We start from the raw sequence: 114,485 nt of genomic DNA, 5'->3' as shown, positions 1-114,485 counted from the left end.
GCGGCGTTCCTTGTCGGAGCGACGGGGGCCACGGCTCCGTCCGCGGGCCCGGGCGGGCTTCCACCGAGCGAGGGAGCGCAGCCGACGGACGAGGGCCGAGCGGCGCCGCGCGGCAATGGCCCGTTTGAGGTGCGGGTCCAGACGGCGCAGCCGCTTCAGGAGCCAGCGGTCGCGGGGAACGGCCGGGACCAGGGCGAGAGCCGCGGTCTCGCGTTGCCCCGCCGTCTCCAGCAGACCCCAGACGTGCCGGAGCCCGGCCAGATAGTGGGCGGCGTCCTCCCGGGACGTCCGGGCCGCCCAGCGCGGCGCACGTCCGTAGAGCGGGGCCACGACGTCCATGCCGGCCCGGTACGCGGGGAGCCGGGGCGTGAGGAGGTGCAGGGCTCCTCCGATCCGCGCCCTGGCGGGTGAACCGTCCCGGGAGGCGCCCGAGATGAGTGCCCGCCAGCATCCGGACAGGGCCACGTCGGACGTCCCGGTCCGGGCCGCGGTCCGGAACAGGACCGTCAGGGCGTCGTCGCCGAAGCGGCCCACCAGTTCCTCGATCCAGCCCGGTGACACCGGGCTGGAACGGCCGGGCAACAGCGCGCCGAACGCCTGGATCCAGTCGGGGGCGGGATGGTCGCGCCACAGCGGCCCGGAGGAGGACAACCATGCGATCCATGCCTCAAGCGGAGCCCGGGAGTCGGCGGCCTGGTCGCGCAGGATGTCGTAGGCGACCCGAGGACGGGCCACGACGACCCCGCGCAGGGTGGGCGAAGCGCCGGGCCCGGGCGGGCCCAGGCTCAGGACGAAGTCCGCCTGGGCGGCCGTCTGTTGGCCAGGTGGGCATTGTGCCAGTACGTCTTCGACGAAGGAGTCCGCTTCCTTTCGGCTTTCGGCGACGGACAGGTACGTCTTGGCGCGCTGTGTCCTTCCGGCCGCCAACTCCAGGGCGACGGTCGTGACGATGTGCTCCCTGTGGTCGCTCCAGGGGAGTTCCCACGCGTCCGCGCCGGCCGCTCGGGCGGTCGGCGCGACCGCGGCCCGCCGGTCCCGGTCGCCCGCTCCCCCGGCGGACAGGCAGTCCAGCGCGACCACGACGGCGCGGTCGTCCAGTTCCAGCGGCGTGCGCTCCCCGGCCAACCGCTCGATCAGCGGCACCGGTCCTCCGTGCAGTCGGCGGGCCTTGCGCAGGGCCGCTAGGTAGACGTGGCCCAGGGTGCCCGTCGGCGGTTCCGGCAGCGCCTGCCAGCGGACCTCGTGCTGGTGCGGTTTGTCGACCCCGTCGCCGAAGAACAGGCGCATGCCGTGTTCGGCGAGGTTGTCGGCCCAGGTGCTGGCCCGCAGTGTCGCGCGCACGCCGTACGGCAGGAGCGCCACGACGGCGTCCAGGCAGTCGATCCGCTCCGTCAGCGTCAGGTCCCCCGCACCCGAGAGCACCACGGGAGCGTCGAGCAGCAGGGCGGCCACCGTGGCGTACCAGTCGAATCCACGGTCGGCGCCCTCCATGCCGGCGGCCAGCGCGCGGGCGTCGAAACCGGGAAGGTCCAGGGGGACGGCGGCCGTCGACGGCGGCGGCAGGGACACCGGTGCCACCCGCTCGTACAGTCCGCGGTAGGTGACGCCGGGCCGGGCCGCCTCGGCGAAGGGAAAGGTGAAGTAACGGGTCGTGGTGATGGGTCGGCTGGCCCTGTCGATGTCCTCGGACCACTCCTTGACGGCGATGCCCGACCAGTGGCGTTCGCCGGTGCCGCCCGCCACGTCGAACGTCACCCACGGCAACGCGCCGGGTTCCCCGGCGCCTGCCCGGCGCGGCGTGCCGGGGGTCGAGCTGCGGACGAGCTGCTCGAACCGGGCGTCCTCGGCGCGGTCCCGGCTGGAGTCGAGTATGTGGTAGTCGTGCCCCTCCCCGGCGCGCTTGCCGAGGAGGGCCCACTCGGCGTACACCGTTCGCGTCATGGCCCCGCTCCGGCGGCGCGGTCGGTTCGACGGACCCGGCGGAGCAGCGCGGCTGTTTCGGCGGCCGTGCGGATCCGGCGGTCCAGTGCGATGAACGGCTCCAGGACGTTCATGGGGCGGATGCCTCCGCGGATCCGCGTGCCGTTGAGGTTGGCGAAGTCGGAGGGGCTGAAGACGCCGTCGTCGTTGACGTGGAAGCCGATGGAGGACGTGGCGAAGTACGCGGTCCGGTCGGGATCGAAGTGGTTCTCGATCAGGTCGCACAGCCGGTCGCCGTCGGGGCCGCAGAAGTGCCGGGCCGCCCAGTGGACGAACTGTCGGGCGTGGCGGTCCTTCACCCGGGGGAAGCCGTGCCGGTCGTTCACCTGGGTGCCCCAGCGCGCGGCGCGGGCGGCCAGGAACAGCTGCGGATCGTCGAACTTGGTGACGCAGACCGCCAGGGCGTGCGGAAGGTACCGGCCGGGCGGTCCTCCGGTCTCTTCGAGGTACGTGGTGATGCGTTGGATGAGGCCGAAGAGGTAGTCGGCGCTGGAGTTGGAGACGCCGTCGGTCGGGTCGAAGAGGTAGACCAGTCCGTCGGATTCGGCGAGCCGTTGGGTGATCGAGGAGTCGGGTGTCGACGGAGTGTCGTGGAAGTAGTGGCCGGGCACGTCCTGCACCTCCACCACGAAGCCGTGGCTTCGGTGGATGACCGGCTCCTCGTCGTCGTCCTGGTCCTCGCCCTCGTCGAATTCGTCGTCGAAATCGTCGTCGTCCGGGTTCGGGGCCCCGCTGAACCGGAACCGCAGCGGCTCGCCGACGACCTCGGTGGCGGGTGGGAACTGGCCGTCGTTCACCAGCGCCGTCTTGTGCTGGACGATGAACTCCTCGGAGACCCGGTTCAGCCCGCTGACCCGCCAACTGCCGTAGTCCTGTTGGGTGTCGCCGATGACGTGGGACAAGGCCGCGAGCAGGGTCGTCTTTCCGCTCGCCGGCGCTCCCCACAGGCCGATCCGGACCGGGCGGCCGTCCGTTCCGCCCCCGGCCGCCCCCTCCTCGGAGGGTTCCCCGCCCGCTGACGGCGCGGCCGTGCCCTCGCGTGCGCTGGGCAGCGCCCCCGGTCGTCGCGGCGGTGGGACGAGAGCGCGGTTGCGCCCCAGGGACACCTGTCCGCCCAGATTGCGGCTGCGGATCTGCGGCAGGGGCCTGCCCTTGGCCGACAGTTGGCCGAGCACATGACCGTAGAGGGTATCCAGGTCCAGCAGCTCGGGCCCTTCGGGTATGCCGTCGCGCAGGACGGTGATGAGCTCCCCGGTGAAGGCGGTGAACTCATCACCGGGCGGGGCGAGGGCCTTCTTCGTCTCCGCCGCCGACGTCAGGAGGCATGCCCCGTGGATCCGGGCGCGGTTGGCCACCTCGTTCGCCACCCCGTCCCCGCTCATCCACCCCTGCATCGCCCGGCCGCTCCAACAGCAGTCGAGGATGACCACTTTGTGCCGTGCGCGCACTTCCGGCGCGAGGATCTGTCGGCGCACCCAGTCGAAGGGGAGGGAGGAGGGGGCGACACGGTTGCCGTCCGAGCCCGTCAGCGCGAGGTTCAGTTCCTCGGTCACCGGGTCGACGAGCCCGTGGCCGGCGTAGTAGACGACGAGCGTTTCGACGGTGCGACCGGCCACGTGCTCCAGCGCCTTCACCACCTCGTCGGCCGAGTCGGGTTCCGGCATGACCACGCAGTGGTCCGGCGGCAGCCCCCACAGTTCCGGCGTGCACAGCAGATCGCGCAACGTGGAGAGGTTCCGTTGGACTGCTGGCAGGTCGTCGAGGGTCTCGTACTGGCAGGCCCCCACCAGGAGCGCGTACGACGCCTGCGGATCCGAGAGCACCGCGTCGGTCACTGCCCCGCCGCCTCCGGCGGCTGCGGCGCGTTCTCCAGGGCCGCGAGCAGTTGGCGCACCTTCTCGGGGTCGTCGCTGTTCACCGTCACCGAGGTTCCCCGATGCTCGATCCGGACCTCCGGGGTCGGACGACGCGTACTCCGCCAGGTCCTGACGGCGACCCAGAGGTTGGCGAGGGCGATCGTGTTGCCGGTGACCAGGCTGATCACCTCCAGCGCGCTGCTCATCTCGCCGGGTCTTGAGACGGACCGCCCCTGACGGACGTCGATCTGACTGGTGACGTCGGAATCCTGGCTCAGCCAGCGGTAGAGCGACGCGACGTCGTCACCGGTCCCTTCTCCCTCAATGGTGAGTGACAGCTCCATGGGATGGCCCCCGATCCCCTCTGCGTTCGCCTGTGCGAGCCGCTGCGAGAGCTGATTTTGCAGCACGCGGCGCGCCCGGCGCAGGGCTTCGCCCAGGGTTCTGGCGAGCCGTGGAACGCGTGGGAGCCGAGGTGCGGTTGGGCCTCGTGGTGTGCGGTGTGAACGCGACGCCGGAGGACTCGGTGGCCCTAGGGAGCCGTGGGCGTGTCGATCCAGAAGCGCAGCTGACCGTCGGAGTTCGCGCCGTCGGGGGTGCCGCCGTTGCGCTGGACGACCCCCAGCGAGGGCGCGTTGTCCGCGGCGACGGTGAGCAGGACCCGGTCGAGCCCGAGGCCGCGGGCGAGGGGCAGTGCCTGGCCGAGCATCGCCGTCGCGTGGCCCTGCCGTTGCCACGGGTGGACGACGTGGTAGCCGATGTGGCCGCCGAGGTCGTCCTCCGGCAGCTCGTGTCGGATCACCAGCGAGCCGATGTAGTGCTCCTCCGCGGTGAACCAGAACACCTCGGACGGGACGCCCCACCGCTCCCGCACGCCGACGCGGTCCGCGACGAACTGCGCGAAGTCCCGGCTCGCGTCGGCGAGCCACGACGTGTCCGAGCCGCGGTGGACCATGTCGGCCTGCTCTCCGGTGAGGTAGGACTCCCGGACCTTCGCGGTCGGCGGTGCGAGCCGGGGGCTCGCGGCCAGAACGATCATGCGTCTTCCCTGGGCTGAGATCGATCGGTGACCGTGGCGGCACCGGGCCCCTCGTCGCGGAGGGCGCCCCCAGGGTCTCCCAGCACCGGGCGGGTGATCAATCGCGATATCGACGGGGACGCGATATCAACGGGGCATGACTCCGACCTCAACGGCCCTGCTCACCGCGGCCATCGTCTGCAACGGCCTGCTCGCCGGCACGTTCTTCGCCTTCGCCTGCTCCGTCGTCCCGGGCCTGCGGCAGGTGGACGACGCCACGTACGTCACCGCGTTCCGCGCCGTGAACCGGGCGATCCTCAACGGCTGGTTCCTGACCGTCTTCGTCGGCGCCCCCGTCCTCGCCGTCGTCGCGGCCGTGCTGCGCCCCGACGGCGCGGCGACCGGCTGGCTCGTCGTCGGCGCGGCGTGCGCGATCGCCACGTTCGTCATCACCGCGGCGGTCAACGTCCCCCTGAACCAGCGCCTCGACGCCGCCGCGGCCGACTCGCCGACGGCGCTCGTCGAAGCGCGCCGGGCCTTCGAGCCCCGCTGGAACACCGCCCACCTGGTCCGCACCCTGACCAGCGTCGCCGGGGCGGTGTCCCTGGCGGTCGCGGTCGTCGTCTGAGTCGTCTGAGCACGAATGACGTCGGGCACGCGCGAAGGCCCCCTCAGAAGAGGGGGCCTTCGTCATGGAGCGCCCGGCAGGCCTTGCACCTACATTTCCCATCGGCAGATGGGCGTCTTTCCTTGGACCACAGACGCGCGACTCCCGTGCGCTGCACCGGAGTTACGAGATGATCGTACACGCTCCGGAGGGGTCGGCGGCCCGGCCCGCAAGGCTGCCGCGAGCCTCCAGGGGCGCCGGCCCCAGGAGTGCCCCGCCCTGCGCGATCGGCGGCGTGTCCGTCAACACGGGCGTCACCCCCACGGCACGACCGCCCACCCAGCGTGTCCGGATGCGCCCCCTCTCAAACAACCACCCCCTACTCGCGCGTATGCTCGCGTGACCCGGTCCGGCCCCGCCCGCCGCACCGGCAAGCCGCAGGAGTGGAGCGACAGAGTGACAGTTGGCGGTCAGCCCGGCCGGAGAACAGAAGCGCCGGGCCCGGTGTTGGTGATCATCCCGACGTACAACGAGGCCGAGAACGTCGGCCCGATCACCTCCCGCGTACGGGAGTCCGTGCCCGAGGCCCACATCCTCGTCGCCGACGACAACAGCCCCGACGGCACCGGCAAGATCGCCGACGACCTCGCCGCCGCCGACTCCCACATCCACGTGCTGCACCGCATGGGCAAGCAGGGTCTCGGCGCCGCGTACCTCGCCGGCTTCCAGTGGGGCATCGAGAACGGCTACGACGTCCTCGTCGAGATGGACGCCGACGGCTCGCACCGCCCCGAAGAGCTCCCCCGCCTGCTGGACGCCCTCGTCGAGGAGAACGCCGATCTCGTCCTCGGCTCCCGCTGGGTCCCCGGCGGCAGCGTCGTGAACTGGCCCAAGTCCCGCGAGGTCCTCTCCCGCGGCGGCAGCCTGTACTCCCGCCTCATGCTCGGCGTCCCCATCCGCGACGTCACGGGCGGCTACCGCGCGTTCCGCAAGGAGACCCTGCTCGGACTGGGCATGGACCAGGTCGCCTCGCAGGGCTACTGCTTCCAGGTCGACCTCGCCTGGCGCGCGGTCTCCGCCGGCTTCACGGTGGTCGAGGTCCCCATCACCTTCGTCGAACGCGAGCGCGGCGACAGCAAGATGAACCGTTCGATCGTCGTCGAGGCCCTGTGGCGCGTGACGGCCTGGGGCGTACGGTCCCGGGCCAGCGCCCTCACCAAGCGCCGCCGCTGACCCACGGGCCCGAGCCCGCCCCGACGCTCGCCCCCCTCCGCTTGCCGGTTCGGCATGGCCGAATTCCCGACCGTCGTCATCTTGTGTTATTTCTGTGCCTGAAATGGCGCACCCGCGTGGAGACGCGGTGCCCTGCGGAGGGGACGAAAAGCGAAGATGTCGGGACTTGAGACGACACCCACCCCGGCGGCTTCCAGACCCGCCGCGCCACGCCGCCACACCGCCCGTCGAAGATCGGCCAATTCCACCACCGGAAACGGGCCCGGCCGCGGCGTAGGCAGCCGCAGCCGCAGCGGCGGATCGAGCGCCGTCGCCCGCCTCCGAACCGCCTTCCTCGCAGCTTGGCCCGCCCTCGCGCTCTATGCGTTCGTACGGTTCGTCGGCACCGCCGTCGTCGCCTGGCGCGCCGGCGGCGACGGCCCGGGCCTCGGCAAGCTGCTCGCCACCCGGTTCGACACCGTCTACTACGTCCACATCGCCGAGGCGGGCTACGCCGCCCCGCTCGCCGAGAACTGCACCGTCCAGGGCGAACTGTGCAAGTACGCCTTCTTCCCCGTCTACCCGGGGCTGGTCCGCGGCTTCTCCTCCGTCACGCCCTTCTCCACGGAGATCGTGGCCTGGGGCGTCTCCGTCCTCTCCTCGCTCGTCGCGGCATGGGGCATCTTCGCCGTCGCGCAACACCTCCACGACCGCCGCACGGCCCTCTTCGCCGTCGTGCTGTGGGGCATCGTCCCGCACGCCATGGTCCAGTCGATGGCGTACACCGAGCCGCTGTTCACCGCGCTGGCCGCGTGGGCGCTGTACGCCGTACTCAAACAGCACTGGATCACCGCCGGCCTCCTCGCCAGCCTCACCGGCCTCACCCGCCCGTCCGGTTCGGCGGTCGTCGCGGCCGTGGCCCTCTGCGCGGCCTGGGCGCTCTTCGCCACGTTCCGGAAGCGGCAGAAGGAAGCACCGCCCGGGGCCGGCAGGGGCCGGCTGCTCGCCGCGATCCTCATCGCCCCCGTGGGCTGGTTCGCCTGGTTCGGCTGGGTCGGCTACCGCGCCGGCCGCTGGGACGGCTACTTCCAGCTCCAGGAGCGCTGGGGCTCCACCTTCGACGGCGGCAGCTTCACGATGGGCCGGATCGTCGACACCTTCACCAAGATGCCGACCAACCTGAACGCGGTCGTCGCCACCTTCACCGTCCTCGGCGCGCTGCTGCTGTTCGTCATCTGCCTGCTGGAACGCCAGCACGCGGCGCCGCTGATCTACGCCGCGCTACTGCTGCTCATCGCGGTGGGCGGCGCGGGCTACTTCCACTCGAAGGCCCGTTTCCTGCTGCCCGCGTTCCCGCTGCTGTTCCCGCTGGCGAAGGCGTTCGCGACGGCCCGCCCGAGGGTCGCGTACGCGGTCGTGACGGCGGCGGTGCTGGTCTCCAGCGCGTACGGGAGCTATCTGATGCTGGTGTGGAAGTACTCCCCCTGAACGAGCCGAGCCCCGCCGCTCGGTGGAGTGGCGGGGCTGCGGTTGGCGCTGTTCAGGCGGGCTGGTCGTCCTTCAGGCTCTGGACGAAGGTCGACCAGGTGGCGGCGGGGAAGACGAGCGCGGGCCCGTGGGGAACTTTGGAGTCCCGTACGGGTACGACGGGGTATCCGTCGGCGACCTCCACGCAACTGCCGCCAGCCGAACCGCTGTAGCTGGACTTCCGCCACCCGTCCCACGCGGACGTGTACCCGTCCGCCACCTCGACGCAATCGCCCCCCTCCGGACCGCTGTAGCTGGACTTACGCCAGCCCGTCAGCACGGACGCGTCAAGGAGTATGCGCTCAGTTGTCATCGCTTTCGTAGTCCTCCGCTGTAGCTCTCAGGAGGGCAAGGGACTCCTGAAACGGCAGCGCTTCGGCGAGGGCGAGGTCGTAGCTGCCCTGGATGTGCTCCACCACCGCTGCGATGTCGTGCACCTTGCCCGTCTGGACACCTTCAACGTAGGCGATGGGCGGCTGGTCTTCGAACCACATGAGTCGGACCATGCTTCCCAGCAGCGGGTACGAGCCCGCGCTATACGGAATGACGTGCGCTCGGATCCGCCCACGTTCAGCCAGGTCAGCGATGTGGTGCAGTTGCTCAGCCATCACAGCCGGGCTCCCCATCGGGCGCCTCAGCACTGCCTCGTCCAGCAGCGCCCAAACAATCGGCTCCACCGGGTCTTTGAGGACGTGCGCACGCTCTATCCGGGTGTCGACGGCCCGGTCACGTTCCTCCGCGCTGACCGGCGGATACGCCGAGCCAATGACGGCTCGCGCGTACTCCGGCGTCTGGAGCAGCCCCGGCACGTACGAGACGGCGAACTCCCGGATGATCGAAGCCTGCTGCTCGAACTGCATCGCGGACTCGAAGTAGTCCGGGACGGGGTGGGCATCCGCGCCCGGCCGGAAGTTCGTCAGCACATCACCCGTGTCCAGCGCCCGGTCCAGCCTTTTCGCGTCCTCCTCGGACGGTACGCGCCGCCCCGCCTCGATGTGCGTGATGTGCGTGCGCGTCATGATCGCCGCGTCCGCGAGCTGCTGCTGCGTCATGCCCGCCTTGACCCTCTGCTCCCGCAGCCACTCTCCGTAAGGCTTGGCCATAGGTCGTCACTCCCACTTCCCCTGCGCTTGAGGTGATTTGAACGGGGTCACCATCAACCCTTTTTCGGAGGCTACATAGTTGCCCCAGACTTGTCTCCAGAAAGCCGGAAGAAGGAAACCACTGAAGGGGTACGGCAAGGAACCATGGCCGACCGGAACGAAATCACCGCCCAGACGTTCGAACGGACGGGGTCGGGCGCCCAGATAATGGCGGGAGGTTTCCGGAACGGCAAGAGCTTTCCGCGCAGGAGACATCCGTGAACCTGGACCTCGACGAGAATGCGCACTCCCCTTCGTACGTACCGGCACTCGGTGACGTCGTCCTCGACGCCGCGACCCACAAGGTCGGGCGCGTCATGGACCGCATGTGCCAGCTCGTACAGCTCCGGCCGCTGGACGGCGGGCTGGAGTGGGACGCGTCTCCCCACGACCTGACCCCCGCGTCGCCCCCGGCGCCCCGTACCACCGCACTCAGCGCAGCGATCGCGCAGGTCAACGCGGTGAGCCGACGGAACGGGGGCACATGACCGCCCCCGAAGTCCCGCCTGCCGCGGGCGAAGCCACCGCCGACCGCCGCGTCTGCGCCGCACTCGCGACGCTCCCCCTCCAACTGATCGTGCTCACCCAGGACCTGTGGCCGGACCCGCCGGCGCACCCCATCCAGATCGTGACGGGACTGCGGTGCGCGCTGGAGGAACACGACACCGGACCCCATTTCGACCTCGTACGCGAACTCGACGACCGCAGTGACGGCGACGACGACCGGGCGAGTGGAATCTGGGCGCGCTGGAAAAGCGGAATAGAGCCTTCCTGCGTCACGATCCTCCAGGATTGTTCGATACACAACGGCAAGCCGGGCGGGGCGAATGACGCGTGCACGCTATTCGCCGGCCATCTCGGCGGCCATAGCCACGAATTCACGGACCCGGAGTACGAGGCCGCGCTCGCCAGCCCCGAATTCGTATGTTTGAGCGCGGAGTTCGAGGGCTCGTGGGCCCGACGCCCTGACTCTGCGTGACCATCATGGACTTCCGCGGCCGGACCCGCCCTCCGGCCGCGGATCCCCGCCCGGCTGCCGCCCCGGATATCACGCGCAGCCGGGCGGTTGTCGGTGGTCGTTCCTATGCTGAAGACGATCGCAGCGGTACCAGCACGGACACGGGGACGGACGGGGGTGGCGACGAGCATGTGGATCGAGCGCCATGAGGTGGGGCAGGCGGCGCTGAGCCGCGCGTTGGACGGGTTCGCCGAGCGCATGGCCGGCGACGTGCACATGATGCAGCACGACGAACTGCCGGCGTACGGCTGGGAGATGATCGCGGAGTCGTTCCTGGACTACCTGGGTGCGCGGTCGACGGTCCACGCCGATCTGACGGACAAGGACGCGCGGGTGGCGTGCGAGTCCGCGGCGACCGCGGGCGTCGGCGCGCTGGCGCTGCGCGCCGGCCGGGCCGGGCATCCCCACGTCTTCATCGACTACACGGGCACCGGCATCGTGTACGACGGCAGTCGCCCGCCGGAGAATCCGGACGGGGTCGCGGCCCACGTCTGGCTCGACGCCTTCTTCCCCGCGTTCGTGGCCAACGCGAGCGACGCCTTCGGGGAGCTGTTCGTGGCGTCCGCCGTCCCCCTCGCCGACCGCGAGTCCGAGCCGGACGTCGCGCTGGTGCACGCGCTGATGGTGTTCGTGTACGGCATCGGGGACGACGGGACGGACTCGGATGCGGCGCGCTCGGCCCGTATCGACGAGATCGCGGCGGCCGTCGCGGACGGCAAGGACTGGCCGTCCTGCCGGGCCGCGCTGACGACGCTCCAGGCGCTCGCGGCAGGTGACAGGGCCGCTTTCACCCGCGCGCTCGCCGCCCAGCTGGAGCGCCACGCCGCCGCGGGCACCCCGGAGCGCAACCCCGCGCCGCGCACGCTGCTCCCGATGGACGCGATAGCCCTGGCGGCGATGGCGGTCCGCTGGCAGGAGTGGCCGCTGGAGGTCGAGTCGCGCTATCTCCCGATCGGCCCGGTCTCCGGCTTCAGGCCGCCGGAGCCGCGGGTGCTGGCGTACGGGAGGAAGAAGCACCCGGACGCGGTCGCGGCGCTGGCCGCCGGCCCACTGGTGATCGAGCGCCCGGAGCACCCGTACGCGCGGAACGTCGAGCCCCTGCTCTTCGGGAAGTACGCGGAACGCGCCCTCGCCGCCTTCCGCGACCCCGACGAGGACCCGGCCGACGTCGCCCGACGCCTGCACTCCCTGATGGACGACCACCTCTCCCTCTTCCTGGAGCGCGCGGCGAGCGACCCCGAATGCCGCGACCCGCAGCAGCGCGGGCTGCTGCACATCGCGACGGAGGCGGGGGCGGGCGTGCTCCGGATGCTGCGCGCGGAGAAGGGTGCGCAGCTCTCCGTCACCGTCGCCGGCACCACCCGCGACCTGCCCGCGACGCGCCACGCGTACCCCCACGTCCAGCACTGGCTGCGCACGCTGTCGCTGTCCCTGGTCACGGGAGACCGTGAAGCGCTCGCCGCGTGCGTGACGGTCGAGCCCGAATTCCTCGTCAGCGGACGCCACTTCGCGCCGACCAACGCGTACGGCGCCGCCCTCCATGACTACCTGCGCGGCGCGGACCCGGAGCCCGCGGTGAACACCGCGTTCGAAGTCTGCTTCCGCCACGAGCGCGGCACCTACCTCGCCCCACCCGTCCACCTCCTCTCCCAGGTCGTCGAGGGCGACCGCGAAGGCTTCGCCCTGGCCCTGGCGGACGCCCTGGAGAAGCACCGCGACCACTACGCCATGGGCGAGCTGTCGGAACAGTCGGAGGCCGTGCTGGATCTGAACGTGCTGGCGCTGGTCTGCCATGTGCGCAGGATGGGTTGGGAGGTCCCGGTGGTGTCGCCGTACGTCCCACAGGGGGTGGTGACGCCGGAGGCGTTGGTCGGCTGAGCCCGGCTGAGCTGCATCGAAGGATGTACTGCGGTTTCGTTCTCCGAGGCGAGGTTCCGGGCCTTCTCCCTTCCTAGATTGGTTCACGAACGGGAGGAGTAGTTGCACATGAAGAAGTCGTTCAAGAACCTGCTGGAAGGTGGCGTCGCCTTCGCCGTCGGCCTGGTGCTGAACCTGTTCACGGATGGCGTGGACACCCCGGTCGTCACCCTGACGAAGGTCGGCGTGGTCCTGATGTTCGTCGGTGGCGCGCTGATCCTGACGGGCCTGTTCCAGATGGTGCGCGGCGCGTCGCTCTCGACATAGGCGCGTCGCTCTCGACGTAGGCGCGGCGTCGCGGCTTCTCAGCGGCCGGTCGCGCCGTCGATCAGCTCGCGCAGGATGTCCGCGTGGCCGGCGTGCCGGCCGGTCTCCTCGATCATGTGCGTGAGCGCCCACCGCACGCTGGGTGCGCTCCGGCCGGGGGCCGCCCGCGGCAGGGGCGCGGCGAGGTCGTCGCAGCCGTCGAGGACGTCGTTCGCCTGCGCGACGGCGTCCTGGTAGCGGGTGACGACGTCGTCCACGCTGTCCTCGGGCGCCGGTCGGAACGTCGCCGGCCAGTCCTTGACGTCCTCCCCGAGGAAGATCCACCGCTCGACGGCGGTGACGTGTTGGAGCAGCCCCAGCAGGTTCGTTCCCGACGGCACGGCCGCCGTCCGGACGTCCGGCTCGGGCGCGCCGTCGACCTTCGTGGCGATGGAGTCCCGCAGGTAGTCGAGGAACCCGCGCAGGGTCTCGGCTTCGCTGCCGCCGGTGCGCGGGGGCGAGGTGTCGCGGCGGCGGGGTGCCTTACGGCTCATGGCTTCCCCTTCACCCGGCGCGGCGGATGACGATGACGTGATCGACGACCTCGGCGGTCTGCCCGTCAGGCCCGGTCGCGACCCGCCGCGGCGCATCGGCCCGCTCGACGGTCCACGTCGCCGGGTCCAGACCGATCCCCGCGATGACCTCCTGCGGGGTCGGGTAGTGCAGGTCCGGATCCTGGTTCCACGACCACGGCGCGGTCGACCCGTGATCCACGACCAGCAGCCGCCCGCCCGGGTTCAGGCTGCGCGCCGCGGCGCGCAGGGTACCGGCCCGGTCGAAGTCGTACGGCGTCTGAAGGTACTGCGCGGACACCAGGTCGTACCGCCCCTCGGGAAACGACTCCCCGAGGTCATGCGCCTCCGTACTGACCCGCCCCCCGAGCCCGGCGCCCCGCGCCAGCTCAGCGACCCGCTCGGTCGCCACGGCGGAGATGTCCACGGCGGTGACGTTCCACCCCTGCCGCGCGAGCCACAGCGTGTCCCCACCGGGCCCGCACCCCAGATCCAACGCGTCCCCGACGGCCAGCCCACCGGCGACCTCCACAAGCCGCACGTTCGGCCCGGGCTCCCCGGCGTCGGGCCGACTCGCGTAGACGTCGTTCCAGAAGGTGGATGCTTCGCTGGTGCGCATGGGGGCTCCTTGGATCGCCTGAACCGGGAGCCCCCAGTCTTGGCAGGCCCACCCGGCCGGGGCGAGCGGGCTTGCCGTTTCCGCAAGCGAGGCCGTGGGCTTATCTGCCGGAGCGAGCAAGTATGGCGACCGGGCCCGCATCAGTCGGGTCGGACACGGCAGACACATCGTGCACGGCTATGCAGGCCGGGCGGAATGGCGACACCGAGCAGCGTCATCCGAGTTTCAGGAGGACCGGAACTGGGTGACATCACTCCACTCCCAGAAGGCCGTCCCATTCCGGATCTCCTCCTGAACCGAGTCGTAAACCGGCTGTATGATCGATGCATCCAGGACGTCGATGGCGACCTGTCGCTCGCCATTCCACTCGCTCAGAAGGCCACAGGCATCCACCGCTTCACGAAGCGCAGAGCGACTGTCAGCTGATGGTCGATCCTCCGCAAAGAGCACGCGGAGCACACGACGTCCTGACTTACGGACGAGCCGCTCTACACCACCGCTAGCGTTCAGCCGCACCACGTCACCGAGAGCCAGACCATAGGCGTAGAAAGGAATGCAGCAGACCGCATAGCTACCACTTTCGCTGGCCTCGCGAAGCCATAGCTGCTCCAGCATCCTCTCCAGACCGAAAGCCCGCAGGTCCACCATGGCCAGCTGGTTTCCTTCCCCCCTCCACACTGGCTCCTCGTGGCTGATGTAGGTGACTCCATCGATCGCGACCTGCAAGGTGATCTCCACTACTACAAATAGACTTGCGGCGGGCCATTAAATGACCCGCCGCATTCTCCCTATGGAATTACTCTGGGGATCTGCACAGTAGCTGCCATGTTGGCCGGCCACCACTGCGGTGGCCATTGCCCCTGATAATTTGGCGGCGGGTTGAGCGGAGCTATCCGATCCTTCTTCGAGCTGTTACAGAATGTACACGCAGGTGTGGTGTTTGCATCTGAGAGATCGCCACCTTTACTCCGGGGCTGAACATGATCTATGGCTTTTGCCGTGTTAACTCGACAGTAAGAGCACAAAGGAACCATTTGCGGCGGATTCCACTGCTTTCCAACACCGTACTCCTGAAGCAACCCCGAAGGGATCTTCCCGTACGCACCCGGCCCGTTGCTCGAACCGCCAGGGATGACATAAACGGACTCGCCAGCAGTCGGGCACATTCCCGGAATGGGGTTGTTGATGTTGTGGACCAGGACCGGCGTCTCGCCCGCCAGCACATAGTACGCGTGCAGTTCCGCAACGGTCAGATCGTGCGTGCGCTGGCGCTTCTCGAAGTAGCGGGTGTCGTCCAGGGTCGCCGTCGCGCCCTCGGGGGTCGTCAGGCGCATGCCCGGCTTGAGGTCGCCGGCCTTGATCCAGTCGCGTTCCGACTCGACCCAGAAGGGGTGCGTCGTGGTCGAGATCAGGGACGACGTCGCGCCGTCCACGGTGATCGTGAGGTCGACGAAGTCCTTGTCGTCCTCGGTGACGATCGTGCCGACGACCTTGCGGACAACTTCCTCGCCCGTCTTCGGATCGGTCGTCAGGATCTCGTCGCCGGGCTTGACGTCCTCGATCGGCTTCGTCGACCCGTCAGCAAGGAGTACCAACGTGCCGGGAAGGAAGCTGTGGGGTGACGGGCAACTGCCCGCCTTCCGCTGCTTCGCCTCCGCCGCCGCGAGTTTGTCCCTGGCCTTGTTGAGCTTCTTGGACGTGTCCATCACGTCCATGACCCCGGTGACGATGTCAGCCAGCAGGCCCCCGACCCGCTTGATGTTGCTCGCCCATTTGAACGGGTTCTTGCCCAAGACCTTCGCAGCGACCTGGAGAGCTTTGGTCCCGCTCAGGTAGGAGACGACATTGAGGAGCGTCTCACCGCAGGAGCTCAGATTTCCGCTGGAGACACAGTCCATGGCGGCCGTGATCCCCAGCACGTCCATGATCTTCTTGCCCAGCTCCTTGCTGGCCTTCTTCACCTGCTGCTTGGCCCCGTTGTGCGCCACCTCGGCTTCGTTGGCCTGCCACCGGGCGTCGTTGGTCGCCGTCTGTACCTTGGTCGGCGGCTTGGGAGCGCTGGTGGGACAGCCGAGGCCCGTGCTGCCGCCGCAGGCGAGCCTCAGGCCCGTCGGGTCGGCGTACGTCGTCGGGTTGTCGTTCGCGTACGAGTAGCCGTTCATCTGCTGGGGGTCGCTGAGGTCGATGATCGGGTCGACCGAGATGAACTTGCCTAGGTTCGAGTCGTATTGGCGCGCGCCGATGTTGGTGAGGCCCGTGGACGCGTCGATCGTGCCGCCCACGAATCCCTTCTGGCCCGGCCACGTTCCTGCATTGCCGGTCCGCGGGTTGCCGTACGGGTCCATTCGGCGCTGCGTGACCGCACCCGTCGTGGCGTCGATCGCGATGTCGCCCGTGTCGTGCTGGTCCGTGGCGATAAAGGAGACCTTGCCGTCGCTGGTGCGGACGGCGACGACCTCGCCGGCGTGGCTGTAATAGCGGGTGCCCTGGACCGTGGCGTTCGGGCCCGTGGGGAGGTGGAGTTCGGTGCCGCCCGGCATGTAGAGCGTGGTGCCCGACGCGTCCGTGCGCTTGAGGCGGTTGCCCTCGGCGTCGTACAGGAACGTCGTCTTCTTCGACTCGTCCTTGTCCGGCGTCGTCGGGTCGTCGGGCTCGGTGATCTCGTCGACCTTGCCCTCGGAGTTCCACCGCAGCGTCTGCGTGTCGCCGCTCAGCTTCCGCTGGGTCGTGTTGCCGGCCGCGTCGTACGCGTAGAGCGATTGCTGCACGCCCGTCGGCGTCGTCTCCGAGACCTTGGTGACGGCGTGCGGACCGCCGTCGCCCGCCTCCTTCGGCGTGCCGTTCTGGTTCGCGTCGCCGTAGGCGTACGTCCGGATGATGTCCTTCGCCGCGACGCGACCGACGTCGTGGCGGACCTCCTTCGAACGGTTGCCGATCTTGTCGAAGGAGTAGGAGGTCCAGTACGGCGCCGGTCCGCCGAGCGGGTTCGCACCCGGCTGGGCCGAGGTGCAGGCCGTGGGGGTCTGACCGGCGTACTCGGGGGTCTTCATGCCGACCGTGCCGGAGCCGGCCGCGGTTGCCGCCGTCGCCTCCGGGGTCCAGATCTCGGTCAGCCGACGCTGACCGTCGTAGGCGTAGCACTGGACGTCGGTCTTCGCCGAACTGCTGGTGTCCGCGAGGTCGGCGACCGACATGACGTTGCCCGACAGGTCGTAGGAGGTGTGGACGTCCTTCGCCGCCCGCCCGAGGCCGTCGACCGTCACCAGCTTGCGCTCGACGCGGTCCGTGCCCTTCTCGTAGAAGAAGTGCTGCTGGGACTGCTTGCCGCCGGTGCTCAGGGTGAGCGTGGAGAGCTGGCTGGTCGGCGTCCAGGCCGTGTTGGTGACGTAGCTGCTCAGACCGCTGAGGGAGACCGGCCGCTGAAGGTCGTCGTACCCGTGGGACACCGTCTCCTGCGGCAGCCCGCCCATCGTCGGCATGCCGGTCGATGCGACGGTGCCGTCCGGGTTGTAGTTGGTGTTGTAGAGGTACAGGCCCTTAAGGGCACCTTCCGTGTCCGGCACCATGTACCCCTGCGCCACTGGCCGGTAGAGGCTGTCGAAGCGGGAAACCACGGAGGCGAAGTACTTGGTCGCGCTGACGTATCGGTAAGAGGCGTACTGATACCCCAGCGCACCCGCCTTGTCGTACTTGATCTCGGTCAGCTTGGGATCGGTGGCGGTCTTGCCGTCGTGCCTGACGAGCGGCCGGTCCAGCAGGTCGTACGTGGTGGTGACGGACTTGCCTCGGGCGTCCGTCACCGTCGTCGGCCGGTCCGCCGCGTCGTACGTCGTCGTGGACGTGCCCGAGTCCGGGTCGATCGACTTCGTCTTGCGGCCGAGTTGGTCGTATTCGTACGTCCAGACGTTGTTGTCGTCGTCCGTAACCGTCGCCATCTGACCGGCAGGCCGGTAGGTGTACTTGGTGCTGGTGTGCGCGCCGAGCGGACCGCTGACGACCGGCGCCGCGCCCTCGAAGCGCCGAAGCTCGGTGACCTGCCCCGCCTCGTTGCTGATCGAGGTGGTCGGAATGCCGCCCTGCGGCGGGTCGGAGTGGACCCGGTCGCCCTCTGCCGTGGAGTCGTAGCTCGTCGTGGTGCGCCACTGCTCGTGGCCTGCGATCGCGGAGATCTCCGCGGTGGGGCGCCCCAACCCGTCGTACTCGTTCAGCGTCTGGGCGCCGACCTCACCGTCGGGGGTCGCCAGGAGCTTGTCGGAAGGCGCGCCCAGGGCGTTGTACGTGACGTTCGACTTGGTGATCTTGCCCAGGCCGTTGTACCAGGTGTCGGCCACCATGCGGGTGCCGTTGGGGCCCTCGGTCTGGTGCTGGCGCGGGCGCAGCAGCGCGTCGAAGAGCTGGTAGTCCGGCAGGGTGTAGACGCCGTTGGTCCACTTCTCCGTCTTGACGGCGGAGACGTCGTTCTGTCGGATCAGGTAGCTGTACTTGATCTTCGGGCGGGTCTCGTTCCCGAGCTTGGCGTGGTCGGGTTGCCATACGCCGGTCAGTCGGCCGAAGGCGTCGTACTCGTAGTCCACGCGCTTGCCGTTGGCGTCGACTCGGGCCGTCGGGTGGCCCCACGCGGGCGCGTAGTCCGTCGTCACCACATGGCCGAGGGCGTTCTTCGTGGTGCCCTTGGAGGTCAGACCATTGGTCTCGGTGTAGGTGAAGGTGTTGGTCGCCTTGGTGCGGTCGTCCGTCTGGGACAGGGGCCGGCCGTGGAGGTCGTACGTGGTGACGTCGGTGACTTGATAGGTGGGCGTCGTCCCGTCGTGGGAGATCAGCCGCTCCGACTGGGTCACCAGGCCGCGGGTGGGTGCCTCGCCAAGCTTCTTTCCGTCGTAGAGGGTGCGTTCGTCGCTGATGACCTGCGTCTTGCGCTGGGGCGTGGCGGTGCAGGCGACGGAGACGGTCTCCACCCTGCTCGGGAGCGAGACGATGCCCAGGGCCTGGTTGTCGGCGTAGTCGGTGCGGGTGCACTTGTCGTCGGCGGTGGTGGACAGGTCGCCGAGGTCGTTGACCTGTCGGACGCGTCCGACGACGCCCTTCGCCGTGTCCAGGGTGTTCTCGGACATGGCCTTGCGCCACTTGTTGTCGCCCGGCAGGGCGGTAAAGCCGCGGGTGCGCTCGGTGGCGGTGACGCCCGCGTCGATGACGACCTGCTTGCCGTCCCAGGTACGGGTCTGGGTGCCGGTGGAGCGGTACCAAGGAGTCGCGATCGTCTTGGATTCGAGCTTGGTGCCGTTGTACGCGGCCTTCTCCAGCTCGAAGCCGGTGAACTCCTCGCGGTCGGTGTGGACCGTGCCGTCGGAGTCGGTGACGGACGACGTGCGGGTGCCGCCGCCGGGCTTCTCGTCGCCGTTCAGTCCCTTGAGGTACGTGTAGTCGACGCGCGTGGCCTGGCTTTGGCCGTTGCCCGCGGTAACCCGGACCCTTCCGTAGCCCTGCCACTGGCCCCAGGTGAGGAACTTGGGGTCGGTGATGCCGTCGGGCTTGGGCTTCCGCCAGCCGGCCTCGTCCAGGTAGTCGTACCGGGTGACCATCGGATCGCTGTTGCCGGTGCGATCGGACTGCTGCACCGAGGCGACGACGTATTTGTGGAACCAGTCGGTGATCGGCTCCAGATAGCCGGGCGGGGCCCAGACGACCGGGTAGCAGCGCTTGGTGGAGGAGCCGGGCGCCGGCAGCGAGCCGACGGCGCAGTCCACGGGCTTGTACGTCACGTCGAGTTGGGCGCCGGACTCGCTGATGACCGTCCGCAGCCGGAACCGCTTGATCGGGGCGAGGTTGTTGCCGATCGTGTCGACCCGGTTGTCCAGGACGTCGCCGATGAGCTGGACGGCGGGGAGCTTGATGCTGCCGCCGTTGGCTCGTCCTTCGTGCTGGATCTCGTTCAGCCACAGGGTCTTCGAGCTGTCACCGTTGTCGGTGAAGATGTGCTTGAGGTGCCAGGCGTCGACGTCCGCGTACGTGGTGGCGCCAGTGCGCACCTGGGTGGTGACGGTGGTGAGCTTCTTGCGGGTGAAGAAGGACGGCGTGGACTGGCTGAAGGTGCACTTGGTGCCCACCGCGCAGTAGCGGTCCCGAGGGGTGTCGGGCCAGCGGGCGGCGTTGGCGGCGGTCCATTTGGCGGCGGCGCAGTCGAAGTCCGCGGTCTTGTCGCAGCGTTCGTCGGTTTTGAAGAGCACGCGGGCCGCTGCCGCTTCGGTGAACAGGGCGCCGTGGCGCTGGCCGTACTCGATGCGGGCGAGGTGGCCGCCGCGGGTGTACTCGGTGCCGTTGACGTCCGTCTTGCCGCCGCGGGCGTAGGCGTTCTGCTCCTTCTCGTAGAAGTACGAGATGGTGTTGTCGTTGCGGTCCTTGACGAAGTCGAGGTTCCAGCGCCAGCCCTGGTTGCAGGAGGCGTTCGCGAACACGGCGTTGTAGCAGGGTTCGCCGCTGTCGTCGCCGGTGACGGGGACGGTCCAGGTCGATTGGGTCTCCGGCTTGCCGGCGGTCCAGCCGAGGCGTTTGTTGAGGCCGAAGTAGTACTCGGTGCCGTCGGCGACCACCTTCCAGTGCTCGCCGTCGTTGTCGCCGTTGTCGGCGCCGGTCAGCTTCTCGATCTTCCAGCCGGAGTCGCTGACCATGCGCCACTCGCCGGTGGCGTCGTCCTTGATCAGCTGGCCGGACGAGCCCTTGAGCATGATGGTGGCGTTGTCGTGGGCCCAGCACAGCTCGCCGGAGGACGTGTGGCCGTCGTCGGCGCACGCCTTGTACTGGCGCTCGATGTAGCCGGGCTCGTACCCGAAGCCCTCACCCGCCCAGGAGCCCTGGTTGTTGGTGATGGCCGTCTTGCCGTCGGTGGTCTGGGAGGAGTATGAGAGTCCGATCTCCGGCTGGAAGCCACCGGGGACGGGCGCCGTGTCCATCGGGTACGACCAGCTGAAGCCGCCGGAGGACGGGGTGACGTTCCAGGAGGCGGAGGGGGTCAGCGGGGTCGCTTCGTAGGAGCCCTTGGACGATTCCGCGCTGGAGGCCACCGCAAGCAGGGGTGCGCTCTTCCCGGCGCCGACCGGGACGTCCGCGGAGAGGGTCTTCTTCTCGGTGTCGTTCACCGTCGGCAGCGGGACGGGTGCCTGGGGGCACGCCTTGGAGCCGGGTGCGGCGGCGAGGGCACAGGCCGGGAGCTGAAAGAGGGTCAGGCGGGCGCCGTAGTCGCCGCCGTGGCCGTCGGCGAAGCTGGTGTAGTCGATGCCGATGCGGGCCTTCGTGGCCTTGGTCTTGGCCTCGGTGCCCTCCTGGGTGACTTTGAGGAGGGTGCTCGCACCGACGGCCTTCGCACGGGCCTGGTCGACCACCTCCACGCGCACCGGTGCGGTGGCGGCCGGCGCCTTCGCCGCCTTCCGTGCCGTGGGGGCGGAGAGCGTGACGGGAAGGCCACCAGGGCGAACGGTCTTGGTCCCGGTCGCCAGATCGGCCGTGACGCTGCCCGCGACGGGCCAGCGCGCCGGGGCCAGGGAGGTGACCGCCGCCTTCTTCGTCGTGTCGACCGGTTGCGGCTTGGCCTTGGCCGGCGAGCCCTTGGCGGGGTCGTCGAAGGTGGGCTTGTCCGCCCGGTAGGGGCGGACCTTCTCCTCGTAGACGGTCGCCGCCTGCACCGTCGACGCGGTGAGCGCGGTCGACAGCGTCAGCACGATGGCCGCCACGGCTCTGGAGCCGCGTGGGAAGCGCGCACGTCGGGTGCGGGCAGGCATGGAGTACTCCCGTGGCAGAGGTGGGAAGCGAAGGCTGGTGGCCCGGTCGCCGCCTGGGAGCGGCGACCGGGTGGCGCGACGTACGGGATTCCGGGTGAGGTGCGGATGCCTACAACTGCGGCTTGACCCAGTTGTCGTGGAGCCGGTCGATCGTCGGCCGGTCGAGGACGCCCTTGTAGACGCGGACGTCGTCCACCTCGCCGGCGAGATGGTCGCCCCAGTTGCTGGCGCTGATGCGGGCACGGCCCACCTGGAGACCTCCGGTGGCCGGCCAGGTCATCCCGACTCCGTCGACGTGGCCTGACACGGGGTTGGCGTCGCCGGGGGTCGGCAAGGCGGCCTCCCCGTCCACGTACAGGCTCAGCCGCTGCGTCAGGGCGTCGTAGGTGACCGTGATGAACTGGCCGATTCCTTGGTCGGGGTTGCCGTTCGGGTAGGCGCGGGCGATCGCGGCGGGCGACTCGGCACCAGCGTCCTTCGGCGCAACCAGTTCCCAGTGGCCGGGGGTGATCCCGTCGGGGGATGCGGTGAAGCGGACCACGAAGCGACTGGTGGTGTCGCCGGGCAGGGAGAGCACCGCTTGCTTCGTCGTCGCCGTCTTGCTGGAGAGCCGGACGCGCGCGGTGACCGAAAAGCTGCCCGTGCCGTCGAGCGGCGGGGTGCCCGTGGCCGCGTAACCGTTGTTCTTCAGGGTCAGACGGCCGCCAGGAACATCCGCTCCCGAAGCGTCGGTCGTGTACATCATGACGTTGCCATCAAGGACGTCGGTGGGAGTTTCGGCGTAGTGCACCGCACCCCCGCCCATCACCAGCGCCTGGCCGCCGCCCGCCTCCGCGAAAGACTTCCCGCCCGTCCCGCCGGCCGCGTCCAGGTTCCAGTACCCGAGCCGGGCCACCTTGCTTGCCACCATCTTCGAGACCTCGTCGGCCGTGGTGGCACGGTTGTAGGCGCGGACGTCGGCGAGTTGGCCGTCCCAGTGGGACCGGTAGCCCGTCTTGGCGCGCTCGCGGCCCATCTGGAAGGTGCCGTACGCCTTCCACGGCAGCGGGCGGTCCGCCTCGGCGCGCAGTTGGCCGTCGACGTACAGCTTCAGCGGCTTCGGGGCGCCCGGGTCGTACACGCCGGCGAGGTGGCGCCATTCGCCGGCGCAGACGGGCTGGGACGCGCCGTCCGGGCAGGTGCGGTTCAGGGTGGTGGTGAGGACGGTGTCGTTCATCGCCTCGACGTCGGACGTCGGGAGGGCGAAGGCGAAGGTCTTCTTCGCGGCCTGGTAGGCGAGTCGGAAGCCGGGCTCGCCGGAGCCGTTCTGGCTGGCGACGGTCATGTCGCGGGTCAGGGTGTCGGGCTTGACCCACGCGCTGATCGAGAAGCCCCGCTCGGTGTCCACGACGGAGGCGTCCGTCTCCAGGTAGGAGTCGGCGGAGCCGTCGAGGTCCATGACCCGGTCGGCGGCGGTGCCGTTGCCAGCGGTGTCTCGGGTGACCTTGGGGCCGATGTGCGCCGGGTGGTTCCCCGACGTGTCGCGCGCCATGTCCGCCTGCGCGTTGTCGGCCAGCGTCCACTGCGCGGCGGGCGGGGCGCCCGTGACCGCGTCGAACAGGTAGGTGGTCTGCTCGCTGGCGTTGTTCGCGCCGTCGTACGACGTCACGAAGAGCTTGTGGCCGCCGCGGTGTTGCGGGCTCCACTTCACCGTCACCGGCCCGCCGACCGCGGTCGGGGTCGCGGTGGCCGGCGGCTGGTTGTCGGAGTCGAAGTCGTACACGTACTTGGCGACGGCGTCGTCGTACTGGTCTTCCGTGTTGGGCGAGAGGGTGAAGCTGCCGGTCACGCCGACGCTCGCGCCGGGGTTCTCGCGGGGGAACTCGGGCGAGTCGACGAGCGGTGCGCCGGGGACGTTACGGTCGACGAGGAAGCGGCAGACGGGGCTCCACGCACTCCACACCACGCCGTCGCTGACCCGGGCGGAGTAGCTGACCACGGCGTTCTCGGGAATCGGCTTCCCCTTGGGCTCGTACACCTGGTGCTGGAAGGTGGCGCCCGGCGAGGCCATTCCGGTGGTCGCCGGGTACGACTGCGCCACGCCGGCCGCGTCCGTCCACGCCACCTTGAACTCGACCTTCACGGGCTCGGCGTCGCGGGTGCTGTGGTCGGGGTCGGTGGGCTGGGCGTACAGCTTGGGCAGTCGGCTGACGCGGACTCCGTTGGTGGTGGTGTTGCACGCGCCACCCGGGTTGCTAGAGAGCGTCTTGTTGGTGAGCGCGGTCGGCGGGCGGTTGTAGGTGACGGAGAGGTACCCGTTGCCGCACATCCGCTTCCACTCGGCGAACCGGGACTCGTTGGCGGCGCGCAGGCCGAAGGTCATCTTCGTCCAGCCGCCGCGGACCGCGGCCTGTACGTCCTTGGCGAGCGCACCGCTGGCGGCGGACTCGAAGTGGAGGTTGGCCGGGCTGCTGCACGCGGTCGGCTGGATCGCCTTGTCGACGGTGCCCAGGTGGGTGTCCCACAGCGCGTCGGTGTTGCTCCAACTGCTGCTGGAGGTGATGCCGAAGTTCTTGCCGCCGACCCGGTAGAGGCGGACGGGCTCGGCGGTGGGGGTGGCGGCGTAGATGTGGGCGACCCGGGTGGCGAAGGTGGCTTCCAGGATCGTCATGTCCGTGCGGTACGCCGTCAGCGGGACCGTGTCCATCAGCCGGCGGGTGTCGATGCCCTGGCACGACGCGGCGCTGTAGTCGGTGGGGCACTTGCCCATGCCCTCGTTGCCGCTGAACTTCCAGTTCTGTTCGTTGGGCATGCCTTTGATGACCGAGGTCCAGGCGGAAGCGGGGCTGGTCACCGTCGGGTCGATGACGACGGGGTACGCGGCCGGGTTCGTGAGCAGCTTCGCGTCGGGGACGAGGGTGAGTCCGTCCTTGCCGACGGTCATGTCGACGGGGGCGACGGTGGCGTTGGGCGCGGGGTCGAGGGGCGCGCCGGCGGCCCCGGTCGAACCGGCCCCCGCGGTGGGTCCGGCGGCGGGCTTGGCACCCTTCGCGGCCTGCGGCGGAGCAGCGGGCGTGTCCCACATGACCGGCTCGGGCGCCTCGAAGACGACGCCTTTGGACTGGTCGTCGGTGATCTGGAGGTCACCGGACGCGGTGGTGCCCACCGTCAGCGCTTCGGTGTGCAGCCCGAGTTGGATCTTCGCGACGGCGGGGTTGGCCGCCGCCTCCGGGGTCTTGACGACGACGAAGTGGCCGAAGCCCTCCGGCTCGGCGCGGACGACCAGGTCCACGCCGGGGTGGACCTCGGCGTACGTGGCAGTGTCACCGCTCACCGCGGGTGCGGGCAGCGCCCGGCCCGGCCAGCTGAGGGCGAACTCGCGGCCGGCCCGCTTGACCGTGGCGAAGGGGCCCGTACCGCCGTTGGACACGGACAGGTCGACGGTGGTGGCCGCCGGCCGCCACCGGCCGTCGGCGGCTTTGGCGAGCTTGGTGTCGATGGGTCGCCAACCGTCCTTGCCCAAGGCGCGTACGGGCTCCAGGAACTCCTGGGCGGTGAAGGAACCGTCGGGGTTGGCGACGACCGTACGGCGCTCTTCCCGCGCTCCCGTCACCTCGACGGGCGCCTTCGCTTGCTCGGCCGCCTCCCGGGCCTCCCCCTCGGTCGGCAGCCCCTTGGCGACGGCGGCCTTCAGCCCGGCCTGTGCCACCTGGGCCGCGCGCGACTGCGCCAACGTCGTGGTCGCCACCCGTTCGTCGTCGCCGTCGAGCGTGCCGAACTGGCCGCTGGTGGCGAGCATGACGGTCGCCACGCCGATGGCGCCCGCCGCCGTCCACGCGCCGTGCCGGCGCATGCTTTTGGACATCCCTGGTTCCCCACCCTTGGTTTGTCTGTGCCGCACTTGGTCGTCGGTCGCCCCCAGGGGCGTGGAGTCACTGGATCGTCGCGCCGAAGGCGGTGCCCTCCAGCGGGAGGCCGCCTTCGCCGGGCCGCCAACTCTGGGACGGGCTGGTCGAGAAGGGACCGCCCTTGGAGGTGGTCCACGGGTAGTGGTGCACCGCACGGTCCGTTGCCGGGGCGTGGGGAAGCCCGAGGTACACGGCGGACCGGGTGGCGAAGAGGTTCAACCCGGTCAGCAGGTGGTCCGTCGGCGCGGCCGGCACGCCGGCACCGGCCTCAAGCCAGACGTCACCGGTGCCGGGCGGGCCGATGAGGGGCATCAGGGCGATGCCTCCGACGTCCGTTGCGGGAGCTCCGACGTCCTCCCCCGCGTCCTCGCCCGGGGCACCCACGGCGAGGAACGTGGTCTTCGCCGTCGGCTGCACCTGCGGTTCCTGGTTGGTGACGACGAGCGACTGGCCGAACCGGTCACCCGCCTCAGCGGCGCCCGCCACGTCGGGCGAGTCCTGGGTGATCCAGGAGTGCCATGTCACTCCGCCGCCCGAGGTCACCTGGGCGACCTGGACCGTGCCCGCGTCGGGTACTGCGCCCACGTCCTCCCCGGGTGCGCCGACGGCGATGAGGGCATCGTCCAACACGGGCGGCCGGCCGGTGCGCGGACAGCATGCGGCCATCGCCACCGAGGTGCCGTAGGCGTCCCCCGCCTCCGCCGCACTGTCGCCCTGGCCCACGCGTACCTGGCCCCAACCCCAGGCGGGGTCCGGGATGCCGTTCGTGTTGATCGACGCCTTGAAGACGGAGATAGCGCCCGCGCCCTTGCGCTGGTCCATGGACTCACCGGGGATGCCGACGGTGAACCAGTTGCCCGCCGCCGCGAGGGAGTACCCGAAGCGGTCGTGCGGCTCGGCGTTCTCCCAGATGCCCGGGCTGTCCTGGGTGAAGCGGGCGACCGTGTAGTCCCGGCCGTAGACGGCGACGACCATGCCGATGTCCGGCATATTGGTGCCGTCCTCGCCCGGCGAGCCCATGACCAGATAGTCCACGTCGGTGGACGAGGTCGTGGTGGCGACGGAGTAGCCGAAGAGATCGCCGGCCTCCAGGTGCTCTCCGACCCAGCCGTCCGCCCCCTGGCGGAGGCCCCTATCGTCGACGGCGCCCATGCCGAGTCCGGCAGGCGAGCCGTAGAAGAGGTGCACGAGCCCGGCGTCCTCGGTCGTCCCGACGTCCTCATACGGGATGCCGACCGCGAGGTCGCCGCATCCGTCCCGGTTCATGTCGTACGCCGATAGGGAGAAGCCGAACCGGTCTCCGGCTTCGGCGCCGTCGGACACGTTGGGCGAGTCTTGGGAGAGCTCCGCGACGCCCTTGCCACCGCCCAGGACGACACGGACGAGCCCGGCGCGCTCCTTGCCGGAGACGGTCGCTTCCGGGTCGGCGATGGCCGTGTCCCGTATCCCGTCACCGTTGATAGTCGGAGTCCACGCCGCCCTGGCACGTGGCGGCGGCCACGGCTGGAGTCGCGGCGTACTGCCCCGCTCCGGTCGCCAGCAGCGCTGCCGCCGTGCAACAGACGGCGAAACGCCGCCACTTTCCCCCCACGGACAACGCCCGCCCCCTCGATGTCGACTTGTTCACTGGCCGACTGGTCGACTCAGAAGCAAGTCGCTCAGTCGCCGAGTGATCGAGAGAAACGATCATGCTGACTTGACGCCGTCACAACAAGACCACGATTTAGACATTGTTGTGCACCACCAGTCACAACATGATCACAAGTTGTCAGCCGTTGGCTGCCGGCGCCTCGTCGTCGCCCACCAGGTCCGCGAGCGCCGCACACGCGCGGACCATGCCGTCGAGGTGTGCGTGGTCGTCCAGGACGCCCCTCAGGAGGTAGCCGCTCGTGAGGGCGAGGAGGGCGGTGGCGATGGGCTCCGCCTCGGTGGGGGTGACGCGACGCAGGGGCGTCCGGGAGGAGACGGGGCGGCCCGTCAGCAGGGCGGCCACCGCGGACCGTTGGGCGTGCTGGAGGTGCAGGCACTGCTCGCGGAAGACGTCGTCGTCCAGGCAGAGCAGCGTCATCAGCGCCTCCAGCCGGGTCTCCTCGTGGAAGGCGTCGTCGACGTGGGACGCGGCGCGGCGGGCGTACGTTTCGAGGGTGGCGCGCAGGGGTGGGTCGTCCTGCTGGAAGCTCTGCTTGAGGTCGTCGATGCCGGCGACGTCCGCTTGGATTCCCTCCTCGACGATCGCGAGGAACAGATCGCGCTTGCTGCCGAAGATGGAGTAGATGGCGCCGGTGGTCAGGTCGGCCGCTTCCGCAATGGCGTCGACGGGGACATTCGTCCCCTGAGTCGCTATGAGGTGCCGCGCCGAGGCAATGAGCGCACGGCGGTTGAGTTCTTTTTGCTCGGCGCGACTGCGACGCATGTGGTGATCCCCGAGGTCCGAACGGCGTACGTGCGGAGCATCGTACCCGTCAGAGACCGCGCACAGCGGCGAGACCGACTTCCATCTGCAAGGCCGTCAATTCGCGCAGATCGAGCGCGCGGCCAGGGAAGTCGCTCCGCATGCGGGCGCAGCGGCGATCGAACCAATTCCGTACCTCCTTTTCACTCTTCGCCCCGGCGCCCTCCAGTAGTTGCAGGAGCATTCCGCCGGGGCGGAGGGAAAGGGTGTAGCGCATCATGAGCAGTTGGTACTGCTCGGCGACGGTCGCCGGTCGGCCGTGGGTCGGGTCCTCGGCCGAGCTGCGGAATTGCCGTGCGGCCTGCTCCGCGAAGGGGAGTCCCTCGGCCACTGCGACGAAGAGCGGGGAATCTTGCGGGAGGTCGTCAAGGGCGCGGTCGACGACACCTGCCAGGAAGTCCCGGTCGCGCTCGATCCCGTCCGCCGCGGCGCGGAACAGTGCGGCGTAAAGTCGGCCGCTGCTGCCGGTGTCCGCGAACTGGGGGCAGTGCCACATGGGCGTTTCGGGCACGATGCCCAGCGCTCCGTGCCGCTGTGCGTAGTGGATGCTGGACGCTCCGAACGGCACCTGCCCACCGGGGTCGGGCCGTGGCGGGGCAGGCATGAGGAAGACTCCCCGGCCGACGATCGGGGTTCCGCCGTCCGACGGGGCGGTGTGCACGGGGAGTCCGCGCCGCGCCATCGCGTGCTCGATGTCCGAGACGAGTGCGGGCGCGGCGCTGGTCACCATGAAGTGGTGGCCCGTGAAGTCCGCGCTGTGCAGGCTGTAGACGAACTTCGGCCTCAGGTCGTCGATGACCGACATCAGCGCGCGGGTCTCCGGGAGCGGGCGGTCGAATCCGCCGTCGACGGGGAACGACCATTCCGGCTGGTGGACGAAGGCGGGGCGGTAGAAGTTTCCGTAATAGTTCCGGATCGTGCGCGGTGCGCCGTACCAGCCTTCGCCGAGGACCATGGAGTCCGGGTCCATGCAGGGGACGAAGTGCCACGTCACGTCGAGCCCTTCGGCGAAATCCGGGTGCTTCGCCGCGAGGCGCGCGAGGTGGATGACGGTGAGGAATCCCGTGGGCTCGTTCGCATGCGGTCCGCCGAGCACCAGGACGTTCTTCCGACCCTTCCCGACAGAGGCCAGGAGTACGCCCCGACCGCCTCTGGACTTCCCCACCTCGTGCAGTTCGACCCGTGCGGAATGGTCTCGCGCCAACGCCGTGATCGTACGGTGGAGTTCGTCGAAGCTGGGGAATCGATGCATGCGCGGAAGGTCGGCTTCCCAGTCCGGTGGAACCGAGGGCCCGGAGAATCTTCCGGACACCGTGGCACCGTGCGCGGGTCCCGCGAGGGAGGCGCCGGCAGCGACGGCCCCCCATGTGCCTGCGGTGCGGAGAAACGTACGTCGACTCGTGAACGCCTTGCCCATGGCTCGGTCCGCCCTTCGCCCCATTCAAGCTCTATTCGATAATGTCATTATCTGCATCATGGCGTTATCGACGTCAAGAGGGTCGACGGCGCGGCCATGGACGCGTGCTTACCCGGGAGGTAATGGCGCAGGTCGGCGCCGCTGGCGAGGATGGCGAGCACGCCGCGCCGGCCGTCGGGCACACCGAGCGGACAGCGCGGACGGAACAGAGCCGTACGGAAGGGAGAGTCGACGTGTCGGCACCTGCCGCAGGAACAGGAACGACAACGGTCACGGCGTCCACCCGCGACGTCGTGGCGGAGCTGCTGCGCCGGATCGGTGAGGGCGACCCCGAGCGCATCGCGCAGATGTACGCCGAGCAGGGCGACTGGAAGCTGAGTTGGCCCGATGCGGAGCACGGCCGCGCCGCCACCCCGTGGATCCGGCACCGCTCCACCCGCGCCGACGCCGCCGCGCACTACCGCGCGCTCGCCGAGCACCACGTGCCGGAGCGGGCGGCGACCGCGGTCGAACGGATCCTCGTCGACGGGGACGACGCGGTCGTGCTCGGCGAGATCCGGCAGACCGCCCGCGCCACCGGCCGCGCCTACCGTGCCCGGTTCGCGCTCCATCTGACGGTCGAGGACGGGCTCGTCACGCGCCATCACGTCTACGAGGACAGCCTCGCCGTCACCCGGGCCTTCGACGGGGAGCCGGGCTCGGCATCGCCCCGCGCGCACCCGCTATGACCGGGGCGGGAGCGGTTCGACGCCCAGCAGGGACGCCGTCCTTTCGTAGACGGAGCGGGCGAGTTGCGGCGACCTGGCCGGCCGGGAGGGCGTCGCCGGGCGGGACTCGGCGAAGAAGCCTCCGCTGGGGTGCGGGGCCGGGGTGGCGGTGGCGAGCCAGAGGGCGGTTTGCACGCCCTCGTCCGGGGTGATGGAGAACGGGCGGAACAGCGGGGCCGTCAGCCGCATCAGGCCGCCGGCGTTGGCGTTCATGCCGGTGCCCTTCACCATTCCAGGGTTGGCGCTGTACGTCCGCATGCCGGCGGGCAGCCGGTGGGCCAGCTCCGCCGTCGCCAGGAGGCCGAGCAGTTTGCTGGTGCCGTAGACGTGGAGTTGGGAGTAGAAGCGGTCGCGCCAGGACGTGCCGAGGACGTCCGGCGCGTTCTCGTCGAGCCGACCGCGCTTCTCGACGAAGGTGGAGAGGTTGACGACCCGGGCGTCCGCGGCGAACGCGTCCGCCGCCAGGAGGGCGTGGGTGAGCAGGAACGGCGCGTGGTGGTTGACCGCGTGGGTGCGTTCGGCGCCGTCCGGGGTCTCGCCGTAGCGGGCGAACGCCGCTCCCGCGTTGTTGACGAGGACGTCGATGCGGGCGGCGTCCGCCGTCAGGTCCGTCACCAGCGCCGTCGCCAAGTCGCGGACTTCGGACCGCAGGGAGAGGTCGGCCGCGTACGCCCGGGGCGGGGCGGCGCCGGGGTCCGCGGGGAGCAGGTCGCGCAGGGCGTCGGCCGCCGCGACGGTACGGGGTGCGTCGCGCCCCACGAGGACGATGCCGTACCCCGCCCGGGCCAGGTGGCGCGCGGTCACCAGGCCCAGTCCGCCCGCGGCCCCGGTGACGACGGCGGTCCTGCGGGTCATGACGCGTCCCCGGCGGCGGGCGGGGCCTCGCCCGCCGCCTCCCGCAGCAGCGCGTGCAGTCGCATCCGACCGTCCTCGTCGAGACGGGCGAACGGCGAGTGCTCGACGGTGTGCCGGATGACCCGGTCGCGCAGGGCGCAGCCCTCCGGGGTGAGCTGGAGGAGCTTCGCACGGCGGTCGGTGGGGTGCGGGATGCGGCGGACCAGGCCGTGCTTCTCCAACCGGTCGACCATCGCGGTGGCCGTCGAGGCGTCGCAGTGCAGCCGGTCGGCCAGGCGCCGGGCCGTCATCTCCGATTCCCCGCTGAGCCGCCACAGCGCGTCGGCCTGCGCGTCGGTCAGCTCCAGGTCGCGGAGCAGGCGCTTCAACTCGCCCTGCACCTCGTCGCCCAGCACGAAGAGGTAGTCGATCAGTTCGCGGTCGACCCGTTCACGGTCCACGCCTTTGTCGTCGTCCATGACCCCACGTTACATGGACTTTCCCATCATTTGAACTTCCATGAAAATGGGGCGGAGGGCGCTCTGCCATTGGGGTGTCCGCGGCGGGCGCCCCCGCGCATCCGCCGCCCGCGTCCGTCGGATGCGGTAGGACCACGAGCATGCCCACCGGCCCCACCGACCCCGCCAGTAAGCCGATCCGCGTGCTCGCCCTCGTGCGGCAACGCGCCCTCGACCACGCCGCCCGGCTGCTCCTGCTGTCGCTCGCGGTGCACGCGGTCGCGTTGGCAGTCGCCCCGCCCGACCCGTTCGACCTGCGGGTGTACTGGGAGGCGGCCCCGCAGGTCCGCACGGGCGAGCTGTACGACTTCCGGCTGGCACCGAGCGGGCTGCCGTTCACGTACCCCCCGTTCGCGGCGGTGGTGTTCCTGCCGCTGTCGTACGTGCCGTGGCCGGTCGCCGTCGTCGGCTGGCACCTGCTCTCCCTGGGCGCGCTGGCGGTGGTCGTCGGCTGCGCCGGGCGTCTGCTGCCGAACGCACCCTCACCGCGGCGCGGGCTCGGGCGGGACCGGGTGATGCTGTGGGTCGCCGGGGCCCTGTGGCTGGAACCCGTACGGCACACCCTCGACCTCGGGCAGGTCAACCTCCTCCTGGCGGCCCTCGTGCTGTGGGGGCTCGCGTCGGCCCGGGAGGCCGGGGCCGTCGGCGCGGCGGTGGGCGTGGCCGCGGGGGTGAAGCTGACGCCCGCGGTCGGCGGGGCGTATCTGCTGGTGACCCGGCAGTGGAAGGCCGCGCTCGCCGCGGGCGGCGTCTTCGTCGGCACCCTCGCGCTGGGGTGGTCGGTCGCGCCGCGGGAGTCGGAGCGCTACTGGAGTTCGCTCGTCGTCGAGCCGGAGCGGGTCGGCCAGGTCACGTCCGTGCGCAACCAGTCGCTGCGGGGCGCCCTCGGTCGGGCCCTGGGGCACGACGTCGGCTTCGACGCGCCCTGGCTGCTCGCCGCGCTCGTCGTCATCGCGCTCGCCGGGTACGCCGGGTGGGTCGCCGCCCGCCGCGCCGACCTGCTGGGTGCGCTGGTCGCCGTCCAGCTCACGGGGCTGCTGCTGGTGCCCATCTCCTGGAGCCACCACTGGGTGTGGTGCGTGCCAACGATGATCTGGCTGCTGTACGGGCCCGGGCGCCGGGCGCTGCGGCTGGCCGCCTTCGCCGCCTGGGCGTTCGCGGCGGCCGGCCGGGTCGTACCGCAACTGAACCGCGTCGAGGAGGTCCTGCCCGCGGGTGCACCGGCGCTGCTCGCCGCGGCGGGCTGGGTGTACGCGGTGTGCGCCCTGCTGACGCTGGCCGCGATCGCGAAGGCGGGCCCGGCCCGTACCGGCCGGGCGGCGCAGCGCCGACCGCGCCCGGCCTCCGAGGCCCTAGGGCGGGTCTGAAGCGTCGTCCCCGGTCCGCCGTGCCGCGTCAGGCGCTGCTGAGGGACAGCTTCACCGCGAAGCCGAGGAACAGCGCCCCGGCCGCCGAGGTCGCCCCCGCCGACAGCCGCTTGCGGCGGCGGAACGCCGACGCGAGGTGGGTGCCGGTGAATATCAGCAGCGTCAGATAGAGCACGCTGGCGAGCTGCGCGAAGGCACCGAGCACCACGAAGGAGAGCGCGGGATAGGCGTACGCGGGGTCCACGAACTGCACGAAGAAGGCGATGAAGAAGAGGATCGCCTTGGGATTCAGCAGGCTGATCACGAAGGCGCGGCGGAACGGCCGCTCCGTCCCCTCCGGCTCCGGCGACTCGCCCGCCTCGGCCAGCGCGACCTCGCGGCGGCTGCGCCACATCCCCCAGGCCGCGCGCAGCATGCCGATCGCCAGCCAGGTCAGATAGCCGGCGCCGGCGAACTTCACGATGCCGAACAGCAGGTCGTTCGTCTTCAGCAGGGACGCCACGCCCGCGGCGGAGAGCACCATCAGCACCGTGTCCCCGGCCCAGACGCCCGCGGCGGCGCGATAGCCCGTGCGCACGCCGCGCCGTGCGGCGACGGAGAGCACGTACAGCGAGTTCGGCCCCGGCAGCAGGATGATCAGGACCAGCCCCGCCAGGTACGTCGGGAGATCGGTGACGCCCATCATGCGTTGGAGTGTCGCAGACAGGTACGACACTCCGCCGTGACCGGGGACACTCCCCCGAGCACTCACGCACTCACAGCGCCGTCGAGGGGACGTACGTGCCCCACACCTCCCGCAGCGCGTCGCACACCTCGCCCACCGTCGCCCGCGCCCGCAGCGCGTCCTTCATCGGATACAGCACGTTGTCCTCGCCCCGCGCCGCCGCCCGCAGCGCGTCCAGCGCCCCCGCCACCGCCGCGCCGTCGCGTTCCGCCCGCAGCCGCGCCAGGCGCTCACCCTGGCGGACCTCGATCGCCGGGTCCACCCGCAGCGGTTCGTACGGCGGCTCCCCGCCCTCGTCCCGTACGAAGCGGTTGACGCCGACCACCACCCGTTCGCCCTCGTCCGTCTCCCGCGCGATGCGGTACGCGTTCTGCTCGATCTCGTACTTCTGGAAGCCCTGCTCGATCGCGCCGACCGCGCCGCCCAGGTCCTCGATCCGGGCCAGCAGCGCCAGCACCTCCTCCTCCAACCCGTCCGTCAGCCGCTCGATCGCGTACGAGCCGGCGAAGGGGTCGACGGTGGCGGTCACGTCCGTCTCGTACGCCAGCACCTGCTGGGTCCGCAGCGCCAGCCGCGCCGCCTTGTCCGACGGCAGGGCGATGGCCTCGTCGAAGGAGTTGGTGTGCAGGGACTGGGTGCCGCCGAGGACGGCCGCGAGCCCCTGGACCGCCACCCGGACCAGGTTCACCTCGGGCTGCTGCGCGGTGAGCTGGACGCCCGCGGTCTGGGTGTGGAAGCGCAGCATCTGCGCCTTGGGGTTGCGCGCCCCGAAGTCGTCCCGCATCACCCGCGCCCAGACGCGGCGGGCGGCGCGGAACTTCGCGACCTCCTCCAGGAGCGTGGTGCGGGCGACGAAGAAGAACGACAGCCGGGGGCCGAAGTCGTCGACGTCCATGCCGGCCGCGACGGCGGTGCGGACGTACTCCACACCGTTCGCGATCGTGAAGGCGACCTCCTGCGCGGGCGACGCGCCGGCCTCCGCCATGTGGTAGCCGGAGATCGAGATCGGGTTCCAGCGCGGCAGCTCGCGCCGGCAGTACGCGAAGGTGTCGGCGACCAGCCGCAGCGAGGGCCCGGGCGGGAAGATGTACGTGCCGCGGGCGACGTACTCCTTCAGCACGTCGTTCTGGACCGTGCCGTTCAGATGGGGCGCGAGCACCCCCTGTTCCTCGCCGACGAGCTGGTACAGCAGGAGCAGCAGCGCGGCCGGCGCGTTGATCGTCATCGAGGTGGAGACCCGGTCCAGCGGGATCCCGTCGAAGAGCACCCGCACGTCGTCGACCGCGTCGATCGCCACCCCCACCTTGCCGACCTCGCCGTGCGCGAGGGGGGCGTCCGAGTCGTGGCCCATCTGGGTCGGCAGGTCGAAGGCGACGGACAGGCCGGTGGTGCCGTCCGCGATCAGCTGTCGGTAGCGGGCGTTGGACTCGGCGGCGGTGCCGAAGCCGGCGTACTGCCGCATCGTCCAGGGGCGGCCGGTGTACATGGTCGGGTACACGCCGCGGGTGAAGGGGTACGCGCCGGGGGCGCCCAACCGCTCGGCCGGGTCCCAGCCCGCCAGCGCTCCGGGCCCGTACACCGGCTCGATGGGCAGCCCGGACTCGGACTCGCGCGCCGCCGCCATGGCCGCCTCCCTCCAGGAGTGCCGAGGGCCGTTGCAGGGCCTCCGTGGGCCGTTGCAGGTGTCGATTTCGCAACGCCTTACCCATCATGCTCGCGAATGAGCAACCGGGCAGGGCGGGAATGCATCTCTCTGTGCATCGCTCGGTGCACGGACTCAGGACACAGGCTGACAAGGGGGGACGAACATGCCCAGCAAGACCCTCGTGGGGAAGCCCGTACGGAAGCCCTTCGTACGGAGGACGCTCGCGGCTGCCGTCGTGGTCGCGGTGACCGCCGGATGTTCCGCGCAGGCCGCGGACCGCGCGTCCGGCCCGTCCGACGGCAAACCGGGCGGCGGCTCCACCGCGCCGACCGGGCCCGCGACGCCGTCAGCCGAGGCGTCACCGACGCCGACGCCCACCCCGTCGCAGACGCCGTCCACGACGCCCTCGGAGCGGCCGTCGGAGCGACCGGACGCCACGGAGAGCAGCAGCGCGCCGCCCGCCGAGGTGCTGATGGCGCAGGGCTCCCGGGGCGACCGGGTGCGCGAACTCCAGGCGCGGCTGGCGCAGATCGGCTGGTTCGACGACGCCCCGACGGGGACGTACGGACCGGTCACCGCCACCGCGGTACGGGGCTTCCAGGGCAAGCGCGGGCTGCCGGAGACGGGCAAGACGGACACGGTCACCTGGCAGCGGCTGCTCGCGATGACGAAGAGGCCCACGAAGGCGGAGCTGGCAGGGCAGACGGTCAACAAGCCGAAGGTGAAGCTGGACCCGCGCTGTCTGAACGGCCGGGTGATGTGCATCAGCAAGACGAGCCGCACCCTGTCGTGGGTGGTCGACGGCGAGGTGGAGTCGACGATGGACGTCCGCTTCGGCTCGCAGTACACCCCGACCCGCGAGGGCGTCTTCAGCGTGTTCATGAAGTCGCGGGACCACGTCTCGTCGCTGTACGACACCCCGATGCCGTACGCCCTGTTCTTCAGCGGCGGCCAGGCGGTGCACTACTCGGCGGACTTCGCCGCGAACGGCTACAAGGGCGCGTCGCACGGCTGTGTGAACGTCCGGGACAAGAAGGCGGTCGCCGCGCTCTTCGACCAGGTCCGCAACGGGGACAAGGTCGTCGTCCACTGGTGAGCGCCGGGGCGGGGCGCGGGCCGGGAGGGGGAGAACGAGAGGGAGAAGGGGCGCGGACGGGACCGGGGGAACGTGTCCCGCCCGCGCCATGTGCGCCCAGCCGTAGGTACGGGGGGAACCCCGGCTTTACTGGCGCGGGCCGATGACCAGTCGGCTCACTCTCTACTGCGCCGTAGCCTCCAGAAACGTCACACCAGGTGGCAGCGGCACGAAAGCAGCAGGTCAGCGCGGTTGTGTGGCGCGGTGATCGAAGCCGCGGGCGTCGAAGCCGCTGTCGCGGTCGGGGGCACGGCCGTGGGATCCGCGGTCGGGGGCACGGTCGGGGCCGGGGCCTTCGGAGGCTCGGCCTTCGTAGCCGCTGTCGCGGTCGCGTCCCGTGGAGCGGTCGTCCCGGTCATGGGACCCGTGCCCCGCACGGTCCCCCTGGCCGCCCCTGCCGCCCTTCCCGCCTCGGTCGCCGTTGTCGTCCCGGTCCTGCGGGTCCTTCTTCTTGTTGTTCTTGTTGCCCTTGCCGCGGTCGTTCTGCTCGCCCGCGCCGCGGTTGGGCTTGCCGTTCGCGGCGCCGCTGTTGGAGCCGCTGCCCGCGCCGGTGCCGGGGCCGGTGCCCGGTCCGCCGGAGGTGGCGCCCGGGTTGCCCCGACCGTTGCCGCTGCCGACGCCGGGGTGGGACTGGGGCGCCTCGGCGAGCCGGGCCGTGCAGTACGCGTCGATCCGGTCCCGCCCCTTGGCGGCGGCGGCCAGCAGCTTCCGGCCGTTCGCGTCGAGCGTGCCGACCCGGTGGTGGCTACACGCGTGCAGCGCCCTGAGGTGGAGCTCCGCGTTGCGCGCCGCGCGCTTGCCCTCGGCGCTCTGTCCCTCGCCGGGGCCCTTGGGGGCGCCGCTCGGCGCCCCCGCCTTGCCGGAGGGCCGGTGCGGCGGGCGGGACGGCGACCCCGAGTGCTTGTCGGGGGACCGGTCGGCCAGCGGGTCGGAGGCGGTGCCGGCCGTGGCACTGCCGCCGGACGAGGACGCATTGCCGAAAGGGGACGGCAGGAGGTCACCCCCGGACGCGACGGCGACCCCGCCGAAGGCGAACCCGGCGACGGCGGCGACCACCCCGAACCGGAACGGCGACGACAGGCGCGCACGACGGCGTCGGGAGTGGGGCGCGGTACCGAGGCGGACGACGCCGAGGGTCCCGTCCCGGGCGTCCGACTGCGCCGTGGCCGGCGTCCTCGCGGCGCGGAAGGCGGCGAGCGCGGCGGCCTCGCCGGGCAACTCGCCCGGCGCGGGAGCGGGGGCGGCGTCGCGCAGCGCACGGTCCAGGCGTACGGCTTCGGTACGCGCGGGTTCGCCGAGTGCCCCGACCGGCTCACCGCGCAACAGGCGCTCCGCCGTGTCCTGGTCAAGCCACTCGTACCGCTCGTCGGCCATCACATGTCCTTCTGCGTCCGCAGCCCTGAATGCGTCACACCGGCGGATGCCGTCGCACCCGTGCCGGGCCCGCGCTGCGGTGGCACCCCGTCCAACTCCGGCCCCGCCTGCTGCGGGACCGGCCCGGAGGCGACGCCCGCGTCGTCGCCGGCGGCCACGCCGTCCGCGTCGACCACTCCGTCCGCGTCGGCGCCCAACAGCTCGGCGAGCTTCTTCAGCCCGCGGTGGGCGGCGGTGCGCACGGCGCCGGGCCGTTTGCCGAGCGTCTTGGCCGCGCTCTTGGCGTCGAGGCCGACGACCACCCTGAGCACGACCGCCTCCGCCTGGTCCTGCGGCAGTTGCGCGATGAGCGCCATCGTATCGCCGGTGGACAGGGCCTCCATCGCCTCGTCCGCGGTGTCGAACGGGGCGGCCCTGCCGGTGAGCTCCGACTCGTCGCCGCCGACGGCGGGGCGGCGGCCCCGCATCCTCAGGTGGTCCAGCGCGCGGTTGCGGGCGATCCGGGCGGCCCAGCCGCGGAAGCGGTCGGCGTCACCGCTGAAGCGGTCCAGGTCGCGGGCGATCTGGAGCCACGCCTCCGACGTCACGTCCTCGGCGTCGGGATCGCCGACGAGCGTGCGCACATAGCCGAGCAACCGCGGGTGCACTGCGCGGTACACAGAACGGAACGCGCACTCGTCCCCGTCCTGTGCCGCGAGCACCGCGGCGGTCAGCTCCGCGTCGTCCCCCAGCACAACCTCTACCTGTACCTGTTATGTGTACGTGTCATCCGTACGTGCCACTGTTCCGGTCCGCAGCTGGTCAGCACTGCGCTCTGCCCTTGGCCTCTGCCTTGGGCCGCTGCCCTTCGGCCCCGTACGAGACCAGAACGCTACGTCGTCGCGGGGGGCCGCGTCCATGGTTTGTACAACTTGCAACCAAGTGGGAACGAGGGGTTTCGGCCGCCCTGTGACACAAATCGCGCCCGCGGCGCAGAGTGGAGTACGGGGCCGCGCACCGGCCCCGCGCGTAGCGACGACCGGGGTCTCTCCTGTGGGGGGTGGCGACCCCGGTCGTCCCTCGTGCGCACCCCTGCGGTTGACCGGGGCGGGGGTATCACGCCGTGCGTCTTGCGCAACGTTGCCCCCTGCGGCCCGTCTGTGGCTGTTCGCGCAGCTCTGCCCCCCATGCCCTGCGGGCACGGTGGTACGTCCAGCGCCACCTGACATGCCCGCCGTTTCCCCTCGGGAGCCTTGGCCCCTACGGCCCGGTGGGACTTGATCGCGCAGCTCCCCGTGCCCCCAGGCACCGAAGTGGTCCAGACTCACGACAGTGCAACCGCTACCGTGAAGTCATGACCGCACTGCCCGACTGGATGCGCCCGCCGCGCGCGGAAGGCTGGTTCGCGGAGGACCTGGATCACCTCCCTGAAGCACCGCGCCACACCGAGCTAATCGACGGAGCCCTCGTCTTCATGATGTCGCCCCAGCGGTCCTGGCACGGCCGTCTCGTCACCGCCCTGACCACGACGCTCATGGCACAGGTGCCGGCCGGCGTGGAGGTCGAGCGGGAGATGACGATCCGTCTCGACGCCCGCAACCGGCCCGAGCCGGACCTCCTGCTGACGGACCTGCCCTACGACCCCGACCGCACCTGGTACGCCCCGGACGCCGTGAAGCTCGTCGTGGAAGTCGTCTCCCCCGAGTCCGCCCACCGCGACCGCACGGTCAAGCTCCGCAAATACGCGGAGGCCGGAATCCCTCACTACTGGTGCATCGAGGACGAGGAGGGCACACCCGCCGTCCACGTGTACGAGCTCGACGAACCAACGGGCATCTACGCACCCGCCGGGATCTTCCGGGGGACCCTCCAGCGCCGGGTCCCCTTCGCGATCGGTCTCGACCTCGACAAGCTCACGCCGCCCAGGAGCTAGCTCGCGCCGCCCTGGCCCGCGCTGCCCATCGGACCGACCTTGACGGGGGTGCCGCTGCCGTCGGTCACCGGGAGGGTCGCGGCGCCCGGCCACTCCAGGGAGAAGGACTTCGTCTCGCCGGGCGGGATCACCACGATCGCGGAGACCTTGACGCCCGAGCCGCCCGACTCGTTCAGCGAGTACGTGCCGCCGAAGGTCACCGAGTCGCCGTCCTTGAGCGTCATGGGAGTCGACTTCTGGCCGCTGCGCTCCGCGGACAGCGACCCCGCACTGGTCTTCAGGTCGACGCCCGCGTACCCGTTCAGGGCGCAGTCCCGGCCGCCGCCGTTCTTGAAGGTGACCGCGACCGTGCCTTCGTCGTCGCCGCCGACGGTGCCGTCCACCGCGGAGATGTCAAGGGCGTCGGTGCGGCACTTGCCGACCCCGGCCGCCGCCACCCTCCGCGCACGCGTCAGGGGCCGCGCCCGATGGACGCGACCCCTGATCCCCCCTGGCTCAACTACCGCTCAGCGGCCCGGGATGTGCCCCGGCGGGTTCATCGGCCAGCCGATGACATCCCAGCTGATCCAGCCCTTCTTGCCCTTGTGAGCGCCCTTGAGGACCTTTCCGTAGACCCAGTTCCCGCGGTCGCAGTACGCGAGGAAGTTCTGGTCCCCCTTGTGCACCAGGCCCTTGGACGTGTAGCTCTTGCCCGGCCCGGTGCGGAAGTTCGCCGAGTCGGTGATCCAGACCTTGGTGTTCTTGAAGTTGTCCGTGCAGGCCGAGGAACCCACGGCAGAAGCGCTCGACGCGCTCGCCACGATCCCCGTCAACACCATGGCGCCGACAGCGACCGCGCTGCCGGCCCTGCGGACAAACTTGGATTTCCTCATGCATCCCCGTTTCGATTGAACACGTGCATTTTTCTATCAGCCTTGATTGCACCGTCAGTTGACGGTCCGCTCTCCGCCGATCCCCTCTCCCCCAGGGCGCCGACCCCGTGAGCTGCGCATCTCCCCCGGTGGGTGCGCAGCGTTGGAAAAGCGGCTGATGCATTCGCCTCACCCATGGAAAATCCCCCCGGGAGGCCGAATGCACAATCAGCCTGCCTGAGGACCAGCCACCTGATCAAGCTCGCTCTTCCTATGATTGCGATCGCTGTGAGCTATCGATGGAGAGACCCGTACCATGCAGTTGCGCGATATCGAGATATTCCTGACTTTGGCCGACGAACTGCACTTTGGACGCACCGCTGAACGCCTGCACATCGCCCAGGCGTCGGTCAGCCAGTCCATCGCCAAACAGGAGCGCAGCATCGGCGGCAAGCTCTTCGAGCGCACCAGCCGCACCGTACGGCTCACCGCTCTCGGCCAGCAGCTCCGCGAGGACCTCCTGCCGATCCCGGACGCGCTGCGGCGCAGTCTGGACCGGGCCTCGCTCGCCGCCCGCGGCGGCACCGCCGTGTTGCGGGTGGGGATGATCGGCGAGAACGCGTACGACCTGCTGCCCTTCTGGGAGGCGTTCCGCTCCCGCCACGCCCAGTGGCAACTGAAGGTACGGCACAGCCCGTTCGTCCACCCCTTCGAGTCGCTGCGCCGGGGCGACATCGACGTGCTCGTCGCCTGGCTGCCGATCGAGGAGCCCGACCTCAGCGTCGGCCCGGTCATCTGCACCGAACCCATGGTCGCGATGGTGCGCGCGGCACATCCCCTCGTCGACGAGAAGAAGGTGTCGATGGAAGCCTTCGGCGACCGCGGCCTGTTCGGGCCGAGCGCTCCTCAACCCTCGTACTGGGAGGAGGCGTACAGCCCCTTCGCGACGCCTTCGGGGCGCACCATCGAACGCGCGCACGCGGTAGCGAGCTGCGAGGAGGTGCCGACGATCGTGGCGACGTCCGACGCCATCGACATCACCAGCGCCCACGCGGCGCGCTTCGCCGCCCGCCCCGACATCACGTACCTCCCGATCACCGACTCCCACCTGCTCAGGTGGGGTCTGGTCTGGAAGTCCGACGCCGAGACGGAGCCGGTGCGCGCGCTCGCCCGGGTGGTGCGGGAGTTGGGCGTCCTCACCCAGTGAGCCGGGCGCCCTGGGGCGTCAGGCGCCCGTGCCGCGCGCCTGGCGGGAGATCGCCGCGGCCAGGACCCGGCGCCCTTCCGTGGACACGTGCAACACCTGCCGCAGCCCGGCCCCGCCCGTCTGCTCCACCAGGATCTCCAGCACCCTCACCTGCCGGCGCAACTCCCCGGCCACCAGCGGGCCCGCCGCGGCGGAGCCGGGCGGTTCGTAGCCGCCGTGGGCGGCGAGCGCGGTCCGCGCGCTCTCCTTCGCCCAGGTGCGCAGCGGGTCCACCGCCCACTGCGCGGGTGCCGTGTCGAGGATGCGCCGTACGGCGACGACGGGGTCCGGTCCGTCCCCGGGCGCGGTCTTCAGCGCGTCCCGGGTCTCCGCGAGCCGTTCGGACCAGTGCGCGGCTCCGTTGGCGAGGCCCGTCCACAGCGGGCGCAGCACGGCCGCGTCCGGGCCGTCGCCGAGCAGCGGCAGGCACCTTTCCAGACAGCCCACCCCGCTGGCGGCGAGTGCCCGCTCGTCCGCCCGTGCGAACAGTGCGGACAGTTCTCCCTGGGATTCCGAGGTCTGCGACACCATCGAACGCCTCCCATCGCTGACGTCGCGTTCGGCGCAAAATACCCCTTCACGCGCACGGTCCGCCATGCTTCTACGCGATCGATCCGCTCACTGACTCCCCTCGGATCGCACACACGTACCCCACCACTCTGTTACATTCGGGCCACTCGGAACATGGCTCGTGAGCGGCTTGTGCCGTTCGCTCGTAGCCTCCGGGTGCCGGTGTGGGCCCGCACACCCCCGGGCGGGCCCACGCCCGGCCCCCGGCGCACGCCTCAGTGGAAGGCGGGTGCCGGCGGCGGGTGCGGCAGCGACACCTTCTCCGACTGCATCCGGGTGATGGCCCGGACGACCAGGATCGCCAGCACCGCCGCGACGATGTCGACGAGGTCGGAGAAGACCAGTCCGAACGCCGCGGAGCCGACCTCCTCGGGCGACTCGGCCTTGTCGTAGCGCATGACCGACACCCGGGCGACGATCACGGAGATGATCCAGAACGCCCACCAGAAGTTCAGCAGCCGCTCGGGCTGTTCCTTGTGGCCGCCGTACGGGTTGCGGCGGCTCGCCGCCCAGATGTCACCGGCGACCTTGCGCGGGATCACGAAGTTGGCGAACGGGATGAACCAGCCGCCGATCGCCCAGCCCCGCTGCATGCGCGGGAGGTCGGGCGCGAAGGCGTCCGCATTGGTGCGGGACTTGAAGAACCAGATGATGAAGACGACCGCGGTGGCGAGGTAGCCGAGGAGTTGGAGCACGCCCGCCAGCGCCATCAGGTCGTCGGCCCGGTCCAGCGTGTCCGCGCTGACCGAGAAGGGCGACTGCTCCACGTCGGTCATCAGGCTGCTGACGTTCACGGCCGCGCCGATGGAGAAGAGGTCCGCCGCTATCACCGCGCCGAGCAGCGCCATCACGGCGTACGACAGGCCCACGGGCACCTTGACGGCCAGCGGTACGGGTGCGTACGGCATGCCGGCGTGCGGCGGCGCGGGGTACGGGGTCGGCCCCGCCGGGTACGGGGTCGGCCCCGCGGCGTACGGAGCAGGTCCCCCCGGGTACGGGCCCGGAGCTGCCGGGTACGGCGGCGGCGCACCGAACCCCGTGGGCGCGGGCTGCCCCGGCGCCGGGTAGCCGGGTGCACCGGCCGGCGGCTGCCCCGGTGCCATCGGAGGAGGCGGCATGTGGGGAACGGCCCCGTGCGGTGCGGCCCCCGGCGGCACCGCCCCCTGCGCCGCGGCGCAGCCCGCGCACAGCCCGTTCGGAGTGACCGCGGGCGTGGCGCGGCAGACGGAACACACGTTCATCGAGACAGAACCCCCCAGGGAAGACCACGACAGAGCACGCCCCCGGCGCAACGGGTGCAAGGGAGCGTGCGGAAACGGGTCGCACTCCGTGCGCGACCGCCTGCGGAACATACGTGGCCCGGGACCGGGAGTCCAGACGAATACGGACAGGGCGGGTGCGACCGGGGCCCGCCCGCCGACGCCGGTCCGCGTCCAGCCCGCGCCCGGCGCTCAGCTCACCTGCTGCGCCAGCGCCTCGAACTCCGCCCAACTGCGGTCGGGCCGCCGCGGGTCCCACACCTTCTGCGCCGTCGCCGCCAGCGGCAGCGCGATCCCCCGGGCGATCTGGTCCGGCGTCTGCGCCCCGGCCACGTCGCCCCAGATGGCGAACCGCCCGCCGAGGATCTGGTCCGAGTACTTCTCCGGCACCGGCTTCGTACCGCGCAGCACCAGCGGGGTCCACTCCTCGTAGATGCGCTGCCCGGTCGGGTACACGAACTCGTTGGGCTCGCCGAGCACGTAATAGAGGTACTCGTCGTTGAGGTTCACCACCTTGCGGCCCTCGGCGAGGTACTCCTCCGGTGCGCGGGCACCGATCTCCTTGCCCGTCCAGTACTCGACTTCGACGTCCTTGTCGACGCTGACCTGTCCGTCGGGGAAGAAGCCGTCGTTCCACGCCTTGGGGACGCGGCCGCGGACGAGTTCGGCGCGGTCGTTGACCCACGCCGTCGCGAGGTCCTGCACGCGCCCTTCGGGCCCGTACTCCTCGCGGGCCTTCGCCGCCAGGGCCGGGAAGGACGCCTGGGGGTCCTTCCAGGTCAGGGCCGTGTACTCGTCACCGCCGACGTTCCAGTACCGCCCGTCGAACAGATCCGCGTACTCCCCGATGAGTTCGTCGACGAGCCGGCCGGAGGCGGGGTTGCCGATGTCGATCGCGCCCTGCACCACCCGCCCGGACGCGTCCTTCAGCCTGAGGTCGGGGTGGTGCGCGAGGACCGCGCCGAGGTGGCCGGGCGAGTCGATCTCGGGGATGACGGTGATGTGGAGCGAGGCGGCGAGAGCGAGGATGCGGCGCACCTCGTCCTTCGTCAGGTGCCGGGGCGAGACCACCTCGGGGTGGGTCGTGGACTCGATGCGGAACGCCTGGTCGTCGGAGAAGTGCAGGCCGAAGTGGTTGAGCTTGAGGTCGGCCATCTCCCGCAGCCGGTCCTCGATCCACGCCACGCTGAACTCCTTGCGGGCGATGTCCAGCATGAACCCGCGCTGCGGGCGGTCCGGCGCGTCCTGCACCGTGCCCTCCGGCATCGCGCCCCCGGAGCGCACGGCCTGTTTGAGGGTGCGGGTCCCGTAGAAGACGCCCGCCTCGTCGGGGCCGGATATCCGCACCCGGCCGCCCTCCGTGCGCACGGCGTACGACTCCGGCCCGCCGTCCTGGTCGCGGTCGAGGACCAGTTCCACGTCGCCCGTGCGCGCCGCGGCCACCCCGCGGTACGGCACCTTCAGCTCCCCCGCGACGAGCTTGCCCTCGTCCGCGAGGGCCTCGCTGCCGCGGGCGACGACCACTCCGGCGTCGGGGGCGGGACGCCAGCCGGGGCCGCGGGCGGCCCGGTGCTCGCGTACCGCGGGCACGGTCGCGGGCGCCGTCGACAGGGGGTGCGTCGTCGCGGGCGAGGGGGCGGCGGTGCTGGACGCGGGGGCGTCGGCGGAGGCGTCGGATCCGGATCCGTTCGAACATCCCGTCAAGGCGAGCGCCAGGGCGAGGGCGCCGAGGCCGGCGCCCCTGACGCCGCGGCGTACGACCGGCGCTCGCGCACCCGCGCGTCTTCCGGCCCGTGCGCCTGCGCCGTCACCCTTACGGTCGACACGTGCCGCGCCACCCGCGCCAACCACTGCGCCCGTGCCGTCAGCGCCCTCTACGATGCGCTTCACCTGGCCACCTCCTGCGCCTCGACCGCGCCTCGCCCTCGATTCCCGCCGCCTCCCGCGGCCCACTGCACACCGTCCCAAAATCCGTGAACCCGGCCGGGTCGTCTATCGGATGAGCGGAAACTCTTCCGTCCGGGTGAAAATCGCGCATCCGTCGGACAGGTACTCGCACAGCTGGATAGCGTTGCCCCATTCGCCCCACTCTTCACAGCCTTCCCGGCCGCACCACCCGTCCCGGGTGTACGGGCCGTTCCGGCCGCCCGGTCCTTCCGACCTCTCCGGCCTTCTCCTCGAATCAGCAGTGAGTCAGCAGCCCGTCCCGTGTTTCCTTCCTTCTCGTCCTCCGTCTCGTCTTCTCGTGGTGAGGAGCCCACGCTGTCCAGCGATTCCGACGCCGGTCTCCCGCAGCCCGCCCGGCCGTCGCACCCGGTGCTACCCGCGCAGACCACGGCGAGCCCGTCCGGCCCGGCCGCGGTGTCGCACCCGCTCGGCCCCGCGAGCGCGCCGCAGCAACCGGGGCTCACCCTCTTCAACTCGGCCACCGACGAGGACGCCCTCACCGCGCTGCTGGCGTGCTGCGGCAGCGCCCGCTGGGCCGAACGGGTGGCCGCCCACCGCCCGTACCCGGACGTCGGCTCCCTGCTCGCCGCCGCCGACGAGGCGGGCTACGACCTGGCGCCCACCGATCTGAGCGAGGCGCTCGCCGACGAGTACCCGGCCGGGCCGCACCCCGACGCGCCGCAGGGCACCAACGTCACGCGAGCGCTGGACGCCGCGCACGCCGCGTACGAGAGCCGGTTCGGCCACTCCTTCGTCCTCCACCTCGACGCGTACGCGCCCGAAGAATGGGTGGACGAGATCCTCATCGGCATCCGGCTGCGGCTGAACCACGAGCCGGACGAGGAGCGCGTCGTCTCCGCCGAACAGCTGCGGCTGCTGGCCCGCGCCCGGCTGCGACAGACCGTCGCCGGCCCCCGGGCCGCCACCCCCGCGCCGTGGCCCGGAGCCCGGACGCCCCGCTGAACCTCCAGGACATCACCCCCCATAGCCGATGAAAGCGGGCGCGTCCCGCCGTCCGCGAGCGTCGTCGCAGTAGCCCGTCCGTGGATCTTTGCTTGCCTGTTTGATCACACCGGCGGACCCCGTGCGAAGGAACCGACAAGTCGTCGCTACGATGGCCGGGGCCGGTGGACCGTACCCGGCCGGGCCAGACCGACACCCACAAGCCGGCAGGCCCCAGTCCCCGCTCCCGGAGGGTTCTTCCGTGCCGGCTGGAACGCTGTACCGCGGCCGGGAAGGAATGTGGTCCTGGGTGGCTCACCGAGTCACCGGCGTCCTCATCTTCTTCTTCCTGTTCGTCCACGTCCTGGACACCGCTCTCGTCCGCGTCTCCCCAGAGGACTACGACAAGGTCGTGGCCGTCTACAAGACGCCGATCGTTGCGCTGCTCGAATACGGCCTGGTGGCCGCCGTCCTCTTCCACGCCCTGAACGGCCTGCGCGTCATCGCCGTGGACTTCTGGTCCAAGGGGCCGCGCTTCCAGAAGCAGATGCTCTGGACCGTGATGGGCATCTGGATCGTGCTGATGGCGGGCGCCCTGTATCCCGTCCTCGGCCACGCCGCACGCGAAGTCTTCGGGAGCTGACGCCGGTCATGTCTGCTGACACCTCTTCCGCCATCGGGCCCGTGGAGACGGATCCCCAGTACGACGTCGACAACCCGGCGCCGCTGATCGAGCCGCCGCGCAAGCGGACCGGGCGCACCCCGCGCTCCACCCGCGGCAACTTCGAGATGGCCGCGTGGCTGTTCATGCGGCTGTCCGGCGTGGTGCTGGTCGTCCTGGTCATCGGCCACCTGATCATCCAGCTCGTGCTGGACGGCGGCGTCTCCAAGATCGGCTTCGCGTTCGTCGCGGGCCGCTGGGCGTCTCCGTTCTGGCAGGTCTGGGACCTGCTGATGCTCTGGCTCGCGATGCTGCACGGCGCCAACGGCCTGCGTACCGTCATCAACGACTACGCCGAGCGCCCGAACACGCGACTGTGGCTCAAGGGCCTGCTGTACACCGCGACGGTGTTCACCATCCTGCTGGGCTCGCTGGTGATCTTCACCTTCGACCCGAACATCCGCTAGAGCCGGGGCTGACGAACCTCATGAAGATCCACAAGTACGACACCGTCATCGTCGGCGCTGGCGGCGCCGGCATGCGCGCCGCCATCGAGGCCACCAAGCGCAGCCGCACCGCGGTGCTGACGAAGCTCTACCCGACCCGCTCCCACACGGGCGCCGCGCAGGGCGGCATGGCCGCCGCGCTGGCGAACGTGGAGGAGGACAACTGGGAGTGGCACACCTTCGACACGGTCAAGGGCGGTGACTACCTGGTCGACCAGGACGCCGCCGAGATCCTGGCGAAGGAGGCCATCGACGCCGTCCTCGACCTGGAGAAGATGGGCCTGCCGTTCAACCGGACCCCGAACGGCACCATCGACCAGCGCCGCTTCGGCGGGCACTCCCGCAACCACGGCGAGGCCCCGGTGCGCCGGTCCTGCTACGCCGCGGACCGCACCGGCCACATGATCCTCCAGACGCTGTACCAGAACTGCGTCAAGGAGGGCGTGGAGTTCTTCAACGAGTTCTACGTCCTGGACCAGCTGATCACCGAGGTCGACGGCGTCAAGCACTCGGCCGGCGTGGTCGCGTACGAGCTGGCCACCGGGGAGATCCACGTCTTCCAGGCGAAGGCGGTCATCTACGCGTCCGGCGGCACCGGCAAGTTCTTCAAGGTGACCTCCAACGCGCACACCCTCACCGGGGACGGCCAGGCGGCCTGCTACCGGCGCGGGCTGCCGCTGGAGGACATGGAGTTCTTCCAGTTCCACCCCACGGGCATCTGGCGCATGGGCATCCTGCTCACGGAGGGCGCCCGCGGTGAGGGCGGCATCCTGCGCAACAAGGACGGCGAGCGCTTCATGGAGAAGTACGCGCCCGTCATGAAGGACCTCGCCTCGCGCGACGTGGTCTCCCGCTCCATCTACACGGAGATCCGCGAGGGCCGCGGCTGCGGCCCCGAGGGCGACCACGTGTACCTGGACCTCACGCACCTGCCGCCGGAGCAGCTCGACGCCAAGCTCCCGGACATCACCGAGTTCGCCCGGACCTACCTCGGCATCGAGCCCTACACGGACCCGATCCCGATCCAGCCGACGGCGCACTACGCCATGGGCGGCATCCCGACGAACGTCGAGGGCGAGGTCCTTCGCGACAACACCACCGTCGTCCCCGGTCTGTACGCGGCCGGCGAGGTCGCCTGCGTCTCCGTGCACGGCGCCAACCGCCTCGGCACCAACTCGCTGCTGGACATCAACGTCTTCGGGCGCCGTTCGGGCATCGCGGCGGCCGAGTACGCGACCACGGCCGACTACGTCGAGCTGCCGGAGGACCCGGCGTCCCTGGTCGTGGAGATGGTCGAGCAGCTGCGCGACTCCACGGGCAACGAGCGCGTGGCGGACCTGCGCCGCGAGCTCCAGGAGACGATGGACGCCAACGTGATGGTGTTCCGCACGGAGCAGACCATCAAGACGGCCGTCGAGAAGATCGCCGAGCTGCGCGCCCGGTACAAGAACGTCTCGATCCAGGACAAGGGCAAGCGGTTCAACACGGACCTGCTGGAGGCCATCGAGCTGGGCAACCTGCTCGAACTGGCCGAGGTCATGGCGGTCTCCGCACTGGCCCGCAAGGAGTCCCGCGGCGGCCACTACCGCGAGGACTACCCCAACCGCGACGACGTCAACTTCATGCGCCACACCATGGCGTACCGCGAGGTCGGCGACGACGGCTCCGAGTCCGTCCGCCTCGACTACAAGCCGGTCGTCCAGACCCGCTACCAGCCGATGGAGCGTAAGTACTGATGGCTACTCCCACGATGGACAAGGTGGAGGCGGAGGCCGCGGCCTCCTCGCACCTGATCACGGTCACGTTCCGGATCCGCCGGTTCAACCCGGAGATCTCGGAGCACGCGGTCTGGGAGGACTTCCCGATCGAGATCGACCCCAAGGAGCGGGTCCTCGACGGCCTCCACAAGATCAAGTGGGACATCGACGGGACGCTGACGTTCCGCCGCTCCTGCGCGCACGGCATCTGCGGCTCCGACGCGATGCGGATCAACGGCAAGAACAGGCTCGCCTGCAAGACGCTGATCAAGGACATCAACCCGGAGAAGCCGATCACGGTCGAGGCCATCAAGGGCCTGACGGTCCTCAAGGACCTGGTCGTGGACATGGAGCCGTTCTTCCAGGCGTACCGCGACGTGATGCCGTTCCTGATCACCAAGGGGAACGAGCCGACGCGCGAGCGCCTGCAGACCGCCGAGGACCGCGAGCGCTTCGACGACACCACCAAGTGCATCCTGTGCGCGGCGTGCACCACGTCGTGCCCGGTGTTCTGGAACGACGGGCAGTACTTCGGCCCGGCGGCGATCGTCAACGCGCACCGCTTCATCTTCGACTCGCGTGACGAGGCCGGGGAGCAGCGGCTGGAGATCCTGAACGACAAGGACGGCGTGTGGCGTTGCCGTACGACGTTCAACTGCACGGACGCCTGTCCGCGCGGCATCGAGGTCACCAAGGCGATCCAGGAAGTGAAGCGCGCGCTGATCACGCGTCGCTACTGAGGGCCCTAAGCGCGACAGCAGGGCCCCGCATCCGTCGACGGATGCGGGGCCCTGCTCGTTTCCTGACATTCCGGACTGCGGCTTCACCTCGCGGGTCGCCTGGTGGCAGGATCGACGGGGACGGTGAGCTGACGCAGCAGGAAGCGGGGAGCTGACGATGACCGGACCCAGTCCACAGCCGAATCCGAGCCCGGACCACAACCCCTACGCCCGGGAGGGCGAGCCCGAGTACCAGTGGGGGCCGGACACCCCGCCCGGCACTCCCGCGTACGGCTACCCGGCCCCCGGGTACGGCTATCCGAACCAGGCGCCGAACTACCCGCACACGCAGCCCGCGTTCCCCGTGCCGCTGGGGGCGTCGATGGGCATGCCGGGCGTGCCCGTGCCCCTGGGGTCACCGCTGGTGGCCATCGGCGACATCGTGGTCATGCACGACACCATCGTCACCCCGGCCGGCCACCTGCCGCTGAAGGGAGCGGTCTGGAACGTCACGGACATGTCCCGCACGGAGGAGAAGATCCCCACGCACGCGATCGTGCTCGCGGTGGTCTTCTTTTTCTTCTGCTTCCTCGGCCTGCTGTTCCTGCTGATGAAGGAGAAGAAGACCACGGGCTACGTCCAGGTCACGGTCACCAGCGGCGGCAAGCACCACGCCACCATGGTGCCCGCGCAGCACATGATGACGATCCAGCACGTGATGGGCCAGGTGAACTACGCGCGCTCGCTCAGCGCGATGTGACGGCGTCGAGGAAGTCGACGAGTAGGCCGGTGACCTCGGCCGGGCGTTCCAGGCTCGGGAGGTGGCCGGCCCACGACAGTTCGCGGTGGCGCGCGCCGGGCAGGGCCGCCGCCGCTTGCCGCGCCGCGGTTCGGAAGTCGACGAGGTCGTGCGCGCCGGAGACGACGAGTGCGGGCACGGACACGTCCGCCAGCGCCGCGACGTCGAAGTCGCCCGCGGCCGAGTACTCGTCGGCGGAGGCCAACTGAACTTCGTACGCGTTCAGTTGCATGGCGGCGACGGCGGCGAGGGTCGTGGGGTCGGCCTCGGGGCCGAGGAAGGTGCGGGCGCTGAGCGCCGCCGCCTCGTCCAGGTCGCCGTACTGGACGAGCTCCACCTCCCGCTCCTCGAAGGCGGTCAGCTCCGCGCTCTCCGGCGCGCCGGGCAGCGTTCCCGGGCAGAGCAGCGCGAGGCCGGTGACGCGCTCCGGGGCGCGTAGGGCGATCTCCAGGGCGGTCCGCCCGCCGTACGAGGCGCCGATCAGCACCGCCCGCGCCATGCCCACGGCGTCCATCAGAGCCAGCACGTCGGCGGCGTCGTCGACGACATCGACGGCGGCACCGGCAGCGGCGTGGGGCGCGCTCGCGTAGGTCGTTTCGCCGTACCCGCGGAAGTCTCCGCGGACGACCCGACACCCGGCCGCGACCAGGGCCGGCAGTTGGGCGTCCCACATGCGGCGGTCGCACACCGTCGAGTGCAGGAGCACGACGTTCCGTGTGCTGTCGGACGGGCCGGCGAGGTCATGAGCAAGCGTCATCCACGGAGATTACCCCGAGGCCACGGGGCCACCAACCCACTTTCCGGAGCCTCAGGTTCCGCGTTGAACGTGTTCAAAAAGAGCGCTACCTTGCTGTCGTCGGAGTTTTTGAACACGTTCAGAAGGGTCGGCGGACATGGACCTCAATGTCGTCGGATACCTGATCTACCTCCCCGTCAGCATCACGCTGACCGTCTGGGTGGCCCGCACTCTCAGCCGCAACGGACGGCTCTTCCTGTCGGACGTGATGAACGGCGACGAGAAGCTCGCCGACGCCGTGAACCACCTGCTGGTCGTCGGCTTCTACCTGATCAACCTGGGCTTCGTCGTCGCGTACTTGAAGATCGGCGACACCGTGGAGAGCACCCGCAACCTCTTCGAGGAACTGTCGGTGAAGCTCGGCGTCGTGCTGTTCGTCCTCGGCGTGCTGCACCTCACCAACGTCTTCGTGCTCAACAAGATCCGTCGGCGCGGGCTCCAGCGGTACGAGTCGACGCCCCCGGTCGCCCCGCAGGGCTGGCTGCGGCCCCCGGCCGTGGCGACGGGTCACAGCCGGGCGGCGACGGGGTACGGCCCGATGCCGAGCCAGCCCCCGACGACGGGCCACGGACCGGCGGCCGGCCCCGCCGACACCCCGCCGAGCCCGCGGTGAGCGGCGCGGTGACCGCCCCCGGGCCCGACGGCGCGGTGGTGCGTCGGCTGACCGTCCTGTTCGACCCCGAGTGCGGCCTCTGCGCCCATCTGAAGGGCTGGCTGGAGCGGCAGCACAAGCTCGTGCCGATGGACCTGGTGCCGGTCGGCTCGACGCAGGCGAGGACGCTCTTCCCCGACCTCGACCACGCGGCCACCCTCCGCAAGATCACCGTCATCGGCGACGGGGGCCAGGTCTTCACGGACGACGCGGCGTTCGTGGTCTGCCTGTGGGCGCTGGCCGACCACCGGGCCAAGGCCCACTGGCTGGCCGGCCCCTCCGGGGCGTCCTTCGCCCGCGCCGCCGTCATCGCCGCGGCCAAGTACCGGACGGCGACGGGAGCGACGCAGCGGTGGCTCGACGAGGTGCCGGGCCAGACGGGGCCACCGCCGTCAGCGCCCTGTGACGACCGGTGCGCCCCGCCCCATTAGGCTCGGGCAGCGTGAGTGACGGCAAGAGCGCCCCCAAGAGCGAGCAGACCCGGACGCTGATCCTGGAGACCGCGCTCCGGTTGTTCCAGGAACGGGGCTACGACAAGACGACGATGCGGGCCATCGCCCTGGAGGCGGGGGTGTCGGTCGGGAACGCGTACTACTACTTCTCGGCCAAGGAACACCTGGTCCAGGGGTTCTACGACCGCATCGGCGCCGAGCACCGCGCGGCGGTGCAGCCGCTGCTGGCCGCCGAGACGGACCTCGCGGCCCGGCTCGCGGGGGTGCATCTGGCCTGGCTGGAAATCGCCGAGCCATACCACGAGTTCGCGGCCCAGTTCTTCAAGAACGCGGCCGATCCGGAGTCTCCGCTCAGCCCCTTCTCGCCGGAGTCGGAGCCGGCGCGGGAGGCGGCCGTACAGGTCCACCGGGAGGTGCTGACCGGGGCGAAGGCGAAGATCCCCAAGGACCTGGCCGACACCCTGCCGGAGTTGCTGTGGCTGTCCCACATGGGGCTGGTGCTGTACTGGGTGTTCGACCGCTCCGAGGGCCACAAGCGCAGCCGCAGGCTGGCGGAGAAGGGTGCCCGGCTGACCGCGAAGGGGATCCACCTCTCCCGCTTCAAGGTCCTGCGGGGGCTCGTCAACGACGTGCACGAGCTCTTCACGGACCTGCTGCCGGGCATGGCGCAGTCCGTCGCGGCGCGCACGTCGGGCACCGCGGCCCGCAAGACGACCCGCCGGGCGGGCGTGCGCAAGCCGCTCACCCGGAGGTCCACCGCCGGATCGGCACCGGCTCCCGAACCCGGCTCCGAATCCGGCTCGGCGCCGGACGGCGGAAAGTGACGGACGCGGGTGTACGGAGCCAGCGCCCCGTACACCCGCGCTGAATGACCTAGTGCCCCTCCCGGCAAGCTTTGCCCTGTCGTCCCGTCCGGCACGCACCCTCGCCGCGTTGGCCGAAACCCCTGGTAGCTCCGCTACCAGAGCTTCCGGCCGCCTTGCGATCGCACGCACCGGACGGCACTCCTCACGGGCAAACATTGCCGGTCACGGCACTAGCCGCCGACGGGCGCGTCCTCCTTGGCCCCGTTGCGGGCCGGGCTCGCCGGAGCCGGTTCCTCCTTCGGCTCCACCGCGAAGTGCGGCAGCCGCTTGTCCAACCAGCCCGGCAGCCACCAGTTCGCCCGGCCCAGCAGGTACATCACGGCCGGCACCAGCGCCGTGCGCAGGACGAACGCGTCCAGTGCGACGGCCGCGGCGAGCCCCACGCCGATCATCGCGGCCTCCACGTCCCCGCTGAAGACGAAGGCGGTGAAGACGCAGATCATGATGAGGGCGGCGGAGTTGATGACCCGGCTGGTCTCGGCGAGGCCGACGCGCACGGCCCGCTGGTTGTCCTTGGAGTGCACCCACTCCTCGTGCATCCGGCTGACCAGGAAGACCTGGTAGTCCATGGAGAGCCCGAACAGCAGCGACAGCATGATCGCCGGGAGGAACGCGGTGATCGGCCCCTCCTTGCCGAAGCCGATCAGCTCCCCGCCCCAGCCCCACTGGAAGATCGCGACCATGATCCCGAAGGAGGACGCCGCCGCTATCAGGTTCATCACGGCCGCCGTCAGCGGCACCCCGATCGAACGGAACGCGATCAGCAGCAGGAGGGCGCCGAGCCCGACGACCGTGACGAGGAAGTACGGCAGCCGGTCCGCGGTGACCTCCGCGAAGTCCTTGAAGACGGCGGTGGCCCCGCCGACGTGGGCCCGCTCCCCGGACGGCGCGACCACGTCGTGGCGGAGCGCGTCGATGAGCCGGCCCGTCCGCTCGTCCTGCGGTGACGTCGCCGGTACGACGTTGATCACGGCGACGGGCGAGCCGGGCGGCGTGGGCATGACCTCGGCCCGTACGACGCCCTCCGTGTCCTTCGCCTGCTGGGCGAGCGCGGTGACGGCGGCGGGCTCGGCGCCGTCGACGACGATCTGCACCGGGCCGTTGAAGCCGGGCCCGAAACCGTCGGCCAGCAGGTCGTACGCCTTCCTGGTGGTCGTGGACTCGGCGTGGTTGCCGTGGTCGATGGTGCCGAGCCGCAGCGACAGCACCGGGAGCGCGAGCACCGCCATCACGACGAGCGCCAGCGCGCCGACCGCCTTCGGGCGCCGCTCGACGAACGCGGCCCAGCGGGCGCCGGCGCTGCTCGACTCCCCGGCGCCGGCGTCGGACCCGGCCGCGGCCAGCCGGCGCCGCTGCCGGCGGCTGAGCACCCGCGGCCCGAGGAAGCCGAGCAGCGCGGGCAGCAGCGTGATCGCCGCCAGCACGCTCAGGACCACCGTCAGGGACGCGGCGATGACGATGCCTTCGAGGAAGCGCAGGTCCGTCACGAGCATCCCGGCCAGCGCGATGCAGACCGTGGCGCCGGCGAAGACGACCGCGCGGCCTGAGGTGTTGACCGCGGTGACCGCCGCGTCCTGCGGCGCGACGCCGCGCAGCAGCCCCCTGCGGTGCCGGGTGACGATGAAGAGCGCGTAGTCGATGCCCACGCCGAGGCCGACGAGCGTACCGAGCAGCGGCGCGATCGTCGCCAGCTCCGTCACATTGCTGACCAGGCCCGTCAGCACCAGTCCGATGCCGACCGCGAACAGCGCCACCACCAGCGGCAGCAGCATCGCGAAGAGCGAACCGAAGGCGAGGAAGAGCACGATGGCGGCGGCGACGATGCCGACGAGTTCCGCCGTGCCGGCCGGGGGCTCGTTCGCGTACACGACGGCCTGACCGCCGAGTTCGACCCGCAACCCGTCCGCGCGGGCGTCCTCCACCTGCTCGATGACGTCCTTGACCAGCGCCTTCGGCACCTCTTCGGCGCGGTCGACGAAGACGACGGTCGCGTACGCGGTGCGGCCGTCCGCGCTGACGGCGCCCGCGCCGTCGGGCCCGTACGGGCTGACGACCTCCCCGACGCCCGACATCCGCGCGATCTCCTTCAGCGCCGGCTCCAGCCGCTCCCGGACCGCGGCGTCACGGACCGAGCCGGCGGCGGTGCGCCACACCACCGTCGTCGGATCGCCCGAGCGCTCCGGGAACGCCGAGGCCATCAGGTCGTACGCGCGTTGGGAGTCGGTGCCGGGGAGGCTGAAGTCGTTCGAGTAGTCGGACCCCTTCGCACTGCCCAGCACCCCCAGGCCGAGCAGCGCCACCACCCACAGCACCAAGACGACCAACCTGTGTCGATAGCACCAACGTGCCCATGCCGCCACGACGTCATTCCCTTCACCAGCTCGTCACGTCCCCCGGGCCCGGCCTCAGCATCGTTCGCCGGCCCGGCCCGCGGCGGCTTGGGAGCCGGACTCTCAAGGAACTCCAAGACAACGAAGCCCTGTTGGAGCCGTCCTCGCGCGGATACTGGGGTCAGACGGTGGAAGGGGAGGAAGGGGCGCGGACGATGGAGCAGCGGGAACGGCACACGGGGGCGACGGTGCTGGTCGTCGAGGACGAGCCGAGCATCGCCGACGTGCTCGCGATCGCCCTGCGCCACCACGCCTTCGAGGTGGTGACCGCCGGCGGCGTCCGGCAGGCGCAGGTGCTCGCCGAGCGGGCGCGGCCCGACGTGGCGCTGTTGGACGTGATGCTGCCGGACGGCGACGGCCGCGCCCTGGGCCGGGTGCTGCGCAGCCAACTGCCGGAGACGGCCGTCCTGTTCATCACGGCCCGGGACGCGCCCGCGGAGGTGGTGGGCGCGCTGCGCATCGGCGACGACTACATCACCAAGCCGTTCAACGTGGACGAGGTGGTGGCCCGCATCCAGGCCGTGCTGCGGCGCACCCGCCCCTCGCCCGCGGGGGACGTCCTCCCGGTGCCGCCGCCGCTGCGCCACCGCGACCTGGAGCTGGACGAGACGACGTACGAGGTCCGGCGCGCGGGCAGGGCGGTGCAGCTCACGCCGACGGAGTACGCGCTGCTGCGCTTCCTGGTGCGCAACGCGGGCCGGGTGGTGTCCAAGGAGCAACTCCTGAGGCACGTGTGGCGCTACGAGCACTCCGCGGAGTCGACCGTGGTGGAGACGTACGTCAGCTATCTGCGGCGCAAGTTGGATCCGCTGGGGCCACCGCTGATCACCACGCGCCGGGGCGTGGGGTACGGGCTGACGTGAGCGCTCCGGACGTCGACGACCGCGCGGTGCGGGTGCGCGGCTGGACCGGTTCCCTGGAGGGCTTCCGGCACTGGGTGCGCGTGCGGCACCGGCGGATGCACTCCCTGCGGGCCAAGCTCACGCTGGTGAACCTGCTCCTGCTGCTGCTCGGGGTGGCCGCGGCGACCGTCGTCAGCCTGCTGGCGATGCAGCACTACCTGGTGCAGCGGGTGGACGGGGAGCTGCTGGCCAGCCGGGAGGCCGTGCAGCAGACCGACTTCACCCAGGAGGACCTCAACCAGCTCCAGGCGATCTCCACCCTGCTGGAGCACGTCGCGTCGCCGAGGGATCCGGAGTCGACGGGCCTGCCGCGGCCGGGCACCATCCTCGTGGCGCTGGACGCGGGGATGCGGCCGACGCCCTTCGCCACGCACGAGCCCAGCGGGCGGCAGTTGGAGCTGGCGGCGGCGGTGGGGGACGCCGCGGGGTTCGCCGCGAGCGGTCAGGTGCGGGACGTGGAGGTGGACGGCGACCCCTACCGCGTCGTCGCCGGCGCCCTGCGGGACGGCTCGGTGCTGCTGCTCGCGGCGGACGTGGAGGCCGTACGGTCCGGGATCCACCAGGCGCTCAAGGTCGACCTGGCCTTCGGCGGGCTGCTGTTGTGCCTGCTGGCGCTGGTCACCATGAAGAGCACCAAGCACCTGGTCCGCCCGCTGGAGGGCATGGTGGAGACCGCGTCCGCGATCGCGGAGGGCGACCTGGCGCGGCGCGTGCCGGCGGGCCGGCACCCCGTGAACGAGATCGAGCAGCTGCGGGTGGCCCTCAACTCGATGCTGCACCAGGTGGAGTCGGCGTTCGAGACGCGGGAGCGCAGCGCGACGCAGCTGCGGCGGTTCGTGGCGGACGCCTCCCACGAGCTGCGGACGCCCCTGGCCGCGATCCAGGGCTACCTCCAGCTGTACGACCGGGGCATGCTGCGCTCGCCGGCCGAGCGGGAACGGGCCCTGGCCCGGATGACCGCGGAGGCGGAACGCATGGGCCGGCTCGTCTCCGAACTGCTGACGCTCGCCCGCCTGGACGGTCTGGAGGGCCGCCCGGAGGTCCACCGGCTGGCCCCGGTCGACCTGGGACGGCTGGCCCGGGACGCGACGGACGACCTGGCGGCGCAGCAGCGGGAGCGGCGGGTGGCGGTGCGGGAGGAGGACGGGCCGGCGTTCGTGCTCGGCGACGAGGCGACGTTGCGCCAGCTGGTGGGCAATCTGCTGGCGAACGTCCGCGTGCACACGCCGGTGGACGCGGACGTGACGGTGGAGCTGTCGTCCGCGCCCGACGGCGCGGTGCGGTTGCGGGTGGCGGACGAGGGGCCGGGCATGGCGCCGGACGACGCGGACCGCATCTTCGACCGCTTCTTCCGTGCGGGGGGCGGGGTGGGGAGCGGGCTCGGCATGTCGATCGTCCGCGCGGCGGCGGACGCGCACGCGGCGACGGTGGAGGTCACCACGGCGCCTGGCCGGGGCCTGGCGGTCGTGGTGACGTTTCCCGCGGGAGGGCGGTTCGCGCCCTGAGGTCTGCGCGGTGGCCCCTCGCGCCCCTGTCTAAGGGCGCGGGGACGCGGCGCGCGAGGACGCGGCGCGCGCGGCCCGGCGGGGGGCCAGCATGGTGAAGACCAGGGCCGCGCCGAGGACGCACATGGCCGCCACCGCCCACAGCAGCACGTGCCACGCGCTCGTGAAGTGCTCCGCCAGCACGCCCCGCTCCCCACCGCTGAGGTTGCCCGCGGCGATCTCCTCCGCGAGGTGGCCCGAGCCCACCCGGCTCTGGATCAGGCTCACCAGCAGCGAGCCGAAGATCGCGAGGACCAGCGCCTCAGCGCCGCCGCGGACCGTGTTGAGGAAGCCCGCCGCCATGCCCGCCCGCTCCGGCTCGACCTGGCTCATCGCCTGGCCGTCGGTGATGCCGAAGGAGACGCCCATGCCGATGCCGATCAGGGCCAGTGGGCCGAGGAGTTCGAGGGAGCCGATCCCGGGCCGAAGCACCGTCAGCCACGCGCTGCCGGCGGCGATCAGCAGCAGCGCGAGGCCCATCAGGTGGGGCGCGGGGCAGCCCCGGGTGATGAGCCAGCCGCCGACCTGGGGCGCGACCAGCACCGGCACGGTCATCAGCAGCATCGTCGCGCCCGCCCCCGTCGCCGTCGCGCCGCTCGCGCCCTGGAAGTACGTCGGCAGGAAGGTGAGCGTGCCCATGAAGCCGATCGAGGTGACCAGCGTCGCCACGCACCAGGCGGTGTAGCGGCGGTTCCTGATGAGGGTCAGGTCGAGCACCGAGTGGTCGCTGCGGCGTTCCACTGCGACGAAGACCCCGAGCACCGCGAGGCCCAGCACCAGCGCGGCGACGATCAGCGGATGGGCCCAGCCGCTCTCGGGGCCCTGCACCAGGCCGATCATGACGAGGGCGAGGCCGAGGACGAAGGTGACGACGCCGGGGGTGTCGACGCGCGGGCGCTCGCCGGCCCGGGACTCGGCGATCGCGGCGCTGCCGAAGAGGACGGCGACGAGCACGACGACGTGGAAGAGGAAGCCCGCGCGCCAGCCGAGGCTGCCGACGAGCCAGCCGGAGAGGGTCGGACCGAAGGCGATGCCGACGCCGATCACGGTGCCCATCGCGGCGAACGCCCGGGTGCGCGCCGGCCCGTCGAAGGTGGTGGCCAGGATCGCGCCGGAGCTGGCGAGGACGCCCGCCGCGCCGATGCCGGCGACCGCCCGCGCCAGGTCGAGGAGGAGGATGTGGGGGGCCAGCGCGCTGGCCAGCGAGCCCGCCGCGAACAGCCCGCCGCCGAGCACGAAGACCCGTCGTCGACCGTAGAGGTCGGAGAGGGAGCCGGCGACGAGCGTGATGGCCGCGAAGAGCAGGTTGTAGACGTTCACCACCCACATCAGCGGTGCGCCCGAGGTGTTCAGGTCCCTGCCGATGTCGGGCAGGGCCACGGCCGCCCCCGAGATGGACATCGGTACGACGAGGACGCCCAGCAGCACGACGACGAGCGTCACGCCCGGTCGTGACCGCCGGGTGTCCGTGCCTGAGTGCGTGGTGGTGGATGTGCTCATCGCACGCCCCTTTCCTGGTGTGACTGCGACGGGGGCGAACGTAGGACTTCAAGTTCGGTTGAGGTCCAACGATCGCCGGTACTCCGTCAAGTCGCCCGCGCCGAGGCTCCGCGGAACCCCGCCCCCGGTGGTCGGGACGGCGTGTCGCACCCCGAATTGTGTGGTCGGCGCACCTCCCCCGGGGCGGGTCGCCCGGCGGAGGCTGGGGGCCGGGTCAGCAACCGCAACCGGAGCAGGTGAGCCGTGATCGAACCCGCCGGACCCGTACCGCACACCGGCCCGGTACCGCACGCCCGTCCCGTCCCCCGCGTCGCTCCCGCACCGCGGCCCGCCGGGCTCTTCGCGTCCCTGCGCCGCCGCGACCAGCGCACCACGGCGGAGTTGTACCTCGCCGCCCTGCTCGCCACCGACGGCCGCAAGTCGGTGCGCAACCTCTCCACCGCGTTCGGCGCCGGGGCCGGCGCGGCGGAACAGCGCCTGCACCACTTCGTCGCCGGCTCCACCTGGGACTGGCGGCCCGTGCGCGGCGCGCTCGTCGACGCCCTCGGCGCGGCCGTGCCGCGGCACGCCTGGGTGGTGCGGGCGCTGCCGATCCCCAAGGCCGGCACCCACTCGGTCGGGGTGGACCGCCAGTACGTCCCGGGTGCGGGCCGGCAGGTCCACGGTCAACTCGCCTTCGGCCTCTGGTTCGTCTCCGCGCACCTGACCGCGCCCGTCGGCTGGCGGCTCTTCCTGCCGCCGCGTTGGCTCGACGACGCCGAGCGGCGCGCCCGCGCCGACGTCCCCGCGTCCGCTGTGCCCGAGAGCCCGGGCGAGTGCGCCGCCCGTGCGGCGCTCCCCTTCGCGGCGCGCGGGGCCGGTGCCCGGCCGCCCGTGGTCGTGGGCCACGTCGTCGACGACCCCGCCGCCGTCGTCGACGTCTTCGCCCGCGCCGGGGTGCCGTTCGTCGCCCGGATCGACGTCCGTACGCGGCTCGTGGCCGCCGACCGCGAGGGGGCCGGCGCGGGTGGCCGGCCCGCCCGGGCCGAGCAGGTCCTCCGGTCGGCGCCGGGGCCGCGCCGTCCCGTGGAACGGCCCGACCCGAGCCGTGGCCGTCGCACCTCGTGGCTGGCCGCGACCCCGGTGCGGCTCCCCGACCGGCCGCGCCCGCTCCTGCTGTTGGGCGAGTGGGACGACCCGCGCCACCCTCCCGTACGGCTCTGGCTCACCGACGCGACCGACACCCCGGCCCCGCTGCTGGTACGGCTGACCGCGTCCGCGCTCCGCGTCCCCGACGACGGAGGTCCGTGGGGAGCGCGCGTGGGGCTGCGGGACTTCGAGGGCCGGTCCTTCCCCGGCTGGCACCGGCACATGACGCTGGCGTCCGTCGCCTACGCCTTGGCGGCGGGAGCCCGCGACCTCTCAGCGCAAGCAGACGCCGGCCCAGCTCAGTCGCTGCGGCCCTCCGCCTGACCCGGGCGGGCGCCGCCATCGAGCAGCGCTTCCTGCGTCCGGTGCAGCCGCAACGCCAGTTGGACCTCCAGTGCGCGTTCCGGGTGCTGCCAGTCGGGGCCGAGCAGTTCGGTGATCCGCTCCAGCCGCCGCGCGACGGTGTTCGGGTGGACGTGCAGCGTCGTCGCCGCGTGCCGCGGGCTCGCCCCCGCGGCGAAGTACGCCTCCAGCGTGCGGACGAACTCGGTGCCCCGCCGGGCGTCGTGCCGCAGCACCGGGCCGAGCACCGCATCCACGTACGCGGGTGCGCTGAACGCGTCCGCCAGCAGCACCCCCAGGAAGCCCAGGTCCCGCGGCGCGGCCACGCTTCCCGTACGGCCCAGTTCGACGAGGGCGCGCAGACAGCGCCGGCCGTCCTCGTACGACCGCGCCACCTCCGCCAACCCCACGTGCGGCCCGGCGGCGCCGACCGTCACCGGCACGCCCAGCACCGACGACAGTTCGTCGCGCACGCTCCGGCCGGCGGACGCGGCGGCGGAATCGGACTCCGCACCGGCGTCGGGCAGCAGCAGGACGACGTCCCCGTCGCGCACGCTCGTCAGCCCGTGCCGGCGTCGGGCGTACGACGTCGCCCAGACGGCCGCCCGCTGGGTGGCCCCGCCTTGGGGGCGGGCGATGACGAGGACGTACGGGGCGGCGGTGTCCACCCCCATCCGCCGGGCCCGCTTCACCGACTGCCGCCGGGCCGGCGGGGTCGTCCCGGGGTCGAGCAGCGCGTCGAAGAGGTCGTCCCTGATCCGACCCTCGGCGAGCGCGGCGCCGCGCTCCAGCAGCAGGGCGAGCGCGACGACGCCGGCGACCATCCGCAGGGCCCGCCCGTCGACCTCGTCGGGCAACGGCTCCTCGGGGGCGAACAGCAGGGACCCCAGGACTTCTCCCCCGCCGCTGACCGGCACCAGCCACGCGCCGCCGTCGAGCGGCGCCGGTTCCCCGGCCGCGAGCGCCTCCACACAGCGCCGGGCGAACGCCGCGGTGCCGTCGCCGGCGGGCAGCTGCCCGTGCGCGGCGAGCAGCCCGCCGCCCACGTCCCGTACGCCCAGCGCCCCGCCGAGCGCGGTCGCGGCCGTCTCGACGACGACGTCCAGCGCGGCACCGTCCCGCACCAGGCAGACGAGCCGGTCGTACGCGACCTCCAGACGGCGGCGCTCGTCGAGGGCGCGCCGCATCCGCGCGCCGTCCCGCTCCGCCGCGGCGCGCCGGTCGTCGACGGACTCCAACCGTCGCGCGGTGGCCAGCGCGGACGCCGCGGTCCTGGCCAGCGTCCGCAGCGCGTCGATCTCTTGGGCGGTGAATCGGTGCACCCGTCGGTGTGCCCCGTACAGCGCGCCCGTCACCCCGTCGGGCCCGCGCAGCGGCACCGCCGCCACCGCCCTGATGCCCTCCGCCCGCACCACCCGGTCGATTCCGTCGGCGTGGTCGATCGTCCCGTCCGCCAGGTAGTCGTCCGTCGAGAACGGCGCGTCCTTGCCGAGGGCGGCCTGCCCGAGGCCGGCCGGGCCGGCGATCCGCAGGCCGACGTTGAGCGCGGTGGCGTCGCCCTCCGACGCGACGACGGTGAGCGCCCCGTCGTCCGCGTCCCGGAGGCCGACGTAGGCGAGGTCCGCGCCGATGACGCGCCGGGCGAGCCGGGCGACGGTGCGCAGCACGGCCTCCGTGCCCTGTGCGGACGCGTCCACCAGCTCGTGGGCGGCGTCCACCAGCGACGTCAGCACGGACTCGCGCGCGCGGTCGGCCGCGGGCCCGTTCACCAGGGCCCTTCTTCCGGATCTCGCTGGGCTCCGCGGGTGGGTGCGGACGGCATGCCCCCTCGCTCAGGCTCGCCGGGACGCCAACTGGACCACCGTGATGTCCGACTCCGCGCCCACCCGCACCGGCGGGCCCCAGGCGCCGGCGCCGCGCGTCACGTACAGCTGGGTGTCTCCGTACCGCTCAAGGCCGGCCACCGTCGGGTTCGCCAGCCCCGCGAGGTACGGGCCGGGCCAGAGCTGGCCGCCGTGGGTGTGGCCGGAGAGCTGGAGGTCCACGCCGTGGTCCACCGCGTCGTGGATGACGACGGGCTGGTGGGCCAGGAGGACGGACGCCCGGGTGCGGTCGCGGTCGCCGAGGGCCTTGGCGAAGTCGGGGCCCTTGCCCTCCTTCTCGCCCTCGATGTCGTCGACGCCGGCGAGGTCGAACCCGGCGGCGATCTCCACGCGTTCGTTCTCCAGGGGGCGCAGGCCCAGCTCGCGGACGTGGTCCACCCACTGCTGGGCGCCGGAGAAGTACTCGTGGTTCCCGGTGACGAAGAAGGAGCCGTGTCTGGCGCGCAGCTGCGTCAGGGGCTCGGCGGCGGGGCCGAGGTCGGCGACGTCGCCGTCGACCATGTCACCGACGACGGCGACGAGGTCGGGGCTGGTGGAGTTGATCGCGTCCACGATCCGCTGGGTGTGGCCGCGGCCCAGGATGGGGCCGAGGTGGATGTCGCTGACGACGGCGATGCGGAATCCGTGCGCGGAGCGCGGGAGCTTGGCGAGCGGCACCGTGACCCGCTTCACACTGGGGCCGTTCAGGACGCCGTACGCGCCGTAGCCGACGGTGCCGAGGGCGGCGGCCGCTGCGCCCGCGCCGACGACGCGGGAGACGAAGGTGCGCCGGGAGACGGCGAGGGGGGCGGGAACGGGCCGGGTCGCGGGTGCGAGCGGCACGGGCGGGGGCGCAGGAGCGGCCGGGGGCTCACCCGTACCGGCGTCCGAACCCGGTGCGGGGGCCACGGCCGGTGCCGCGGTTGCCAGCACGGGGGCTCCCGCCTCCGCCACTTCGGCAACCCCCGTCTCCACTTCCGTCTCTTCCGCGGCCCCGCGCCGCGCGGCGATCCGCAGCCACACGGCCCGTACGACCTCGCCCACGAGCAGGAACAGGACCAGGTACAACAGCACGGCCAGCCACAGATAGCCGGGCCAGGCGAGGATCTTTTCGAGCCAGAACGGCGCCCCGGAACGGGAGGACGCCAGGGCGGCGACGGAGAGCAGCGGCAGCACGGTCACCACGACCGCTCCGACGCGGCGCGCGGTGCGGCTCGCGGTCGTGGACCGGACGAGCCGGAACCATACGTACCAGTGCGCCGCGACGAGCAGCGCCACCACCGCCACCACCGCGAGCAGGACGACCACGATCACGGACTGCTTCCCCCGTCCTCAGCTGATGCCCCGGGGCGGCGGCCCTGCGCCTGCGCCCCGTGGCTGGGGGACACCCCCACGGGGTGTCCAACGCACCACGGTCGCCGCGCGTGCCCGAAGGGCCCCACGAGATCGGGCGGCGTCCTCAACCGCCCGTCGGGCCATGCGTTTGACCATGCGTTTCGCGCCGCAGGGCGCGCAGTCCGCGGAACCCCACGACGCCGACCGCCGTCCCCAGAAGAAAGGACGTGACGGCGAGCAGCAGGTGGACCCAGAAGTACCCGGTGGGGTCGCCGGCGTCGTCGAACGCGAGCCCGCTCCCGTCGGCCCAGAGGTTTTTGACGAAAGTGACCCAGATGAACCAGCTCCACACCCCGAAGGCGAGCAGGAACCAGGACACGGGGCGGCTGAGCTTCATGTTTCCAGTATCCCGACGGCCGACGGGTTCCAGCCTCCGGGGTCGCGGCCGGGTCCGCCACTCGGGTGGGCTGTACCGGCGGCTTTCCGGGCGAGTCAGCTACCCGATAACCATATGGACCGGTGGGACGGGTACTTTCTCGTCCGTGCCCGCTCTGAAGAAGACCGTGCTGACGGTCGCCGCCGCCTCGCTGCTGCCCCTGCTCGCCGTGGCCCCCGCGTCCGCGACCGCCCACGACGGCAAGCCGGCGGGGGCTCCCCAGGACCGATCGGCGGCGGTGTCCAAGCAGCCGCTCCCCCCGGCGGCGATGTCGACCGTCGGCGGCAAGCTGCTGGGCCGGCCGGGCACCCAGGTCCAGCCGGGCGCGGGCGCGCCCGCGCTGCCGACGGCGCTCAGCGCGCGGTCGTGGATCGTGGCGGACGCGGAGAGCGGTTCCGTGCTGGCCTCGCACAACGCGCACTGGCGACTGCCGCCGGCCTCCACCCTGAAGATGCTCTTCGCGGACACCCTGCTGCCCAAGCTCCCCAAGACGGACATCCACACCGTCACGTACGAGGACCTGGAGGGCGTCGGCCCGGGCAGCAGCTCCGTCGGCGTCAAGGAAGGCTTGAACTACTCGGTGCACGACCTGTGGCTCGGCGTCTTCCTGCGCTCGGGCAACGACGCGGTGCACGTGCTGTCGGCGATGAACGGCGGCATCGACAAGACCGTCCAGGAGATGCAGGCGCACGCCGAGGAGCTCCAGGCCCTGGACACCCAGGTGGTCTCGCCGGACGGCTACGACGCCAGCGGCCAGGTCTCGTCGGCGTACGACCTCACGCTGATCGCCCGCAACGGGCTCCAGAAGAAGGACTTCCGGGAGTACGCGGCAACGGTGGACGCGGAGTTCCCGGGGAAGCTCTCCGGCGACAAGCGGGAGTCGTTCGAGATCGCGAACACCAACCGGCTGCTGACCGGGGAGAGCGGGGTGACGCCGTACCCGGGCGTCGCGGGCGTGAAGAATGGTTACACCTCGCAGGCCGGCTACACCTTCACCGGGGTCGCCGAGCGAGGCGGCAAGGTCCTCCTCGTCACCGTGATGAACCCGGACTCCACCGAGAGCCAGGCCGTCTACCGGGAGACGGCACGGCTGTTCGACTGGGGCTTCGCGGCGGCCGGGAAGGTCACCCCGGTCGGCGAGCTGGTGCCGCCGCGATCGACGACCCCGGTCGGCGCCGGCCCCGACAAGCACTCCGCGCAGACGAAGCGGGCCAAGGCGGCGGCGGACGAGGAGTCATCGGGCGTCGGGACGGCGCTCGCGATCGCCGGCGGCGTCCTGGTGGTCCTCGCGGGTGCGGTGTTCGTCGTCAACCGGCGCTGGCCGAGGCGGAGCACCTGACGTCGTGGGGTCGGGGCGCCCCGCGGCGTCCGACTCCACCTCACCCCTTCCTGCCTCTCCCGTCTCTCCCGTACCGTCCGGCGACGCGTCCTCGTCATCGCCGGACGGCTCCTCCTCCGGCTCCTTCGTCGCCGTCCAGGCCGCGCAGAACAGCAGCAGCTTCGCCGTGAAGTTCATCCACAGCAGCAGGGCGACGGGCACGCCGAAGGCGCCGTACACGCTGCGCCCCGCGACCTCCCGGATGTAGCCGCCGATCAGCAGCTTCAGGAGTTCGAAGCCGACCGCGCCGATCAGCCCGGCCACCACCAGGCGGCGGCGCGGCGGATGCACCCCCGGCAGCAGGGTCAGCAGGTAGAGCAGCATCAGGAAGTTCGCGACGACGGCGATCGCGATCGCCGCGACCCGCAGCAGCACGGCGCCCGCCCCGCTCCGTTCGATGCCGAACAGCTCCGCGGTCCACCCGACCGCGCTGGACCCCAGCGTGGACGCGGCGAGCGAGGCGAGCGCGGTGCCGCCGAGGCCGAGGAGGACGACGGCGTCCTCCGCCTTCTTCACGAACGGATTGCCCCGGTCCTCGTCGTCGATCCGCCACACCGCGCGCAGGCAGTCCCTCATGGCACCGATCCAGCCGATGCCGGTGAACAGCAGCAGGGCACCGGCGACCAGGCCGACCGTGCCGGCGTTGGCGACCAGGCCGGCGATGTCGAGCTGGTCGGAGATCCCGGGCACCTGCTCGCTGATCCGGTCCTCCAGCCGGGTGAGCTGGTCCTGGCTCAGCAGCGCGGCGCCGATCGCGATGGCCACCGTGATCAGCGGGAACATCGCGAGGAAGCTGATGAACGTGATCGCCGCGGCGAGTCGGGTCCAGTGCACCCGCTCCAGGGTCTCGTACGAGTGCCAGGCGTGGGTGCGCATCGTCCGGGCCACCCACGGCCCGACGACGGGCAGCTTGCTCAACCAGTCCATACGGGTGCGCGTACCCCCATTTCCCTCGTGGGCGATCTCTTTCCGGAGTCACAAATCGGCCACTGCCAGCGCGTACATCGCGGCCCAGACCAACCCGATCACGGCGAGGGCGCGATCGCGCAGGACGACGTCCTCGGGGGCTCCGGCGGCACCCCGGTCGGCGAAGACCGCGTACCGCAGCACGGCGAGGATGAACGCGATCACCGAGAGCTGGCGCCACGGCAGCAGCGCGGAGTCCGCGACCCCGCCGCTCTCCAGGGCCCACAGGCAGTAGCCGAGGACGGCGACGCCGGCGGCGAGTTGCCACACGAAGCGCAGATAGCCGGTCGTGTACTCGTTCAGCAGCGCACGGGTGGCCCCGCGGCCGGCCTCGGCGCCGGCCATCTGCACGGCCTCCGAGTAGCGCTTGGCCGCGACCATGAAGAGCGCGCCGAAGCCGGTGGTGATCAGGAACCACCGCGACAACGGGATGCCGAGGGCGACCCCGCCGATCATGGCGCGCATCAGGAAACCGGTGGTCACCACGGCCATGTCGACGACGAGGACGTGCTTCAACCAGATGCAGTACGCGAGTTGCACGGAGAGGTACGCGGTGAGCAGCGCGCTCGTCATCGCGTTGCAGAGCACGGCGGCGCCGATCACGGCGGTGGCGGCGAGGGCCGTGCCGGTGGCGTACGCGAGGGGCACGGGCACGTCCCCGGCCGCGACGGGCCGGCGGCACTTGACCGGGTGGGCCCGGTCCGCGTCGGCGTCGCGGGCGTCGTTGATCAGGTAGACGGCGCTGGCGGCGGTGGTGAAGAGGGCGAAGACGACGACGAGGCGCAGGACGGTGGAGACGGAGTCGAGTTCGCCGGCGGCGGCGGGGGCGGCGACGACGAGGGTGTTCTTGACCCATTGGCGGGGGCGGGCGGTGCGGAGGAGGGCGAGGGGGAGGTGCCGGGCGCCGCTCGACAGGGGGTGCGCTGCGCGCGGCGTCGGCGGGGTGAGGAGGGTGGTCCGCTGCGGGTCGGTCACCGGAGCCTCCTCGTGGTGGCCGCGGCTCCTCGCCGCGGGTCGACCGCGGGCCGTGCACGGCTGGCCGCGCCCCCGAACCGTTCCGTCAGGCGGGCCGTCACCGCGCCCAGGAGCGCGCCCGCCGCCACGTCCGTGGGGTAGTGGACCCCGACGACGAGGCGGGAGACGCAGATCGCGGCGGCCAGGGCCGGGACGGGGGCCCCGGGGAGCAGGGGGGCGAAGGCGATCGTCGCCGCTGCCGCCGAGGTGGCGTGGGAGCTCGGGAAGGAGTGGGCGCCCGCGGTGTGGACCAAGGGGGCCGCGGCCGACGGGCGGGGGCGGCGGACCACCCGTTTGACCGCCATGCTCGCCAGGTGCGCGCCCGCGACGACCGCCGTCGCGCGGAGCCAGTCCGGGCGCCGCGCGGGGTCCGTCGCCGCGCCGGTCAGGCCCGTCGCGAGCCAGAGCGCCGCGTGCTCCCCGGCGAGGGAGAGCGCGCGGGCCGCCGCGCCCACCGCGGGCTGCTCCCCGCAGTCGCGCAGCGCGGCCAGGAGCGCGCGGTCCGGCCCGACCCGACCCGTCCGTGTCATCCGCCGCGCCTTCGTCATCCGCCGTCCCTTCACCGGTTCATGAGCCACCGGGGCTCTGGTGGGTCGTGTCGTCACAGTCCCGTCTGCCTGCCGTGGGCGGACGTTCACGTCAGTCTCAAATGACACTCCGTTAATCACCCATTCCGGCGAGTCCGTGAGGTACTGCAAAAATGTGGGCATAAGCGGCGATACGGTCACGAGTATGGCTGCCGACACCCGTACCACCCCCACCACCGACGTCGACGACCCTTTCGTGTCCGTCACCGGATGGGGCCGTACCGCCCCCACCACGGGGTACCTGTGGCGCCCTCGCACCCCCGAACAGGCCGCCGCCGCGGTGCGGGCGTGGGGTGCGCGCGGGGGGATCGCGCGCGGGCTCGGTCGGGCGTACGGGGACGCCGCGCAGAACGCCGGCGGCTGCGTCCTCGACATGACCGGGCTCGACCGGATCCACTCCGTCGACGCCACGGCGGGCACGGTGGTCTGCGACGCCGGCGTCAGCCTGCACCGGCTGATGGAAGTCCTGCTGCCGCTCGGCTGGTTCGTCCCGGTGACCCCCGGCACCCGGCACGTCACCGTCGGGGGCGCGGTCGGCGCCGACATCCACGGCAAGAACCACCACGTCAGCGGGTCGTTCACCCGGCACGTCAGCGCGCTCGACCTGCTCACCGCCGACGGCACGGTCCAGACGGTGGGCCCCGGCCACGAGTTGTTCGACGCGACGGCCGGCGGCATGGGCCTGACGGGCGTGGTGCTGGCCGCGGCGCTGCGGCTGCAACGGGTGGAGACCGCGTACATGCTCGTCGACACCGAACGCGCCGTCGACCTCGACGACGCGATGGCCAAGCTCAGCGCCACGGACCACCGCTACGGCTACTCCGTCGCCTGGATCGACCTGCTCGCGCGCGGGCGCGCCACCGGCCGTTCGGTGCTCACCCGCGGCGACCACGCCCCGCTCGCCGCGCTGCCCCCGCGACTGGCCCGGGCGCCGCTCGCGTTCCGCCCCGGACGGCTGCCGGCCGCCCCCGACGCCGTCCCGCGCGGGCTGCTGAACCGGACGACCGTCGGCCTGTTCAACGAGTTCTGGTACCGCAAGGCGCCCCGCTCGCGCACCGGCCAGGTGCAGCGGCTGACGTCGTTCTTCCACCCGCTGGACGGGGTCCCGCACTGGAACCGGATCTACGGCCGCGACGGCTTCGTGCAGTACCAGTTCGTCGTCGCGCACGGCCAGGAGGAGACGCTGCGCCGGGTCGTGCGGCGCATCGCGCGCCGCGGCTGCCCCACCTTCCTCGCCGTGCTCAAGCGTTTCGGCCCCGGCGACGCCGGCTGGCTGTCCTTCCCGATGCCCGGCTGGACGCTGGCGCTGGACGTCCCGGCCGGGCTGTCCGGACTCGGGGCCCTGCTGGACGAGTTGGACGAGGAGGTCGCGGGCGCCGGCGGCCGGGTGTACCTCGCCAAGGACTCCCGGCTGCGGCCCGAGCTGCTGACGCAGATGTATCCGCGGCTGCCCGAGTTCCGAGCGCTGCGGGCCCGCGTGGACCCGCGCGGGGTCTTCACCTCCGACCTCTCCCGTCGTCTCGGTCTGTGACCCTCCCCCCTTGAGGAGCGCCGTTCATGAAGGACGCCTTCGGCATCCCGCAGTCCCTGCTCGTCCTCGGCGGCACGTCGGAGATCGGACTCGCCGTCGCCCGCCGGCTGATCGCCCGCCGCACCCGCACCGTCTGGCTCGCCGGCCGCCCCTCCCCCGACCTGGACGCCGCCGCCGAAGAGCTGCGCGCGCTCGGTGGTGGTGGTGGTGTTGACGTACACGTCGTCGCCTTCGACGCGCTGGACCCGGCCGGGCACGAGGCGGCGCTGGGCAAGGTGTTCGCGGAGGGCGACGTCGACCTGGTGCTGCTCGCCTTCGGCGTCCTCGGCGACCAGGCGAACGACGAGGGCGACCCCGCAGCGGCCGTACGGGTCGCGCAGACCAACTACACCGGGGCCGTGTCGGCCGGCCTGGTGTGCGCCGGCGCCCTCCAGCACCAGGGGCACGGCTCCCTCGTGGTGCTCTCCTCCGTCGCGGGCGAGCGGGCCCGCCGCACCAACTTCATCTACGGGTCGAGCAAGGCCGGCCTCGACGCCTTCGCCCAGGGCCTCGGCGACGCGCTGCACGGCACGGGCGTGCAGGTGATGGTCGTACGCCCCGGCTTCGTCCGCACCAAGATGACGGCCGGACTGCCGGAGGCGCCGCTGGCCACCACCCCCGAGGCCGTCGCCCTCGCGGTGGAGCAGGGGCTGCGGCGCCGGGCGGAGACGGTGTGGGTGCCGGGGGCCCTGCGGCACGTGATGTCGGTGTTGCGGCACGTGCCGCGCCCGCTGTTCCGCCGGCTGCCGCTGTGAGCCGCGGCGGCTACGGGGTGGAGGACGCGGGTTCGGCGGGCTCGACGGGCTCGGCCGGCTCGACGGGCTCATCGACGGGCGAGCCCTGGGCCGGTACGGAGCCGACGGCGCCCCCGAAGGCGTACTCCCGCAGCTCGCGCCAGACCCCGTCCTCCCCCTGCTCGTAGAGCGAGAACGAACCGCAGCTCCAGGACGCGGCGAAGTCCGCCAGCTCCTCGTACGCCCTGTCCATCGCCTCGTCGGAGATCGCGTGGGCGACCGTGACGTGCGGGTGGTACGAGAACTGGAGCTCGCGCACCAGCGGCCCCGACGCGTCCCGCACCCGCTTCTGGAGCCAGGAGCAGGCCGCGGCGCCCTCGACGACCTGAACGAAGACGACGGGCGAAAGGGGGCGGAACGTTCCGGTGCCGGCGAGGCGCATCGGGAACGCCCGCCCGGCCGCCGCGACCACCGCCAGGTGCGCCTCGATGGCGGGCAGCAGCGCCCGGTCCACCTCGGTGGGCGGCAGCAGCGTGACATGGGTGGGAATGCAGTGCGCGACGGGGTCTCCGAAGCCCGCACGCCGCTCCTGGAGCAGGCTGCCGTACGGCTCCGGGACCGCGATCGAAACGCCGAGCGTTACGGTCCCCACGTCGTTCTCCCGTCATCGCGTCGTGTGTGGCTGTCCAGCCGCCAGTGTGGCTGCTGCGCCGTGGATGTGACCAGAGACGCAGGACACACCCTTGATGGGCCGGATGGCCCCTGTTGTTTGCCCCGCCCCTGCTCAGGCCGGGGGCGGGCACCGGCACTCGGGTGGTGCGGCGCCCGCCGCGGTCTGACTCCGTTCGGGCAGGGTGTTCGAGCCCGGTGTTCGGGCCGCTGGGCACCTCGCGGTGCCCGTCAGCGCTGTCGGTACTGCACGTGCTCTCGGTACCGCCAGTGCCGCCAGCACTGTCAGTGCCGCCAGTGCCGTCAGTGCCGTCAGTGCTTCGCGGGCAGGAAGCCCATCCGGTCGTACGCCGCGGCCAGCGTCTCGGCGGCCACCGCGCGCGCCTTCTCCGCACCCTTGGCGAGGATCGAGTCCAGCGTCTCCGGGTCGTCCAGGTACGCCTGCGTGCGGTCCCGGAACGGCGTGACGAAGTCCACCACGACCTCGGCGAGGTCCGTCTTCAGCGCACCGTACATCCGGCCCTCGTACTCCCGCTCCAGGTCGGCGACCGACGTGCCCGTGAGGGTGGCGTAGATCGTCAGCAGATTGCTGACGCCGGCCTTCTCGACGGGGTCGAAGCGAATGACGGTGTCCGTGTCCGTGACCGCGCTCTTGATCTTCTTCGCGGTGACCTTCGGCTCGTCGAGGAGGTTGACGAGCCCCTTCGGCGTGGACGCGGACTTGCTCATCTTGGCCGTCGGGTCCTGGAGGTCGTAGATCTTGGCGACCTCCTTGACGATGTGGGCCGCGGGGAGGGTGAACGTGTCGCCGTAACGGCTGTTGAAGCGCTCGGCGAGGTCCCGGGTCAGCTCGATGTGCTGGCGCTGGTCCTCGCCGACGGGGACGGAGTCCGCCTGGTAGAGGAGGATGTCCGCGACCTGGAGGATCGGGTACGTGAACAGCCCGACGGTGGTCCGGTCGGCGCCCTGCTTGGCGGACTTGTCCTTGAACTGCGTCATCCGCGACGCCTCGCCGAAGCCGGTGAGGCAGTTCATCACCCAGCCGAGCTGCGCGTGCTCCGGGACGTGGCTCTGCACGAAGAGCGTGCAGCGCTCGGGGTCGAGCCCGGCGGCGAGCAGCTGCGCGGCGGCGAGGCGGGTGTTGGCCCGCAGCTCAGCCGGGTCCTGCGGGACCGTGATCGCGTGCAGGTCGACGACCATGTAGAAGGCGTCGTGGGTCTCTTGCAGCGCCACGTACTGGCGGATCGCTCCGAGGTAGTTCCCGAGGTGGAACGAGCCTGCGGTGGGCTGGATCCCGGAGAGGGCGCGGGGTCGGACGGAAGCCATGTCTTTCATTCTCTCAGGTGTGGAACCGATCTCCGGCCGCCGGTGTATGAAAGGTGTGACCGTAACGGAGGGGGGACGGGCCGCCGTCGATACCGACGACCGGTCCGCGTCCGGAGTCCGGGGGCCCGCGAGCGGGGGCGGGGGCGCGCCCGGAGTGGACGCGGCCTCGGTGATCGCCCGCGTGCGCGCCGGAGAGCCGGAGGCGTATGCGGAGCTGGTCCGCGCTCATACGCAGGTCGCGCTGCGCGCGGCGGTCGCCTTCGGCGCGGGGGCCGATGCGGAGGACGTGGTGCAGAGCGCGTTCCTCAAGGCGTATCAGTCGTTGGACGGCTTCCGGGCCGGCGCGGAGTTCCGTCCGTGGCTGCTGCGGATCGTGGTCAACGAGACGAGGAACGCTCTGCGCTCGGCCGACCGCCGGCGGGCGCTGGCCGGCCGGGAGGCCCAGCTGGACCCCCGTCCGGCGATACCGGAGTCGGCGGACCCTGCGGTGGCCGCGGAGTCGGAGGAGCGGCGGGCCGAGTTGGCGGCGGCGCTCGGCAAGCTCAGCGAGGAGCATCGGCAGGTCGTGACGTACCGGTATCTGCTGGAGATGGACGAGGCCGAGACGGCGCAGGCGCTGGGCTGGCCGCGGGGGACGGTGAAGTCCCGGCTGAGCCGGGCGCTGGCGAAGCTGGGCCGGTTGATAGGAGCGGCGGAACGGGGCGGGAGGTGAGCGGGGTGCCGGAGCAGGAGCCGGGACGCGGTCCCCACGGGGTGCCCGGGAGCCGTTCCGGGGACGCGCCCGGGGGCGGCTCCCCGGGTCGGCCGGCCGGCGGGCCCGGGGAGGGTTCCCTCGGAGAGCCGAGCGCGCTGGAGCTGCGGCTGGAGGCCGAGCTGCGGGCGCTGGGCCGGGCCATCCCGCTCCCCGACGTGGACGGGGAGACGATGGCGGAGCGGGTGCTGTCGAGCCTCCTCGCCGAGCAGGTGCCCGACCGCGTCCCCGACCCCGTTCCGCCCGGCCGGACCGAGAGGCTGCGCGGATGGCTGCGCCGGCACCGGCGCTCACTGGCGGTCACGTTGTCCGGGGCCCTGGTCGCGCTGGCGCTGACGCCCCCGGTGCGGGCCTCGGTCGTGGAGTGGGCGGACCACTTCGACTTCGGCGGGATCGAGGTGCGGCACGACCCGGTGACCCGGCCGCCGGACGCCGGCCGGACCGCGGGGGCCCCCGGGTGCGGAAAGCCGCTGACGCGTGCCGAAGCCGAGCGGAAGGCCGGGTTCGAGTCGCTGGTGCCGGGAGAGCTGGGCGAGCCTGACGCGTTCTCGGTGACCGCGGGCCGCGACGGCCGCTCGATGCTGACGCTCTGCTGGAGCGCGGACGACGGCCGGGTGACCCGACTCGACCAGTTCCCGGCCCGGCTCGACCCGGGCTTCACCAAGACGAGCGCGGAACAACCACAGCGGGTGCAGGTGGCCGACGGCACCGGTGACGGCGGCACCGGCCTCTGGTTCGCCCGACCGCATCTGCTGCGCTTCGTCCTCCTCGACGACGAGAGCGCCCGCTGGGAGGAACAGCGACGGACGGCGGGCCCGACACTGCTCTGGATGTCCCCCGACGAACGGACGACGCTGCGCTTGGAGGGCGTGGACGCGCTGACGCGGGCGGTGGGGATCGCGGAGTCACTGCGCTAGGGCGTGTCTTACGGATCAGGCTGGATCAGGGAGCGGGGTCTGGTGCCGTGGATCTCAAGGCGGAGGAGGGAGTCAATGCGGAGTATTGGCGACCGACGACAACGCGGAGTGGGGGTACCTCCCGGGCCGAAGGCCCAGGGGGAATGGTGCCAGGGCACGCGAGCCCAGCAAGATCCGTAAGACACGCCCCTAGGGCGTGTGGCGGCCTTCGTGTCCTTCCCCGACGGCGCGTTGGACCGGCCCTACCTGCGCCTTGGGCCCCTTCTGACCTCGCGCCGACGAGCGGTGGAAACTTCCGGGATTTCCTTGCGGAGGGTGGAACGCGTCGGCGGTGGGCGGTGTATCAGAGTCGACAGCCAGAGCGGAGAGCCGCTCCGGCGCAGTGTCTGGGGGAATCCATGGGACGACTGCGATGGGCGCGGCAGATCGCCGCGCTGCTGGCCGTGCTGGCGCTGGGGCTGATGTTCGCCCCGGTGGCGGCGGCGGGCGGCCCGACCAGCGTCATGATCATCGAGTATCCGCAGGGCAAGGCCACGGCCCTGCGGGTGGAAAGCAAGGCGTACCAGGATCTTCACCGGCTGATGCAGGCGGGGCCGCCGCTCCAGGGCAGCGCGAAGCCCCCGGCCTGGCTGAATCCGGACCAGCCACCGCCGCATTCGGTCCGGATGACCTGGTTCCTGCACGATGTGCGGGCCTGGCAGACGGACCTGGTCTACTTCGGCGAGGCCCCCGAGGACGTGTGGATCCACAGTCAGGCTGACCATCCCGATGCCACGACCGCGTCGGGGTCGCCGCAGTCCGCCGACAGTTGGCTCGCCTCTGAGGGCGTCTGGCGGCAGCCGACCGACGGCCCGGAGCTGCGGAAGCTGCTGGGCACGCTGGGGCTGAGCTTCGGCGGCGGTTCGGCCTCGGCAGCAGGAGCGACGCCGGACGTGTCAGCGACATCAGCGACCCCCGCGCTCTCCCCCGTCACCTCCGCCACCGCGTCCTCGCCGGGCCCCGGGGAGAACTGGTGGTGGTCACTACCGGGCCTGGTGGTGGGTGCGGCGATAGCCCTGCTGGTGCGGTCCGGAGGGCGCCGTTTCCGGAGTTCCACCTCCTGAGCCCCACGGGCCCGGTGAGGTGGCGACCCCAGCGCCGCTCAAGGTCGCACCAGCGCCACAGCTGCTTGTACGAGCAGGCGACGGTGAGCAACCCGGGGCGCCGGGGTCCCCACCTCCCTCCGGACATCAGGGGAGGTGCCCCGCCCGCACACGGCAGAGGTGGGCGGGGGCTGGCCCCTGCTGGTCAGAGGGGAAGGACCACGTGAACAGCCGCAGACGGGTCATGGACGGACCGCGGACGGCGACGCTCCCGCGAGGGGACGACGCTCGCCGCGGCAAGGGGTCAGGGGGCGGGTCAGGCCGGGAGGCCGGGGGCCGGGTGGGTGGACATGAGCGCCGCGACCTCATCGCGGATGCGCGACAGCGACGCCTCGTCGCCCGAGCGCCCCGCGGCCACCCCCTGGTCGATCCACTCCGCCACCTGCCCCATGTGCTCCACGCCCAGGCCGCGCGAGGTCAGGGACGGCGTTCCGATGCGCACGCCGGACGGGTCGAAGGGCTTGCGCGGGTCGTACGGGACGGTGTTGTAGTTCACCACGATGCCCGCCCGGTCCAGGGCCTTCGCCGCGATCTTGCCGGGGACGTCCTTGCTGGTCAGGTCGATCAGGATCAGGTGGTTGTCGGTGCCGCCCGACACCAGGTCGAAACCGCGCTCCAGCAGCGCGTCGGCCAGGGCGCGGGCGTTCGCGACGACCGCGTGGGCGTAGTCGCGGAAGGCGGGCTGCGCCGCCTCGTGGAGCGCGACCGCGATGCCGGCCGTGGTCTGGTTGTGCGGCCCGCCCTGCAATCCGGGGAAGACCGCCTTGTCGATCGGCTTCGCGTACTCCTCTCGGGACATCAGCATCGCGCCGCGCGGGCCGCGCAGGGTCTTGTGCGTGGTCGTGGAGATCACGTCGGCGTGCGGCACCGGCGAGGGGTGCGCGCCGCCCGCGATCAGACCCGCGATGTGGGCGACGTCCGCGACGAGCACCGCGCCCGCCTCCCGCGCGATCTCCGCGAACGCGGCGAAGTCGATGGTCCGCGGCAGGGCGGTGCCGCCGCAGAAGATGAGCTTCGGCCGCTCCTTGAGCGCGAGGTCGCGCACCTCGTCGAAGTCGATGAGGCCGGTGTCGTGGCGCACTCCGTACTGGACGCCGCGGAACCACTTGCCGGTGGCCGAGACGCCCCAGCCGTGGGTGAGGTGCCCGCCCATCGGCAGGGCCATGCCCATGACGGTGTCGCCGGGCTCGGCGAAGGCGAGGTACACCGCGAGGTTCGCCGGGGAGCCGGAGTACGGCTGGACGTTCGCGTGCTCCACGCCGAAGAGGGCCTTGGCGCGGGCCACCGCCAGCCGTTCGACCTGGTCGATGACCTGCTGGCCCTCGTAGTAGCGACGGCCGGCGTAGCCCTCGCTGTACTTGTTCTGCAAGACCGTGCCGGACGCCTCCAGCACGGCCCGGGACACGTAGTTCTCGCTGGGGATCATCCGCAGCGTGCTGGCCTGGAGCAGTTCCTCCTCGCCGACGAGTGCGGCGAGTTCCGGGTCCACGGCGTTCAATGCGGGGTGGGGCAGGGGGAGAGTCATGGCGTCCTCCGGGCTCACGAGTGGTCCGGGGTACCCAGGCGGGCGGCACCTCGTGGCTCCTGCGCGCCCGGCTCCCTCGGGGTGACCTCCCCGTACGCCAGTCGCCGCGCGCATCTTCACCTTAGGTCATGTCGTGTGGATCTTGCCGGGCTCGCGTGCCCTGGCACCGCTCCCCCTGGGCCTTCGGCCCGGGAGGTACCCCCACGCCGCGTTCTCGTCGGTCACCGACGGCCCCCTGTGCCCTGCGGGCACGGTGGTACCCCCACCGCGTCGACTCTCCCCCTGGGCCTGGCGGCCCGGGTGGGGGCGCCCCCACGCGTAGCCGTGGGGAGCCCCCCCCATCCTCCGCCTTGCGATCCACGACACCAGACCCCTCCCCCTCACCCAGCAAGATCCACACGACATGACCTAATACGCGCGTCGGGTACGAAGGTTTCTTCGTCCACCATGCGAGCGACGATAGAAACAGGGGCGGCGATCCCGTCCCGGACGTCAGGCACCAGCGAAACGGAGATCCCGTGACTGCATCGGAGAGCGCCATCGCCGCCGCCGAGGCGCACAGCGCGCACAACTACCACCCGCTGCCGATCGTCGTCGCCACCGCCGAGGGCGCGTGGATGACCGACGTCGAGGGGCGCCGCTACCTCGACATGCTCGCCGGCTACTCGGCGCTCAACTTCGGCCACGGCAACCGCCGCCTCCTGGACGCGGCGCAGGCGCAGCTGGAGCGGGTCACGCTCACCTCGCGCGCCTTCCACCACGACCGGTTCGCGGACTTCTGCACCCGGCTCGCCGAGCTGTGCGGCATGGAGATGGTGCTGCCGATGAACACGGGCGCGGAGGCGGTGGAGACCGCCGTGAAGACCGCGCGCAAATGGGGCTACCGGGTGAAGGGCGTCCCGGACAACATGGCGAAGATCGTCGTCGCGGCGAACAACTTCCACGGCCGCACCACCACCGTGATCAGCTTCTCCACGGATCCGGAGGCGCGCGCGGACTTCGGCCCGTACACCCCCGGGTTCGAGATCGTGCCGTATGGCGACCTGACCGCGATGGAGGCGGCGCTCACGGAGAACACGGTCGCGGTGCTGCTGGAGCCGATCCAGGGCGAGGCGGGTGTGCTGGTGCCGCCGCCGGGGTACCTCCCGGGCGTGCGGCGGCTCACCCGCGAGCGGAACGTGCTCTTCGTCGCGGACGAGATCCAGTCGGGCCTCGGGCGTACGGGCAAGACGTTCGCGTGCGAGCACGAGGGCGTGGTGCCCGATGTGTACGTGCTGGGCAAGGCGCTCGGCGGCGGCGTGGTGCCGGTGTCCGCGGTGGTGTCGTCGAGCGAGGTCCTCGGGGTGTACCGGCCCGGCGAGCACGGGTCGACCTTCGGCGGCAATCCGCTGGCGTGCGCGGTGGCCCTGGAGGTGATCGCGATGCTGCGCACCGGCGAGTACCAGCAGCGCGCCACGGAGCTGGGCGAGCACCTCCACCGCGAGCTGGGCCTCTTGGCCGGCGGCGGCGCGGTGGAGGCGGTGCGCGGGCGCGGGCTGTGGGCGGGCGTCGACATCTCGCCCGCGCACGGCACCGGCCGCGCGATTTCCGAGAAGCTGATGGCCCGGGGCGTCCTGGTCAAGGACACCCACGGCTCGACGATCCGCATCGCCCCGCCGCTGGTGATCAGCAAGGAGGACCTGGACTGGGGCCTGGACCAACTGCGCGCGGTCCTGACGTCCTAGGGCCTGTCTTACGTCCGCTGGACTTCTATCTCCCCGTACGGCTTCCTCGGCCCCAGCCGGGGTCGGGGAAGCACGGCGGTCCCGGGGTCGGGTGCGGTCCCGGGGTCGGGTGCGGTCCCGGGACGGGTCCGGTCGTCACCTCGCCCGCGCCGAATCCCGTGCCGTGCCCCGTACCGAATCCCGTACCGAATCCCGTGTCGACTGCGGTTCCCACGGGCGATCCGGCTCAGGCTCCTGCGTTTCGAATGCGTCCATCGTTCGTTCCCCCTTCGTACCGACGCGTGTTCGATGGTCCAAACCTATGGCCGTCCCGCCGGGTCGACTTGTCGCGGTACGCACGATTGCCCGTCACTTCGTGCAGTCCAGCCCGGCAGGCCGCATCCGGTGATTCCTCGAACATCCGCCCCGCCCGGTTTACGATCAACGGGCTCGATGCAGTCTCGACACGGGTCGGGACCCGGGTCACGACCCGGGCCCCAAGGGCTCAAGGGTTCGAAGCGCAGGGGGCGTTCCGGATGTGGTCGCGGATCTCCACGGACAGCATGCCCGTCGCCGACCGGGGCGACAGGTGGCACGACGTCATCGCCAGCACCGTCGCCCCCACCCGCCTCGCGATCGAGGACGCCGCGACCTTCCGGGCCCGGGCCGACACCCTGCACTTGGGCGGGTTGACGGCCTCCTGGTTCTCCCACACCACGCTCCGGTCGTGGCGCACACCCACACTGATCCGGCGCAGCGACCCCGGCTACTACTGCCTCGCGCTGATGCAGAAGGGCTCGATGTGGGTGACCCAGCGGCGCAACGAAGCTGAGTTCGGGGCCGGTGAGGCGGTCCTCTTCGACTCGTCCCACCCGCTGGTCGCCGGCACGGGGCCTCGGCACCGCGGCGCCGAGGTGCTCATTCTGAACATCCCGCGGCAGACCCTGGTGCTGCCGCAGGACGGGTTGGACGGGCTGATCGCCACCCCGCTGGACGCCCGCCGGGGCATGGGCGCGGTCCTGACCCGCTTCGTCTCCACCCTCGCCGAGGAGGCCGACGCCTGCACCGGCCCGGAGTTGCAGCGCCTGGGCGGGATGGCGGTCGAGTTGGCCACCGCGTACCTGGCCCAGCACCTCGACGCCGTCGACGCGCTGCCGGCCCGCACCCGGGCGGAGGTGCTGCGGGAGCGCATCGACGCGTTCATCGACGGCAGCCTCGGGGACGTGGACCTCTCGCCCCGGACGGTCGCCGCGCACCACGGGATCTCCCTGCGTTCGCTGTACGCGCTGTTCGAGCCGCGCGGAGAGGGCGTGGCGGCCTCGATCCGGCGCCGCCGGCTGGAGCGGTGCCGCGCCGACCTGGCGCGCCCGGCGCTGCGGCACCAGCCGATCCACGCCATCGCTGCACACCGCGGCTTCAGCAACGCGGAGGTCTTCAGCCGGGCCTTCAGGACCGCGTACGGGATCGCGCCGCGCGCCTTCCGGCAGCAGGCGCAGCGGGCCGCGGTGGCGGGGCTGCTCCCGACGTACGACGCCCCGCCGTGACCTCGACCCCATAACCTCGTGTCGTGCTGTCGTTGTCGTGGTGAGGAGGAGCGGGTGTTCGGAAGGGGCACGTGGTTGCTCGCGGGGGCCGCGGTCGTGACCTGCATCGTTCTCATCGGCCCCGGTGAGCCGGTCGGTGCCCGCTCCACTGCGCCGCTGCCCGCCGAAGACGTGCGGGACGTCGTGCCGAACCGGGTCGTGACCTGGAACATCTGCAATCCGTGCGACGAGGGCAACATCGGCCGGGCCGCGGACATCGCCGCGCTCGCGCCCCAGGTCATCGGCATGCAGGAGGCGTGCGTCCGGGACGTGGAGCGGGTCCGGGAGTACCTGAAGCGCCGGCACGGGCTGGAGTACCACGTCGAGTACGGGTCGGTGCTGCGCAACCGGGGCCGCTGCGGCGGCACGCCGTGGAACCAGGGCGCCTTCGGCCAGGCGATCCTCTCGGCGGCGCCGATGACGGACCGCGTGAGCGTGGAGTACCCCGACGGCGGCTCCGAGGACCGCGGGTACATGGCGGTCACCACCGCGGTGGACGGTCAGCCCGTACGGGTCTTCAACACGCACCTCGCCCAGCGGCGCCAGGAGTCGGTCCGGGCGGGCCAGGTCCGCGTGCTGGCGGCGGAGGTCGCCCGGCACGACCGCGCGATCGTGCTCGGCGACTTCAACGCCGTGCCGGGGTCCGCCGAACTCAAGGGCATGTGGAAGGTGGCGGCGGACGCGGACCCGGGGTGCCGCCCTTCGTCCAGCGGCAACTGCACGCCGACCACCGACTGGCGGCTCAAGTTCGACTACGTCTTCCTGCGCGGTGCCTCCCCCGCGAAGCAGGGCGTGCAGCTCACCCCGAACTCGGACCACGACCTGGTGCACGCCGACGTGTCCCTGAAGGCCGCTCCGTAGCCCTCCCCCGTGCCGTCCGGCATGGAAGAACCCGGCGGCGCAGGGTCAGGGACTGCGCCGCCGGGCTGTCAGGGAGAGCCGTTCTCTTCAGTTGTCCGGTTCAGACATCCGGTTCAGATGCCCGGTGCCACCCGGTGTCCGGTGCCACCCGGTGTGAGCGGGTGGCACCGGTGTGTCCGTCGATCGGCCTCAGCAGGGACCCTGGTCCTGCCAGACGCCCCACTCGCCGGTGGTCCCGGGCTCCTCGCCCTTCGTCCACCACTTCGACTTCCACGCCTTGCCCTTGTGGGAGACGGTCGCGCCGGCGCCGTACTCGCTGGTCGCGCTCCACGGGGCCGCGGTGCAGGTACCACCGTTGGCGCCGCCGTTCGCTCCACCGTTCGCACCGCCATTGGCCCCACCATTGGCGCCGCCGTTCGCGCCGCCATTGGCCCCACCGTTGGCGCCGCCGTTGGTGGCCGAGCCGTCGCCCGGCTCGACGAGCTTGGTGCCGCGCGCCAGGTCGGCCGCGATGGCGTACGTCTTGCCGCCGAAGGTGACGGTCCAGTTGGACGGCGTCGAGGTCGGCAGGTAGTAGACGAAGTCCAGCTCGACGGAGGCGCCCGGCGCCACCGACTGCCACGCCGGGAGCTTCAGCGAGACCCGGTGGAAGTCACCCTTCAGACCGCCCACGTTGTTGCCGGTGTGGTCGCTCTTGATGATCTGTGTGCCGAAGCCGGACTGGTCCTTGGCGTTGGCCGGCGCGGAGGTCCCGTAGTCGAACTGGAACTCCGTGCCGCCCGGCAGGGTCGCCTTGGTGTTGTTGGTGATCTTCAGCTTGGGGCTGATCGGGTAGTTCGAGTCACCCAGCGGGAACTGTCCGAACTCGACGTCGACGTTGATCGCGTCGGTGGGCAGGGTCGCGTTGGACTTCTTCACCCCGTACGGCGCAGCCGCCTTGTACTTGTCGTACATCAGCGAGACCAGCGAGGAGCCGGGCTCGTACTGGCCCTTGGCGGCGTTGTAGTCGTAGTCGCCCGCCAGCTCCCAGATCATGGTGCCGCCGAGGCCCTTGTTGACCACGTAGTCGGCCTTGGCGCCCATGGACTGCTCGTCCTCGGTGGAGATGAAGACCTTCTTCTCCGCGTTCCACAGCCACGGGGCAACCATCGTGGAGTCGTACTTGCGCACGTACTTGCCGGTCAGCTTGGTGTCCGCGGGCAGGCCGAACTTGGGCAGGTAGTCGGGGACGACACCCTTCTCCAGGTTCTTCGCGTGCCACATCGGGTTGAAGCCCGCCGGGGACTCCTTGCCGTTGGTGTCCTTGTCGTGCCAGACGTTGTCGATGCCGACGGCGCCGTCACCGCACTTGGTCAGTCCGGAGCCGGGCGGGCAGGTCGTCGCGGACGCCTTGCCCCACAGTCCGTCGGTGCCGCCCTGGACGTTCTTCCAGCCGCGGGTGTACGTCGGCACGCCGATGTTGATGCGGCCGGCCGGCATCGAGGCGCGGAAGTAGTGGGCCGCCCAGTCGGTGTTCAGGTAGCCGATGCCGCCGTACTGCGCGGTCGTGTAGACGCCCGCACCCGCCAGCTCGGAGTCCTTGCCGTCGTCGTACAGCGCGGCGTTCGGCCCGACGTGCTCGTTCCAGGTGCCGTGCAGGTCGTACGACATGATGTTGAGGTAGTCCAGGTACTTCGTGGTCTGGAACGTCTCCATGCCGCGCAGCAGGTACCCGGAGGACGGCGCGGCGACGGTCAGCAGGTAGTGCTTGCCGTCGGCGGCGCTGGCCCGGTCGAGCTTCTCGCGCAGGGTCTTCATCAGCACGTTGTAGCTCTTGTTGAGCCCGGCGCGGCGTGCGTTGGCCTCCGGCCAGTCGGCCGGGTTGCCCGCGTCCTTCATCGACGTCGGGTACTCGTAGTCGATGTCGACGCCGTTGAAGCCGTACTTGCGGATGAACTCGACGGAGGAGTCGGCGAAGGTGTTGATGCCGGCCTGGTTGACGGAGCCGTCGGCGTTCGTCGTCGTCTTGTAGAAGCCGCCGCTGTCCGTCCAACCGCCGACCGAGATCAGCGTCTTGACGTTCGGGTGGGCCTTCTTGAACTTCGTCAGCAGGTTGAAGTGGCCCTTGTACGGCAGGGCCGGGTCCATCTCGGCCCCGGCGACGCCCGGCCAGGTCATCCCGGTGTTCGCGTTGTCCGGCCCGTCGGCACCGATGGTGATCTTGTTGGCCGAGTCGATGCCCGCGAAGGCGTAGTTGATGTGGGTGATCTTGTCCCACGGGATGTTGTTGGCGAGGTAGGCCGGACGGCCGTCCTTGCCGGTGCGCCAGTTGGCGAAGTAGCCGATGATGCGGCGCTGGTGGTCCGCGCCCATCTTCTCGCGGCCCTCGGTGTCGTACACCGAGCAGTACGGCACGTCGACGCCGGGCGTCGTGTACAGCCCTTCGGGCCGGCACTGCTCTTGCGAGGCGGCCTGGGACACGCCTGACGAGAGCGTCGTCGCCAGCAGCGCACCGATGGCGGCGGCGCCGGCGGCGAACAGCGTCGCCCTCGTTCGTCTGGGGGACAGCACTTTCGGATCCTCCTGGTGGGGGGCCCGCGCCCGCCAGGGACGCAGGGTGTTCTGGCCACGCACAACTTCTATGGGGGGTGGGCGCGTTGACCCCTGGACAGTCAGGTCCCGGGGGTCGGATCCGCAGAGGTGAACGAGACATTAAAAGGACTAGACCAGCCAGTCAATAGGTCTGGACCTTTCGGCGTGATTCCCATGTGGCCAATACACGCGTCCGGACATGCCTCCGGCGCACCGGCCGTGTTCCTCCCGCCCTGCCTCGTGGTCACCTCGAACGGGGACGCTACTCGCGGCGGGCGGGCGCTTGGGCGGTTGTGAGAGCACTCTCATGAGCCCGGTGGTGTGCCGGGCGCAGGGCGGCAAGCCCGCCGGAGGAGGTGTCACAGGGTCGGGCGTGCCCCTCAGCCCAGAGCCGTGAGCTCTGCCTCGATCAACTCGCGAGCATCCACCCCGTAACGAGTCGACTTCTGCAACATCTTGAACACCCGTTCATAGAGGGCGACTTCAGATGGTTCGGTGATACTGGCGCTCGCCGAGTACGGCTCGATCTCCACCCGTGCCCCGTCCAGAATGGTGAACGAGTTCGACGGATAGGCGGCCATGGGCGCCCGCGCCGGAATGACCCCGAGTGTCAGTCCCGGAGTGTCCATGGCCTCCAGGATCCGCCGTAGCTGCGCACGCATGACGTTGACGCCGCCCATGTTCGTGCGCAGTGCCTGCTCACCGAGCAGTACGTGATACTCCCGCCCTGCCAGCCCCAGGTACTGCGCCCGCGCCGTCCGCGCGGCGACACCCTCTTCGACGTCGTCCGGGATCTGATGGACGTCGACCACGAGACGGAGCACAGCACGGGCGTAATCGGGCGTCTGGAGCATGCCCCACACGAGGTTGTCGCAGTAGTGACGAGAGTTGCGGGTCTGCCGCACCAGGTCGAGGAAGGCTTCCTGAGTGGGTCCCGTCCCCTGCTGGAGCAGTTCGTCCCAGTCATCGTTCCGCTGATCCGTCGTCATGGAGGATGTCTTCCCTTCTCGGCCGAGCAATCGAACCGCGCAACAGTCGCGGCAGGAGCAATCTGCCGCAACCGAGCACCGAGCGTGTGCGATCTGCCACATTCTGGTGATCCACAAAACGGAAGGAGAGGCCATGACCCTCAAGTTTCTCGGCACGACCTCCGAAGAGGGGGACTGCCCGACGCTGTACGAGGTGATCGAGACCGGGGACATCGTCGTCCAAGGAGACCGACTCCTCGACGCGAACCACCTCGCACAACTGCGCGACGTGAAGGACTCGGAGACCTTCGTGGTCGTACCCCGGGCGCTGCTGACCCAGTTCGCGCCCAAGGAGTGACATGAGCAAGGTGACGCCCTTCGCTGAGGCATCCCACCTCTTCGAGGAGTTCGAGCACACCGCCTGGCGGCTGGAGACCCGACGGGGCTACGCAACCGACCGCCGGAGCGAGAAGTGGCAGCGGTGGCTGAGCGGTGCGGGCATCGACCACGAACCCGACAACCGTTGGCACCTCAATGTGCGGGCCCAGACCGCACTCGGCAAGCGCTTCGAGCGGGTACGCATCGTCGACGATCCGCCGACGGACGGCCAGCGGTACCTGCTGGACACCGCTCCGGGCAATGTGGCGGCCGGAGAGGACATGCGGAACCTCGCACGCGCGGAGGCGATACGTCTGGGATTGCCAGAGTTCGACTTCTGGCTGTTCGACTCGCGCGTGATGATGAAGTTCCACTTCGACGCTGAGGGCACAACCCTCGGTGTCGAGGTCATCGAAGACGCCCCCGACGTACTCGCAGCGTGTCAGGCCCGAGATGCCGCCTGGCACTACGCGATCCGCACCCACGAGTACCGTGAACGGGTACGTTCCACCGTGTGAGTACTGACTTCCAGCGAGCCAGGACCGCCCTCGGTGCGCGACTTCGTGAGCTGCGCATCGAGGCCGGGCACGACGGCAAACGGATCGCCGAATGCCTGGGCTGGCAGCGCTCCAAAGTCAGCCGGCTGGAGAACGGGAAGCAGACACCGTCTCCGGTCGACCTACGGGCTTGGGCGGTGGCGGTGGGGCGGCCGGACCTGGCGGACGATCTGGTGCGCCAGGTCGCCAGCCTCGAAACCCGCTACCGATCGTGGCGGCGCCAGCTCGCGGGGGGACATCGCGCTCGCCAGGAACTGGGCATTCAGGTCACCAACAGCACCGACTTCACGCGATCGCTGGAGGTCGCGCGCGTGCCGGGGTTGCTCCAGACGGCCGACTACGCCCGGAACGTCTTCACCGTGAACTCGGAGTTCCGCGGCACGACCAAGGACGCAGAAGAGGCCGTTCGCGCGCGGCTACGGAGGCAACAGGCGCTGTACGAACCGGGCAAGAGGTTCCACTTCCTCGTGTGGGAAGGTGCCTTGCACGTCCTCACCTGCTCGAAGTCGGTCATGGCCGCACAACTCGACCGGCTGACGAGCCTGATCGGCCTCGACACCGTCTCTCTCGGAATTCTTCCTCTCGGCGCCGAGCTGCGCCGTGCGCCGACGCACGGCTTCTGCATCTACGACCGCCGCCTCGTGATCGTCGAGACGACCGGCACCGAACTCTGGCTCGACGACGAGGAGAGCATCCGCACCTACGAGCGGGCATGGGAATGGTTCGCCGACTGCGCCGTCTACGGGAGCCAGGCGCATCGGCTGATCATCCGCGCCCGGGGCTGCATCCAAGGCTCCTGAGCAACTGAGCACATCAGGCGGCGGCATCTAACAATCCCGAGCAATCGCATGGATTTCACCTCATTCACCTCCATAGCTTCGAGATCTACGCGGACAAGTGCTCCGCACCACGAAGTGCGCTGGAGGATGCCATGCGCGATCACGCAGCAGCGAACACCTGGATCACGTTTGTCGACCCCGAGGACGACGACGGCAAGGGCGGCAACGAGAGCGGCGGCTGCGGGGACGGCGACGGCTGCGGTCGTCGCTGACCCGCACGGCTCAAGGACAGCGCCTTGCAACGACACCACCACGGCTACACCTGGCTCGGCAGCGGTTTCGACCTCCACCAGGACGGCCCGCGCCGAGCCGTACACCCCACCTTCGCCACGAACCCCCTACCGCCCCTGGAGGTGGCGCACTGGCTCCTGAAACCCGCCTCGCTCGTACGGGGTACCTACGACGGGCCCCGCGAGGCCGCGGAGTGGTTCGCTGCCCAAGTACGCCCGCACGCTGCAACGTTCGCCACGCAGCCGGACCCGTTCACGATCGATGACCGGATCCCGGCGATCGCCGAGCAGGTCGCGGACGGCGCGGATGTCGTCGGCGGCTGGTGGCTGACCGGACAGCGCTTCCTGTCCGTGACCCTGGTCGCCTGCTCGCCCCATCGACTCCGACCGTCGTACGCCTGCCCAGTGGAACTGCGTTGAGCGACATGAACGGGCTGGCCCCTTCCGGCGCTGCCGGGGACCACACGACAGAAAGATCTCCCTGACCGGATCCTCACATCGTCGCGCCAGGCTTCTTCGAGCCGGAAGAGCAGGAAGAGCCGGACGCGCCAGAGAAAGAGGATCCATGCCCGACCACTCCGACCGTCGCCCCTCCCCCGCCCGACGCGGCGGGGCCCTCGCCGCCGTGGCCGCCGTCGCCTTGCTCTCCGCGCCCGCCGCCGTGGCCGCTCCGACGGCCCCGAGCAGCGCAACGGAATCCGCGTCGGCCGTCGTGCACCCCGTCGCCCCGACCGCCGCCGACGAGAAGGCGGTACGGGACTACTGGACGCCCGCGCGGATGGCGGCCGTCCTCTCCGACCCGCCGTCGAACCGGCCGCCCGCCGGCGGGCCCGACGGAGCCGCCTGGCAGGGGTCCGCCGCGCTCTCCAAGTCCGTGGGACGGCTCTTCTACACCGACCGCGACGGCGAGGACTCCAGTTGTACGGCCACCTTGGTGACCGCCGCCAACCGGAGCACCGTGGTGACCGCCGGGCACTGCACCCTCGGGCACAACCTCCTTGGTGACGACGCCCGGTGGAACACGAACCAGCTCTTCGTCCCCGGCTACCGCGACGCCAAGGCCCCGCACGGCACCTTCGCGGTGCGGCTCGCGTCCGTGCACCCCGAGTGGGTCAAGAGCGGCGAGAACTCCCCATACGACCAGGCGTTCCTCGCGCTCGGGCGCAACGCGGCCGGCGAGCGCGCCGCCGACGCCGCCGGGTCCACCCAGCGGCTCGGGTACGACAAGCCGGGCAACCTCCCGGTCCAACAGTTCGGCTACCCCCGCGCCTCCGCCTACAAGGAAGCGAACCAGGGACGGCCGGAGTTCACGGGCAAGCGGCTGGCGCACTGCTGGGGCACGGCCAAGGAGACCATGGGCTGGGGCGAAGTGCCGAAGCCCGAGGACCGGTGGGGTGTCCGTTGCGACATGGGCGGCGGCTCCAGCGGCGGGCCCCGGGTCGCGGACTTCAACAACTCGACGGGGAAGGGCGCCGTCGTCGGCGTCAACAGCGGCAGCTGGCACATGACCGAGGCCGGCCGGGCCTGCGAGGCGCCCGCGGCGGACTGCCACCGGTACCTCGTCGGGCCGCGGTTCACCAAGCAGGTCACGCAACGCCTGTTCGCCGCGGTGCAGAACTCGTAGGTCGCGCAGCCTGCCCAACCGAAAGCCCCGCCGCGCCCGAGGACAACGGGGCGGCGGGGCGCGGAGTTCGGTGGACGACTACGCGTCCGTGCGCCTGGCGTACTCGACCAGGTCGGCGAAGGCCGTGTGCGTCAGGAGCAGGACCGGGCCGTCCTCAAGCTTGCTGTCCCGGACCGGGACGACGGGGAGTCCGTCCACGATTTCGACGCAGTTCCCACCCTCCTGGTTGCTGTAGCTGGACTTGCGCCAGGCGGCGTCGCTGAGGTTGAGCTGGGACACGCGCACTGCTGTCCTCCATGTACGACCGGATCATGTCGAGCGACATGAATGGGGGTAGGGCCTGAGCCCTGAGCCGATCGTACAAAAGTGAGTAGTACTTGACCTCTTCAGGCTCTTCGACCAACCAGCCGAAGTCTGAGCCCTCCCGATACGCGAGGACCGTGCCGTCCGGCATGTCCAGAACATCGAGTGAGCCGCCCATCGCCTCGTGCGCGCCCTCGCTGTAAGGGAGCACCTGGAGCGTGATGTTCGGTCGTTCGGCCGCTGCAAGCAGGGCCGCCAGTTGGGTTCTCATGACGTCCTGGCCCCCGATCGGCCTGTGCAACACCGCTTCGTCCAAGACGACCCAGAGATGCGGTCCGTGCTGCGCGAACACGCGTTCCTGTCGCGCCAGTCGGGCCGCAACTCGCTCTTCAAGTTGCTCCGGCGTTTTGAGAGTTCGTCCGACGCTCAGCATCGCGCGGGCGTATTCCTGGGTCTGGAGCAGGCCGTGCACCGAGTGGGCCGTGTACGCCCGGACCTCCAGGGCTCGCGCCTGTGCCCGCAAGTACGCCCGCGACCAGTTCGGGTACGCCTCCGCGTGGACGTACGGCCACAACTCCTCGAAGAGCCGGTCCGTATCGAAGATGCGGTCAAACGCCCGCGACAACTGCAACGTCGGCTTCGCGCCCGTTGCCCGCTCGATCTGCGCGATCCGCGAATGTTCCACCGGGATCATCGCCCCCAACTCCCGCTGGGTCCAACCGCGCCCCTGCCGCAGTCGCCGTAACCGGCCGCCGTACAGCTCCGCCATCGACGGGGTGTCCATGTCCTTGGCCATAGCTTCGCCCTCCGTGGATCCACGGTGTTTACGACCTCGGTCGTCAACACCGACCTCCTGGCGAGGTTATGCACGGAAGTCCAGCCTTGTGAGGCAGAACGAACCATTCCGCCCCGGACGATTTACGAGGAGAGGCGCGGCTATCAGGCATGCCAGAAAACAGCACAACCCCCGCCTGCGCGTTCGAATTGACCGCACTGAATGCGCGACCGAGAACGGGTGACGTGGTCTTCGACGCCGCCACGCAAAAGGTCGGGCGGGTCATGGACCAGATGTGCCGACTCGTGCAACTCAGACCGCTGGACGGCGGACGGGAATGGGACGCGTCACCCGACGACCTCACGCCCGTGTCGCTCACGCCACCGCCCGCCGCCGGAGCGCGGTGACATGAACCCCGTACCCCCCACACCCCGCACACCACCCCGCCGCATCTGCGCCGACCTCGCGACCCTCCCCCTCCAACTGGTCGTCCTCACCCAGGACATGTGGCCCGATCCCCCGGCCCATCCCATCCAGATCGTGACCCGGCTGAGGTGCGCGCTGGAATCGCATGAAAAAGGGCCGCATTTCGACCTCGTGCGTGAACTCGACGACAGTGAGGAAAACGAAGTCTGGGCGCAGTGGAAAACCGGAAGAGATCCCTCCGCCGTCACGCTCCTCCGTGACTGCCCCGCGGACAACGGGGCTCCCGGTGGCGCCCATGAAGCGTGCGTGCTCTTTGCCGGGCATCCCGGTGGGCACAGCTACGAATTCACGGACCCCGAGTACGACGCCATTCGCGATGGCGGTACCCGGGGTCCGTGAAAAGGAATCCGCTACGGCTGGATCAGATGAGGCCGAGCGCGCGGACCGCCTCGCGCTCCTCCGCCAGCTCCTGCACCGACGCGTCGATGCGGGCGCGCGAGAACTCGTTGATGTCCAGGCCCTGGACGATCTCGTACCGGCCGTCCTTCGTCGTGACGGGGAAGGAGGAGATCAGGCCCTCCGGGACGCCGTACGAGCCGTCGGACGGGATGCCCATGGAGGTCCAGTCGCCGTCCGCGGTGCCGTTCACCCAGGTGTGGACGTGGTCGATCGCCGCGTTCGCCGCCGACGCCGCCGAGGAGGCGCCACGGGCCTCGATGATGGCCGCGCCGCGCTTGGCGACGGTCGGGATGAAGGTGTCCGCGAGCCACGCCTGGTCGTCGATGACCTCCGCCGCGTTCTTGCCCGCGATCTCCGCGTGGAAGACGTCGGGGTACTGCGTGGCGGAGTGGTTGCCCCAGATCGTCAGGCGCTTGATGTCGGAGACGGCCGCACCCGTCTTCGCCGCGAGCTGGGAGATCGCGCGGTTGTGGTCGAGGCGGGTCATCGCCGTGAAGCGGTCGGCCGGTACGTCCGGCGCCGCGGCCTGGGCGATCAGCGCGTTCGTGTTCGCCGGGTTGCCGACGACGAGCACCTTGATGTCGTCCGCCGCGTGGTCGTTGATCGCCTTGCCCTGGGGCTTGAAGATGCCGCCGTTGGCCTCCAGCAGGTCACCGCGCTCCATGCCCTTGGTGCGCGGGCGGGCGCCGACGAGCAGGGCGACGTTCGCGCCGTCGAAGGCGACGTTCGGGTCGTCGGTGATGTCGATGCCGCGCAGCAGCGGGAACGCGCAGTCGTCCAGCTCCATGGCGGTGCCCTGGGCGGCGCCGAGGGCGGGGGTGATCTCAAGAAGGCGCAGCTTGACCGGCACGTCGGGGCCGAGCAGGTGGCCGGAGGCGATGCGGAACAGCAGCGCGTAACCGATCTGGCCGGCCGCGCCGGTCACGGTGACGTTCACGGGGGTGCGGGTCATGGCGATCTCCGTAAGACAGCTGGCGGATGGGGGTCCGTGCCCCTGGGTCGGATCCCTCTCCGCATCCATCCGCATCCGTCCGCACGCTTCCGCTTCTCACGGAGTTCTCACGAATCTTGATGTGAAGAGACATCCAGCCGTCAGGCTATCCGACCCGCACGACCGCGCCCCTCCGGCCCCTCGTTGCGTTCCTCACGGCGTGACGACCGTGCAGGCCGTGGTGCCCGTCGCCAGCGTGGCGCAGCCCTTCGCGTCCGTCCCCTTCTCCGTCGCCGTCATGGGCGTGTACGCGTCGGTCCCGCTGGTCACGGTGCCCTTCTGGGCACCCTTGCCGCCGACGCTGATCCGTACGGAGTCCCCGGAGGTCGCATCGGCGATGCGGGCCCAGGCCGCCCGGCACACCTCGCTGTAGCGGACCTCGATGCTGGCCTCCCCCACGGTCGCCTGCGACACGGTCCGGGCGAACCGGCCGCCGCACCCCATGGCCTCCGGATTGCGACCCGTGCAGTCGTCACCGGTGCACTTCACGCCCGCGGGCCGGGCGCCGTCGGTGTTGGCGGCGGTGGAGGGGGAACTGCTCGCGGTGAGCGAGGGCAGCGGCGCCTTCGCGACGGGCACGGCGCGGTCGCCGTCACCGTCGCCGCCCGTCGTACCGCCCAGGTCCGTGAGGAAGACCGCCGCCACGATCACCGCGAGCGCACCGGCGACGCCGGTCAGGAACATCACGATCCTGCGCTTGGCGCCGAGGTCGCGGCCGGTTGCCGGCGGCGGGGTCGCCGGGCCGCCGCCGTCGCGCAGGACGGCGTTCCAGCGCGCGGGTTCCGCCGGGGGCCCGGGCTCCACCGGGCGTTCGCCCTCACGCTTCGCCAGCCCTTCCTTCACCTTGGCGACCCGCAGCTGCTCCGTCGCCCGGTCCCGCCCCGCCTCCGCCCGCCGCGACGCCTGCGCCGCGCGCTCGCGCACCGCGGTCAGGCCCTGCTCGCCCGTGCCGGTCAGCCGGGCCAGCGCGGTGACCGCGCTGTGCGGTGGTACGAGGCGCGCATCGAGGTAGCGCTCCCAGGACGTCGGGTCGAAGCCGGTCTCCGCGGCGAGTCCGGCGAGGTCCAGACCGCTGTGGTCGACGAGTCGGCGCAGGTGCTCGGTGAGCTCCCGGAAGTCCGGGTCGAGCCCGTCCGGCAGCGCCTTCCACTGCGGCATGTCCTACCCCCTGTGTTCCCCCCCGACGGTCCAGTCTCCCACCAGGGGACCGCCCGGCGCACGGCACCGGAATCACCCCGTCCGAGGCGGGCGTCCCAGCCGTCCCCCTGGGTCGTTTCCAGCACCCGAACGCCGCCCGGACATGCGGAAGGCGCCCGCCCCCAGGGGGGAACGGGCGCCTCGGGAACCGCCGTCACCTCGTCTCGCGGCCGACCAGGAAGTGGACCACGTCCTCCAGGAACGGTATGTCCAGCCAGGGGTTCGGCTGCGCCATCGCCGCCAGCAAGCAGATGACCGTACCCAGCAGCCCGTACGTGATCATGTCCGTGAACCGCGACCGTACGGCGAGCATGCCGACGGACGGCAGGACCCGCCGCATCACGGCGGCCGTGATCAGCGCGGCGCCGACGATCAGCGTGCCGAGCCGGAACGCCCCGGAGAACGGGTCCGTGCCCACGATCACCAGGCCGAGCGCGACCAGGCCCGTCACGGTCAGCAGCGGCCACTGCCGGGCGGGGGCGGGCGCGTCGCCCGGTGCGGCCCGGCCGCCGCCCTCCGGGCGGGCGGTGTCGGTCGTCATCTTCGGCGGCCGACGGGTGAAGCCCTTCCCAGCGCCCGTGCCGGACTCGTCACCCGCGCCGGACTCGTCGCCCGCACTGGACTCGTCGCCCGCGCCGTCTTCCGCGGCGCCCTCCGCGCCCTCCTGCTCGGGGGGAACCGCCGCGTCCTCGTCGGGCACGCCGTCGGCGCGGCCCGCCGACAGCGGCCCTTCCGCCGCCCGACCGGTCTCCCGGTCGCCATTCGTCCGTACGCCCATGGCCAACTCAGCCCTCCGCTGCCGCTTCCGCCGCGCGCTCCGCCGCCTCGACGACGTTCACCAGGAGCTGGGCGCGGGTCATCGGGCCAACGCCGCCGGGGTTCGGGGCGACCCAGCCGGCCACCTCGACGACCCCGGGGTGCACATCGCCGACGATCTTGCCCTTCTCGTCCCGGCTGACGCCGACGTCCAGCACCGCGGCGCCCGGCTTGACGTCCTCCGGCTTGATCAGGTGCGGCACGCCGGCCGCGGCCACGATGATGTCGGCCTGCCGCAGGTGCGCGGAGAGGTCGCGGGTGCCCGTGTGGCACTGCGTCACGGTCGCGTTCTCCGACTTGCGGGTGAGGACCAGCGGCATCGGGCGCCCGATGGTGATCCCGCGGCCGACGACGACCACGTTCGCGCCCTTGATCTCCACGTCGTGGTGGCGCAGCAGCTGCACGATGCCGTACGGGGTGCAGGGCAGGGGGCCGGGCACGCCCAGCACCAGCCGGCCCAGGCTCATCGGGTGCAGTCCGTCGGCGTCCTTGGCGGGGTCCATCAGCTCCAGGACGCGGTTGGCGTCGATGCCGTCGGGCAGCGGGAGTTGGACGATGTAGCCGGTGCACTCGGGGTTGTCGTTGAGCTCCCGGACCACCGCCTCGATCTCCTCCTGCGTGGCGGTGTCGGGAAGTTCGCGCTGGATGGACGCGATGCCGACCTGGGCGCAGTCGCGGTGCTTGCCGTTGACGTACCAACGGCTGCCCGGGTCGTCGCCGACGAGGAGCGTGCCGAGCCCGGGGACGACGCCCTTCTCCTTGAGCGCCGCCACGCGGGCGGTCAGTTCGGACTTGATCGCGGCAGCGGTGGCCTTGCCATCGAGAATCTGGGCAGTCATACCCCCATCCTCGCGGATGGCACCGCCCTGGTTCCAATTGCGCCCCCGCGGCCCGCGCGACGAACCGGCGACAGGGCTGCGACCTGCGGGTTCCCCACGTGCCGTGGCGCACTCTTCACTCTCGGTGCCGAACCTCCCGGAACGGGCCTTCCATGTCATGATCACGCGGCACCCTGAGTTCCAGTTGTCGCGGTGCACTCAGCAGCACGGGGGAGAGCACGATGGGTTACACGATTCCAGAGGGCGTCGACACGATGTTGGACGTCGTGGGCGTGGGCTGGCCGAACGTCGACGAGGACGCGTACCGCGACATGGCGGACGCCCTGCGGGAGTTCGCGACGGACGCGGACGACGACGCCGGCACCGCCCACGGACACATCCAACGCCTGCTGTCGACCGGGCAGAGCGAGTCCCTGACGGCGCTCGACAAGCACTGGAAGAAGGTCCAGGGAAAGAACAAGGACCTCGCGGGCGCGGCCCGCATCATCGCCGGGGCGCTCGACCGGGTCGCGGACATCATCGTCGCGCGCAAGGCCGCGGCGGTCGCCGAGTTGGCAGACCTGTGTGCCACGGTCGGGATCGCCCTGGCGGCGGCCCCGTTCACCATGGGACTCACCACCCTCCTCGCCGGTGGGAAGATCGTCGCCACCCGGATCGCGTTCAAGAAGATCCTCAAGGAGATGGCGGAGGCGGCGGTCGCGGAGATCACCGCCACGCTCACCCAGCCCGCCGTCTCCGCGCTGGAGAACATCGTCACCGATCTGGCGATCCAGACCGCGATGGACGTGACCGGCGCGGACGGCAGCACGCAGATCAACTCCGCCGGCAGCAACGGCGGCAGCGGTGGTTCCGGGGGCACCCTGGGCATCGATCACGACGCGCACGGCTCGACCGGCAGCAGGCTGGCGAACGTCCAGGTGTCGATGGACGGCCGCGCCAAAGGCAAGATCGACAAGGCCAAGGGGCACCACGGACGGGCCAAGGGCAAGGACTCCCTCACCGCCGTCCTCGACGGCACCATCGAAGGCGTCGTCGAGAAACTCATCAAGGGCCACAAGCACCTCGGCGACCACGTGGGCAAGAAGCTCCCCGACGCCCTCGGACAGAGCTCCAAGACCCACAAGAACACCGACAAGGACGTCGACGACCGCCTCAAGAAGATCACCGGCAGCGGCAAACGCGACACCGACGACCTCACCAACAAACGCGCCGAAACCGGCGCCCCCGCCCGCAAACACCCCGACGACGTCCGCACCCAACCCGCCTCGCTGGACGACGTCAAGAACGACCCCCGGCGCCACTCCGTCCCCCTCGACAAGAAGACCTGCCGGAACGACCCGATCGACATCGCCACCGGCGAGATGACGCTGCCGCAGACCGATCTGGTGCTGCCCGGCGTCCTGTCGCTGGCGGTGCGCCGCACCCATCTGTCGGGGTACCGCTACGGGCACTGGTTCGGCCGCAGTTGGGCCTCCACCCTGGACGAGCGCGTCGAACTCGACGCCGCCGGCCGCGGCGCGATCTGGGCCCGCGAGGACGGATCCGTCCTCGTCTACCCGCGACTGCCCGCCCCCGGCGACCCGGACGGCGTGCTCCCCCTGGAGGGCCCGCGGCTACCTCTGGTGCATGGCGGGCAGCAGGACGCGGAGACGTCGTACCTGGTCACCGACGCGGCGACGGGCACCGTCCGCACCTTCACCGGCAGCCCGTACGGCGAGTCCTCCGCCTTCTGGCTGCGGGAGATCGAGGACCGCAACGGCAACGGCGTCACCTTCCAGCGCCGCCCCGACGGCAGCCCCACCAGGGTCGTCCACGACGGCGGCTACCAGGTCCGCACGACCGTGGTCGACGGCCGCGTCACCGAACTGTCGCTACGCACCCCCGACGGCCCCGTCACCGTCCTCACCTACGGCTACGACGGCGACAGCAACCTCGACGCCGTCACCAACTCCTCCGGCCTGCCGCTCCGGTTCGCCTACGACGCCGACGCGCGCATCACGTCCTGGACCGACCGCAACGACTCCACGTTCCAGTACGCGTACGACCCGGCCGGGCGCGTCGTGCGGACCGTCGGCCCGGACGGCACCCTGTCCTCCTCCTTCGCGTACGAGACCGACCCCACAACCGGCGCCCGCGTCACCCGCTACACCGACTCCACCGGCGCGACCACGGCCTTCCACCTCAACGACCTGCTCCAGGTCGTGGCGGAGACCGATGCGAACGGCGCGACGAGCCTCTTCGAGCGGGACCGCTACGACCGGCTGCTGAGCAGCACCGACCCACTGGGCCGCACGATCGGCGTCACGTACGACGCGGACGGCTCCGTCACCTCGGTGACCCGCCCCGACGGCCGCGCGACGACCGTCGAGCACGACGGCGCCGGCCTGCCCGTCCTCGTGACCCAGCCGGACGGCAGGACCGTCCGCCAGGAGTACGACGACCGGGGCAACCGCACGTCCGTGACCGGCCCCACCGGCCTCACGACCCGCTTCGGCTACGACGGCCGGGGCCGCCTGGCGTCGACGACCGACCCCCTCGGCAGGACGACGTCGCTGCGCTGCGACGACGCCGGTCTCGTCGTCGAGTCCACCGATCCGCTGGGCGCCGTCACCGGGTACGCGTACGACGCCTTCGGCCGCCCCGTCGCGATCACCGACCCGCTCGGCCGGGTCACCCGGCTGACGTGGAGCACCGAGGGCCGGCTGCTGCGCCGCGCGGAGCCCGACGGCAGCGAGCAGACGTGGACGTACGACGGCGAGGGCAACGTGCTCGGCCGCACGGACCCCGCCGGCGGGCGGTCCTCGTACGAGTACGGCGCCTTCGACCGGCTGTCCGCGCGGACGGGCCCGGACGGCGCCCGCTACGAGTTCGCCCACGACACCGAACTCCGGCTCACCCAGGTCACCGACCCGCGCGGGCTGACCTGGACGTACGCGTACGACCCGGTCGGCCGGCTGATGTCCGAGACGGACTTCGACGGCCGGACCCTGCGCTACGGCTACGACGCCGCCGGCCAGTTGACGTCCCGCACCAACGCGCTCGACGAGACGACCCACTACGCGTACAACGCGCTCGGCCAGCTCGTCCGCAAGGACGCGGCCGGCGCGGTGACGGAGTTCGCGTACGACGTCTTCGACGAGCTGGCGCGGGCCACCGGCCCTGACGGGACGCTCGACCGGATCCGCGACGCCCTCGGGCTGCTGCGCTCCGAGACGGTCGACGGCCGCACGCTGAGCTTCGCGTACGACGAGTGGGGCCGGCCCGTGCGCCGCACGACGCCCAGCGGAGCCGTCAGCGAGTGGGCGCACGACGCGGCGAACAACCTCACCCGGCTGACCACCTCGGGCCGCACCCTCACCTTCCAGCACGACGCCGCCGGCCGCGAGCTGACACGGACGATCGGCTCGTCCCTCACCCTCACGCACGGCTTCGACGAACTGGGCCGGCTCACCGAGCAGCACCTGGTCGGGCAGGACGGCACCACCGTGCAGCGCCGGGGCTACGGCTACCGTGCCGACGGCCACCTCACCGACGTGGACGACTCGATCGGCGGCCGGCGCAGCTACACCCTGGACGCCGGCGCCCGCGTCACCGCGGTCGAGGCGGACAACTGGTCGGAGAGTTACGCCTACGACGCCGCGGGCAACCAGACCGCCGCGTCGTGGCCGGCCTCGCACCCGGACGCCGACGTGGCCACCGGCCCGCGCTCGTACACCGGCAGCCGGCTCACCGACGCCGGCGGGCTCCGCTACGAGCACGACGCCCAGGGCCGGGTGGTGCTGCGGCAGAAGACCCGGCTGTCCCGCAAGCCGGAGACCTGGCGCTACACCTGGGACGCCGACGACCGGCTGGTGGGCGCGGTGACCCCGGACGGGGCGGTCTGGCGCTACCGGTACGACCCGCTGGGCCGGCGCTCCGCCAAGCAGCGGCTCTCCCCGGGCGGGGAGGTCGTGGAGGAGACCACCTTCACCTGGGAGGGCTCGACCCTCTGCGAGCAGACCACCGCGGCGCACGAGGGGGCGGAGCACCCCGTCACGCTGACGTGGGACCACCGCGGGCTGCACCCCGTCGCCCAGACGGAACGCATCCTCTCGGCCTCCCGGGAGGAGATCGCCAGCCGCTTCTTCTCCATCGTCACGGACCTGGTCGGCACCCCGACCGAACTCGTCGACGAACAGGGCGAGATCTCCTGGCGCAAGCGCTCCACGCTCTGGGGCACGACCCTGTGGAACCGCGATGCGACCGCGTACACGCCGCTGCGTTTCCCGGGCCAGTACTTCGACCCCGAAACGGGGCTGCACTACAACGTCTTCCGGACCTACGACCCGGAGACGGCGCGCTATCTCAGCCCCGATCCGTTGGGCCTCTTCCCGGCACCCAACCCTTCGACGTACGTGCACAATCCGCTCACCTGGTCCGATCATCTGGGGCTGGCGCCGGACGAATGCACCATCACGGTGTACCGGAAGCAGACGCGTCATCCGCTCAGCCACCGGATCCACATCGACGACAACGGCAACGTCCGGATCAGCGGAAAGAACTCGCTCTACGTCAACATGAGCGACGACATCCGGCACACCACGGAATTCCGTGAGGGCGAACCGGGACAGATCGTCTCCTTCGAAGTCCCGAAGAGCTTCTTGGAATACGTCCGACGGGACGCCGTCCCCCAGGAGCAGCCGTCGGACCTGGGCTTCACCAAGGCGGAATGGAAGGAACTGAAGAAGTCCTATCCGGAGATTTCCGACCCGACGAGGGGGACGGACCTCTACGGCCTCCCGAACGAAGTCATCGAAAAAATGAGAAAGGTCATCATTCCGGGCTCTGGTAAGATCGTTCAGGATTTTGATGACTGAAAGTAGTGGAGATGCTGCACGAAATCGAGGGTGTCGAGCAGGAGCGGGAACGCGTTTCCGAGCGGCCTGAAATCGACCCCGATGTGCCCTTGCTTTCTTACGTCGAAGTGACGGTGGCGGGCTCGCCCGAGGCGTACGCGCACCGGCTGCGCGAGGTCCTGGCGGCGGTGTACGACCTCGCCGTGCAGGAGGACTTCGACGAGGAAGTGGTGTCGGTCGACACCCTTCCGGCGTGGTTCGTGGGCGTGTGCCGGGACGGCGGGGGCACCGAGCCGTTCGCTGCCGACGGCCTCGCCGGGTACGTGGAGCGGACCGGCAGCGGGCCCTGGGAGATCCAGGACTGGCTGTCGCGCTTCGACCCCGAACTGGAGTCGCGGGGCTGGGCGTTCTGGGACCTGACCGCGCCGCGGGACGGCGGGGACCGGGTGCGGCTGTGGGCGGACACCTGGGGCGAGCCGTTCTTCTCCTGGGAGGAGCTGCGCTTTTTGACGTACGTCTGCGGGGCGCGCGCCGTCGAGGACCCGGCGCTGGCGAAGCCGCAGGTGTGGGCCGGGGAGACGTCCGCATGACCGACGCCGTCCCCGACGCCGCCGCGGTCGTCCCCTCGCACCAGGTCCGTGCGGTCTTCACCGAGGAGACCATCACGGTCTACCAGGCGTACGCGACGCGGATCGCGGCCCCCGCGCTGAAGGCCGGCACCTTCGTCGATCCGTTCAAGCGCACCCGGATGACCTGGATCAAGCCGTCCTTCCTGTGGATGATGTACCGCTGCGGCTGGGGCACCAAGCCCGACCAGGAGCGGGTCCTCGCCCTCGACATCACCCGCGCGGGCTTCGAGTGGGCGCTGTCCCGCGCCTGCCTCAGCCACTACGACCGCACGCGCTTCGCCACCGAGGCGGAGTGGCGCACGGCCCTCAAGTCCAGCCCGGTCCGCGTCCAGTGGGACCCCGAGCGCGACCTCGGGCTGAACCCGCTGCCGCACCGCGCGATCCAGATCGGGCTGTCGGGCGAGGCGGTGGAGCACTACGTGGACGACTGGATCACCGCCGTCCGGGACGTGACGCCGCTCGCCCACGAGGTGCGCGCGGCCGTGGTCGCCGGCGACCGGGCCGCAGCCGAGGCGCTGTTGCCCGCCGAGCGCCCGTACCCGCTCCCCGCGGACCTCGTCGAGCGCGTCGGAAAGTCCTGAAACCGCAGGTTGCACTTGCACAACACCTGAACGCGCCGACTGGACAAAGCGTCCGCGACGCCAGCACGATGTGGGGGAACAGGACAGCGCCGCGGCGAAACACGGGGGGAACACCGCGAAGCCTGTTCTCCCGTCCTCCCGCTGGACCGCGGAGTCCCCGCACTTCCCACGGAGGAACCTCCCCATGAGCTTCGGCGACCCGAACAACCCCTACGGCCAGCCCCAGGGGCAGCAGCCGGGCGGGTACGGACAGCCCCAGCAGCCGGGCTACGGACAGCAGCCCGGAGGCTACGGGCAGCCCCAGGGGCAGCCGGGTTACGGCTATCCGCAGCAGGGGCCGCCCCAGCCCCAGCAGAGCCAGTACGGATATCCCCAGGCCCCGCCCGTCCAGCCGTACGACGCCTACCAGCAGCCCGGCTACGGCGGCGGGATGCCCGAGCTGGCGCACTGGGGCCTGCGCGTCGGCGCGTTCCTGATCGACGGTCTGATAACGGCCGCGCCGTACATGGTGGTCAGCCTCGCCACGCGCATGTCGCCCATCCCCCTCCTGGTGACGCTCGCCTGGATGATCGGCGCCTCCCTGTGGATCGCCCACCGCGAGGGCACCACCGGCCAGTCCCCGGGCAAGAAGGTCCTCGGCATCAAGCTGCTGCGCGAAAGCGACGGCCAGTTCGTCGGCTTCGGCATGGCCTTCGTCCGCCGCCTCGCCCACATCATCGACGGCCTGCCCTGCTACCTGGGCTACCTGTGGCCCCTGTGGGACGACAAGAAGCAGACGTTCGCCGACAAGATCTGCTCGACGGTGGTCATCAAGTCCGACTGAGCGACCGGCTGCACGCGCGAAGGCCGCGCCGCCCTCTCCGGGTGGCGCGGCCTTCGCGTGCGTACCGCGGCCGATCAGTGGAAGAAGTGGCGCGTCCCCGTGAAGTACATCGTCGCGCCCGCCTTCTGCGCCGCCTCGACGACCAGTTCGTCCCGGACCGAACCGCCCGGCTGGACGATCGCCCGCACCCCGGCGTCGATCAGGATCTGCGCGCCGTCCGGGAAGGGGAAGAACGCGTCGGACGCCGCGTACGAGCCCTGCGCCCGCTCCGCGCCCGCCCGCTCGACCGCGAGCTTCGCCGAGTCGACCCGGTTGACCTGCCCCATGCCGACGCCGACGGAGGCGCCGTCCTTGGCGAGCAGGATCGCGTTCGACTTCACCGCGCGACAGGCGCGCCAGGCGAACGCCAGCTCGGCCAGCTCCGCCTCCGACAGCGGCTCGCCGGTCGCCAGGGTCCAGTTCGCCGGGTCGTCGCCCTCGGCCTGGAGCCGGTCGGTGGCCTGGAGCAGCGCACCGCCCTCGATGAGCTTCACCTCGACGGGCGACGCGGGCGCGTCCGGGCAGCGCAGCACCCGGATGTTCTTCTTCTTCGCCAGCACCTCGACCGCGCCGTCCTCGTACGCCGGGGCCACGATGACCTCGGTGAAGATCTCCGCGACCTGCTCGGCCATGGCGACCGACACCGGGCGGTTCACCGCGATGACGCCGCCGAAGGCCGACAGCGGGTCGCAGGCGTGCGCCTTGCGGTGCGCCTCGGCGACGTCCGCGCCGATCGCGATGCCGCACGGGTTGGCGTGCTTGATGATCGCGACGCACGGCTCGGCGTGGTCGTGCGCGGCGCGCCAGGCCGCCTCGGTGTCCGTGTAGTTGTTGTACGACATCTCCTTGCCGTGCAACTGCTCGGCCGCCGGCAGCCCGCCCTTGCCGTTGACGTACAGCGCGGCGCCCTGGTGCGGGTTCTCGCCGTAGCGCAGCACGCCGGCGCGCTCGTACGTCGCGCCCAGGAAGTCCGGGAAGTGCCCTTCCCCTTCGCCTGCCGCACCGTCAGTGGGAGCCTGCGCGGCGAACCAGGACGCCACGTCGACGTCGTACGCGGCGGTGTGCGCGAAGGCCGCGGCGGCGAGCCGGCGGCGCGCGGCCAGGTCGAAGCCGCCGTCCTCGACGGCCGCGAGCACGTCGGCGTACCGCTCGGGGCTGGTGACCACCGCGACCGACGGGTGGTTCTTCGCGGCGGCGCGGACCATGGAGGGGCCGCCGATGTCGATCTGCTCGACGCACTCGTCCGGGCTGGCGCCGGACGCGACGGTCGCACGGAACGGGTACAGATTGACGACGACCAGGTCGAACGGCTCCACGCCCAGCTCTGCGAGCTGCTCGCGGTGCGCGTCGAGCCGCAGGTCGGCGAGGATGCCGGCGTGGACGCGCGGGTGCAGCGTCTTGACCCGGCCGTCCAGGCACTCGGGGAAGCCCGTCAGGTCCTCGACCTTGACCACGGGCACGCCCGCGGCGGCGATCTTCGCGGCGGTGGACCCGGTGGAGACGAGCTGCACGCCCGCCCCGTGCAGACCGCGGGCGAGGTCTTCGAGGCCCGTCTTGTCGTACACGCTGACCAGCGCCCGCCTGATGGCGCGCTTGCCGCTCGCGGCAGCCTCAACACTCACGGGAAAACAACCTTTCGTCCCTCGATGCGGTAGCCGTCACGGGCCAACCGCCCGACGACCTCGACGAGCAGCACTCGCTCGACTTCCTTGATCCGCTCGTGCAGAGCGGCTTCGTCGTCCTGCTCCCGGACCTCCACCACGCCCTGCGCGATGATCGGCCCGGTGTCGACCCCGTCGTCGACGAAGTGGACGGTGCACCCGGTGACCCGGGCGCCGTACGCGAGCGCGTCGCGCACTCCGTGGGCACCGGGGAAACTGGGCAGCAGGGCGGGGTGCGTGTTGACGCAGCGCCCGCCGAAGCGGGCGAGGAACTCCTTGCCCACGATCTTCATGAACCCGGCCGACAGGACGAGGTCGGGTTCGTACGCGGCGGTGGCCTCGGCCAGCGCGCGGTCCCACGCATCGCGGGTGGGGTGGTCCTTCACCCGGCAGACGAACGTCGGCAGCCCGGCGCGCTCGGCGCGCTCCAGACCGCCCGCGCCGTAACGATCCGCCCCGACGGCGACGACGCGTGCGCCGAAGCCGTCCGGGTCGGCCTCGATCGCGTCGAGGAGGGCTTGGAGGTTCGTACCGGATCCGGAGACGAGGACGACGATCCTGGCTGGCCGGCGGGCCTGCGCGTCGTCGGGTCGGGCGGAAGCGGGGGCCACGGCGGATCTCTTTCGGGTACGGCGTGCGGGTGCGCACGGTTTTGTGTGGTCGTACGAACGAATCGCGTCCCTCGATACGGGGAACTCTACGAAAGGGCCGACCGTCAGCAACGATACCGGCACCAAGGAAGGCCCCCGGGGGACGGGGGCGCGGCCGGGAGGTAGCGTCAGGGGACAACCACCCGTCCCCCGACGGGCACGAGACGACGACACAAGACCCCAGGTGCACCGGGTCTGAGGGGAAGACGTTCACCAGATGCGGGACCGACGCCGCCGTACGGACCTCCTGTTGCCGCGGGAGCGCCAGTCCACCGACGACAACAACCCCTTCGCGCCGCCGCCCGAGGGCCGGCCCGACCAGCCCTGGCAGCCGCGCCGCCCGGACGAGGCGAACGGCTCACCAGGCGCCGACGGATCGAACGGCTCCGACGGACCGGGCTCCTCGGATTCCTCCGGCTCTTCCGACTCCTCCGGCAGCGGCCGTACGGGCTGGGGCAGCCAGTGGAGCAGCCGCCAGCCCGGCCGCTCGTCCGGCGGCGGCTTCGGCGGCCGTGCCGGCGGATCCTCCGACAACAACGGCTCCTCCCAGGGCCCCGGCCTGCGCTGGGACCCCACGGACCCGGCCCAGCGCCGCGCGCGGTACGCGCTGCTGGCGGGCATGTGGGCGTTCTTCTTCGTCCTCTTCGACTTCACGGAGATCGCGCTGCTGCTGGGCGCGCTCGCGATGTACTGGGCGATCAGCTCCCTGCGCGCCAAGCCGAAGCGCCCGGACCCGACGTCCTCGACCCCGTCGGCGTCCCCGTCCCCCGCCCCCCAGACGGCCAGCCGCACCCAGCGGACCTCCGCGATCACCGGCCTGGTGATGGCGTCCCTGGCCCTCCTGGTCGTCGCCTCCACGTACGCGGTCCAGCTCGTCTACCAGGACTTCTACACCTGCGAACGCGACGCCCTGACGAAGGCGGGCCAGGTCTCCTGCAACAGCAAGCTCCCGGAGCCCCTGCGCGAGGTCTACGGCGTGAAGGACTGACGCCCAGCACCCTTCGTCGCCCGGTGTGTGGGTGCCCCCGCTGGGGCACCCACACACCGGGCGCTTTACGTCAGGCCGCGTCAGTGGATCGACGTGAAGGACTTCCAGCCCGTCCCGATCTTCACGCCGCGGGTGACCCCGCCCGTCCCGTTCCCGGCGTACCGCATCAAGTCACCCGCCGCCGTCCGGCCGACGACGTCGTCCTTGCCGTCGCCCGTCAGGTCGCCGAGGCCGACGATGTCCTTGAAGCCGCCCCATCCCGTGCCGATCTTCACGCCCCCCTGGAGCGTGCCCTGGCCGGTGCCGAAGTAGCGGTAGAGGTCACCGGTGGGGGTGCGGGCCAGGAGGTCGGCGCGCTGGTCGCCGTTGAGGTCGCCCGCGCCGACGATCGTCAGCGACTTCCAGTTCGTACCGATCCGGCCCGCCGCGGTGATGCCGCCGGTCCTGGTGCCGCTGTAGAGGCGGAGGTCCCCGGTGGCGGCGTGGCGGGCCACCAGGTCCGGGATGCCGTCGCCGGTCAGGTCGCCGGAGTACGTCAGGGCGTCGAAGCCGCTCCACCCGGTGCCGATCCTGGTGGCCGGTGACTGCGGCGTGACCACGGTGCCGCGCGGTGCGCCGTAGCGGTGCAGGGCGCCCGAGGCGTCCCGGACGAGGACGTCGTTGGCGCCGTCGCCGTTGAGGTCGCCGAAGGGGACGAGGGTGCTGCCGGTGGGCCAGGTGCCCGCGCTGACCTTGGCGCTCACGGTCTGCGCCGCATTGCCCTTGTAGATCGTCACCGCACCCGTCGAGGAGCGCGCGAACAGGTCGGGGAACCCGTCGTCGCCCACGTGGTCCCGGTGCTCCGCCGCTGGCTTGGACGGCGTCGTCAGCCCGGTGCCGGCGCTCCACAGCTGCCAGGCCGTGCTGCTGTTCCGCCGGTCCCACACGAGGGTGGACTCGCCGCCCCGCCCGGTGGAGCCGATGCCGCTCTCGTACGTGCCGGACTGCCCGATCTCGGTGGGCTTCGACCACGCTCCCCCGACCCTGGCCGCGGTGAACACGTCGGAGACGTTCGCGACGTCCGTCCACTCGCTCCAGTACGCGTGGACCGTGCCGTCCGCGCCGACGCTGGCGTGCCAGCCGTTGGACGTCTGGTTGGTGGAGAGCGTGACGGTCGGGCCCCAGGTGCCGTCAGCCGCGCGGGTCGCGGTCCTGGTCGACCCGGTCTTCGGGTCGCCGGCGCCCCAGGCGATCGCGGACCAGACGTAGGTGACCTCGCCGGCGGCGCCGATCAGCGGGTCGCTGACGCGCTCCGTGTTCTGGGGGACGTCCTCGGCCGCTCCCCACGCGGCGCTGCCGGCCGGCCGGTACGCGAACTGGTGGCGGTCCTTGGAGACGTTGTTCCCGTCGAGGACGTTGCTGGACCAGCCCAGGACCGCGGCGCCGTTCGCCCCCCGACTCAGGACGGAACGGAGCGACGGGTTCTCCTTCACCGAGCCGCCCACGACGGTCGGGGTGCCCCAACCGGTCGCGCCGGCGGCCCTGGTGAGCACGTGCACGCCGTTCTCCCCGGCGTCGGGCGAGCCGTACACGTCCCACGCGAGGGTGACCGTGCCGTCGGGCTCGACGAGCGCCGCCGGGGCGCTCGCGCGGTCCTCCGCCAGGACGAGCGGGGTCGACCACGCGCCGCCGCTGCCCTGGCGCTCGGACACGTACAGCTTGGAGTCCGTCGCCCCGTTCGGATGGCTGACGACCTCGTCCGTCCACAGGGCCACGAGCTTGCCGCTCGGGCTGCCGGCGAGCGTCATGTTGGTCGCCCAGCCGGCCCGGGCGATCTGGGTGGCGGGCGTCCACGTGCCCGGCCCGGAGGCCGTGCCGGACAGGGTGGACATGGTGAGAGACCAATCGGACCCCGTCTTCTGGAGCCAGGACAGGGTCACCGAGCCGTCGTCGGAGGCGAGGAGTTCGCCGCCCACGGGCGAGCCGGTGGCCACCCGGCGGGCCGGCGCCCACTCGGTGCTCTTCGCGGGGCGGGTGGCCGCCCACAGCTCCCAGGAGTCGGGGGTGCCGGTGTTGCGGTGCCAGACGGCGACGGCCGATCCGTCGGACGCGGTCGTGACGTCCAGGACGCGGGCGTTGCCGTCGGCGGCGGTGAACGGCGCGGGAGTGCTCCACGGTCCGACGGCCGTCGCCGCCACGGCCGTCGCCACCGTCGTCGCGCTCGGTGCGGCCACGGCCGCGTTCGTACCGACGTACAGGCCCCCCAGCGTCAACGTCGGTATCAGCGCGGCCGTGATGGTTCTCTTCGTGCGCAAGGTGCGCCCCTCCCTGTTCGATTATGGGTGGAGGGACATTAACAGGGCTGGCACGCCTCTGGCCTGGGGAAATTCTTCGACCGCGCTAGCGCTTCCCGTCGGGGTCGTTCGGCCACGGGCTCGGCGGCGCGGCCCACGGGCGCGACGGGTCCGCCGGAGGCAGCGGGGACGGGGTCGGGCGGTCCGCCCAGGAGTCCAGGGGGAGGAAGTCGTACGGGCCGTCCTGCGCGTCCAGGACCTCCAGCGGGTCCCGGCCCTCCAGCGCGTCCAGCGGGCTCAGCGGCGGCTTCGGCTGTTCCGCGGCGGGCGCCGGCGCCTTCGGCCCGGGCTGGGCGCGCTTCATGCTCTTCAGTTTGCTCAAGCCCCTGGTCAGTGGCTTCGGTTGGGCCGTGACGGGGGGCGTCTTCACGGGTGGCGCGGTCACGGGCGTCCGCACGGGCGGTGCCTTCAGTGCCTCCGCGGGCTCCGCCTCGAAGCCGCGGCCCCGCCACGCCCGCACCCCCAGCGCCATCGGCACCCCCAGCGCCCCCGTCCACACCAGCGCTGCCCCGCCCATCAGCCACCACGCGGGGCCGAACTCGGCGAGGCGGTGGGTGCCCAGCGGGCCGCTCGCGAACGCGGCCAGGACCGCGGCGAGGGCGCCGCAGCCCGCCGCGCCCAGCAGGGCGTTCGCGGCCGTCCGGCGCACCGTCGCGCCCCGCTCGCCGGCGCCGAACCAGCCCACGGCCAGGCCCGCGAGCACCGGCACCGCCGCGCTGGACCAGTTCAGGGGGGTGCCCGGGCCCTGCGCCGGGACGATGGCGACCAGCGGGAAGTGCGGCAGCGCGGGGTCCCCGTACAGCGCGAGCGGCGTCGCCGTCGCCTCCGTGCCGAGCGCGAAGCCCGGGCCGAGTCCGTACGACGCGGCCCACACCGCCGCATTGGGCACGAGCACGATCCCGAGGAAGAGGACGGCGAGCCGCCCGGACCACTCGTCGGCGAGGTGCAGGAAGGAGTCCTGCGTGGCGTCCGCGTGCCAGACCAGCGACGACGCCACCAGCACCGCCCCGCCGCCGAGCAGGACGAGCGCACCGGCAGCCGCCGCGCGGGCGGCCACCGCGGCCCGGGCGCCGGTGAGCCAGAGCCGTACGTCGTCCCACGACGGCCACCGCTTCGACGCCGCTGACGCCGTTCCGGACGTCTCGGTCGACGTCGAACCGGCCGACATCGACCCGGTCGGCGGAGCCATCAGGCGGCCGTTCGCCGTCCACGCCCCGGTCGCCGCCGCAAGGAACGTGAACAGCGGCAGGTGGAACAGTGCGCTCCGCGGATCGGGGACGAGCGTGCCCTCGCCCGCGTACACGGTCGCGCACGCGGCGACGAGCAGATAGCCGGTGGCCACCCCCCACACCGCGGTCCGGGTCGACGGCCGCGGTCGCAGCCCGGCGTCGTCCGGCGTCAGGGCGTCGCGCACGGCCCGGTGGGCGAGCCAGGCGGGCAGTGCGGCGAGCAGCAGCGGGACGACCCCGACCGGGGCGGGGGCTCCGTACAGCGTCTCGACGCGGACGAGTTCCGTGCCGTGCGCCAGCAGCCACAGCGAGGCGGCGACGTGCAGGGCGCCGTCGGGGCCGCTGTCCGGGTAGGGCGAGCTGATCCACAGCACCATCACCAGGACGGTGAGCGCGCCGAGCCCGAGCCCCGCGGCGGTGGCGCCGCGCAGGAGGCACCTCACCAGCGCGGCTCGGTGCCCGCCCTGGACGAGGACGGTCTGCGGGAAGTCGGTGGAGGCCGGGCCGTGTTCCGTCGTCTGGGTCACGCGGCCATGCTCCCAACGACACGCGCTTTCGCGGCGTAACGGGCGAATGGCCGTTGTGTCGCTCAATATACGCTTATGTACTTTTCTGATAAGTGCACCGCACTGGTGAGTCCGCGCCCGAAAGGCCCGTGCCCGATGGGCCCGCGCCCCGGCCACGGGGGCGCGCCATGACCCAGAGCACCGCCCCGTCTCCGGAGACTCCCCTGCCCACCCCGAAGGAACGGCGCAGGCTGCGCGAGGCGCTGTCGCTGAGCGAGGAGCAGGTGGCCAACGCCGTGGGCGTCACGAAAGCGACCGTCCGGGCATGGGAGACCGGCCGCAGCGACCCGCGCGGACGCCGACGGGAGGCGTACGCGAAGGTGCTCGCGCGCCCCCTCCCGTCGAACGCAGCGAGTACGCCCGACCCGTCGAGCGAACCGGCCGCGCCGACGGCGTCGACAGCACCGGTCGCAGCGACCACGGCGGCTACGGCACCTATGGCACCTACGGCAGTCGAACCGGCGGGGGCGGACGGGACGGACAGGACAGGCGCGACGGACGGGACGGACGGGATGGACGCGGCTGTGCCACGGGCCGAGGAAGCCGTTGCGCCGAGCCCTCCCCCGCCTCCGCCCCTGCCCCCGGCCCCGCCTGCGCCGTCATCTCCGCCGGCCCTCGGCCTCACCCCCGCCGAAGCCTTCGACGCCCTGTACGCGCACGCCGCGTCCGACCTCGTACGCCAGGTCTATCTGCTCACGGGCCGGCAGCAGCTGTCGCACGAAGCCGTCGAACGCGCCTTCCACATCGCCTGGCAGAACTGGCCGAAGGTCGCCCAGGACCGCGACCCGATCGGCTGGGTGCGGGCCGTCGCGTACGAGCTGGCGCTCTCGCCCTGGCACCGGCTGCGGCCCGCGCACCGGCACCCCGAGAGCCCGCCGCTGGACAAGGCCGGACGCGAACTGCTGGACGCCCTGCTGGAGCTGCCGCCGGCGTACCGCCGCACCGTCCTGCTGTACGACGGGCTCGGCCTGGACCTGCCCGAGACGGCGGCGGAGACGGAGGCCACCACCCCGGCCGCGGCGAACCGGCTGCTGCACGCGCGCGAGGTGCTCGCCGAACGGCTGCCGCACCTGGCGGCGTCGCCGGAGGCGCTGCGGGAACAGTTGGGCGTGCTCGTGGCGGCCGGGCCGCCGCCGCGGCCGGCGCCGGCGGCGACCGTGCGGACCACCAGCGAGCGCCGGGCCTGGTTCTGGACGCGGGCCGCGCTGACCGTGACCGTGATGATCATGGGCGCCACGGGGATGACGCTGGCGACCGCGCCGACGCGGTACGTACCGGAGATCGCCCCCGCGCAGCGCGTCGGCGGCGTCCCCGGCCACGCCGGTCCCCCGCAGCTCGGCCCGCAGGAGACGGCGCTGCGGGACATGCTGCGCGACCTGCCCGGCAGCGGCCCGGGCAAGCTGGTGCCGCAGATCGAGTGAGCGCGGGCGGGAACGCGTGTGGGCCCGCGCTCCGTGCTGGAGTGCGGGCCCACACGCGTCGTGCGTCAGCCGTCAGCCCGTCGGGCTTCGGCCGTCAGGCATCGGGCGTCACGCGGAGAGGATCTCCCGCGCGAGCTTCGCCGTCTCGGTCGGGGTCTTGCCGACCTTGACGCCGGCGGCCTCCAGGGCCTCCTTCTTCGCCTGCGCGGTGCCGGACGAACCGGACACGATCGCACCGGCGTGGCCCATCGTCTTGCCCTCGGGGGCGGTGAAGCCCGCGACGTAGCCGACGACCGGCTTGGTCACGTTCGCCTTGATGAAGTCGGCCGCGCGCTCCTCGGCGTCGCCGCCGATCTCACCGATCATCACGATGAGCTCGGTCTCCGGGTCGGCCTCGAAGGCCGCGAGCGCGTCGATGTGGGTGGTGCCGATGACCGGGTCGCCACCGATGCCGACGGCCGAGGAGAAGCCGATGTCCCGCAGCTCGTACATCATCTGGTACGTCAGCGTGCCGGACTTCGACACCAGGCCGATGCGGCCCGGCTTGGTGATGTCGCCCGGGATGATGCCGGCGTTGGACTGGCCGGGGGTGATCAGGCCGGGGCAGTTCGGGCCGATGATCCGGGTCTTGTTGCCCTTGGCGACCGCGTACGCCCAGAAGGCGGCGGAGTCGTGCACCGCGATGCCCTCGGTGATCACGACGGCCAGCGGGATCTCGGCGTCGATGGCCTCGATCACGGCGGCCTTCGCGAAGGCCGGCGGCACGAAGAGGACGGAGACGTCGGCCCCGGTCTCCTTCATCGCCTCGGCGACCGAGCCGAAGACGGGCACGGAGGTGCCGTCGAAGTCGACGCTGGTGCCGGCCTTGCGCGGGTTCACACCGCCGACGACGTTGGTGCCGTCGCCCAGCATCAGCCGGGTGTGCTTCATGCCCGTGGCACCGGTCATGCCCTGGACGATGACCTTGCTGTCCTTGGTCAGGAAGATAGCCATGGTGGTGGTGTTCCTCGTCCCTTACTTCGCAGCGGCCGCGGCGAGCTCGGCAGCCTTGTCGGCCGCGCCGTCCATCGTGTCCACCCGCTGAACGAGCGGGTGGTTGGCGTCGGAGAGGATCTTGCGACCGAGCTCCGCGTTGTTGCCGTCGAGACGGACGACCAGCGGCTTGTTGACGTCCTCGCCCTTGGACTTCAGCAGCTCCAGGGCGCGGACGATGCCGTTGGCGACCTCGTCGCAGGCGGTGATGCCGCCGAAGACGTTGACGAAGACGGACCGGACGTCCGGGTCGCCCAGGATGATCTCCAGGCCGTTCGCCATCACCTCGGCGGACGCGCCGCCGCCGATGTCGAGGAAGTTGGCGGGCTTGACGCCGCCGTGCGCCTCGCCGGCGTAGGCGACCACGTCCAGGGTGGACATGACCAGACCGGCGCCGTTGCCGATGATGCCGACCTCGCCGTCCAGCTTGACGTAGTTGAGGTCCTTCTCCTTGGCGGCGGCCTCCAGCGGGTTGGCCGCGGCCTTGTCCTCCAGGGCGTCGTGCTCCGGCTGACGGAAGTCGGCGTTCGCGTCCAGGGACACCTTGCCGTCGAGCGCGATGACCCGGCCGTCGGCGACCTTGGCCAGCGGGTTGACCTCGACGAGGAGCGCGTCCTCGGCGACGAAGGTCTTCCAGAGGGTGACCAGGATCTCGGCGACCTGGTCGGCGACCTCGGCCGGGAACTTCGCCGCGGCGACGATCTCGGCGGCCTTCTCCGCGGTGACGCCGACGCTGGCGTCGACCGGGACCTTGGCGAGGGCCTCCGGCTTGGTGGCCGCGACCTCCTCGATGTCCATGCCGCCCTCGACGGACGCCATGGCCAGGAAGGTGCGGTTGGTGCGGTCGAGGAGGTACGAGACGTAGTACTCCTCGGCGATGGCGGGAGCGGTCTCCGCGATCATCACCTTGTGGACCGTGTGGCCCTTGATGTCCATGCCCAGGATCTGGCCGGCCTTGTCGACCGCGTCATCCGGGGTGGTGGCCAGCTTGACGCCGCCGGCCTTGCCGCGCCCGCCCACCTTGACCTGCGCCTTGACGACCGACTTGCCGCCCATACGCTCGGTCGCCGCGCGCGCTGCGTCAGGCGTGTCGATGACTTCACCGGCCAGCACCGGTACACCGTGCTTGGCGAAGAGGTCCCTCGCCTGGTACTCGAACAGGTCCACGCGGGTCCGTCCCTTTTCTAATGATCGCGGTTCGTTGTCTGCGTGGGCGTGCCGCGGAGGGCAACGTGACTGCGATCGTCACAAGGAAGGCGTACACGGTGTCCGGCACGCGGCATGTCCGTCTCGCAGGTTATCCCCGTGAACGGTGGCTCCCTAAATCGCAGCTCACACATGAGTGGTGAGAACGGTCACAGATCGACCCGGCCGACGGCCGTGCCGGTGGCCTCTACAAGGGTCGCGGCGGCCGTGCCGGCCTTGGGGCGGAGGGGGTGGTTCCGCTGGTCTGCGGGGCGGTGCTGCCGCTGGCGACGCGGGCGGGCGGGGCCGCTCAGGGCCTCGACGGGTCCGGTACCGGTATCGGCCGCTTCTCGATCGCCGCCGCCATGACCTCGGGGAACAGGTCCGGCGTGCAGGCGAAGGCCGGTGCGCCGAGTGCGGCGAGCGCCGCCGCGTGGTCGCGGTCGTACGCGGGCGTGCCCTCGTCGGAGAGCGCGAGCAGCGCCATGAACTGCACGCCGGACGCCTTCATCGCCGCGACCCGCTTCAGCATCCCGTCCCGTATCCCGCCCTCGTACAGGTCGCTGATCAGGACGACGACGGTGTCCGCCGGGCGGGTGATGCGCTCCTGGCAGTAGGCGAGGGCGCGGTTGATGTCGGTGCCGCCGCCGAGCTGGGTGCCGAAGAGGACGTCGACGGGGTCGTCGAGCTGGTCGGTGAGGTCGACGACGGCGGTGTCGAAGACGACGAGCCGGGTCGCGACGGACCGCATCGAGGCGAGCACGGCGCCGAAGACGGCCGCGTAGACGATGGACGCGGCCATGGAGCCCGACTGGTCGATGCAGAGCACCACCTCCTTCTTCACCGACCGGGACGCGCGGCCGTGTCCGACGAGGCGTTCGGGGACGACGGTGCGGTGTTCGGGGAGGTAGTTCTTCAGGTTGGCCCGGATCGTGCGGTCCCAGTCGATGTCGCGGTGGCGGGGGCGGGAGACCTTCGCTGAGCGGTCGAGCGCGCCCGTCAGCGTGGACCTGGTGCGGGTGGCCAGCCGCTTCTCCAGGTCGTCGACGACCTTGCGGACGACTGCGCGGGCGGTCTCCTTCGTCGTCTCGGGCATGGCCTTGTTGAGGGAGAGGAGGGCGCCGACGAGGTGCACGTCGGCCTCGACCGCTTCCAGCATCTCCGGCTCCAGGAGGAGCGTGGACAGGCCGAGGCGCTCGATCGCGTCGCGCTGCATGACCTGCACGACGGAGCCGGGGAAGTAGGTGCGGATGTCGCCGAGCCAGCGGGCGACGGAGGGCGCGGAGGCGCCGAGCCCGGCCGATCGGCTCCGGCCTCCGCTGCCCTTGGCGCCCCTGGCTCCGCCGGCCTGACCCTCTCCGTTGCCGTACAGGGCGGTCAGGGTGCCGTCCATCGCGGCGTCGCGGCCGGCCAGGGCGTGGCCGGTGCCGTCGGCGGAGTCACCGCCGAGGACCAGCCGCCAGCGCCGCAGCCGCTCGTCGGCATCGCTCGTCGGCGTCGTCGTGGCGCTCGTGGTCGTCGTGGTCGTCGTGGTCGTCATGGCGCTCGTGGTCGCGTCGGTGGTCATGCCCGCACCCCCGTGAGTCGATCCGTACGGTCCGCGTCGCCCGGCGGGGCCGTTCCTTCGGTGGACGCCGCCAGCAGCAGCCGCACCAGCGGCACCACGGCGTCGGCGCGGGCGCGGTCCAGCCCCGGACCGAAGCCCGGCCTGCCGGCTGCGGCCACCGCACCGCCGGCCGCCCCCGCGCCCGGTCCCGCCGCCGGTCCGCGGCGCAGCAGCTCGCCCAGGGCGCGGCGGACGCCCGGCTCGTACGCGGAGAAGGTCCGGCGCAGC

Annotated in this window: 96 protein-coding genes and 2 pseudogenes (2 of these 98 only partly in view); 45 read left to right on the top strand and 53 right to left on the bottom strand. The window is 71.5% G+C overall.

Annotated features, from left to right (window positions below; translation table 11 throughout):
- The 4 genes from AB0E05_RS02090 to AB0E05_RS02075 form a co-directional block, all read right to left on the bottom strand.
- A protein-coding gene (locus AB0E05_RS02090) for a hypothetical protein (RefSeq protein ID WP_361957191.1) crosses the window boundary here: on the bottom strand, positions 1-1,941 show its 5' portion. Its footprint begins 6 nt before the window's first position; only the first 1,941 of its 1,947 coding nucleotides appear in the window; it begins with the start codon at positions 1,939-1,941; the stop codon falls past the left edge of the window.
- Positions 1,938-3,815: a caspase family protein gene (locus tag AB0E05_RS02085; protein ID WP_361957188.1), complete on the bottom strand. Its 1,878-nt coding sequence runs from the start codon at positions 3,813-3,815 to the stop codon at positions 1,938-1,940. The genes AB0E05_RS02090 and AB0E05_RS02085 overlap by 4 nt, the downstream gene beginning before the upstream one ends.
- On the bottom strand, positions 3,812-4,180 hold the full coding sequence (locus tag AB0E05_RS02080; RefSeq protein ID WP_361957185.1) for a hypothetical protein: 369 nt from the start codon (positions 4,178-4,180) through the stop codon (positions 3,812-3,814). The genes AB0E05_RS02085 and AB0E05_RS02080 overlap by 4 nt, the downstream gene beginning before the upstream one ends.
- Before the next feature lie 188 nt (positions 4,181-4,368).
- Positions 4,369-4,875, bottom strand: coding sequence for a GNAT family N-acetyltransferase (locus tag AB0E05_RS02075; RefSeq protein ID WP_361957182.1), 507 nt, complete (start codon positions 4,873-4,875; stop codon positions 4,369-4,371).
- Positions 4,876-5,011: 136 nt separating this feature from the next.
- On the opposite strand from AB0E05_RS02075, the gene AB0E05_RS02070 reads away from it, so the two are divergent.
- The 3 genes from AB0E05_RS02070 (at position 5,012) to AB0E05_RS02060 (ending at position 8,161) form a co-directional block, all read left to right on the top strand.
- The gene (locus AB0E05_RS02070) at positions 5,012-5,482 is read left to right on the top strand and encodes a DUF1772 domain-containing protein (protein ID WP_361957179.1); all 471 of its coding nucleotides are present in this window, start codon (positions 5,012-5,014) and stop codon (positions 5,480-5,482) included.
- 489 nt (positions 5,483-5,971) lie between these two features.
- Positions 5,972-6,694, top strand: a complete 723-nt coding sequence (locus tag AB0E05_RS02065) for a polyprenol monophosphomannose synthase (RefSeq protein WP_361957268.1) — start codon at positions 5,972-5,974, stop codon at positions 6,692-6,694.
- Positions 6,695-6,850: 156 nt separating this feature from the next.
- Positions 6,851-8,161, top strand: coding sequence for a glycosyltransferase family 39 protein (locus AB0E05_RS02060; protein ID WP_361957176.1), 1,311 nt, complete (start codon positions 6,851-6,853; stop codon positions 8,159-8,161).
- A 52-nt stretch (positions 8,162-8,213) separates the two neighbouring features.
- Here AB0E05_RS02060 and AB0E05_RS02055 read toward each other — a convergent pair whose 3' ends face one another.
- On the bottom strand, positions 8,214-8,513 hold the full coding sequence (locus tag AB0E05_RS02055) for a DUF397 domain-containing protein (protein WP_361957173.1): 300 nt from the start codon (positions 8,511-8,513) through the stop codon (positions 8,214-8,216).
- Positions 8,503-9,303 carry a helix-turn-helix transcriptional regulator gene (locus tag AB0E05_RS02050; RefSeq protein ID WP_361957170.1) on the bottom strand — a complete coding sequence of 267 codons (801 nt, stop codon included), beginning with the start codon at positions 9,301-9,303 and terminating at the stop codon, positions 8,503-8,505. The genes AB0E05_RS02055 and AB0E05_RS02050 overlap by 11 nt, the downstream gene beginning before the upstream one ends.
- Before the next feature lie 257 nt (positions 9,304-9,560).
- Here AB0E05_RS02050 and AB0E05_RS02045 point away from each other — a divergent pair, with 257 nt between their 5' ends.
- The 4 genes from AB0E05_RS02045 (at position 9,561) to AB0E05_RS02030 (ending at position 12,544) form a co-directional block, all read left to right on the top strand.
- Positions 9,561-9,830: a hypothetical protein gene (locus AB0E05_RS02045; RefSeq protein ID WP_361957167.1), complete on the top strand. Its 270-nt coding sequence runs from the start codon at positions 9,561-9,563 to the stop codon at positions 9,828-9,830.
- Positions 9,827-10,321 carry a hypothetical protein gene (locus tag AB0E05_RS02040; protein ID WP_361957164.1) on the top strand — a complete coding sequence of 165 codons (495 nt, stop codon included), beginning with the start codon at positions 9,827-9,829 and terminating at the stop codon, positions 10,319-10,321. Before AB0E05_RS02045 ends, AB0E05_RS02040 begins: the two co-directional genes overlap by 4 nt.
- A 156-nt stretch (positions 10,322-10,477) precedes the next feature.
- A complete protein-coding gene (locus AB0E05_RS02035; RefSeq protein WP_361957161.1) occupies positions 10,478-12,238 on the top strand; it encodes an immunity 49 family protein in 1,761 nt (586 codons plus the stop codon).
- A gap of 108 nt (positions 12,239-12,346) precedes the next feature.
- Complete coding sequence (locus AB0E05_RS02030) at positions 12,347-12,544, top strand: DUF5708 family protein (protein ID WP_361957158.1); 198 nt, start codon at positions 12,347-12,349, stop codon at positions 12,542-12,544.
- Positions 12,545-12,582: 38 nt separating this feature from the next.
- Here the strand turns inward: AB0E05_RS02030 and AB0E05_RS02025 are convergent, their stop codons facing one another.
- From AB0E05_RS02025 to AB0E05_RS01990, 8 genes are all read right to left on the bottom strand, one after another.
- Positions 12,583-13,077 (bottom strand): DinB family protein, encoded by a 495-nt coding sequence (locus tag AB0E05_RS02025; RefSeq protein WP_361957156.1) that lies wholly within the window; start codon positions 13,075-13,077, stop codon positions 12,583-12,585.
- A 10-nt stretch (positions 13,078-13,087) separates the two neighbouring features.
- Complete coding sequence (locus tag AB0E05_RS02020; protein WP_361957153.1) at positions 13,088-13,714, bottom strand: class I SAM-dependent methyltransferase; 627 nt, start codon at positions 13,712-13,714, stop codon at positions 13,088-13,090.
- Positions 13,715-13,939: 225 nt separating this feature from the next.
- Positions 13,940-14,452 (bottom strand): DUF4265 domain-containing protein, encoded by a 513-nt coding sequence (locus AB0E05_RS02015; RefSeq protein ID WP_361957150.1) that lies wholly within the window; start codon positions 14,450-14,452, stop codon positions 13,940-13,942.
- Between the two features lie 50 nt (positions 14,453-14,502).
- Positions 14,503-21,486: a polymorphic toxin-type HINT domain-containing protein gene (locus AB0E05_RS02010; RefSeq protein ID WP_361957147.1), complete on the bottom strand. Its 6,984-nt coding sequence runs from the start codon at positions 21,484-21,486 to the stop codon at positions 14,503-14,505.
- A gap of 109 nt (positions 21,487-21,595) precedes the next feature.
- Positions 21,596-25,330, bottom strand: coding sequence for a LamG domain-containing protein (locus tag AB0E05_RS02005; protein ID WP_361957144.1), 3,735 nt, complete (start codon positions 25,328-25,330; stop codon positions 21,596-21,598).
- A 67-nt stretch (positions 25,331-25,397) separates the two neighbouring features.
- The gene (locus AB0E05_RS02000; protein ID WP_361957141.1) at positions 25,398-26,696 is read right to left on the bottom strand and encodes an integrin alpha; all 1,299 of its coding nucleotides are present in this window, start codon (positions 26,694-26,696) and stop codon (positions 25,398-25,400) included.
- Between the two features lie 445 nt (positions 26,697-27,141).
- Positions 27,142-27,786 (bottom strand): helix-turn-helix domain-containing protein, encoded by a 645-nt coding sequence (locus AB0E05_RS01995; RefSeq protein WP_361957138.1) that lies wholly within the window; start codon positions 27,784-27,786, stop codon positions 27,142-27,144.
- Positions 27,787-27,835: 49 nt separating this feature from the next.
- Positions 27,836-29,077: a M14 family zinc carboxypeptidase gene (locus AB0E05_RS01990; protein ID WP_361957135.1), complete on the bottom strand. Its 1,242-nt coding sequence runs from the start codon at positions 29,075-29,077 to the stop codon at positions 27,836-27,838.
- 398 nt (positions 29,078-29,475) lie between these two features.
- Between AB0E05_RS01990 and AB0E05_RS01985 the strand changes: the two genes are divergently transcribed.
- A complete protein-coding gene (locus AB0E05_RS01985; protein ID WP_361957132.1) occupies positions 29,476-29,970 on the top strand; it encodes a nuclear transport factor 2 family protein in 495 nt (164 codons plus the stop codon).
- Here AB0E05_RS01985 and AB0E05_RS01980 read toward each other — a convergent pair.
- On the bottom strand, positions 29,965-30,864 hold the full coding sequence (locus tag AB0E05_RS01980) for an SDR family NAD(P)-dependent oxidoreductase (protein WP_361957129.1): 900 nt from the start codon (positions 30,862-30,864) through the stop codon (positions 29,965-29,967). The two genes, AB0E05_RS01985 and AB0E05_RS01980, sit on opposite strands and share 6 nt — an antisense overlap.
- Positions 30,861-31,322, bottom strand: coding sequence for a MarR family transcriptional regulator (locus AB0E05_RS01975; protein WP_361957126.1), 462 nt, complete (start codon positions 31,320-31,322; stop codon positions 30,861-30,863). The genes AB0E05_RS01980 and AB0E05_RS01975 overlap by 4 nt, the downstream gene beginning before the upstream one ends.
- A gap of 140 nt (positions 31,323-31,462) precedes the next feature.
- Here AB0E05_RS01975 and AB0E05_RS01970 point away from each other — a divergent pair, with 140 nt between their 5' ends.
- Positions 31,463-32,728: a glycosyltransferase 87 family protein gene (locus tag AB0E05_RS01970; RefSeq protein WP_361957123.1), complete on the top strand. Its 1,266-nt coding sequence runs from the start codon at positions 31,463-31,465 to the stop codon at positions 32,726-32,728.
- Positions 32,729-32,756: 28 nt separating this feature from the next.
- On the opposite strand, the gene leuE is transcribed toward AB0E05_RS01970, so the two are convergent.
- Both leuE and AB0E05_RS01960 read right to left on the bottom strand, forming a co-directional pair.
- The gene (gene leuE / locus AB0E05_RS01965; RefSeq protein ID WP_361957120.1) at positions 32,757-33,413 is read right to left on the bottom strand and encodes a leucine efflux protein LeuE; all 657 of its coding nucleotides are present in this window, start codon (positions 33,411-33,413) and stop codon (positions 32,757-32,759) included.
- Positions 33,414-33,483: 70 nt separating this feature from the next.
- Positions 33,484-35,076 (bottom strand): methylmalonyl-CoA mutase family protein, encoded by a 1,593-nt coding sequence (locus AB0E05_RS01960; RefSeq protein WP_361957117.1) that lies wholly within the window; start codon positions 35,074-35,076, stop codon positions 33,484-33,486.
- 184 nt (positions 35,077-35,260) lie between these two features.
- Here AB0E05_RS01960 and AB0E05_RS01955 point away from each other — a divergent pair, with 184 nt between their 5' ends.
- A complete protein-coding gene (locus tag AB0E05_RS01955) occupies positions 35,261-36,193 on the top strand; it encodes a L,D-transpeptidase family protein (protein ID WP_361957114.1) in 933 nt (310 codons plus the stop codon).
- 222 nt (positions 36,194-36,415) lie between these two features.
- On the opposite strand, the gene AB0E05_RS01950 is transcribed toward AB0E05_RS01955, so the two are convergent.
- The gene (locus AB0E05_RS01950) at positions 36,416-37,606 is read right to left on the bottom strand and encodes a hypothetical protein (RefSeq protein WP_361957111.1); all 1,191 of its coding nucleotides are present in this window, start codon (positions 37,604-37,606) and stop codon (positions 36,416-36,418) included.
- Complete coding sequence (locus AB0E05_RS01945; RefSeq protein WP_361957108.1) at positions 37,606-38,340, bottom strand: RNA polymerase sigma factor; 735 nt, start codon at positions 38,338-38,340, stop codon at positions 37,606-37,608. Before AB0E05_RS01945 ends, AB0E05_RS01950 begins: the two co-directional genes overlap by 1 nt.
- A gap of 599 nt (positions 38,341-38,939) precedes the next feature.
- On the opposite strand from AB0E05_RS01945, the gene AB0E05_RS01940 reads away from it, so the two are divergent.
- Positions 38,940-39,518: a Uma2 family endonuclease gene (locus tag AB0E05_RS01940; RefSeq protein WP_361957105.1), complete on the top strand. Its 579-nt coding sequence runs from the start codon at positions 38,940-38,942 to the stop codon at positions 39,516-39,518.
- Here the strand turns inward: AB0E05_RS01940 and AB0E05_RS01935 are convergent.
- Together AB0E05_RS01935 and AB0E05_RS01930 are read right to left on the bottom strand one after the other, a co-directional pair.
- A pseudogene (locus AB0E05_RS01935) lies at positions 39,515-39,934 on the bottom strand (DUF4232 domain-containing protein); the annotation flags it as partial. The gene AB0E05_RS01940 and the pseudogene AB0E05_RS01935 sit on opposite strands and share 4 nt — an antisense overlap.
- 90 nt (positions 39,935-40,024) lie before the next feature.
- A complete protein-coding gene (locus AB0E05_RS01930; protein ID WP_361957102.1) occupies positions 40,025-40,390 on the bottom strand; it encodes an SH3 domain-containing protein in 366 nt (121 codons plus the stop codon).
- 295 nt (positions 40,391-40,685) lie between these two features.
- Here AB0E05_RS01930 and AB0E05_RS01925 point away from each other — a divergent pair, with 295 nt between their 5' ends.
- Complete coding sequence (locus AB0E05_RS01925) at positions 40,686-41,576, top strand: LysR family transcriptional regulator (RefSeq protein ID WP_361957099.1); 891 nt, start codon at positions 40,686-40,688, stop codon at positions 41,574-41,576.
- An 18-nt stretch (positions 41,577-41,594) separates the two neighbouring features.
- On the opposite strand, the gene AB0E05_RS01920 is transcribed toward AB0E05_RS01925, so the two are convergent.
- The 3 genes from AB0E05_RS01920 to AB0E05_RS01910 form a co-directional block, all read right to left on the bottom strand.
- Positions 41,595-42,146 (bottom strand): hypothetical protein, encoded by a 552-nt coding sequence (locus AB0E05_RS01920; protein ID WP_361957096.1) that lies wholly within the window; start codon positions 42,144-42,146, stop codon positions 41,595-41,597.
- A gap of 254 nt (positions 42,147-42,400) precedes the next feature.
- Positions 42,401-43,093 carry a DUF4328 domain-containing protein gene (locus AB0E05_RS01915; protein WP_361957093.1) on the bottom strand — a complete coding sequence of 231 codons (693 nt, stop codon included), beginning with the start codon at positions 43,091-43,093 and terminating at the stop codon, positions 42,401-42,403.
- A 543-nt stretch (positions 43,094-43,636) separates the two neighbouring features.
- Positions 43,637-45,160, bottom strand: coding sequence for a glycoside hydrolase family 20 protein (locus tag AB0E05_RS01910; protein WP_361957265.1), 1,524 nt, complete (start codon positions 45,158-45,160; stop codon positions 43,637-43,639).
- A 600-nt stretch (positions 45,161-45,760) separates the two neighbouring features.
- Between AB0E05_RS01910 and AB0E05_RS01905 the strand changes: the two genes are divergently transcribed.
- From AB0E05_RS01905 to AB0E05_RS01880, 6 genes are all read left to right on the top strand, one after another.
- On the top strand, positions 45,761-46,354 hold the full coding sequence (locus AB0E05_RS01905) for a 2-oxo-4-hydroxy-4-carboxy-5-ureidoimidazoline decarboxylase (RefSeq protein ID WP_361957090.1): 594 nt from the start codon (positions 45,761-45,763) through the stop codon (positions 46,352-46,354).
- Between the two features lie 241 nt (positions 46,355-46,595).
- Positions 46,596-46,976, top strand: coding sequence for a succinate dehydrogenase, cytochrome b556 subunit (gene sdhC / locus AB0E05_RS01900; RefSeq protein WP_361538397.1), 381 nt, complete (start codon positions 46,596-46,598; stop codon positions 46,974-46,976).
- An 8-nt stretch (positions 46,977-46,984) separates the two neighbouring features.
- The gene (locus tag AB0E05_RS01895; RefSeq protein WP_361957086.1) at positions 46,985-47,461 is read left to right on the top strand and encodes a succinate dehydrogenase hydrophobic membrane anchor subunit; all 477 of its coding nucleotides are present in this window, start codon (positions 46,985-46,987) and stop codon (positions 47,459-47,461) included.
- A gap of 20 nt (positions 47,462-47,481) precedes the next feature.
- Positions 47,482-49,236, top strand: a complete 1,755-nt coding sequence (gene sdhA, locus AB0E05_RS01890; protein ID WP_361957083.1) for a succinate dehydrogenase flavoprotein subunit — start codon at positions 47,482-47,484, stop codon at positions 49,234-49,236.
- Positions 49,236-49,997, top strand: coding sequence for a succinate dehydrogenase iron-sulfur subunit (locus AB0E05_RS01885; RefSeq protein ID WP_361957080.1), 762 nt, complete (start codon positions 49,236-49,238; stop codon positions 49,995-49,997). Before sdhA ends, AB0E05_RS01885 begins: the two co-directional genes overlap by 1 nt.
- A gap of 157 nt (positions 49,998-50,154) precedes the next feature.
- Positions 50,155-50,736 carry a hypothetical protein gene (locus AB0E05_RS01880; protein WP_361957077.1) on the top strand — a complete coding sequence of 194 codons (582 nt, stop codon included), beginning with the start codon at positions 50,155-50,157 and terminating at the stop codon, positions 50,734-50,736.
- On the opposite strand, the gene AB0E05_RS01875 is transcribed toward AB0E05_RS01880, so the two are convergent.
- A complete protein-coding gene (locus AB0E05_RS01875) occupies positions 50,723-51,532 on the bottom strand; it encodes an alpha/beta hydrolase (protein ID WP_361957074.1) in 810 nt (269 codons plus the stop codon). The two genes, AB0E05_RS01880 and AB0E05_RS01875, sit on opposite strands and share 14 nt — an antisense overlap.
- Positions 51,533-51,668: 136 nt before the next feature.
- On the opposite strand from AB0E05_RS01875, the pseudogene AB0E05_RS01870 reads away from it, so the two are divergent.
- The 3 genes and pseudogenes from AB0E05_RS01870 to AB0E05_RS01860 all read left to right on the top strand — a co-directional run.
- A pseudogene (locus tag AB0E05_RS01870) lies at positions 51,669-52,073 on the top strand (hypothetical protein); the annotation flags it as partial.
- A gap of 119 nt (positions 52,074-52,192) precedes the next feature.
- Positions 52,193-52,654 (top strand): DCC1-like thiol-disulfide oxidoreductase family protein, encoded by a 462-nt coding sequence (locus AB0E05_RS01865; RefSeq protein ID WP_361957071.1) that lies wholly within the window; start codon positions 52,193-52,195, stop codon positions 52,652-52,654.
- 11 nt (positions 52,655-52,665) lie between these two features.
- Complete coding sequence (locus AB0E05_RS01860) at positions 52,666-53,499, top strand: TetR family transcriptional regulator (protein WP_361957068.1); 834 nt, start codon at positions 52,666-52,668, stop codon at positions 53,497-53,499.
- A 212-nt stretch (positions 53,500-53,711) separates the two neighbouring features.
- Here AB0E05_RS01860 and AB0E05_RS01855 read toward each other — a convergent pair whose 3' ends face one another.
- A complete protein-coding gene (locus AB0E05_RS01855) occupies positions 53,712-55,901 on the bottom strand; it encodes an MMPL family transporter (RefSeq protein WP_361957065.1) in 2,190 nt (729 codons plus the stop codon).
- A gap of 185 nt (positions 55,902-56,086) precedes the next feature.
- Here AB0E05_RS01855 and AB0E05_RS01850 point away from each other — a divergent pair, with 185 nt between their 5' ends.
- Together AB0E05_RS01850 and AB0E05_RS01845 are read left to right on the top strand one after the other, a co-directional pair.
- Positions 56,087-56,794 carry a response regulator transcription factor gene (locus tag AB0E05_RS01850; protein WP_361957062.1) on the top strand — a complete coding sequence of 236 codons (708 nt, stop codon included), beginning with the start codon at positions 56,087-56,089 and terminating at the stop codon, positions 56,792-56,794.
- A complete protein-coding gene (locus AB0E05_RS01845) occupies positions 56,791-58,338 on the top strand; it encodes a HAMP domain-containing sensor histidine kinase (RefSeq protein WP_361957059.1) in 1,548 nt (515 codons plus the stop codon). Before AB0E05_RS01850 ends, AB0E05_RS01845 begins: the two co-directional genes overlap by 4 nt.
- Positions 58,339-58,368: 30 nt before the next feature.
- Here AB0E05_RS01845 and AB0E05_RS01840 read toward each other — a convergent pair whose 3' ends face one another.
- Positions 58,369-59,877, bottom strand: coding sequence for an MFS transporter (locus AB0E05_RS01840; protein WP_361957056.1), 1,509 nt, complete (start codon positions 59,875-59,877; stop codon positions 58,369-58,371).
- A gap of 243 nt (positions 59,878-60,120) precedes the next feature.
- Between AB0E05_RS01840 and AB0E05_RS01835 the strand changes: the two genes are divergently transcribed.
- Entirely contained in the window at positions 60,121-61,329 is a 1,209-nt protein-coding gene (locus AB0E05_RS01835; protein WP_361957053.1) for a transposase, read from the top strand.
- Here the strand turns inward: AB0E05_RS01835 and AB0E05_RS01830 are convergent.
- The 3 genes from AB0E05_RS01830 to AB0E05_RS01820 all read right to left on the bottom strand — a co-directional run bounded on the left by AB0E05_RS01830 (position 61,305) and on the right by AB0E05_RS01820 (position 64,941).
- Positions 61,305-63,116, bottom strand: a complete 1,812-nt coding sequence (locus AB0E05_RS01830) for a helix-turn-helix domain-containing protein (protein WP_361957050.1) — start codon at positions 63,114-63,116, stop codon at positions 61,305-61,307. The genes AB0E05_RS01835 and AB0E05_RS01830 overlap by 25 nt on opposite strands.
- A 63-nt stretch (positions 63,117-63,179) precedes the next feature.
- The gene (locus tag AB0E05_RS01825) at positions 63,180-64,523 is read right to left on the bottom strand and encodes a metallophosphoesterase (protein WP_361957047.1); all 1,344 of its coding nucleotides are present in this window, start codon (positions 64,521-64,523) and stop codon (positions 63,180-63,182) included.
- A 145-nt stretch (positions 64,524-64,668) separates the two neighbouring features.
- Positions 64,669-64,941, bottom strand: coding sequence for a hypothetical protein (locus AB0E05_RS01820; RefSeq protein WP_361957044.1), 273 nt, complete (start codon positions 64,939-64,941; stop codon positions 64,669-64,671).
- 145 nt (positions 64,942-65,086) lie between these two features.
- Here AB0E05_RS01820 and AB0E05_RS01815 point away from each other — a divergent pair, with 145 nt between their 5' ends.
- Positions 65,087-66,319 carry a D-alanyl-D-alanine carboxypeptidase gene (locus AB0E05_RS01815; RefSeq protein ID WP_361957041.1) on the top strand — a complete coding sequence of 411 codons (1,233 nt, stop codon included), beginning with the start codon at positions 65,087-65,089 and terminating at the stop codon, positions 66,317-66,319.
- On the opposite strand, the gene AB0E05_RS01810 is transcribed toward AB0E05_RS01815, so the two are convergent.
- Genes AB0E05_RS01810 through AB0E05_RS01800 form a run of 3 tightly spaced genes read right to left on the bottom strand, consistent with a single transcriptional unit; the run spans position 66,215 to position 68,868 of the window.
- Complete coding sequence (locus AB0E05_RS01810) at positions 66,215-67,285, bottom strand: YhjD/YihY/BrkB family envelope integrity protein (RefSeq protein WP_361957038.1); 1,071 nt, start codon at positions 67,283-67,285, stop codon at positions 66,215-66,217. The two genes, AB0E05_RS01815 and AB0E05_RS01810, sit on opposite strands and share 105 nt — an antisense overlap.
- A gap of 48 nt (positions 67,286-67,333) precedes the next feature.
- The gene (locus AB0E05_RS01805) at positions 67,334-68,239 is read right to left on the bottom strand and encodes a decaprenyl-phosphate phosphoribosyltransferase (protein ID WP_361957262.1); all 906 of its coding nucleotides are present in this window, start codon (positions 68,237-68,239) and stop codon (positions 67,334-67,336) included.
- Between the two features lie 56 nt (positions 68,240-68,295).
- Positions 68,296-68,868, bottom strand: coding sequence for a phosphatase PAP2 family protein (locus AB0E05_RS01800; protein WP_361957035.1), 573 nt, complete (start codon positions 68,866-68,868; stop codon positions 68,296-68,298).
- A gap of 202 nt (positions 68,869-69,070) precedes the next feature.
- Here AB0E05_RS01800 and AB0E05_RS01795 point away from each other — a divergent pair, with 202 nt between their 5' ends.
- Together AB0E05_RS01795 and AB0E05_RS01790 are read left to right on the top strand one after the other, a co-directional pair.
- Complete coding sequence (locus AB0E05_RS01795; RefSeq protein WP_361957032.1) at positions 69,071-70,456, top strand: FAD-binding oxidoreductase; 1,386 nt, start codon at positions 69,071-69,073, stop codon at positions 70,454-70,456.
- Positions 70,457-70,482: 26 nt separating this feature from the next.
- On the top strand, positions 70,483-71,250 hold the full coding sequence (locus AB0E05_RS01790; RefSeq protein ID WP_361957029.1) for a decaprenylphospho-beta-D-erythro-pentofuranosid-2-ulose 2-reductase: 768 nt from the start codon (positions 70,483-70,485) through the stop codon (positions 71,248-71,250).
- A gap of 10 nt (positions 71,251-71,260) precedes the next feature.
- Here AB0E05_RS01790 and AB0E05_RS01785 read toward each other — a convergent pair whose 3' ends face one another.
- Together AB0E05_RS01785 and trpS are read right to left on the bottom strand one after the other, a co-directional pair.
- A complete protein-coding gene (locus AB0E05_RS01785; protein WP_361957026.1) occupies positions 71,261-71,881 on the bottom strand; it encodes a 2'-5' RNA ligase family protein in 621 nt (206 codons plus the stop codon).
- 329 nt (positions 71,882-72,210) lie between these two features.
- Positions 72,211-73,224, bottom strand: a complete 1,014-nt coding sequence (gene trpS / locus AB0E05_RS01780; RefSeq protein ID WP_361957023.1) for a tryptophan--tRNA ligase — start codon at positions 73,222-73,224, stop codon at positions 72,211-72,213.
- Here trpS and AB0E05_RS01775 point away from each other — a divergent pair.
- From AB0E05_RS01775 to AB0E05_RS01765, 3 genes are all read left to right on the top strand, one after another.
- Positions 73,223-73,936, top strand: coding sequence for an RNA polymerase sigma factor (locus tag AB0E05_RS01775; RefSeq protein ID WP_361957021.1), 714 nt, complete (start codon positions 73,223-73,225; stop codon positions 73,934-73,936). The two genes, trpS and AB0E05_RS01775, sit on opposite strands and share 2 nt — an antisense overlap.
- A gap of 5 nt (positions 73,937-73,941) precedes the next feature.
- A complete protein-coding gene (locus AB0E05_RS01770) occupies positions 73,942-74,892 on the top strand; it encodes a hypothetical protein (protein ID WP_361957018.1) in 951 nt (316 codons plus the stop codon).
- A 398-nt stretch (positions 74,893-75,290) separates the two neighbouring features.
- Positions 75,291-75,995 (top strand): hypothetical protein, encoded by a 705-nt coding sequence (locus tag AB0E05_RS01765; protein WP_361957015.1) that lies wholly within the window; start codon positions 75,291-75,293, stop codon positions 75,993-75,995.
- A gap of 295 nt (positions 75,996-76,290) precedes the next feature.
- Here AB0E05_RS01765 and glyA read toward each other — a convergent pair whose 3' ends face one another.
- Complete coding sequence (gene glyA, locus AB0E05_RS01760; protein ID WP_361957012.1) at positions 76,291-77,559, bottom strand: serine hydroxymethyltransferase; 1,269 nt, start codon at positions 77,557-77,559, stop codon at positions 76,291-76,293.
- Positions 77,560-78,077: 518 nt separating this feature from the next.
- Between glyA and rocD the strand changes: the two genes are divergently transcribed.
- The 3 genes from rocD (at position 78,078) to AB0E05_RS01745 (ending at position 81,706) form a co-directional block, all read left to right on the top strand.
- The gene (rocD, locus tag AB0E05_RS01755) at positions 78,078-79,283 is read left to right on the top strand and encodes an ornithine--oxo-acid transaminase (RefSeq protein WP_361957009.1); all 1,206 of its coding nucleotides are present in this window, start codon (positions 78,078-78,080) and stop codon (positions 79,281-79,283) included.
- A gap of 515 nt (positions 79,284-79,798) precedes the next feature.
- The gene (locus AB0E05_RS01750; protein WP_361957006.1) at positions 79,799-80,806 is read left to right on the top strand and encodes a helix-turn-helix domain-containing protein; all 1,008 of its coding nucleotides are present in this window, start codon (positions 79,799-79,801) and stop codon (positions 80,804-80,806) included.
- A gap of 54 nt (positions 80,807-80,860) precedes the next feature.
- The gene (locus AB0E05_RS01745) at positions 80,861-81,706 is read left to right on the top strand and encodes an endonuclease/exonuclease/phosphatase family protein (RefSeq protein ID WP_361957003.1); all 846 of its coding nucleotides are present in this window, start codon (positions 80,861-80,863) and stop codon (positions 81,704-81,706) included.
- Between the two features lie 189 nt (positions 81,707-81,895).
- On the opposite strand, the gene AB0E05_RS01740 is transcribed toward AB0E05_RS01745, so the two are convergent.
- Positions 81,896-84,256 (bottom strand): glycosyl hydrolase family 18 protein, encoded by a 2,361-nt coding sequence (locus tag AB0E05_RS01740; RefSeq protein WP_361957000.1) that lies wholly within the window; start codon positions 84,254-84,256, stop codon positions 81,896-81,898.
- 401 nt (positions 84,257-84,657) lie between these two features.
- The gene (locus AB0E05_RS01735) at positions 84,658-85,266 is read right to left on the bottom strand and encodes a DUF5753 domain-containing protein (RefSeq protein WP_361956997.1); all 609 of its coding nucleotides are present in this window, start codon (positions 85,264-85,266) and stop codon (positions 84,658-84,660) included.
- A gap of 133 nt (positions 85,267-85,399) precedes the next feature.
- Between AB0E05_RS01735 and AB0E05_RS01730 the strand changes: the two genes are divergently transcribed.
- The 5 genes from AB0E05_RS01730 (at position 85,400) to AB0E05_RS01710 (ending at position 88,873) form a co-directional block, all read left to right on the top strand.
- Positions 85,400-85,603, top strand: coding sequence for a hypothetical protein (locus AB0E05_RS01730; RefSeq protein ID WP_361956994.1), 204 nt, complete (start codon positions 85,400-85,402; stop codon positions 85,601-85,603).
- 1 nt (position 85,604) lies between these two features.
- The gene (locus tag AB0E05_RS01725) at positions 85,605-86,141 is read left to right on the top strand and encodes a DUF6879 family protein (RefSeq protein ID WP_361956991.1); all 537 of its coding nucleotides are present in this window, start codon (positions 85,605-85,607) and stop codon (positions 86,139-86,141) included.
- The gene (locus AB0E05_RS01720; protein WP_361956988.1) at positions 86,138-86,980 is read left to right on the top strand and encodes a helix-turn-helix transcriptional regulator; all 843 of its coding nucleotides are present in this window, start codon (positions 86,138-86,140) and stop codon (positions 86,978-86,980) included. The genes AB0E05_RS01725 and AB0E05_RS01720 overlap by 4 nt, the downstream gene beginning before the upstream one ends.
- Before the next feature lie 275 nt (positions 86,981-87,255).
- Positions 87,256-87,669 carry a hypothetical protein gene (locus AB0E05_RS01715; protein WP_361956985.1) on the top strand — a complete coding sequence of 138 codons (414 nt, stop codon included), beginning with the start codon at positions 87,256-87,258 and terminating at the stop codon, positions 87,667-87,669.
- 145 nt (positions 87,670-87,814) lie between these two features.
- Positions 87,815-88,873: a peptidase gene (locus tag AB0E05_RS01710; RefSeq protein ID WP_361956982.1), complete on the top strand. Its 1,059-nt coding sequence runs from the start codon at positions 87,815-87,817 to the stop codon at positions 88,871-88,873.
- A gap of 78 nt (positions 88,874-88,951) precedes the next feature.
- Here the strand turns inward: AB0E05_RS01710 and AB0E05_RS01705 are convergent, their stop codons facing one another.
- Positions 88,952-89,071 carry a DUF397 domain-containing protein gene (locus AB0E05_RS01705; RefSeq protein ID WP_361956979.1) on the bottom strand — a complete coding sequence of 40 codons (120 nt, stop codon included), beginning with the start codon at positions 89,069-89,071 and terminating at the stop codon, positions 88,952-88,954.
- Entirely contained in the window at positions 89,028-89,972 is a 945-nt protein-coding gene (locus tag AB0E05_RS01700; RefSeq protein WP_361956976.1) for a DUF5753 domain-containing protein, read from the bottom strand. Before AB0E05_RS01700 ends, AB0E05_RS01705 begins: the two co-directional genes overlap by 44 nt.
- 387 nt (positions 89,973-90,359) lie before the next feature.
- On the opposite strand from AB0E05_RS01700, the gene AB0E05_RS01695 reads away from it, so the two are divergent.
- Entirely contained in the window at positions 90,360-90,776 is a 417-nt protein-coding gene (locus AB0E05_RS01695) for a hypothetical protein (protein WP_361956973.1), read from the top strand.
- Between the two features lie 22 nt (positions 90,777-90,798).
- On the opposite strand, the gene AB0E05_RS01690 is transcribed toward AB0E05_RS01695, so the two are convergent.
- The 4 genes from AB0E05_RS01690 to AB0E05_RS01675 form a co-directional block, all read right to left on the bottom strand.
- Positions 90,799-91,788, bottom strand: coding sequence for a malate dehydrogenase (locus tag AB0E05_RS01690; protein ID WP_361956970.1), 990 nt, complete (start codon positions 91,786-91,788; stop codon positions 90,799-90,801).
- Positions 91,789-91,980: 192 nt separating this feature from the next.
- Positions 91,981-92,985, bottom strand: coding sequence for a DUF2690 domain-containing protein (locus tag AB0E05_RS01685; protein WP_361956967.1), 1,005 nt, complete (start codon positions 92,983-92,985; stop codon positions 91,981-91,983).
- A gap of 193 nt (positions 92,986-93,178) precedes the next feature.
- A complete protein-coding gene (locus tag AB0E05_RS01680) occupies positions 93,179-93,802 on the bottom strand; it encodes a DUF3017 domain-containing protein (protein ID WP_361956964.1) in 624 nt (207 codons plus the stop codon).
- Between the two features lie 7 nt (positions 93,803-93,809).
- Complete coding sequence (locus AB0E05_RS01675) at positions 93,810-94,679, bottom strand: bifunctional methylenetetrahydrofolate dehydrogenase/methenyltetrahydrofolate cyclohydrolase (RefSeq protein ID WP_361956961.1); 870 nt, start codon at positions 94,677-94,679, stop codon at positions 93,810-93,812.
- A 221-nt stretch (positions 94,680-94,900) separates the two neighbouring features.
- On the opposite strand from AB0E05_RS01675, the gene AB0E05_RS01670 reads away from it, so the two are divergent.
- The 4 genes from AB0E05_RS01670 to AB0E05_RS01655 all read left to right on the top strand — a co-directional run bounded on the left by AB0E05_RS01670 (position 94,901) and on the right by AB0E05_RS01655 (position 101,547).
- Positions 94,901-99,535, top strand: coding sequence for an RHS repeat-associated core domain-containing protein (locus tag AB0E05_RS01670; protein WP_361956958.1), 4,635 nt, complete (start codon positions 94,901-94,903; stop codon positions 99,533-99,535).
- An 11-nt stretch (positions 99,536-99,546) separates the two neighbouring features.
- Positions 99,547-100,104 (top strand): hypothetical protein, encoded by a 558-nt coding sequence (locus AB0E05_RS01665; RefSeq protein ID WP_361956955.1) that lies wholly within the window; start codon positions 99,547-99,549, stop codon positions 100,102-100,104.
- Complete coding sequence (locus AB0E05_RS01660) at positions 100,101-100,724, top strand: DUF4291 domain-containing protein (RefSeq protein ID WP_361956952.1); 624 nt, start codon at positions 100,101-100,103, stop codon at positions 100,722-100,724. The genes AB0E05_RS01665 and AB0E05_RS01660 overlap by 4 nt, the downstream gene beginning before the upstream one ends.
- A gap of 184 nt (positions 100,725-100,908) precedes the next feature.
- The gene (locus AB0E05_RS01655) at positions 100,909-101,547 is read left to right on the top strand and encodes an RDD family protein (RefSeq protein ID WP_361956949.1); all 639 of its coding nucleotides are present in this window, start codon (positions 100,909-100,911) and stop codon (positions 101,545-101,547) included.
- 74 nt (positions 101,548-101,621) lie between these two features.
- Here the strand turns inward: AB0E05_RS01655 and purH are convergent, their stop codons facing one another.
- Together purH and purN are read right to left on the bottom strand one after the other, a co-directional pair.
- Complete coding sequence (gene purH, locus AB0E05_RS01650) at positions 101,622-103,208, bottom strand: bifunctional phosphoribosylaminoimidazolecarboxamide formyltransferase/IMP cyclohydrolase (RefSeq protein ID WP_361956946.1); 1,587 nt, start codon at positions 103,206-103,208, stop codon at positions 101,622-101,624.
- Complete coding sequence (gene purN / locus AB0E05_RS01645) at positions 103,205-103,858, bottom strand: phosphoribosylglycinamide formyltransferase (RefSeq protein WP_361956943.1); 654 nt, start codon at positions 103,856-103,858, stop codon at positions 103,205-103,207. The genes purH and purN overlap by 4 nt, the downstream gene beginning before the upstream one ends.
- Positions 103,859-104,114: 256 nt before the next feature.
- Here purN and AB0E05_RS01640 point away from each other — a divergent pair, with 256 nt between their 5' ends.
- A complete protein-coding gene (locus AB0E05_RS01640) occupies positions 104,115-104,885 on the top strand; it encodes a hypothetical protein (protein ID WP_361956940.1) in 771 nt (256 codons plus the stop codon).
- Positions 104,886-104,965: 80 nt separating this feature from the next.
- Here AB0E05_RS01640 and AB0E05_RS01635 read toward each other — a convergent pair whose 3' ends face one another.
- Both AB0E05_RS01635 and AB0E05_RS01630 read right to left on the bottom strand, forming a co-directional pair.
- A complete protein-coding gene (locus tag AB0E05_RS01635) occupies positions 104,966-107,179 on the bottom strand; it encodes a VCBS repeat-containing protein (RefSeq protein WP_361956937.1) in 2,214 nt (737 codons plus the stop codon).
- Positions 107,180-107,264: 85 nt separating this feature from the next.
- Positions 107,265-108,974: a DUF6350 family protein gene (locus AB0E05_RS01630; RefSeq protein ID WP_361956934.1), complete on the bottom strand. Its 1,710-nt coding sequence runs from the start codon at positions 108,972-108,974 to the stop codon at positions 107,265-107,267.
- Between the two features lie 167 nt (positions 108,975-109,141).
- Here AB0E05_RS01630 and AB0E05_RS01625 point away from each other — a divergent pair, with 167 nt between their 5' ends.
- A complete protein-coding gene (locus tag AB0E05_RS01625) occupies positions 109,142-110,434 on the top strand; it encodes a sigma factor-like helix-turn-helix DNA-binding protein (protein WP_361956930.1) in 1,293 nt (430 codons plus the stop codon).
- A 108-nt stretch (positions 110,435-110,542) separates the two neighbouring features.
- Here the strand turns inward: AB0E05_RS01625 and sucD are convergent, their stop codons facing one another.
- From sucD to AB0E05_RS01605, 4 genes are all read right to left on the bottom strand, one after another.
- A complete protein-coding gene (gene sucD / locus AB0E05_RS01620) occupies positions 110,543-111,427 on the bottom strand; it encodes a succinate--CoA ligase subunit alpha (RefSeq protein ID WP_361956927.1) in 885 nt (294 codons plus the stop codon).
- 21 nt (positions 111,428-111,448) lie between these two features.
- Complete coding sequence (gene sucC, locus AB0E05_RS01615) at positions 111,449-112,633, bottom strand: ADP-forming succinate--CoA ligase subunit beta (protein WP_361956924.1); 1,185 nt, start codon at positions 112,631-112,633, stop codon at positions 111,449-111,451.
- Positions 112,634-112,961: 328 nt separating this feature from the next.
- Positions 112,962-114,191, bottom strand: coding sequence for a VWA domain-containing protein (locus tag AB0E05_RS01610; protein ID WP_361957259.1), 1,230 nt, complete (start codon positions 114,189-114,191; stop codon positions 112,962-112,964).
- Between the two features lie 23 nt (positions 114,192-114,214).
- Positions 114,215-114,485: the 3' portion of a DUF5682 family protein gene (locus AB0E05_RS01605; RefSeq protein WP_361956921.1), read on the bottom strand. It continues 2,426 nt past the right edge of the window; only the last 271 of its 2,697 coding nucleotides appear in the window; its start codon lies off the right edge, out of view; the stop codon is at positions 114,215-114,217.

It is taken from the genome of Streptomyces sp. NPDC048057 (assembly GCF_040653095.1).
Lineage (GTDB): Bacteria > Actinomycetota > Actinomycetes > Streptomycetales > Streptomycetaceae > Streptomyces.
This window is presented reverse-complemented; position numbering and strand designations above follow the sequence as displayed.

Bases quoted from the DNA above. Each gene is read 5' to 3' on its own strand.
- AB0E05_RS02080 (WP_361957185.1), bottom strand. From the start codon at position 4,180: ATGGAGCTGTCACTCACCATTGAGGGAGAAGGGACCGGTGACGACGTC.
- AB0E05_RS02075 (WP_361957182.1), bottom strand. From the start codon at position 4,875: ATGATCGTTCTGGCCGCGAGCCCCCGGCTCGCACCGCCGACCGCGAAG.
- AB0E05_RS02070 (WP_361957179.1), top strand. From the start codon at position 5,012: ATGACTCCGACCTCAACGGCCCTGCTCACCGCGGCCATCGTCTGCAAC.
- AB0E05_RS02060 (WP_361957176.1), top strand. From the start codon at position 6,851: ATGTCGGGACTTGAGACGACACCCACCCCGGCGGCTTCCAGACCCGCC.
- AB0E05_RS02055 (WP_361957173.1), bottom strand. From the start codon at position 8,513: ATGACAACTGAGCGCATACTCCTTGACGCGTCCGTGCTGACGGGCTGG.
- AB0E05_RS02050 (WP_361957170.1), bottom strand. From the start codon at position 9,303: ATGGCCAAGCCTTACGGAGAGTGGCTGCGGGAGCAGAGGGTCAAGGCG.
- AB0E05_RS02040 (WP_361957164.1), top strand. From the start codon at position 9,827: ATGACCGCCCCCGAAGTCCCGCCTGCCGCGGGCGAAGCCACCGCCGAC.
- AB0E05_RS02030 (WP_361957158.1), top strand. From the start codon at position 12,347: ATGAAGAAGTCGTTCAAGAACCTGCTGGAAGGTGGCGTCGCCTTCGCC.
- AB0E05_RS02025 (WP_361957156.1), bottom strand. From the start codon at position 13,077: ATGAGCCGTAAGGCACCCCGCCGCCGCGACACCTCGCCCCCGCGCACC.
- AB0E05_RS02020 (WP_361957153.1), bottom strand. From the start codon at position 13,714: ATGCGCACCAGCGAAGCATCCACCTTCTGGAACGACGTCTACGCGAGT.
- AB0E05_RS02010 (WP_361957147.1), bottom strand. From the start codon at position 21,486: ATGCCTGCCCGCACCCGACGTGCGCGCTTCCCACGCGGCTCCAGAGCC.
- AB0E05_RS02005 (WP_361957144.1), bottom strand. From the start codon at position 25,330: ATGTCCAAAAGCATGCGCCGGCACGGCGCGTGGACGGCGGCGGGCGCC.
- AB0E05_RS01995 (WP_361957138.1), bottom strand. From the start codon at position 27,786: ATGCGTCGCAGTCGCGCCGAGCAAAAAGAACTCAACCGCCGTGCGCTC.
- AB0E05_RS01990 (WP_361957135.1), bottom strand. From the start codon at position 29,077: ATGCATCGATTCCCCAGCTTCGACGAACTCCACCGTACGATCACGGCG.
- AB0E05_RS01980 (WP_361957129.1), bottom strand. From the start codon at position 30,864: ATGACCCGCAGGACCGCCGTCGTCACCGGGGCCGCGGGCGGACTGGGC.
- AB0E05_RS01975 (WP_361957126.1), bottom strand. From the start codon at position 31,322: ATGGACGACGACAAAGGCGTGGACCGTGAACGGGTCGACCGCGAACTG.
- AB0E05_RS01970 (WP_361957123.1), top strand. From the start codon at position 31,463: ATGCCCACCGGCCCCACCGACCCCGCCAGTAAGCCGATCCGCGTGCTC.
- leuE (WP_361957120.1), bottom strand. From the start codon at position 33,413: ATGATGGGCGTCACCGATCTCCCGACGTACCTGGCGGGGCTGGTCCTG.
- AB0E05_RS01960 (WP_361957117.1), bottom strand. From the start codon at position 35,076: ATGGCGGCGGCGCGCGAGTCCGAGTCCGGGCTGCCCATCGAGCCGGTG.
- AB0E05_RS01955 (WP_361957114.1), top strand. From the start codon at position 35,261: ATGCCCAGCAAGACCCTCGTGGGGAAGCCCGTACGGAAGCCCTTCGTA.
- AB0E05_RS01950 (WP_361957111.1), bottom strand. From the start codon at position 37,606: ATGGCCGACGAGCGGTACGAGTGGCTTGACCAGGACACGGCGGAGCGC.
- AB0E05_RS01940 (WP_361957105.1), top strand. From the start codon at position 38,940: ATGACCGCACTGCCCGACTGGATGCGCCCGCCGCGCGCGGAAGGCTGG.
- AB0E05_RS01930 (WP_361957102.1), bottom strand. From the start codon at position 40,390: ATGAGGAAATCCAAGTTTGTCCGCAGGGCCGGCAGCGCGGTCGCTGTC.
- AB0E05_RS01925 (WP_361957099.1), top strand. From the start codon at position 40,686: ATGCAGTTGCGCGATATCGAGATATTCCTGACTTTGGCCGACGAACTG.
- AB0E05_RS01920 (WP_361957096.1), bottom strand. From the start codon at position 42,146: ATGGTGTCGCAGACCTCGGAATCCCAGGGAGAACTGTCCGCACTGTTC.
- AB0E05_RS01915 (WP_361957093.1), bottom strand. From the start codon at position 43,093: ATGCCGTACGCACCCGTACCGCTGGCCGTCAAGGTGCCCGTGGGCCTG.
- AB0E05_RS01895 (WP_361957086.1), top strand. From the start codon at position 46,985: ATGTCTGCTGACACCTCTTCCGCCATCGGGCCCGTGGAGACGGATCCC.
- sdhA (WP_361957083.1), top strand. From the start codon at position 47,482: ATGAAGATCCACAAGTACGACACCGTCATCGTCGGCGCTGGCGGCGCC.
- AB0E05_RS01885 (WP_361957080.1), top strand. From the start codon at position 49,236: ATGGCTACTCCCACGATGGACAAGGTGGAGGCGGAGGCCGCGGCCTCC.
- AB0E05_RS01880 (WP_361957077.1), top strand. From the start codon at position 50,155: ATGACCGGACCCAGTCCACAGCCGAATCCGAGCCCGGACCACAACCCC.
- AB0E05_RS01875 (WP_361957074.1), bottom strand. From the start codon at position 51,532: ATGACGCTTGCTCATGACCTCGCCGGCCCGTCCGACAGCACACGGAAC.
- AB0E05_RS01850 (WP_361957062.1), top strand. From the start codon at position 56,087: ATGGAGCAGCGGGAACGGCACACGGGGGCGACGGTGCTGGTCGTCGAG.
- AB0E05_RS01840 (WP_361957056.1), bottom strand. From the start codon at position 59,877: ATGAGCACATCCACCACCACGCACTCAGGCACGGACACCCGGCGGTCA.
- AB0E05_RS01820 (WP_361957044.1), bottom strand. From the start codon at position 64,941: ATGAAGCTCAGCCGCCCCGTGTCCTGGTTCCTGCTCGCCTTCGGGGTG.
- AB0E05_RS01810 (WP_361957038.1), bottom strand. From the start codon at position 67,285: ATGGACTGGTTGAGCAAGCTGCCCGTCGTCGGGCCGTGGGTGGCCCGG.
- AB0E05_RS01800 (WP_361957035.1), bottom strand. From the start codon at position 68,868: ATGACACGGACGGGTCGGGTCGGGCCGGACCGCGCGCTCCTGGCCGCG.
- AB0E05_RS01795 (WP_361957032.1), top strand. From the start codon at position 69,071: ATGGCTGCCGACACCCGTACCACCCCCACCACCGACGTCGACGACCCT.
- AB0E05_RS01790 (WP_361957029.1), top strand. From the start codon at position 70,483: ATGAAGGACGCCTTCGGCATCCCGCAGTCCCTGCTCGTCCTCGGCGGC.
- AB0E05_RS01775 (WP_361957021.1), top strand. From the start codon at position 73,223: ATGTCTTTCATTCTCTCAGGTGTGGAACCGATCTCCGGCCGCCGGTGT.
- trpS (WP_361957023.1), bottom strand. From the start codon at position 73,224: ATGGCTTCCGTCCGACCCCGCGCCCTCTCCGGGATCCAGCCCACCGCA.
- AB0E05_RS01765 (WP_361957015.1), top strand. From the start codon at position 75,291: ATGGGACGACTGCGATGGGCGCGGCAGATCGCCGCGCTGCTGGCCGTG.
- glyA (WP_361957012.1), bottom strand. From the start codon at position 77,559: ATGACTCTCCCCCTGCCCCACCCCGCATTGAACGCCGTGGACCCGGAA.
- AB0E05_RS01750 (WP_361957006.1), top strand. From the start codon at position 79,799: ATGTGGTCGCGGATCTCCACGGACAGCATGCCCGTCGCCGACCGGGGC.
- AB0E05_RS01735 (WP_361956997.1), bottom strand. From the start codon at position 85,266: ATGACGACGGATCAGCGGAACGATGACTGGGACGAACTGCTCCAGCAG.
- AB0E05_RS01730 (WP_361956994.1), top strand. From the start codon at position 85,400: ATGACCCTCAAGTTTCTCGGCACGACCTCCGAAGAGGGGGACTGCCCG.
- AB0E05_RS01725 (WP_361956991.1), top strand. From the start codon at position 85,605: ATGAGCAAGGTGACGCCCTTCGCTGAGGCATCCCACCTCTTCGAGGAG.
- AB0E05_RS01710 (WP_361956982.1), top strand. From the start codon at position 87,815: ATGCCCGACCACTCCGACCGTCGCCCCTCCCCCGCCCGACGCGGCGGG.
- AB0E05_RS01700 (WP_361956976.1), bottom strand. From the start codon at position 89,972: ATGGCCAAGGACATGGACACCCCGTCGATGGCGGAGCTGTACGGCGGC.
- AB0E05_RS01695 (WP_361956973.1), top strand. From the start codon at position 90,360: ATGAACCCCGTACCCCCCACACCCCGCACACCACCCCGCCGCATCTGC.
- AB0E05_RS01690 (WP_361956970.1), bottom strand. From the start codon at position 91,788: ATGACCCGCACCCCCGTGAACGTCACCGTGACCGGCGCGGCCGGCCAG.
- AB0E05_RS01685 (WP_361956967.1), bottom strand. From the start codon at position 92,985: ATGCCGCAGTGGAAGGCGCTGCCGGACGGGCTCGACCCGGACTTCCGG.
- AB0E05_RS01680 (WP_361956964.1), bottom strand. From the start codon at position 93,802: ATGGGCGTACGGACGAATGGCGACCGGGAGACCGGTCGGGCGGCGGAA.
- AB0E05_RS01675 (WP_361956961.1), bottom strand. From the start codon at position 94,679: ATGACTGCCCAGATTCTCGATGGCAAGGCCACCGCTGCCGCGATCAAG.
- AB0E05_RS01670 (WP_361956958.1), top strand. From the start codon at position 94,901: ATGGGTTACACGATTCCAGAGGGCGTCGACACGATGTTGGACGTCGTG.
- AB0E05_RS01665 (WP_361956955.1), top strand. From the start codon at position 99,547: ATGCTGCACGAAATCGAGGGTGTCGAGCAGGAGCGGGAACGCGTTTCC.
- AB0E05_RS01660 (WP_361956952.1), top strand. From the start codon at position 100,101: ATGACCGACGCCGTCCCCGACGCCGCCGCGGTCGTCCCCTCGCACCAG.
- AB0E05_RS01655 (WP_361956949.1), top strand. From the start codon at position 100,909: ATGAGCTTCGGCGACCCGAACAACCCCTACGGCCAGCCCCAGGGGCAG.
- AB0E05_RS01640 (WP_361956940.1), top strand. From the start codon at position 104,115: ATGCGGGACCGACGCCGCCGTACGGACCTCCTGTTGCCGCGGGAGCGC.
- AB0E05_RS01625 (WP_361956930.1), top strand. From the start codon at position 109,142: ATGACCCAGAGCACCGCCCCGTCTCCGGAGACTCCCCTGCCCACCCCG.
- sucD (WP_361956927.1), bottom strand. From the start codon at position 111,427: ATGGCTATCTTCCTGACCAAGGACAGCAAGGTCATCGTCCAGGGCATG.
- AB0E05_RS01610 (WP_361957259.1), bottom strand. From the start codon at position 114,191: ATGACGACCACGACGACCACGACGACCACGAGCGCCACGACGACGCCG.